At 59.2% G+C, this 114,879-nt stretch carries 115 protein-coding genes and 1 tRNA gene (2 of these 116 only partly in view); 52 read left to right on the top strand and 64 right to left on the bottom strand.

The genetic code is table 11. From position 1 onward, the window contains the following. The 4 genes from AAF739_11340 to AAF739_11355 all read left to right on the top strand — a co-directional run. Positions 1-1,128: the 3' portion of a glycosyl transferase gene (locus tag AAF739_11340; GenBank protein ID MEM6383259.1), read on the top strand. Its footprint begins 99 nt before the window's first position; the window shows 1,128 of its 1,227 coding nt (coding positions 100-1,227); the start codon falls outside the window, past its left edge; it ends in the stop codon at positions 1,126-1,128. Between the two features lie 396 nt (positions 1,129-1,524). Next, positions 1,525-2,406: a cyclic nucleotide-binding domain-containing protein gene (locus AAF739_11345; GenBank protein MEM6383260.1), complete on the top strand. Its 882-nt coding sequence runs from the start codon at positions 1,525-1,527 to the stop codon at positions 2,404-2,406. Between the two features lie 110 nt (positions 2,407-2,516). Continuing rightward, a complete protein-coding gene (locus AAF739_11350) occupies positions 2,517-3,248 on the top strand; it encodes a cyclic nucleotide-binding domain-containing protein (protein ID MEM6383261.1) in 732 nt (243 codons plus the stop codon). Between the two features lie 237 nt (positions 3,249-3,485). Beyond that, entirely contained in the window at positions 3,486-4,730 is a 1,245-nt protein-coding gene (locus AAF739_11355; GenBank protein MEM6383262.1) for a TCR/Tet family MFS transporter, read from the top strand. Between the two features lie 23 nt (positions 4,731-4,753). Here AAF739_11355 and AAF739_11360 read toward each other — a convergent pair whose 3' ends face one another. Beyond that, positions 4,754-5,872 carry a permease gene (locus AAF739_11360; protein MEM6383263.1) on the bottom strand — a complete coding sequence of 373 codons (1,119 nt, stop codon included), beginning with the start codon at positions 5,870-5,872 and terminating at the stop codon, positions 4,754-4,756. Between the two features lie 394 nt (positions 5,873-6,266). Here AAF739_11360 and acs point away from each other — a divergent pair, with 394 nt between their 5' ends. The 3 genes from acs (at position 6,267) to AAF739_11375 (ending at position 9,192) form a co-directional block, all read left to right on the top strand. Further along, positions 6,267-8,201 carry an acetate--CoA ligase gene (gene acs, locus AAF739_11365; protein ID MEM6383264.1) on the top strand — a complete coding sequence of 645 codons (1,935 nt, stop codon included), beginning with the start codon at positions 6,267-6,269 and terminating at the stop codon, positions 8,199-8,201. Positions 8,202-8,437: 236 nt separating this feature from the next. Then, a complete protein-coding gene (locus AAF739_11370; GenBank protein ID MEM6383265.1) occupies positions 8,438-8,842 on the top strand; it encodes a hypothetical protein in 405 nt (134 codons plus the stop codon). Positions 8,843-8,880: 38 nt separating this feature from the next. After that, positions 8,881-9,192, top strand: a complete 312-nt coding sequence (locus tag AAF739_11375) for an I78 family peptidase inhibitor (protein ID MEM6383266.1) — start codon at positions 8,881-8,883, stop codon at positions 9,190-9,192. A gap of 15 nt (positions 9,193-9,207) precedes the next feature. Here AAF739_11375 and AAF739_11380 read toward each other — a convergent pair whose 3' ends face one another. Next, complete coding sequence (locus tag AAF739_11380) at positions 9,208-10,974, bottom strand: SLC13 family permease (GenBank protein MEM6383267.1); 1,767 nt, start codon at positions 10,972-10,974, stop codon at positions 9,208-9,210. 251 nt (positions 10,975-11,225) lie between these two features. Between AAF739_11380 and AAF739_11385 the strand changes: the two genes are divergently transcribed. Continuing rightward, positions 11,226-11,744, top strand: a complete 519-nt coding sequence (locus AAF739_11385; protein ID MEM6383268.1) for a hypothetical protein — start codon at positions 11,226-11,228, stop codon at positions 11,742-11,744. A gap of 5 nt (positions 11,745-11,749) precedes the next feature. Here the strand turns inward: AAF739_11385 and AAF739_11390 are convergent, their stop codons facing one another. Next, positions 11,750-12,139: a response regulator gene (locus tag AAF739_11390; GenBank protein ID MEM6383269.1), complete on the bottom strand. Its 390-nt coding sequence runs from the start codon at positions 12,137-12,139 to the stop codon at positions 11,750-11,752. Between the two features lie 163 nt (positions 12,140-12,302). Here AAF739_11390 and AAF739_11395 point away from each other — a divergent pair, with 163 nt between their 5' ends. From AAF739_11395 to AAF739_11410, 4 genes are all read left to right on the top strand, one after another. Continuing rightward, positions 12,303-14,636: an ATP-binding protein gene (locus AAF739_11395; GenBank protein MEM6383270.1), complete on the top strand. Its 2,334-nt coding sequence runs from the start codon at positions 12,303-12,305 to the stop codon at positions 14,634-14,636. Positions 14,637-14,739: 103 nt separating this feature from the next. Further along, positions 14,740-15,126 (top strand): response regulator, encoded by a 387-nt coding sequence (locus tag AAF739_11400; GenBank protein ID MEM6383271.1) that lies wholly within the window; start codon positions 14,740-14,742, stop codon positions 15,124-15,126. After that, on the top strand, positions 15,123-15,692 hold the full coding sequence (locus AAF739_11405; GenBank protein MEM6383272.1) for a biliverdin-producing heme oxygenase: 570 nt from the start codon (positions 15,123-15,125) through the stop codon (positions 15,690-15,692). The genes AAF739_11400 and AAF739_11405 overlap by 4 nt, the downstream gene beginning before the upstream one ends. A gap of 84 nt (positions 15,693-15,776) precedes the next feature. Beyond that, a complete protein-coding gene (locus AAF739_11410; GenBank protein ID MEM6383273.1) occupies positions 15,777-16,385 on the top strand; it encodes a flavin reductase family protein in 609 nt (202 codons plus the stop codon). Here AAF739_11410 and AAF739_11415 read toward each other — a convergent pair. The 5 genes from AAF739_11415 to thpR form a co-directional block, all read right to left on the bottom strand. Further along, the gene (locus AAF739_11415) at positions 16,382-17,512 is read right to left on the bottom strand and encodes a toll/interleukin-1 receptor domain-containing protein (protein ID MEM6383274.1); all 1,131 of its coding nucleotides are present in this window, start codon (positions 17,510-17,512) and stop codon (positions 16,382-16,384) included. The genes AAF739_11410 and AAF739_11415 overlap by 4 nt on opposite strands. A 108-nt stretch (positions 17,513-17,620) precedes the next feature. Next, the gene (gene cutA, locus AAF739_11420; GenBank protein MEM6383275.1) at positions 17,621-17,977 is read right to left on the bottom strand and encodes a divalent-cation tolerance protein CutA; all 357 of its coding nucleotides are present in this window, start codon (positions 17,975-17,977) and stop codon (positions 17,621-17,623) included. Positions 17,978-18,594: 617 nt separating this feature from the next. Continuing rightward, entirely contained in the window at positions 18,595-18,975 is a 381-nt protein-coding gene (locus AAF739_11425) for a YkvA family protein (GenBank protein ID MEM6383276.1), read from the bottom strand. A 103-nt stretch (positions 18,976-19,078) separates the two neighbouring features. Continuing rightward, positions 19,079-19,363, bottom strand: coding sequence for a 4a-hydroxytetrahydrobiopterin dehydratase (locus AAF739_11430; protein ID MEM6383277.1), 285 nt, complete (start codon positions 19,361-19,363; stop codon positions 19,079-19,081). Positions 19,364-19,400: 37 nt separating this feature from the next. Beyond that, positions 19,401-19,949, bottom strand: a complete 549-nt coding sequence (gene thpR, locus AAF739_11435; protein MEM6383278.1) for an RNA 2',3'-cyclic phosphodiesterase — start codon at positions 19,947-19,949, stop codon at positions 19,401-19,403. 861 nt (positions 19,950-20,810) lie between these two features. Between thpR and AAF739_11440 the strand changes: the two genes are divergently transcribed. After that, the gene (locus AAF739_11440) at positions 20,811-21,311 is read left to right on the top strand and encodes a YdeI/OmpD-associated family protein (GenBank protein ID MEM6383279.1); all 501 of its coding nucleotides are present in this window, start codon (positions 20,811-20,813) and stop codon (positions 21,309-21,311) included. Here AAF739_11440 and AAF739_11445 read toward each other — a convergent pair. From AAF739_11445 to AAF739_11480, 8 genes are all read right to left on the bottom strand, one after another. Further along, positions 21,308-21,973, bottom strand: a complete 666-nt coding sequence (locus AAF739_11445) for a DUF2848 domain-containing protein (protein MEM6383280.1) — start codon at positions 21,971-21,973, stop codon at positions 21,308-21,310. The genes AAF739_11440 and AAF739_11445 overlap by 4 nt on opposite strands. 6 nt (positions 21,974-21,979) lie before the next feature. Further along, positions 21,980-23,260, bottom strand: coding sequence for a TRAP transporter large permease (locus AAF739_11450; protein MEM6383281.1), 1,281 nt, complete (start codon positions 23,258-23,260; stop codon positions 21,980-21,982). Next, positions 23,257-23,802, bottom strand: coding sequence for a TRAP transporter small permease subunit (locus AAF739_11455; GenBank protein MEM6383282.1), 546 nt, complete (start codon positions 23,800-23,802; stop codon positions 23,257-23,259). The genes AAF739_11450 and AAF739_11455 overlap by 4 nt, the downstream gene beginning before the upstream one ends. An 81-nt stretch (positions 23,803-23,883) precedes the next feature. Beyond that, complete coding sequence (locus tag AAF739_11460) at positions 23,884-24,933, bottom strand: TRAP transporter substrate-binding protein (GenBank protein ID MEM6383283.1); 1,050 nt, start codon at positions 24,931-24,933, stop codon at positions 23,884-23,886. A 35-nt stretch (positions 24,934-24,968) separates the two neighbouring features. Further along, the gene (locus AAF739_11465) at positions 24,969-25,730 is read right to left on the bottom strand and encodes a putative hydro-lyase (GenBank protein MEM6383284.1); all 762 of its coding nucleotides are present in this window, start codon (positions 25,728-25,730) and stop codon (positions 24,969-24,971) included. A gap of 184 nt (positions 25,731-25,914) precedes the next feature. Continuing rightward, positions 25,915-26,796 carry a LysR family transcriptional regulator gene (locus AAF739_11470; GenBank protein ID MEM6383285.1) on the bottom strand — a complete coding sequence of 294 codons (882 nt, stop codon included), beginning with the start codon at positions 26,794-26,796 and terminating at the stop codon, positions 25,915-25,917. Between the two features lie 163 nt (positions 26,797-26,959). After that, on the bottom strand, positions 26,960-27,847 hold the full coding sequence (locus AAF739_11475) for an SMP-30/gluconolactonase/LRE family protein (protein MEM6383286.1): 888 nt from the start codon (positions 27,845-27,847) through the stop codon (positions 26,960-26,962). A 429-nt stretch (positions 27,848-28,276) separates the two neighbouring features. After that, positions 28,277-28,351 (bottom strand) — tRNA-Gly (locus AAF739_11480). A gap of 380 nt (positions 28,352-28,731) precedes the next feature. Between AAF739_11480 and AAF739_11485 the strand changes: the two genes are divergently transcribed. The 5 genes from AAF739_11485 to AAF739_11505 all read left to right on the top strand — a co-directional run bounded on the left by AAF739_11485 (position 28,732) and on the right by AAF739_11505 (position 31,808). Continuing rightward, positions 28,732-29,253, top strand: a complete 522-nt coding sequence (locus AAF739_11485; GenBank protein MEM6383287.1) for a prolyl-tRNA synthetase associated domain-containing protein — start codon at positions 28,732-28,734, stop codon at positions 29,251-29,253. Between the two features lie 103 nt (positions 29,254-29,356). Beyond that, positions 29,357-30,280 (top strand): co-chaperone YbbN, encoded by a 924-nt coding sequence (locus tag AAF739_11490; GenBank protein MEM6383288.1) that lies wholly within the window; start codon positions 29,357-29,359, stop codon positions 30,278-30,280. Between the two features lie 72 nt (positions 30,281-30,352). Beyond that, on the top strand, positions 30,353-31,063 hold the full coding sequence (locus AAF739_11495) for an LON peptidase substrate-binding domain-containing protein (GenBank protein MEM6383289.1): 711 nt from the start codon (positions 30,353-30,355) through the stop codon (positions 31,061-31,063). A 22-nt stretch (positions 31,064-31,085) separates the two neighbouring features. Further along, positions 31,086-31,325 carry a Trm112 family protein gene (locus AAF739_11500; GenBank protein MEM6383290.1) on the top strand — a complete coding sequence of 80 codons (240 nt, stop codon included), beginning with the start codon at positions 31,086-31,088 and terminating at the stop codon, positions 31,323-31,325. 12 nt (positions 31,326-31,337) lie between these two features. Then, the gene (locus AAF739_11505; protein MEM6383291.1) at positions 31,338-31,808 is read left to right on the top strand and encodes a GNAT family N-acetyltransferase; all 471 of its coding nucleotides are present in this window, start codon (positions 31,338-31,340) and stop codon (positions 31,806-31,808) included. Positions 31,809-31,842: 34 nt separating this feature from the next. On the opposite strand, the gene AAF739_11510 is transcribed toward AAF739_11505, so the two are convergent. Next, a complete protein-coding gene (locus AAF739_11510; protein MEM6383292.1) occupies positions 31,843-33,087 on the bottom strand; it encodes a ubiquinone biosynthesis hydroxylase in 1,245 nt (414 codons plus the stop codon). A gap of 112 nt (positions 33,088-33,199) precedes the next feature. On the opposite strand from AAF739_11510, the gene AAF739_11515 reads away from it, so the two are divergent. The 7 genes from AAF739_11515 to AAF739_11545 all read left to right on the top strand — a co-directional run bounded on the left by AAF739_11515 (position 33,200) and on the right by AAF739_11545 (position 42,712). After that, positions 33,200-34,114 carry an acyl-CoA thioesterase domain-containing protein gene (locus AAF739_11515; GenBank protein ID MEM6383293.1) on the top strand — a complete coding sequence of 305 codons (915 nt, stop codon included), beginning with the start codon at positions 33,200-33,202 and terminating at the stop codon, positions 34,112-34,114. Between the two features lie 324 nt (positions 34,115-34,438). Beyond that, the gene (locus AAF739_11520; GenBank protein ID MEM6383294.1) at positions 34,439-34,777 is read left to right on the top strand and encodes a P-II family nitrogen regulator; all 339 of its coding nucleotides are present in this window, start codon (positions 34,439-34,441) and stop codon (positions 34,775-34,777) included. Positions 34,778-34,807: 30 nt separating this feature from the next. Then, positions 34,808-36,181, top strand: a complete 1,374-nt coding sequence (locus tag AAF739_11525; protein ID MEM6383295.1) for an ammonium transporter — start codon at positions 34,808-34,810, stop codon at positions 36,179-36,181. Between the two features lie 309 nt (positions 36,182-36,490). Next, positions 36,491-37,747 carry an aminotransferase class I/II-fold pyridoxal phosphate-dependent enzyme gene (locus AAF739_11530; protein ID MEM6383296.1) on the top strand — a complete coding sequence of 419 codons (1,257 nt, stop codon included), beginning with the start codon at positions 36,491-36,493 and terminating at the stop codon, positions 37,745-37,747. A gap of 11 nt (positions 37,748-37,758) precedes the next feature. After that, complete coding sequence (locus tag AAF739_11535; protein ID MEM6383297.1) at positions 37,759-40,863, top strand: DNA translocase FtsK 4TM domain-containing protein; 3,105 nt, start codon at positions 37,759-37,761, stop codon at positions 40,861-40,863. A gap of 184 nt (positions 40,864-41,047) precedes the next feature. Continuing rightward, positions 41,048-41,746: an outer membrane lipoprotein carrier protein LolA gene (locus AAF739_11540; protein ID MEM6383298.1), complete on the top strand. Its 699-nt coding sequence runs from the start codon at positions 41,048-41,050 to the stop codon at positions 41,744-41,746. Between the two features lie 144 nt (positions 41,747-41,890). Next, positions 41,891-42,712, top strand: coding sequence for an exodeoxyribonuclease III (locus AAF739_11545; GenBank protein MEM6383299.1), 822 nt, complete (start codon positions 41,891-41,893; stop codon positions 42,710-42,712). Positions 42,713-42,715: 3 nt separating this feature from the next. Here the strand turns inward: AAF739_11545 and AAF739_11550 are convergent, their stop codons facing one another. Both AAF739_11550 and AAF739_11555 read right to left on the bottom strand, forming a co-directional pair. Continuing rightward, complete coding sequence (locus AAF739_11550; protein ID MEM6383300.1) at positions 42,716-43,174, bottom strand: cyclic nucleotide-binding domain-containing protein; 459 nt, start codon at positions 43,172-43,174, stop codon at positions 42,716-42,718. Positions 43,175-43,279: 105 nt separating this feature from the next. Then, positions 43,280-43,963 (bottom strand): response regulator transcription factor, encoded by a 684-nt coding sequence (locus AAF739_11555; protein MEM6383301.1) that lies wholly within the window; start codon positions 43,961-43,963, stop codon positions 43,280-43,282. 191 nt (positions 43,964-44,154) lie between these two features. On the opposite strand from AAF739_11555, the gene AAF739_11560 reads away from it, so the two are divergent. After that, positions 44,155-44,799, top strand: a complete 645-nt coding sequence (locus tag AAF739_11560; protein MEM6383302.1) for a L,D-transpeptidase family protein — start codon at positions 44,155-44,157, stop codon at positions 44,797-44,799. Here AAF739_11560 and AAF739_11565 read toward each other — a convergent pair. Next, positions 44,796-45,500: a YggS family pyridoxal phosphate-dependent enzyme gene (locus AAF739_11565; protein ID MEM6383303.1), complete on the bottom strand. Its 705-nt coding sequence runs from the start codon at positions 45,498-45,500 to the stop codon at positions 44,796-44,798. The genes AAF739_11560 and AAF739_11565 overlap by 4 nt on opposite strands. Before the next feature lie 169 nt (positions 45,501-45,669). On the opposite strand from AAF739_11565, the gene leuS reads away from it, so the two are divergent. The 3 genes from leuS to holA are packed head-to-tail and all read left to right on the top strand — an operon-like array spanning position 45,670 to position 49,886. Beyond that, positions 45,670-48,303: a leucine--tRNA ligase gene (gene leuS, locus AAF739_11570; GenBank protein MEM6383304.1), complete on the top strand. Its 2,634-nt coding sequence runs from the start codon at positions 45,670-45,672 to the stop codon at positions 48,301-48,303. Between the two features lie 34 nt (positions 48,304-48,337). After that, positions 48,338-48,862: an LPS assembly lipoprotein LptE gene (gene lptE / locus AAF739_11575; protein MEM6383305.1), complete on the top strand. Its 525-nt coding sequence runs from the start codon at positions 48,338-48,340 to the stop codon at positions 48,860-48,862. 1 nt (position 48,863) lies between these two features. Continuing rightward, complete coding sequence (gene holA / locus AAF739_11580) at positions 48,864-49,886, top strand: DNA polymerase III subunit delta (protein MEM6383306.1); 1,023 nt, start codon at positions 48,864-48,866, stop codon at positions 49,884-49,886. Positions 49,887-49,892: 6 nt separating this feature from the next. Here the strand turns inward: holA and AAF739_11585 are convergent, their stop codons facing one another. The 8 genes from AAF739_11585 to hemE all read right to left on the bottom strand — a co-directional run bounded on the left by AAF739_11585 (position 49,893) and on the right by hemE (position 59,120). Then, positions 49,893-50,789: a ParB/RepB/Spo0J family partition protein gene (locus tag AAF739_11585; GenBank protein MEM6383307.1), complete on the bottom strand. Its 897-nt coding sequence runs from the start codon at positions 50,787-50,789 to the stop codon at positions 49,893-49,895. A gap of 67 nt (positions 50,790-50,856) precedes the next feature. Continuing rightward, positions 50,857-51,705, bottom strand: coding sequence for a ParA family protein (locus AAF739_11590; protein ID MEM6383308.1), 849 nt, complete (start codon positions 51,703-51,705; stop codon positions 50,857-50,859). A 14-nt stretch (positions 51,706-51,719) separates the two neighbouring features. Continuing rightward, entirely contained in the window at positions 51,720-52,421 is a 702-nt protein-coding gene (locus tag AAF739_11595; GenBank protein ID MEM6383309.1) for a 16S rRNA (guanine(527)-N(7))-methyltransferase RsmG, read from the bottom strand. 54 nt (positions 52,422-52,475) lie between these two features. Further along, positions 52,476-54,353: a tRNA uridine-5-carboxymethylaminomethyl(34) synthesis enzyme MnmG gene (gene mnmG / locus AAF739_11600; GenBank protein ID MEM6383310.1), complete on the bottom strand. Its 1,878-nt coding sequence runs from the start codon at positions 54,351-54,353 to the stop codon at positions 52,476-52,478. A gap of 135 nt (positions 54,354-54,488) precedes the next feature. Continuing rightward, positions 54,489-55,844, bottom strand: coding sequence for a tRNA uridine-5-carboxymethylaminomethyl(34) synthesis GTPase MnmE (gene mnmE, locus AAF739_11605; GenBank protein ID MEM6383311.1), 1,356 nt, complete (start codon positions 55,842-55,844; stop codon positions 54,489-54,491). A 52-nt stretch (positions 55,845-55,896) separates the two neighbouring features. Then, the gene (rho, locus tag AAF739_11610; protein MEM6383312.1) at positions 55,897-57,162 is read right to left on the bottom strand and encodes a transcription termination factor Rho; all 1,266 of its coding nucleotides are present in this window, start codon (positions 57,160-57,162) and stop codon (positions 55,897-55,899) included. 311 nt (positions 57,163-57,473) lie between these two features. Next, the gene (gene hemJ / locus AAF739_11615) at positions 57,474-58,043 is read right to left on the bottom strand and encodes a protoporphyrinogen oxidase HemJ (GenBank protein MEM6383313.1); all 570 of its coding nucleotides are present in this window, start codon (positions 58,041-58,043) and stop codon (positions 57,474-57,476) included. Between the two features lie 30 nt (positions 58,044-58,073). Beyond that, positions 58,074-59,120, bottom strand: a complete 1,047-nt coding sequence (hemE, locus tag AAF739_11620; GenBank protein ID MEM6383314.1) for a uroporphyrinogen decarboxylase — start codon at positions 59,118-59,120, stop codon at positions 58,074-58,076. A gap of 620 nt (positions 59,121-59,740) precedes the next feature. On the opposite strand from hemE, the gene AAF739_11625 reads away from it, so the two are divergent. From AAF739_11625 to dnaQ, 5 genes are all read left to right on the top strand, one after another. After that, positions 59,741-60,592 carry a pyruvate, water dikinase regulatory protein gene (locus AAF739_11625; protein ID MEM6383315.1) on the top strand — a complete coding sequence of 284 codons (852 nt, stop codon included), beginning with the start codon at positions 59,741-59,743 and terminating at the stop codon, positions 60,590-60,592. Beyond that, positions 60,589-61,284 (top strand): Maf family nucleotide pyrophosphatase, encoded by a 696-nt coding sequence (locus AAF739_11630; protein ID MEM6383316.1) that lies wholly within the window; start codon positions 60,589-60,591, stop codon positions 61,282-61,284. The genes AAF739_11625 and AAF739_11630 overlap by 4 nt, the downstream gene beginning before the upstream one ends. Beyond that, positions 61,281-62,132: a shikimate dehydrogenase gene (locus tag AAF739_11635; protein ID MEM6383317.1), complete on the top strand. Its 852-nt coding sequence runs from the start codon at positions 61,281-61,283 to the stop codon at positions 62,130-62,132. The genes AAF739_11630 and AAF739_11635 overlap by 4 nt, the downstream gene beginning before the upstream one ends. Continuing rightward, positions 62,116-62,751, top strand: a complete 636-nt coding sequence (gene coaE / locus AAF739_11640) for a dephospho-CoA kinase (protein MEM6383318.1) — start codon at positions 62,116-62,118, stop codon at positions 62,749-62,751. The genes AAF739_11635 and coaE overlap by 17 nt, the downstream gene beginning before the upstream one ends. 62 nt (positions 62,752-62,813) lie before the next feature. Further along, positions 62,814-63,497, top strand: coding sequence for a DNA polymerase III subunit epsilon (dnaQ, locus tag AAF739_11645; GenBank protein ID MEM6383319.1), 684 nt, complete (start codon positions 62,814-62,816; stop codon positions 63,495-63,497). Between the two features lie 102 nt (positions 63,498-63,599). Here the strand turns inward: dnaQ and secB are convergent, their stop codons facing one another. Then, positions 63,600-64,217 carry a protein-export chaperone SecB gene (gene secB, locus AAF739_11650; GenBank protein ID MEM6383320.1) on the bottom strand — a complete coding sequence of 206 codons (618 nt, stop codon included), beginning with the start codon at positions 64,215-64,217 and terminating at the stop codon, positions 63,600-63,602. A 229-nt stretch (positions 64,218-64,446) separates the two neighbouring features. Continuing rightward, positions 64,447-65,061: an FxsA family protein gene (locus tag AAF739_11655; protein MEM6383321.1), complete on the bottom strand. Its 615-nt coding sequence runs from the start codon at positions 65,059-65,061 to the stop codon at positions 64,447-64,449. A gap of 354 nt (positions 65,062-65,415) precedes the next feature. On the opposite strand from AAF739_11655, the gene AAF739_11660 reads away from it, so the two are divergent. The 4 genes from AAF739_11660 (at position 65,416) to AAF739_11675 (ending at position 68,593) form a co-directional block, all read left to right on the top strand. Next, positions 65,416-66,120 carry a Tim44/TimA family putative adaptor protein gene (locus AAF739_11660; GenBank protein MEM6383322.1) on the top strand — a complete coding sequence of 235 codons (705 nt, stop codon included), beginning with the start codon at positions 65,416-65,418 and terminating at the stop codon, positions 66,118-66,120. Positions 66,121-66,279: 159 nt separating this feature from the next. After that, a complete protein-coding gene (locus AAF739_11665; GenBank protein ID MEM6383323.1) occupies positions 66,280-67,404 on the top strand; it encodes an MltA domain-containing protein in 1,125 nt (374 codons plus the stop codon). Continuing rightward, positions 67,404-68,198 (top strand): Smr/MutS family protein, encoded by a 795-nt coding sequence (locus AAF739_11670; protein ID MEM6383324.1) that lies wholly within the window; start codon positions 67,404-67,406, stop codon positions 68,196-68,198. Before AAF739_11665 ends, AAF739_11670 begins: the two co-directional genes overlap by 1 nt. Continuing rightward, entirely contained in the window at positions 68,195-68,593 is a 399-nt protein-coding gene (locus AAF739_11675; GenBank protein ID MEM6383325.1) for a helix-turn-helix domain-containing protein, read from the top strand. Before AAF739_11670 ends, AAF739_11675 begins: the two co-directional genes overlap by 4 nt. Here the strand turns inward: AAF739_11675 and hslU are convergent. The 3 genes from hslU to hslV form a co-directional block, all read right to left on the bottom strand. After that, positions 68,583-69,890 carry an ATP-dependent protease ATPase subunit HslU gene (gene hslU / locus AAF739_11680; protein ID MEM6383326.1) on the bottom strand — a complete coding sequence of 436 codons (1,308 nt, stop codon included), beginning with the start codon at positions 69,888-69,890 and terminating at the stop codon, positions 68,583-68,585. The two genes, AAF739_11675 and hslU, sit on opposite strands and share 11 nt — an antisense overlap. 5 nt (positions 69,891-69,895) lie before the next feature. After that, a complete protein-coding gene (locus tag AAF739_11685; GenBank protein ID MEM6383327.1) occupies positions 69,896-70,426 on the bottom strand; it encodes a GNAT family N-acetyltransferase in 531 nt (176 codons plus the stop codon). 201 nt (positions 70,427-70,627) lie between these two features. After that, on the bottom strand, positions 70,628-71,167 hold the full coding sequence (hslV, locus tag AAF739_11690; protein ID MEM6383328.1) for an ATP-dependent protease subunit HslV: 540 nt from the start codon (positions 71,165-71,167) through the stop codon (positions 70,628-70,630). Between the two features lie 224 nt (positions 71,168-71,391). Between hslV and hisB the strand changes: the two genes are divergently transcribed. The 9 genes from hisB to coaA are packed head-to-tail and all read left to right on the top strand — an operon-like array spanning position 71,392 to position 76,819. Beyond that, positions 71,392-71,985 carry an imidazoleglycerol-phosphate dehydratase HisB gene (hisB, locus tag AAF739_11695; protein ID MEM6383329.1) on the top strand — a complete coding sequence of 198 codons (594 nt, stop codon included), beginning with the start codon at positions 71,392-71,394 and terminating at the stop codon, positions 71,983-71,985. Positions 71,986-71,987: 2 nt separating this feature from the next. Further along, positions 71,988-72,467: a DUF2628 domain-containing protein gene (locus AAF739_11700; protein ID MEM6383330.1), complete on the top strand. Its 480-nt coding sequence runs from the start codon at positions 71,988-71,990 to the stop codon at positions 72,465-72,467. A gap of 11 nt (positions 72,468-72,478) precedes the next feature. Beyond that, a complete protein-coding gene (gene hisH, locus AAF739_11705; GenBank protein ID MEM6383331.1) occupies positions 72,479-73,135 on the top strand; it encodes an imidazole glycerol phosphate synthase subunit HisH in 657 nt (218 codons plus the stop codon). Positions 73,136-73,139: 4 nt separating this feature from the next. Next, positions 73,140-73,871 (top strand): 1-(5-phosphoribosyl)-5-[(5-phosphoribosylamino)methylideneamino]imidazole-4-carboxamide isomerase, encoded by a 732-nt coding sequence (hisA, locus tag AAF739_11710; protein MEM6383332.1) that lies wholly within the window; start codon positions 73,140-73,142, stop codon positions 73,869-73,871. Continuing rightward, on the top strand, positions 73,868-74,200 hold the full coding sequence (locus AAF739_11715; GenBank protein MEM6383333.1) for a hypothetical protein: 333 nt from the start codon (positions 73,868-73,870) through the stop codon (positions 74,198-74,200). The genes hisA and AAF739_11715 overlap by 4 nt, the downstream gene beginning before the upstream one ends. Positions 74,201-74,222: 22 nt before the next feature. Beyond that, complete coding sequence (locus tag AAF739_11720) at positions 74,223-74,705, top strand: YtoQ family protein (GenBank protein ID MEM6383334.1); 483 nt, start codon at positions 74,223-74,225, stop codon at positions 74,703-74,705. Between the two features lie 2 nt (positions 74,706-74,707). Beyond that, complete coding sequence (gene hisF / locus AAF739_11725) at positions 74,708-75,484, top strand: imidazole glycerol phosphate synthase subunit HisF (GenBank protein MEM6383335.1); 777 nt, start codon at positions 74,708-74,710, stop codon at positions 75,482-75,484. 16 nt (positions 75,485-75,500) lie between these two features. Then, complete coding sequence (locus AAF739_11730; GenBank protein ID MEM6383336.1) at positions 75,501-75,821, top strand: phosphoribosyl-ATP diphosphatase; 321 nt, start codon at positions 75,501-75,503, stop codon at positions 75,819-75,821. A gap of 53 nt (positions 75,822-75,874) precedes the next feature. After that, the gene (coaA, locus tag AAF739_11735) at positions 75,875-76,819 is read left to right on the top strand and encodes a type I pantothenate kinase (GenBank protein ID MEM6383337.1); all 945 of its coding nucleotides are present in this window, start codon (positions 75,875-75,877) and stop codon (positions 76,817-76,819) included. Between the two features lie 231 nt (positions 76,820-77,050). Here coaA and AAF739_11740 read toward each other — a convergent pair whose 3' ends face one another. The 4 genes from AAF739_11740 to AAF739_11755 form a co-directional block, all read right to left on the bottom strand. Beyond that, on the bottom strand, positions 77,051-77,692 hold the full coding sequence (locus tag AAF739_11740; protein ID MEM6383338.1) for a Pr6Pr family membrane protein: 642 nt from the start codon (positions 77,690-77,692) through the stop codon (positions 77,051-77,053). A 110-nt stretch (positions 77,693-77,802) separates the two neighbouring features. After that, positions 77,803-79,932 (bottom strand): polyribonucleotide nucleotidyltransferase, encoded by a 2,130-nt coding sequence (gene pnp, locus AAF739_11745; protein MEM6383339.1) that lies wholly within the window; start codon positions 79,930-79,932, stop codon positions 77,803-77,805. A 749-nt stretch (positions 79,933-80,681) separates the two neighbouring features. Continuing rightward, entirely contained in the window at positions 80,682-80,951 is a 270-nt protein-coding gene (rpsO, locus tag AAF739_11750; protein MEM6383340.1) for a 30S ribosomal protein S15, read from the bottom strand. 188 nt (positions 80,952-81,139) lie between these two features. Continuing rightward, on the bottom strand, positions 81,140-82,201 hold the full coding sequence (locus AAF739_11755) for a hemolysin family protein (GenBank protein ID MEM6383341.1): 1,062 nt from the start codon (positions 82,199-82,201) through the stop codon (positions 81,140-81,142). A gap of 367 nt (positions 82,202-82,568) precedes the next feature. On the opposite strand from AAF739_11755, the gene AAF739_11760 reads away from it, so the two are divergent. Next, positions 82,569-83,048 carry a hypothetical protein gene (locus tag AAF739_11760; GenBank protein ID MEM6383342.1) on the top strand — a complete coding sequence of 160 codons (480 nt, stop codon included), beginning with the start codon at positions 82,569-82,571 and terminating at the stop codon, positions 83,046-83,048. Between the two features lie 69 nt (positions 83,049-83,117). Here AAF739_11760 and truB read toward each other — a convergent pair whose 3' ends face one another. From truB to AAF739_11795, 7 genes are all read right to left on the bottom strand, one after another. Next, positions 83,118-84,032 (bottom strand): tRNA pseudouridine(55) synthase TruB, encoded by a 915-nt coding sequence (gene truB / locus AAF739_11765; GenBank protein MEM6383343.1) that lies wholly within the window; start codon positions 84,030-84,032, stop codon positions 83,118-83,120. Further along, positions 84,032-84,430 carry a 30S ribosome-binding factor RbfA gene (gene rbfA, locus AAF739_11770; GenBank protein ID MEM6383344.1) on the bottom strand — a complete coding sequence of 133 codons (399 nt, stop codon included), beginning with the start codon at positions 84,428-84,430 and terminating at the stop codon, positions 84,032-84,034. Before rbfA ends, truB begins: the two co-directional genes overlap by 1 nt. Positions 84,431-84,473: 43 nt before the next feature. Then, positions 84,474-87,035: a translation initiation factor IF-2 gene (gene infB, locus AAF739_11775; protein MEM6383345.1), complete on the bottom strand. Its 2,562-nt coding sequence runs from the start codon at positions 87,033-87,035 to the stop codon at positions 84,474-84,476. 8 nt (positions 87,036-87,043) lie between these two features. Next, complete coding sequence (locus AAF739_11780; GenBank protein ID MEM6383346.1) at positions 87,044-87,748, bottom strand: RNA-binding protein; 705 nt, start codon at positions 87,746-87,748, stop codon at positions 87,044-87,046. A gap of 27 nt (positions 87,749-87,775) precedes the next feature. Continuing rightward, a complete protein-coding gene (nusA, locus tag AAF739_11785; GenBank protein MEM6383347.1) occupies positions 87,776-89,392 on the bottom strand; it encodes a transcription termination factor NusA in 1,617 nt (538 codons plus the stop codon). 95 nt (positions 89,393-89,487) lie between these two features. Further along, positions 89,488-90,108: a ribosome maturation factor RimP gene (rimP, locus tag AAF739_11790; protein ID MEM6383348.1), complete on the bottom strand. Its 621-nt coding sequence runs from the start codon at positions 90,106-90,108 to the stop codon at positions 89,488-89,490. Between the two features lie 165 nt (positions 90,109-90,273). Further along, on the bottom strand, positions 90,274-91,005 hold the full coding sequence (locus AAF739_11795) for a tRNA (guanosine(46)-N7)-methyltransferase TrmB (GenBank protein ID MEM6383349.1): 732 nt from the start codon (positions 91,003-91,005) through the stop codon (positions 90,274-90,276). A 177-nt stretch (positions 91,006-91,182) separates the two neighbouring features. Here AAF739_11795 and AAF739_11800 point away from each other — a divergent pair, with 177 nt between their 5' ends. After that, positions 91,183-91,755 (top strand): NAD(P)H-dependent oxidoreductase, encoded by a 573-nt coding sequence (locus AAF739_11800; GenBank protein MEM6383350.1) that lies wholly within the window; start codon positions 91,183-91,185, stop codon positions 91,753-91,755. A 27-nt stretch (positions 91,756-91,782) separates the two neighbouring features. Here AAF739_11800 and AAF739_11805 read toward each other — a convergent pair whose 3' ends face one another. After that, complete coding sequence (locus AAF739_11805; GenBank protein MEM6383351.1) at positions 91,783-92,496, bottom strand: type 1 glutamine amidotransferase domain-containing protein; 714 nt, start codon at positions 92,494-92,496, stop codon at positions 91,783-91,785. A 96-nt stretch (positions 92,497-92,592) separates the two neighbouring features. Here AAF739_11805 and AAF739_11810 point away from each other — a divergent pair, with 96 nt between their 5' ends. Further along, on the top strand, positions 92,593-93,522 hold the full coding sequence (locus AAF739_11810) for a LysR family transcriptional regulator (GenBank protein MEM6383352.1): 930 nt from the start codon (positions 92,593-92,595) through the stop codon (positions 93,520-93,522). Positions 93,523-93,540: 18 nt separating this feature from the next. Here AAF739_11810 and AAF739_11815 read toward each other — a convergent pair whose 3' ends face one another. Then, complete coding sequence (locus AAF739_11815; protein ID MEM6383353.1) at positions 93,541-93,954, bottom strand: MarR family transcriptional regulator; 414 nt, start codon at positions 93,952-93,954, stop codon at positions 93,541-93,543. A gap of 103 nt (positions 93,955-94,057) precedes the next feature. On the opposite strand from AAF739_11815, the gene AAF739_11820 reads away from it, so the two are divergent. Together AAF739_11820 and AAF739_11825 are read left to right on the top strand one after the other, a co-directional pair. Next, positions 94,058-95,140: an FAD-dependent oxidoreductase gene (locus AAF739_11820; protein MEM6383354.1), complete on the top strand. Its 1,083-nt coding sequence runs from the start codon at positions 94,058-94,060 to the stop codon at positions 95,138-95,140. Between the two features lie 77 nt (positions 95,141-95,217). Next, complete coding sequence (locus AAF739_11825) at positions 95,218-96,582, top strand: carotenoid oxygenase family protein (GenBank protein MEM6383355.1); 1,365 nt, start codon at positions 95,218-95,220, stop codon at positions 96,580-96,582. Positions 96,583-96,632: 50 nt separating this feature from the next. Here AAF739_11825 and metK read toward each other — a convergent pair whose 3' ends face one another. The 18 genes from metK to AAF739_11915 form a co-directional block, all read right to left on the bottom strand. After that, positions 96,633-97,823, bottom strand: coding sequence for a methionine adenosyltransferase (gene metK, locus AAF739_11830; protein ID MEM6383356.1), 1,191 nt, complete (start codon positions 97,821-97,823; stop codon positions 96,633-96,635). Positions 97,824-98,079: 256 nt separating this feature from the next. Beyond that, complete coding sequence (locus tag AAF739_11835; protein MEM6383357.1) at positions 98,080-98,508, bottom strand: helix-turn-helix transcriptional regulator; 429 nt, start codon at positions 98,506-98,508, stop codon at positions 98,080-98,082. Positions 98,509-98,651: 143 nt separating this feature from the next. Continuing rightward, positions 98,652-100,277 (bottom strand): apolipoprotein N-acyltransferase, encoded by a 1,626-nt coding sequence (gene lnt / locus AAF739_11840; GenBank protein ID MEM6383358.1) that lies wholly within the window; start codon positions 100,275-100,277, stop codon positions 98,652-98,654. A gap of 101 nt (positions 100,278-100,378) precedes the next feature. Next, entirely contained in the window at positions 100,379-101,566 is a 1,188-nt protein-coding gene (locus AAF739_11845; protein MEM6383359.1) for a hemolysin family protein, read from the bottom strand. Between the two features lie 36 nt (positions 101,567-101,602). Next, a complete protein-coding gene (ybeY, locus tag AAF739_11850) occupies positions 101,603-102,106 on the bottom strand; it encodes an rRNA maturation RNase YbeY (GenBank protein ID MEM6383360.1) in 504 nt (167 codons plus the stop codon). Further along, entirely contained in the window at positions 102,103-103,125 is a 1,023-nt protein-coding gene (locus AAF739_11855) for a PhoH family protein (GenBank protein MEM6383361.1), read from the bottom strand. Before AAF739_11855 ends, ybeY begins: the two co-directional genes overlap by 4 nt. 38 nt (positions 103,126-103,163) lie before the next feature. After that, positions 103,164-104,555 carry a tRNA (N6-isopentenyl adenosine(37)-C2)-methylthiotransferase MiaB gene (miaB, locus tag AAF739_11860; protein ID MEM6383362.1) on the bottom strand — a complete coding sequence of 464 codons (1,392 nt, stop codon included), beginning with the start codon at positions 104,553-104,555 and terminating at the stop codon, positions 103,164-103,166. A 106-nt stretch (positions 104,556-104,661) separates the two neighbouring features. Continuing rightward, positions 104,662-105,477 carry a lysophospholipid acyltransferase family protein gene (locus AAF739_11865; protein ID MEM6383363.1) on the bottom strand — a complete coding sequence of 272 codons (816 nt, stop codon included), beginning with the start codon at positions 105,475-105,477 and terminating at the stop codon, positions 104,662-104,664. Continuing rightward, positions 105,470-105,919 (bottom strand): Fur family transcriptional regulator, encoded by a 450-nt coding sequence (locus AAF739_11870; GenBank protein ID MEM6383364.1) that lies wholly within the window; start codon positions 105,917-105,919, stop codon positions 105,470-105,472. The genes AAF739_11865 and AAF739_11870 overlap by 8 nt, the downstream gene beginning before the upstream one ends. A 57-nt stretch (positions 105,920-105,976) precedes the next feature. Then, complete coding sequence (locus AAF739_11875; GenBank protein ID MEM6383365.1) at positions 105,977-106,522, bottom strand: GNAT family N-acetyltransferase; 546 nt, start codon at positions 106,520-106,522, stop codon at positions 105,977-105,979. An 11-nt stretch (positions 106,523-106,533) separates the two neighbouring features. Beyond that, entirely contained in the window at positions 106,534-107,235 is a 702-nt protein-coding gene (gene tsaB / locus AAF739_11880; GenBank protein MEM6383366.1) for a tRNA (adenosine(37)-N6)-threonylcarbamoyltransferase complex dimerization subunit type 1 TsaB, read from the bottom strand. A gap of 38 nt (positions 107,236-107,273) precedes the next feature. Beyond that, positions 107,274-107,837, bottom strand: coding sequence for a NifU family protein (locus AAF739_11885; GenBank protein MEM6383367.1), 564 nt, complete (start codon positions 107,835-107,837; stop codon positions 107,274-107,276). 500 nt (positions 107,838-108,337) lie between these two features. Further along, positions 108,338-109,087: a metallophosphoesterase family protein gene (locus AAF739_11890; GenBank protein ID MEM6383368.1), complete on the bottom strand. Its 750-nt coding sequence runs from the start codon at positions 109,085-109,087 to the stop codon at positions 108,338-108,340. Then, on the bottom strand, positions 109,087-109,326 hold the full coding sequence (locus AAF739_11895; GenBank protein ID MEM6383369.1) for a DUF2164 domain-containing protein: 240 nt from the start codon (positions 109,324-109,326) through the stop codon (positions 109,087-109,089). The genes AAF739_11890 and AAF739_11895 overlap by 1 nt, the downstream gene beginning before the upstream one ends. 7 nt (positions 109,327-109,333) lie before the next feature. Beyond that, positions 109,334-109,828: a universal stress protein gene (locus AAF739_11900; GenBank protein ID MEM6383370.1), complete on the bottom strand. Its 495-nt coding sequence runs from the start codon at positions 109,826-109,828 to the stop codon at positions 109,334-109,336. A gap of 52 nt (positions 109,829-109,880) precedes the next feature. Beyond that, on the bottom strand, positions 109,881-110,903 hold the full coding sequence (gene trpS / locus AAF739_11905; protein MEM6383371.1) for a tryptophan--tRNA ligase: 1,023 nt from the start codon (positions 110,901-110,903) through the stop codon (positions 109,881-109,883). Between the two features lie 90 nt (positions 110,904-110,993). After that, positions 110,994-112,562 (bottom strand): murein biosynthesis integral membrane protein MurJ, encoded by a 1,569-nt coding sequence (gene murJ, locus AAF739_11910; protein MEM6383372.1) that lies wholly within the window; start codon positions 112,560-112,562, stop codon positions 110,994-110,996. Positions 112,563-112,585: 23 nt separating this feature from the next. Then, positions 112,586-114,879, bottom strand: partial view of a [protein-PII] uridylyltransferase gene (locus AAF739_11915; protein MEM6383373.1) — the 3' portion only. It continues 622 nt past the right edge of the window; only the last 2,294 of its 2,916 coding nucleotides appear in the window; the start codon falls outside the window, past its right edge; it ends in the stop codon at positions 112,586-112,588.

Consider the following 114,879-nt stretch of genomic DNA (forward strand, 5'->3'; position numbering starts at 1 on the left):
TCACGCAAAGTGTCGCTGATTTTGCCGTGCTTGTATTCCGAACTGGAGGGCCCCGCCCTTCCCGGCATTCTCGCGCAGCTTTCAAAAATCACTTACCTGCACCGCATCATCATCGGTCTGGATGCTGCCGACGAACAGCAGTTTCGGACGGCACGGTCGTTTTTCAAGGTGCTGCCGCAGGATCATACTGTGATCTGGAATGACGGCCCCAGGATGACGGCGATCCTCGATCAGCTGGACGCGTTGCGCCTCGCCCCAACCGAGCGGGGCAAAGGAAAAAATGTTTGGACCTGCATGGGCTATCTCATTGCCTGTGCCGATTCCTCGGTCATGGCCATCCACGACTGCGATATCATTACCTATGATCGCTCGCTTCTCGACCGGCTGATCTATCCGGTGGTCAACCCATCATTTCCCTATCAGATGGCCAAAGGCTTCTATCCGCGCATCGGCGACGGCAAGCTCAATGGCCGCGTGACCCGACTTCTGGTCAGCCCACTTCTGATCGCACTCAAACGGGTTATCGGCGATCGGGACTACATCGATTACCTGCGCAGCTTCCGCTATCCGCTGTCGGGAGAGTTTGCGATCCGCACGCCAATCCTGCCCGATCTTCGCATTCCGTCGGACTGGGGCCTTGAGATCGGGATCCTCTCGGAAGCCTGGCGCAATCTGGCGCCCAAATCCGTGTGCCAGGTCGAAATCGCCGACAATTATGACCACAAGCACCAAAACCTGTCTGAGGACGATGCGCGCACCGGTCTGTCAAAGATGTCCATCGACATTTGCAAGGCGTTGTTTCGAAAGCTGGCCGCAGATGGCACCATCTTCACCCACAACACATTCCGGACGCTCAAGGCCACCTACTACCGGTCTGCGCTCGACCTGCTTGAGAGCTATTACACCGACGCGAAAATGAATGGCCTGGCGCTTGATCGCCATTCTGAGGAACGCTCCATCGAGCTGTTCGCGGAGAATATCCTGGTTGCGGGCCAGGCGTTCCTCGACAACCCCAATGAGACGCCGTTCATTCCGACCTGGAACAGGGTTCACGCCGCCGACCCCGAGATACTGACGCAAATGCACGCTGCGGTCGCTGCCGATCTGGACGACTATCCGGCCACCTAGATTTCGTGTGATCCGCGAAAGTGGTCAAGCTTTGCGCGAAAGACAAAAGGCAATGGATCGTGGGTCTCATCGATGCGCAGGCACCGAAGCCCGACCGTCCGAAGAGCTGACGCAAAACAGATAAGTCAAACTGAGACAGTACCCGAAACCGCTTCAACTTGACGGCTAAGCTTTCCCGGCGCACTGATAGGCGACTATGTGTAATGGCGGCATCTCTTCGCCCAGACCGTTCGGCTGCCAGCGCTCCTCGTGTGCGCTCTGTTTTGCAGACGTGCCCAGCGCCGTCGCGCGGGCCGTTGCCGTGCGCGGCGCGCAACGATATGGCGGCACCAAGGTCATTCCAGACCGCGTGCGAAAACACGCCGGCGCGATGGAATGTGTGTCGGTGGTCGATCGATGAACATCTTGGCAGACACAATCAGTCTTACGGGCTGGACAAGCTGGGCTGGGCTTGCGGGCATTGGCCTGTACATTATCGCCTATGCAATGCTTCAGTTGGGCTTCCTGCGCGCCGACACCTACACCTTCTGCGCGATGAATGCTCTTGCAGGCGTTGGAGTTCTGTTCGGCCTGACCGGCGCGTTCAACGTCTGGACGGCCTTGATCCAGCTTCTATGGATCGGCTTGTCATTGATCGGCGCGGTGCGCCTTTGGCTCGACCGGCGCACGGTGGCGTTTGACACCGAGGAAGCCGCTTACCTCAAACGCGCGCTGCCGAAACTTCCCAAACCGCTGGCGCGCGATCTGATGGATCTGGCGCATGTCATGTCCATCGATGCAGGCACCGAGCTGACCACGCAAGGCGAGGAGATCACCCATCTCGCCTACATGTTGGAGGGCGATGCCGAGGTCATTGTTCAAGGCCATCCGGTAGCGTCACTCGGACCCGGCGCCTACATTGGCGAGGTGACCTATGCCGACGCCCAACCGGCCAGCGCAACCGTGATCCTGTCGAGCCCTGCGGTGATCGTCTCCTTTGAGATCGATACGTTGCGCAGTTTTCTGGATGAGAATCCCGGCGTACAGCCGCACCTCGAACACAGCGCAGCGAACAATTTGCGCGCCAAGCTGCGGGCTGCAAATGCCCGCATCGTCGAAAACGAAATGAACCGCGCGTTGGCCGCGCCTGAGAGCGAGGCCGACGTGCCGCAAAGCTCCCCGGCTGAAGGGAGGCGTTCGGCCGATCAAGGTAGCGATCCGTTTTTCGGCTCCCGGACCCCACCAACCGCGCCGCAAAGCCCCTCCGGACGACCCCCAAAAATCAAAGAAGTGGTTTAAGCCTCCGCCTTTCAGCCGCGACAGCTGGTTTGCCGCGGTACACGGTTGGCTAAACGACAAAGTGCCGTATAGCGCGTAGCCTGAAGCTTCGATGATCAGGGACAGTTTGAGTGCTGCAGCTCTCTTCTTATGGCTGGCATGAAGCCATCGGCGCGCTGGGCGTGGTGCTTTACCTGTCCGCCTATCTCCTGCTGCAGATGGGGCGCCTGCAGGGCGATGGCTACTGGTATGCCGGGCTCAACCTTCTGGCTTCGTCCTGTGTGCTGATCAGCCTGATCAACGCCTTCAACCTGTCGTCGGCGCTCATCAACAGCCTGTGGGTCGCGATCTCGCTTGGCGGGCTCATCCGCATCTACCGGCTCAACCGCGCCGTCCGCTTTGGCGCCGAAGAGCAGCGCTTCCTCACTGCCACGATGCCCACGCTTTCCCGCACCGACGCGCGGGCATTGCTCGATCGAGCCATGATCACGCAGACGAAGCCTGGCAGCGAACTGACGCGGCAGGGCGCACCCATCGACCATCTGGTCTACCTGCTCGACGGAGTGGCGGATGTGCGCATCGACGGACGCAGCGTCGCGGCGCTGGGCCCCGATGCTTATGTCGGCGATGTCACCTACCGCACGGGCGAGCCGGCGACCGCAACCGTGACGGTATCGGAACCGGGAACGTGCGTGTTCTTCGAGATTGGCGCGCTGCGCCGGTTTCTCGCCAAAAACCCCCGGGCCCGGACCGCCCTCGACGCCAGCACCGCTGAGCATCTGGGCCGCAAGCTCCGCGCCGCCAACGCCCGCAGCGGGCAGGGGGTTGAGGGTGCGGAGGTACAGCCGGAAGCGGCGGGCTAGGGCGACTACTCCCCGACCCAACCAATGGTCGCCGACTGGGCCAGTGCTTAGGACAACCTTGTCAGCATCCCGTCGCTAACGCGGCCAATCTCCCTTGACTGATCACCCATTCGGGCGCACGGGCTCCGCGCTATGGCGACCCCCGACGACCCCGACAGTCCGACCGCTCCCCCTGCCCGACCGGCAGGGAACGGGCCATCTGCGCCCGACGCATCCACTGACGCACAGGACAACACATTGTCCAAAGCGGCGCGGCGCAAGGCCCTCACCTTCATCCTGCTGACGGTTGGTATCGATGTCGTCGGCATCGGCATCATCATCCCGGTCCTGCCCGAACTGATCCGCGATGTGGATGGCACCGGCATCTCGCTGGGCGACGCGGCCTTTGTCGGCGGGTGGCTGATGTTCGCCTACGCCTTCATGCAATTCCTTTCCGCCCCGGTCCTGGGCGGCCTTTCGGACCGCTATGGCCGCCGCCCCGTCCTCCTGTTGTCGCTTGCCGTCCTTGCCTTCGACTATGTGATCATGGCGCTGGCGCCGACGCTGCTATGGCTGTTCATCGGGCGCATCCTGTCGGGCCTCGCAGGCGCGAGCTTCGTCACCGCTTACGCCTATATCGCGGACGTCTCGCCGAAGGAGGATCGCGCCGCGAATTTCGGCCTGATCGGCATGGCGTTCGGCGTCGGCTTCGTCATCGGCCCGGCAATCGGCGGGCTCCTGGGCACCATCGATCCGCGCCTGCCCTTCTGGGCGGCGGCGGCCTTCTGCGTCGGCGGCGTCGTGTTCGGCTGGTTCGCGCTGCCCGAAAGCCTGCCGCCGGAAAAACGCCGGGCGTTTGAGATCCGCCGTGCCAATCCCGTCGGGACCCTAAAGCGCTTTTGGGGCATCAAACCGGTCCTGATGCTTATTGTGGCCGGCGCCATCCTCGAATTCGCCATGCAGGTCTACCCCGCCGTCTGGGCCTATTACACGCCCGTGCAGTTTGGTTGGTCCACCGCCGATGTGGGCGTGTCGCTTGCGGTCTTCGGCGTTCTGATCGCCGTTGGCGAAGGCTTCATCCTGCGGGTGGTCCTCAAACGGTATGGCGAACACCGGGTGATCATCTGGTCGACGATCCTCGCCATCGCCTGTTTCGCGGCCTACGCCGTCGCGCCCAACGGCATGTGGGGCTATATCATCCTGGTCTTTTCAGCGATGTCCGGGTTTGGCTCATCGGGCCTGCAGGGGCTTGCGTCGAACGCCACCAGCGAAAGCGAACAGGGCGAACTCAACGGCGCGGTCATGAGCGCGACCGCTATCGTCGCCTTCATTGCGCCGCCCATCGTGACCGGCCTGTTCGCATGGTTCACCGACGGAGAGGGGCTTTACCTGCCCGGCGCGCCGTTTGTTTTCGCGGCCGTCATCTGCTGCGCGATGTACATCCCGTATGCCCGCGCGCGCGCGCTCGGCATCCGCGACAGCGCCGGTGGCGGGCAAGGGTAGGGGCAGGGCAGGGATCGCGCGGGTCAGCTGAAGGCGTTGAGCGCCCATCCGATCGCGACGACCTGCGGAACGGTCAGAAGCGGCAGGAGCAGCGCCGCCCGCAAACGCCCCGTGACTTCCTTGAGGACAAGAATTTCGGTGTAGTCGGTCGCGGCCCCCGCCATCAGGAAGGTGAAGGCATTGCCCGGCGCTGCGGCCCGGCCCATCAGATCGGCGGCAATCGGCACCGAGCCTTCCGAACAGACCTCGATGACCGTCGCCGCAACCAGCGTTGTGAACAGACCCAGCAAGGTCGGCCCGAACCATGCCGCGAACACCTCCGTCGGCACCGTCACCTGGATCAGCGCGGCCAGGACGACGCCGAACAGCAGCCAACGCAGCACCGTGCGGCTTGCGGTGACCGACCGGCGGGCGGTGTCTGTGACGAATGCCCAGTCGAAGCGGGTTCGTTTGAGCCCGGCGCGCGCCTCCCGCCAGACATTGAAGTTCTCGGGCAGATCGACGCGGTTGGGGTTCGGCGCCACGCGCCCTGCCCGCTCCAGCGCTTCGACGGCGAGGCCGGCAACACCGGCGATGACGAGCGAGCACGCGATGAATACGACCATCCAACCCCAACCCATCATGATCCCGATGATAATCGTCAGCGATAGGGAGTTCCACGGCGAGGCGATCAGAAACGCGAAAACCTGTCCGAGCGAGGCACCGCGCTCGTAGAGCTTCGCGCCGACCATCAGCACGCCGTGGTTGCACAAATCGAGAAACACGCCCGCGAGCATTGCACGGCCGATACCGGCGGCGCCCTGATCGCGCCCGATCATGCCGATGACAAACGCGCGCGGGACCCTGTCGATGAGGCCCACAGCGATCATGCCGACCGCGATACCCCACCACATCAGGTTGATCATGTCCTGAATGGCATGGGCAAAGTGGCCCAAGCCCCAAAGATCGGAATGGTCGAGGACGAAACCCGCGAGATAGGCGACGAGGATAGTCGCGCCCGAGCCCAGCAGCAGCCAGTCCCGCGGGCGGCGGGCAATCGGCGCTTCTTCGCCGCTTGTGGCGTGCGCACCGCAGCAAGAGCCGGGTGCCCGCGCGTCTGCGGCGGCTTGTCCTTCATTTGATCGAACGGCTGTCTCCATCATCCCTCATGTGCGCCCGGGCCTATCCGCGGTCAAGTGAAGTGACCAGGGGCCAGCGCGCTTTGACACGCATCAAGGCACGGGCCCCAGCCATCGCGGATTGTCTTGCAGCTTGCCGTTGGCAGTGCTTTCGGCTCCACTTTGGCTTCAATGGGCAGCATTTTCTCCAAAATGTGCGACCAATGGGCGAGATCGACCACCTTGTTGAACAGGTCCGCTTGGCCGAAAGTGTATTCGGCTCAAAAACCGGTTTTAGGATCAAACGCCTCCGCAAGACGAGGCGAAGAAACCGGGCTAATCAAAACGCATGCGCGGGCGATCCGCGCACCGATAGTGGGGCAATCGGGAAGCGCAGCACGGCGCTTTCGGGAAACGTGAGAAAGAGGGAACACTACCCATGAGTGAAATCTATCCGGTGCCGGATGCGGTGGCCTCGGCCTCGCTTATCGACGACGCCAAATATCGAGCAATGTACGACAGATCGGTGTCCGACCCAGAGGGTTTCTGGGGCGAGCACGGCAAACGGCTCGATTGGATCAAGCCTTACACCAAGGTCAAGAACACCTCATTCGATCCACACAATGTCGATATCCGCTGGTTCGAAGACGGAACGCTGAACGTTTCGGCGAACTGCGTGGATCGGCACATTGCGACGCGCGGCGATCAAGTTGCCATCATCTGGGAAGGCGATGATCCCGGCGATAGCCTTGAGATCACCTACCGTGAACTCGGCCAGCACGTGAACACAATGGCTGGTGTGCTGAAGAATGCGGGCGTCAAGAAGGGCGACCGCGTCACGCTGTACCTGCCTATGATCCCCGAAGCGGCGTACGCCATGCTCGCCTGCGCCCGGCTGGGCGCGGTGCATTCCATTGTCTTTGGCGGCTTCTCGCCGGATTCGCTGGCCCAGCGCATCGAAGGTTGCCAATCGAAAGTGGTTGTCACAGCCGATGAGGGTTTGCGCGGTGGCCGGAGAGTTGCGCTCAAGGCCAACGTGGACAAAGCGGCCGAGACCGCACCAGTTGAGACCGTGGTTGTGGTCAAGCGCACCGGTGGTGACATCGCCATGCAGGACGGTCGGGACGTCTGGTATCACGAAGCGGCCGAAAGTGCGCCAGACTTCGTTGAACCGGAGGAAATGAACGCCGAAGACCCGCTGTTCATCCTGTACACGTCAGGTTCGACCGGTCAGCCCAAGGGCGTCCTGCACACCACGGGCGGCTACCTCACCTATGCGTCGATGACCCATCAATACGTCTTCGACTACCAGGACGGCGACATCTACTGGTGCACCGCCGATGTCGGTTGGGTCACCGGCCACAGCTACATCGTGTACGGACCGCTGGCGAACGGTGCGACGACCTTGATGTTCGAAGGCGTGCCGACCTACCCCTCGCCTTCGCGCTTCTGGGATGTGGTCGACAAGCACAAGGTCAACATCTTCTACACCGCCCCAACTGCCATCCGCTCATTGATGGGCGCAGGCGAAGAGCATGTGAAGAAGACAGACCGCTCGACACTCCGTGTGCTGGGCTCGGTCGGTGAACCCATCAACCCCGAAGCCTGGAACTGGTACTATTCGGTCGTGGGCGAAGCTCGCTGCCCGATCGTTGACACCTGGTGGCAGACTGAGACCGGCGGCATCCTGATCACGCCATTGCCGGGGGCGACCGCGCTCAAGCCCGGTTCGGCGACGCGGCCCTTCTTCGGGGTGCAACCGGCGCTGGTGGATGCCGAAGGGGTGATCCTCGAAGGCGCGACCGAGGGTAACCTCGTAATCACAGACTCATGGCCCGGCCAGATGCGCACGGTCTATGGCGACCATGAGCGCTTCGTGCAAACCTACTTCTCCACCTATAAGGGGATGTATTTCACGGGTGATGGCTGCCGCCGCGATGAGGATGGCTATTACTGGATCACCGGCCGGGTGGACGACGTCATCAACGTCTCAGGCCACCGTATGGGCACCGCAGAGGTGGAAAGCGCTCTCGTTGCCCACCCGAAAGTGTCGGAAGCCGCGGTCGTGGGCTATCCGCACGATCTGAAGGGTCAGGGCATCTATGTCTATGTGACCTTGATGGAAGGCGAGGACCCCACCGACGACCTGCGCAAGGAGCTCGTCAAATGGGTCCGCTCCGAGATCGGCCCCATCGCGTCTCCGGACCTGATCCAGTTCGCTCCGGGTCTGCCGAAGACCCGCTCAGGCAAGATCATGCGGCGTATTCTGCGGAAGATTGCCGAGGATTCGTTCGACAATCTTGGAGATACGTCGACACTCGCCGATCCGGCCGTTGTCGATGATCTGATCGAGAACCGGCAGAACAAGAGCTAGCGCCAAAAGCTGGCGCACGTAGAAGGGGCGCGCTTCAGCGCCCCTGACGCGAAAGCTAGCGACCAAAAAGTGGCGCACGGTGTGCGCGGGCAACCAGCCCGCGCGACGCGCAAGATTTGCGCCAGCAAATATGTAGCCGGGCCCAGGTAGCACTGGCACTCGGATTAAAGGCCAAGGAAGAAGGCGGGCTTCGGCCCGCTTTTTTGTGCCCGACCGCAACATGGAAGGAACGCCCGATGCGCTTGCTTATTGCCCTTTTTATCCTCGTCACTTCGGCTTGTGTGGCGTCTTCGGATGAGGTGTGGGAGACACCAGACGGGCAAGTTGTCTACCTGTCAGAGACCAAAGGCGTGGCCGTCTGGGAGATCGATCAGCTGGAGGGCCCAAGGCGGATATACATCCAGGAGCTTGCTGGCAATTACGATAACCGTTCGATCCATGAGGGCTTCTGGATTCAAACCATTGGCGAAGGCTGCGGGGCGACAATGACGGGGCCCGATGGTTTCAGCGGGACGGCTTGGGGTCGCGTCACGGTGATCTTTCACAGCAATGGCTTTCCCACAAACTGGACGCTCCTGAGCGGAACCTGTTTCGGCGAGCCAGACACGCCGTTGCAGGGACAATCGCCATTGTTACAATGAGCAGCGCTGGATACGTCGTGCCAAACGCCAGGAAGCATTTGTCTGAACCCGCTACACTGCGCCTCAAGTCCTTTGACCGCCCGTTTGTCTTCTCATTGCTCGCTGTGCTTCTGGTCGCTTGTCAGCCAGCACCCTCCGACCCGCCCAGCGCAGATGTTGCTGATCCGTGCGGTGCCGAAACACTACAAAGCCTTGTCGGCCAGCCGTTTGCGGACGTATCCCTGCCGGACTATGAGCCGCAACGCATTTTTCGGATCGGCGATGCCGTGACGATGGATTTCATCGAGACGCGTCGGAACGTTCAACTGTCGGAAGATGGGGTGACGATCCTCGCCATCAGCTGTGGCTGAAAGGCGGTTCGCGCCTCACAACGGCCAAACCACCAAAATTGTCGGTACCGCGACTGCGATGACCAGCACCTCCAGGATCAGACCCATCCGCCAATAATCGCCAAACTGATAGCCGCCGGGGCCCATGATGATCGTGTTGTTCTTGTGACCGATGGGCGTGAGGAACGCGCAGGACGCGGCCACCGCAACGCCCATCAGGAACGGATCCGGATTGGCGTTGATGGACTGGGCAACGGAGACCGCAATCGGCGCAGCAATCAGCGTTGTGGCCACATTGTTGAGAAAGTCGCTCAGCGTCATGGTCACCACCATCAACACGGCAAGGATGGCCCAAACCGGCAGACCCGATGTGCCGCTGACGATGCCATCGGCGATGAGCTGCGTCCCACCAGATGCTTCGAGCGCGCTTGAAAGGGGTATGAGGGAGGCAAGTAGGACAATCACCTTCCATTCGATGTGCGCGTAGAAATCTTCGCCGCCCAACAATCCCATTGCCACATAGGCCACCACGCACAATCCAAGGCCGATCGTCAGCGTCGTCACGCCCAACACGGCGAGCGCGATGGCAACAGCGAACGCCCCAATCGCAGCAACCGCTTTGCGGCGCTGAATGACATCGGTCTTGCGGTCGGCAATGGGATAAACCCCAAGCCATGCCGTCACCTGATCCATCCGGTCGTCGGGCCCCAACAGCAGCAGCACATCGCCGGCCTTGATGGTCAGCCGTCGCACTCGGTCACGGAAACGCGTGCCCTCCCGCGAGACCCCCAGAAGCGTCACCCCATGCCGGTAGAGAAGCCGCACGTCGCTTTCCGAGCGCCCGGCGATGCGCGCCCCGTCCGGCACAATCGCTTCAATCAGGGTCAGATTGGTCCCGCGTAGCCCGCCATGTTTTTCGGAACCCGCGAAATCCAGTTCGGCCTTACCCATGAACGTTTCGATGGCTTTCGGGTCGCCTTCAAGCACCAGAAAATCGCCCTTGCGCAGCGTCTGCGTGCGCGAAAAGCCCGGCAGGCGCACGCCGCGACGCACCAAGCCAAGAATCTGAATGTCGGCATCCACCGCCTGCGGGTAGAGATCGCGGACCAGCTTTCCGATCGCAGCTGACTCATCGCCAACGCGGGCTTCGGCAACGTAAAGCCCCGCATCATCCGCCAGTCCATCCGCGCCCTTGCGTTTCGGTATCAAGCGCCAGCCGATGGTGGCGATGAAGGCAATGCCCACACTCGCAACCACCAATCCTACCGGCGCAAAATCGAACATTGAAAAGGGTGCGCCGAGCGCGTCCTGCCGATACTGCGCAATGACGATATTAGGCGGCGTCCCGATGAGGGTGATCATGCCGCCCAAGATGGTCGCAAAAGATAGTGGCATCAGCGTCAGCGCCACAGCGCGCTTCGCCTTCTTGGCAACATCGATATCGAGGTTCATCAGGAGCGCCAGCGCGGCGACATTGTTGATCACCGCGGACAGAGCGGCGCCTGCGACGGCCATGACCGAGATATGGACAGGGAGCTTGCGATCGGGATCGACCACAAAGCGCGCAATCAGCTCGACAGCGCCCGAATTCACCAAGCCGCGGGACACGATCAGGACCAGCGCGATGATCACCACCGCGGGGTGACCGAAGCCCATGAAGGCGTCATCCGCCTGGACGTAACCGCCGAGGACAGCGATCAGAAGCGCGGAAAACGCCACCAAATCGTAGCGAATGCGGCCCCAGACCAGCAGCACAAACACCGCTCCGAAGAGCCCGAAAAGCACAAGTTGATCTTGAGTCATGAAGGCCTTTGGCCAAGGGAAGCGTCTACCTGTCGCACGGACACCAAGCGGCTTAGCACAGTTTGGGACCGAAGACGGCACGCGAGCCTTTGGCGCCTTTTGCAAACCGGGTTTTGCGCCTCCATGCGCATCCCCCTGCAGACGCGCCGCATTGACCGCCGCATTGACCGCCGCAAGCCGGACAATATGTCAGGAAGTCCGGGAAGCGGTTATCCACGTACCTTTATGGGGCGGCAGACACAGGCTCTTTTATGCAAACGTCAGCAACCACGTTCACAACCATGGCACTGCGGGCCATGTTCCGCGACTGGTACCATGGCCAGATCAAACCAGTGCCGTTTGCGCTGCTGTTTCCGATCGCCATGGCTGCAACCTATCTGACCTATTCCGCCCTGCTGGACGCATTAAGCAACCCAGCCTATTTTGACCGTCGTGCGGTCGCGAGCGCGAGCCAGAATTTGGGTCTGCTGCCGTGGGGTCAGACGACCGTCTGGATGTCAGCACTGGCTCTGATCGGCTCCGTCGCAGCGGGCGCAAACCTGATGGCGAAACGCATCCGCGACATGGGGCTACCTGGGGGTCTGGCCGTCTGCATGCTCGCCATCATCATCCACGTGCTGATCAGCGGCGGCACAACGCTGATTTGGCTGCTCAATGCGGTCATATTTGCTAGCTTCGTCGCACTTCTGGCCATCCCGACCGACCACCTCGAAGCCGGCTCAGGCCGCCCGCGACCGCGACCCGACCGGAAAGGCGATCAACAGCGCTGACCCGATTAGTGCAACAGGGCCTGCTTGATCGCCGTTTCTGCCAAAGGCTTCGTCAGGAAACCGATGGAAGGGTCCAGTCTGTGCAATGCTTGTTCTTCGCGCGGGAGCAGCGGAACTGTCAGCATCATCGAGGCGTGACGAACCGTTTGTTGCAGTTCAGCAGCGTAAAGCTTGGAGAAAAATTCTAAGCCATTTAAATAAGGCATCCGGAAGTCAGATAAAAGTAAATCAACCTGTTGCCTCTGATATCGACACTCAGCGAGGAAGTTTAAGACCTGCCGAGGATCGAGAAATTGTTCGATATCGTCAAACCATCCAGTCTTTTGAAGTGTTTGTGTTGCAAAATACTGATCAATATCGCAGTCGTCCAAAACAATTGCGTGCAGCTTGCCCATTTCAAACCCCCTTGGTCACAGGCGTAACATCACGATTTTTCATGGAGTTACGTCTTGACACATAGAGCGCCTGTGCGAGTTTCAAGCACCCGGGCTGTGTACGGGTTGCCCTGCGTTACTTACCTTAGCGTTACTTGCCAATGTGGGGAATCACCAACCGGCCATGACCCAGCGCAGCCTTCAAACCTTCTTCGATACGGTCCAAACCGTTGATCTGAACACCTGTGACACAGAAGCGGTTCACCGGTCCGGCGCGGTTCAAAACGGATTGGTCATCGCATGCATTGATCCCGGCACCCTGAGCCTGGTGGCATGGAGCGAGAACGCGGCATCGGCCGGCTTCGCGGTTCCGGAAAGCCTTACGTCGGTCGCTTCCAATCGCGCTTCCCTTGAGGGCCTTGCTGATACCAGCCCGACGCTCAAGGAGCTTTTTCCAGAGGTCGAGGAAGAGATCAGCGAGTTGTACGCGGACCCCACCATCTCCTATCAGAACATCGCCTTGAGCGATGATCTAGAGCGCAACGGCAAGCGGTACGACCCGATCGTGTGCATCACCGACGATTGCATCTTTTTGGAGCTTGTACCCCACGTCGAGATCACCCCGCGCGACCTACGCATCAAATTGCGCGCCTCCAACAAGGCTTCGCAAAGCATCTTGGCGGCTCCCGATTTCGATGTTGCGGCCCAACTGGCCAGTGAAGCGGTCTTCGAACTCACCGGCTATGACCGGGTGAAAATCTACCAGTTTCTTCCAGACGGCTCAGGCTGGGTGCGCACCGAAAGCGCACGACCAGGGATGCCCAGCTACCTTGGCCTTCATTTTCCCGAAACCGATATTCCCAAGCAAGCGCGGCACCTGATGCAGATCCTGCCATACCGCTGCGTGTTCGAAGCGAACGACGATATCTCACCAATCGTTTCCGCCGACGGCCCCGTCATGGATCGAATGGATCTGACATGGTGTCTGGGTCGCTCGGTCTCGACGATGCACACGCAATACCTGCGCAATATGGGCGTTTCGTGTTCGTTCAGCGTGGGGTTGCGTGCAGGCGACACCCTGTGGGGAATGATTGCCTGCCACGGCAAAGAGCGTATCGACGTCCCCTATGATGTGTGGGGGATGGTCCGCGACATTGGCGACGCGCTTATGGCGAAATTCGACGCGGTCCAACGCGACGAACGGGCCCGTAAGATCCGCGACATGCGCGATCTCGAGGCCGAAGTCGCCGCGCATCTGCGCCAGCGTGAGAGCATTGAAGAGGTACTCCTTCACTACTCGCCGAAACTTCAGGAGTTCCTCGATGCTGAGGGCTTTGCCTTCCAGTTCGACGGAGAAATCTACAGCGTCGGCAGGGCACCACCGCCCGACTTCACGCGACGCCTGATCCATTGGGTTTCCCGGCAAAGCAACGACACCGACCATTTCCGCTCGAACGCGCTGCATCAGCTGTGGCCCGACGCGCGCGAACACATGGATACAGCCTGTGGCGTCCTCATCCAGCCCGTAATCATTCACCGCGTCTGTCAACTTGTGTGGTTTCGCGGCCCAATAACGCAGACGGTTCGGTGGGCAGGGGCGCCAAACGGGAAACGGGAAACGACCGATGCAACCGGCCTGGCGGCCCTCAGCCCGCGAAACTCGTTCGATCAGTGGGTCACTGAACACCGCGAAGAAGCGCTTGAGTGGACAGATGCCGAAATCAGTGCCGCGCGCGAGATCTTCAAGGACGTCCTCGATATCATCGCCTCGCAGGCGCAGAATCTCAAACGCATGAATGCGGAGTTGCAACTCTCCCAGGAAGAGACACGCGAAGAGCTTGCGCAGTTCGCCTACGCCGCCGCCCACGATATCCAAAACCCGATCAACACCATAACCAGCGCCCTTGAGATGATCCGCTCCGTGCAAGGGGAAGTGGATGATCCGATGGTTCAGAAATCGATGGATTTTGCCATCCGCTCTTCGGACCGGCTGCGCAATCTCGCCGATCAGATGGCCAAATTCGTGGCGCTTGGCCGCAAGGAAATCGAGCCAGAAATGGTCTCGCTGTCCGACGTCCTAGACGATACGCGCAGGATGCTCGCCCAATTGATCGACGATAGCGGTGCACACATGGAGTTTGAGGAGCTTCCTGAAGTCGCGGGGAACCGTGATCTGCTGACCATCTTGTTCATGAACCTTCTGTCGAACGCGATCAAATATCGGCATGCCGACAGGCCGCCGCACATTGTGATCGACGCAGCCCGCCGCAATCGCTTCATTCATGTTTCGGTCACCGACAATGGCCAGGGCATTCCGCAAGATCGCGAACAGGAGGTTTTCAAGCCATTCACACGGCTGCACCGCAACGACACCGTCTCGGGCAGCGGGCTGGGCCTTGCCACGTGCCAGCGCATCGCCGAGCTGCACAAGACACGTGTGGTGATTGATCCCAACTACAGGAACGGCACCCGCCTTGAAATGAATTTCACGACCGAGCTTTGGGGCCGAACAATCTAAGCTGTACCGATAACGTCAGATGGAGTACGCATCAGTAATTGCTTAAATTAGCACTTTTGGCATAAGCATAAGCTGATTTATTCCAAACTTGATTGGGTCCCCAATGGCGGATAGTCTGTTGAATGTACGCTTTGCATTGGTCGACGATAACGAAGCGGACATTTTCTTTGCGGAAATCCTGCTTAAGAGAGAAGGGGCGTCCGCAATCCAATCCTTTCCTGGGGGACAGGAGTTCATCGACGCCGTCCATGGCGGCCTGGAATGCGACATCATCTTTATGGACATCAGAATGCCGATCATGGATGGCTTTGAGACCATCGATACACTCTCCGCTGAAGGCGCCTTCGAGCGCATGGGCGCGCGTGTCTTCATGATATCTGCGGCGACAAATTCCGAGGACATAGAGCGGTCCCAGGCTGCGGACGCTATCGAGGGGCTGTACCAAAAGCCGCTGACCCCCATGGCGTTAGCGGAGATGAACCTGCAATGAGTGCAAAGCACCGGTCGGTGCGCGCCTGGCTTGCCGATGAAACACGGCAAGCGCATGAAGCCCTCCACCACCATCCACGCCTCGCGCCGCTCGCCGACGGCTCGCTTGCTCGCGCTGAGCTGGCCCACGTTCTGGCGCATCATTTCGCAATCTACGAGGCCGTCGAGCGCGCACGCGCCTCGAATGGCTGGTGTGATGATCTGTCATTGGAAGCTCCAATCCAGGCACTGGTCAGCGACCTTCTGAGCTTGTCTCCGGCAGAAGCCTGCTCGTGCCGATACCAACACGGCCTGACAAGCGAAGCGCAGTGTCTGGGTGCGCTGTACGTCCTGATGGGTTCTCAATTTGGCGGGCAAATCATCGGGCGAGCGCTTTCGGCAAGCTTTCCCGATTTTCAGTCGAGCTTCTTCGCGGCTTCCCCGGAGCGGCTCACCGCGTGGCGGCTTTTGCTCAAACGGTTGGAAACCTTTGATGAAGACAGCGATGAACGAGCTGACGTTCTGGCGGGCGCACAGCGCACCTTCGCCGGATTCGGCACGTTCATGCTGACGCCTCTGGCAGCGTAGATCTCAAGCAACCCAAGCCAGCTGTCTCGGCGGATGGCCGGTTCGTTCCGTTCCCAGAACTATTTGGCGTATGAGGGGGGTCGCATGTTCTACGAGCCCAAAAGCGGCCATGGCCTGCCAAACAATCCGTTCAACGCCTTGGTTTCGCCGCGACCCATTGGCTGGATTTCGACCCGCGGCGCGGACGGTTCAGAGAACCTCGCCCCCTACTCTTTTTTCAATGCCGTGTCTTACGTTCCGCCACAGGTGATGTTCGCATCGACATCGACCAAGCCAGACCGTGAAAAAGGCAAAGACACCGTGTCCAACATCATGGAAACGGGCGTATTTTGCGTCAACGTGGTGGGCTACGCGATGCGCGACGCAATGAATGCCTCATCGGCAGAACTGCCGAAGGAAATCGATGAATTCGAGCATGCGGGAATCGGGCGAGCACCGTGTTCCACCATCGCCTGTTCGCGCGTTGCCGGCGCGCCAGCAAACCTCGAATGCAGGCTTATCCAGATCGTTGATCTGCCCGGCAAGGCCAACATAGTCACATTCGGCGAGGTGACCGGCGTGCACATTCGCGATGATTGCCTGGTCGATGGCCGCGTCGATCCCACCGTTTTCCAGCCGCTCGCACGGCTCGGCTACAGCGACTATGCCAGGGTGACAGAGGTGTTTGATCTGAAACGACCGGAAACGCTTTAGCGTTTGCCCAGGGCATAATAGAGGCCAAGCAGGACAAACGCGCCGGCAATACTCCCAAGGACGAGGAAAACCGCTCCGGGATCTCCGACAGATGCGCTGAGGAAAACAGCGGTTAGCACCTGCAAGGCGGCCGCAATGAAGCAAACGGCGGCGAGGTTGAGCCGATCGGCAATGAACATCAGGAACCCAATAAACAACCAAGCAACAGTGACGTAAAGGAAAGACCCCGCCTGTCTGTCGGCCTCCGGTCCGTTCGACGTCATAACGATCGCAAAACCGCCATAGGCGAGAAAAGCGATACCAAACGGAAGAACCCGTTCGCGGACCCAACCCGGTTCAAGCTCGTCGGTCTCAGCAGCCGCCGCACGTTGCGGCTCCCGCGCAAAATGGGAAATATCCTGCGTCTCACCTTCAGGTACGGTTCGAGCGGACGTCTCTTCGATTGGGGCTTCCGGCTGTGCCGCAGCAACCGGGTGATCTTCCCCTTCATCCGCCTTTTCTGCCGCATCGCGGTTACCGCGCACGACCGGTTCCTGCGGCTCATCGGCAGCCTTTGCGCTTTGATGCTCCGCGTCTGATGCACCCTCATCGGCGAGCCCATCGCCACCATTCTCGTGATTGTCTTGTGACGGGCCCTGGAAGCTTTCCGAACGCGCTTCGATAAGTTTAGGGCGGCGCCTGATCTGCGCAACCAACCGGCTGAGGTCAGCGTGGAAGGTCTCATGATCAACGCGCAACGCCTGCCGACCGGAAAGGTCACGGATCGCGTCGGGCAGGGTATCAGCACGCGGGGTCATCGATCCTTGTACGAGGATCGGGATCACCAAAAGCTTGGCCTCAAGCGCTTCAGCCAACTCCATGCGGACAAAGTCTTCGGGATCGTCGAGACGGCGACGGCCATTGTCATCAGAAGCGTCAAGCCAATCGCGCCCGATCACCGCGAGCAGGACATCGCTCGCCGCTATGCGCTCAGCGATAACATCGGCAAATCTCTCGCCGAGCGGAATGTTGTCGACATCGACAAAGATGTTGTCTCCGCCGAACTCAGCAACCAGGCGGTCGTGATTCCGGCCCGCCTCAGAGGCGGCATCATCCCGACGATAGCTGATGAAGATCGTCTGTCCCATGTTTCCGCTGGCCTTCGTCGCGCCAGCCGCAATTGCGCGTTGCAACGCCCATTATGTCAAGCCGGCGAAGCTTCTGCAGGCGGCGATGACCGCCCGTCTTGGTCCTGGCTACTTCGGCGAAGACGTCTGGGAAACGCTCCCCTCAATCCAGGACGTGTAACCCTCGCTCGCTGACAACACGGGCAAGACGATGAACTCCGGCTCATCATAGGGATGCTCACGGCTGATGGTCGCGGTCAGATCGTTGAGCCGATCGCTCGCGGTCTTGATGGTCAGCAGCTGTTCGACGGCAACTTCGGTCTGCCCCTGCCAAACGTAGGTCGACTCAATGGAGCTGATCTGAACGCACGCTGCGACCCGGGCCTCGACCAGCGAGCGAGCCAGCGCCTTGGCCACCTTCGGGTCATCTAGTGTCGTTTGCACAACAATCAGTCCCGGTTGTGCCCGTAACTGCATCATCGCCATATGGTTTTCTCCTTGTCAGGGATGCGAATCCGCTCCACCTTCATCGTGTCTTGCAACAACCGAAAGGAGGTGACCGATGTCGAGCGATTTTTATGGCCAGGTGAAAGCTGGTGGTGAAGCGAGCGTGTCGGAGCAGCCTCTAAGCGCGCGCTGAATCATTACAGTGACGGCAAGCCGATTAAGGCGGGTCGGAACGACAGGTTCGAACCTGGATAAAAAACGCGGGGGGTCGGCACTGCCGGCCCCTTTCTGTTTTTGCAGGAGCTGCGCCAAAACTGTGATCTGGGTGGGCTTTTGCCAGGTTGGGTTTGAGTGCACGGATGCGATCATCACCAACGCCTTTTGAGAAGGTCGGCCAGACTCGGCGTTTAAGGCCGAACGGGCAATCAGATCGCTTTTTCTCGCGCTGATCTTGCGCTTCGGCTGCGCCTCAACGTGCGGTCAACACTCTCTGGCTGGCGCTGATCTTGCGCTTCGGCCCCGCCTCAACGTGCGATCAGCACTCTCTGGCTGGCGCTGATCTTGCGCTTCGGCCCCGCCTCAACGTGCGATCAACACTCTCTGGCTGGCGCTGATCTTGCGCTTCGGCTGCGCCTCAACGTGCGATCAGCGCCGGCTCACTCTTCTTTAAGCAGCGCCTTTCGGGCCGCCTCACGATGTTCATCGGTGATGTGGCTGCTCATCAGCGCAAACACGCCCATGATCACCGCAACATCATCGGTGAACCCGAGCCCGAGGATGAAATCAGGAATACCGTCGAGCGGTAGAACGAAATAGGCGAGGGCCCCTAGAAGCGTCGCGCGGACCCTCGTGGGCGTCTCACGGTCGAGCGCACAGTAATATGCGGCAACCAGCTCATCCATAAACGGGACCGACCCGGCAGCCTTGCGCACGGTGGCAAAGAAATCCCGCCGCACCCGCGCTTCATTGTCATCGAACTGGGTACGCTCATCGTCCGACAGGACATCGCCATCAAATGCGTCATCCGTTCCGCTCATCTTGCAAACACTCCTCTCACTCGCCTCACCTGCCGCTACCTATTTGGGACCGGCAAACGGCGCGCACAAGGCTCACGCCCCACGCTTATCGGTGCGCGCGGGCCTAAGCGGCAGCGTCGAAGGCTTGCGCAAGCGCAATGTCTTTCTCAGTAACCCCACCCTCATCATGTGTGGTCAGGACGACTTCGACCGTCTTGTAAACGTTCGACCATTCGGGGTGGTGATCGGCCTTCTCCGACAGGATGGCGCAGCGCGTCATGAAACCAAACGCTTCGACGAAATCTTTGAACGTGTACCGCTTCTCGATCGCTTCGCGACCATCGACCGCGCTCCAGCCATCAAGATCAGCGAGGGCGGCGGCGCGGTCGTTATCAGACAAGCGGGGCATGGCGAAACTCCTGAATAATGAGAACTGATAGGTGTGATCAAGCAACGAGCGATGGGATGAGCGGGTAGTCGTCTTCAATCACATAGGGTCCGCCACCCACAGAGTCGCGCGACGAAAAAAGGACGAAGCGTTCGACATCGAACGCCAACTGCATGATACCGCCACGCTGCTGCAGCCAATGCGCGACAGCGCCGGGCTGCAATCCTCGGCAGCGGGCGAGCGTTACATGGGGGGTGTAGGATCGGCGCTCGGCCGGAAGCCCAAGCCGTTGCATCATGCGTTCCTGCTCTGCCTGCAACGCCAACAGGTCCGGCGTGATGCGGACCCTCGCCTGCAAGGAATGCGGCTTGTTCCCGCCAAACGCTCCAAGACCCTCAATCGTCAAGGTCATTGGCGCGCGCTCAACCTGATCGAGCGCACAAACGACCTCCCGCGCCATCGATCCATCGACGTCACCTATGAACCGCAAGGTTACATGGAAATTGTCGGGATCAATCCAACGGGCGCCGGGCAGGCCGCTTTGCAACAGTGCCAGGTGGTCGCGAACCTGCCGCGGAACCTCCAATCCGGTGAACAGGCGGGGCATAAGACCTCACAGTCATCGAGCGGGCACAAGCTCTTCGAACGGAATATGGGTAGCGGGAAGCACCGGGCAATGGAATCATCTTCGCAGGCAAAAGCCAAGGTCGCGGTGCCATACCAATGATGACAACTCGGTGACAGTGAGCGCCCGGCCGCCCCCCAAAGTCCCAATCACTTTTCCCGTCGGGATGACTTGACTTGGCAGCCAATCCGATTCTCGCCTCGATTGGAACAAACAGGGAATAAGTAGAGCGCAGAAAGGTGCTCGCGCGCTCGGCAATCGTTAACGCCGTCAGATGCTTAACGAGCATCATGACATTGCTCGCTTGCATCTGCAGCAGCGTGATCTGACGCATACTTGGACGCACCGAAGCCTCATCGACAGACACGCAGACAGGATAAACGTCTCTGGTTTTTGGGCAACCAAGGAGCGGGCGCCGAAGCCGCCGGCATCACTGACGCTGATGATTGTTCCATTCCGAGACAGTCGCATCGGTCAGCTTCGGAACCACGACCATTCCGTTCGCGGAATAAGTTCGGTTTTCTCGACTGGCTTGAAATGTATGGTTAACGGACGGGAAACGCAGCAGGCAAACCGCCCGTTTTCTGCTTATGGCTTGAGACCAACGACGGGGTGGCCCGGAAAATCAACTCAATTGAGGAAACCGGAAACCACATCCCGTTTAACAGAAATGTTTTCTCGATCCGCAGCAAAGCGAGTCCAAACCAGAATCAAAAGATGAATGACGGTAAGAACAAAACCGATACGGCTTCAAAAATCATGATTCGTTCTCAAGGACTTGAGCCCGTTGAATTGTGCAGCGATTCGATTCGTAATCTGCCGATAGCGCCCTAGGGTGATGCCATGAGTTTCTACCCCCATAGCTTCGAAGCTGAAATCACGACCCATGATGTCGGCTCCGCACGCTATCTCTACACGGTCATTTGGCTTCCAGAAGAGATGAAAGCCGCCTTGCCCTTCGCTGACCATCCGCGGTTGCGGATCGAAGGGGAAATTGCGGGTGCGCCCTACTCGGGTTCATGCACGCCTGTTCGTGGACGACACTATCTGCTCCTGTCCCAGAAATTTTTAGACGCCATCTCCGCGCAGCGCGGAGATTGGGTGGATGTCCGCTTTGCGATTGCCGACCAGGATGCAGTGGACGTGCCGGTACCGTTGCTCCACGCCATGCAGGAAGAACCGGAAATTCATGCTTTGTGGGATGCCCTGACCCTAGGCAAACAGCGCGGCCTCGCTTACATGGTGGCAAGCGCGAAAACCGCGCCCACCATCGCCAAGCGCATCGAGCGCGTTTTTGATATCCTGACGGGCAAGCGTGACATGCGCGGAAAGCCGCTTAGCTAGGCCACAACCGGCACCGTCACAATACGGTAGTCGGTCGCTATCGATCGTCCGCCTGAATCATCGTGCAAGGCCATGCCAAAGCCGCTAGCCGGTCGAACCCCACCGATGGCTGGAAGGGTGCCACAAAGCATGGCCTCACCGTCCTCCTGCAGCGGGTTACCCGCTAAGAGCTCTGTTAGCGGACGCATCGATGCCAAGGTGCCCTTCTGATAGGGTTTTCGCTTTCCGGCCTCTTCAATCCACGAAGATAACTGCAAAATATCAGTTCGTTGCGATAGCGAATCGAAGTCCCACAGTGCCTTCGCAACGGGTTTCGCACACACCTGCTTGGAGTGCGCCACCGAAGTTGCCTCCAAACCGCGGTCGGTGTGATCAGAGGCGACCCCTAACCAGAGTTTTCCTTGCGCGCGCAGCAGGAACGGCTCCGCTTCTCCGGACGTTTCTTCGCCGAGCACCACAAGCTCATCCGTCTGGCACAGGAGGCTCGGTGAAACCCTGTAAAACAGCGGCACCGTCGATGGTGGCGGCACGCCGATGGCTGCGAGTTCGTCGATATGGTGCTGAACCGCTTTGGGGTCGCGACCCGTCCACCCGGCGATCGTCAGCGACGTGATCGTGACAGCAAGTGGGCCATCGTTGGTTTCAAAGCTCAGAGTGGTCATGATGTTTCACAGCCCCGATGGCAGGAACAGCGCAATTTGCGGAAAAATGATCAAGAGCCCCACCATGAACAGCATCACAAGCGCGTACGGAATCGCGCCCACCATCACATCGGTGAATGAACCGGATTTGCGAGCGCCCTGGACGACAAACAGATTGAGCCCAACGGGCGGCGTGATCAGAGCCATCTCAACGAGAATGATCATCAGGATCCCGAACCAGATCTTGTCGTAACCCAGCCCGACAACGATGGGCACAATGATCGGGATCGTCGCGACCATCAGCGACAATGTTTCGATGAAGAAGCCGAGAACGATGTACATCAGGATGATCGCGAACAGCGTCATGAGCGGCGACCAGCCCAGGCCCGTCATCAAATCCTGCAGCGCCCGGCCAAGCCCGGCTGATGACAAGGCGAAATTGAGCACGTAAGCGCCGATGACAACGAGCATGATCATGGCCGTTATCTTCACGGCGCCGCGCAGGCTATCGATCAACATCGACAGGGAAAGACCACGATTGAACGCAGCGATGATCAGCGCAATTGCCACGCCGACAGCGGCGGCTTCGGTCGGCGTCGCCCAGCCCTGGTAAATCGAGCCGACGATGGCCGCGAACAGAAACAGGATAGGTCCGAGATCACGCAGACCGACGATGCGTTCCCGCCACGTCGCCTTGCGCCCCGGACCACCAAGTCTGGGATTGATCGTGCACAGAATGGCGGTGATGACCATGAACATCGCCGCGAGCATGAGCCCGGGAAGGAGGCCAGCGAGGAAGAGCTGAGGGATCGAGCTTTCGGTGAGGAAACCGTAGACGATCAGGTTGATCGACGGCGGTATCATGATTCCCAACGTGCCACCGGCTGCAATTGCGCCGGAAAACAGACGCGGATTGTAGTTGAGCTGCTCGGCCTGCGGCATCGCGACCGTTGCAACCGTGGCGGCGGTTGCGACCGACGATCCAGAGGTCGCAGAAAACAGGGTTGCAGTGCCAATATTGGCGTGGATCAGCCCACCGGGCATCCAACTCACCCAACGGTCCAACGCGGCGTATGTCCTTTCGGCGACGCCGGAACGGACAAGAATTTCGCCAAGCAGAACAAAGAACGGAATCGCGATCAGCGTCGCCGAGTTCGACGACGACCAGACGATCGCGCCGAGCCCGCGCATCAGAGGAAAAGGGGAGAAAAAGGCGTCGATCCCAAAAGCGAGCAAGAACAGCGTGATGCCGACCGGGATCGAAAGCGCAAGGCAACCGAGCAATCCGAAGCCAATGTAGGCTATCATACCTCGGTCCCCGCGCCGCCGACCGCCTCGGCCTTCTCGATCTGCTTCCTGGCGGCATACCAGGCGATCGCCAGTGCGAAGATGGACGCGGTAAGCGCAAACCAGGCCCAGCCGGACCACCAGAGAATTTGTGGGATCCACAAAGGGGTCTCCAGCGGCGTGTTGGCCGCCGAATCGAGCCGCCATGATCGCGCGAAGACGGGCCACGCCTTGATGCCAATAAAGATTGCGGTTGCAGCCAGCGCCCACAGGGCGAGGACATCCATCGCAACCTGTCCCATGGGTCGGAGCTTTGCGCGCACAAGGTCGATACGCACATGGGCAAGCCGGGACAGGGCATAGGCCATCGCCCAACTGGTTGTGATCGCCATGACGTAACCGGCATACTCCTCGGTGCCGCCCAGACCGGTACCAAAGCGGCGACCGACAATATCTGTCAGGATATAGCCGACGGTCAGCAGAAGGATGAGCCCTGCCGCGATGGCAATGCCGTCATTGATCCGCCGAAGGGCCCCGACGGCCCGATCGATCAGCTGATCCATCGTGGTTCATCCGCGGCAGAGGGTACGCGAAGACCGGTCAGCGTTTCGATTGAGCCGTCGAGGGAAGTCATGTCCGCCGGTCTAATTCAGCGGGATTTCGACACCGGTCGTCGCGCCGACCGAAGCATTCCACCGCTCGGCCCAGTCGCCGCCCGCCCGCTCCGCCCAGTCGGGCAGTACCTGGGAGATGAGAATCTCGCGCGCCTGCTCAAAGTCCGCGTCCGACACATCGACCAGGGTCATGTCGCGGGCGTCGCCAAGCGTGCATTCCGATGTCCCCGTCAGGCAGGCGATGTCCATGGCGAGGCCATCCTGCGCCACGGCCCATGCAGGGTCCTCAAACTCGGTCTTGATGCTTGCCAGAAGCGCTTCCTGCTGGTCAGCGGGCAGGCTGTTCCAGGTGTCCATGTTCATCGCGGTGACCACCGGATCCCACCCTCCAAGCGGGATTGCCATCAGATGGGTGGAGACCTCCCACCAGCCGGCATTGTAGCCCGAACCGGCACCCGTCACGGCGCAATCGACAACACCGCGTTGCAGCGCGCCGGGAACCTCACCAAAACTTACGGTCACGCCTTCGGCACCAAGCGCTTCGAGAAACAATGCGGTCATACGGCCGGACGCGCGAACCTTTTTGCCTTCCAGATCGGCAAGGCTCGCGACCTCGGCGTTGCAGAACACGACCTGCGGCGGGTAGGGCGCAATCGCGAGAACCTTCGAATTGAAGGTTTCGGCGTAGATATCCTCGACCATCGGACGGGCCGCATCGACGGCAGCGCGAGCGGTGGCGGCGTCCGTGGCGATCAACGGCACATCGAGCCCCTCAAGCGCCGGAGAGTCGGCGACCGCGTAATCGCCAACCGTCATCGCGACGTCGTAGACGCCTTCGCCCAGAAGCCGGAATACGTCGCCTACGCCGAGACCCATCTGGTCATGGGTGGTCAGTGCCGATGACAGGCTTCCATCACCAACGGTACCAAGGGTCTCAGTCCAGAAAGGTCCCTCAAACTGTTTGTGGAGCGGCAGCCCGCTCCAAGAACCGACGACGGCCAGTTCTTCGGCCGCAACCGGCGCGACGGCGAGGCTGCCCAGCAAGGCGGTTGAAAGGGAAAGAACGGTCAGGCGTTTCATGAGACTTACTCCTGTCATGATCGATTTGTTCGGCATTAAAGCGGATGGAATTCGTCAAGGTCCGTGATCAGCATCGAACCCGGTGCATGGGTGATGCAAAGCGAGGGTCGGGCTGCGCGCAACGCCACTTGCGGGGTCACGCCACACGCCCAGAAGACCGGCACCTCGCCCGTATGGACTTCAACCGGATCGCCCCAGTCGGGCTGCATCAGATCGGCGATACCAATCTCGCCGGGGGCACCGATGTGTACCGGTGCACCGTGAGCCTGAGGGTATCGTGCGCTGATGCTGATCGCGCGCTGGACATCGGCTTCGGCAATCGGGCGCATGGAGACCACCATCGGCCCCGAGAATGCTCCGGATGGCTTGGTCGCGCGGTCGGAAATGAACATCGGCACCGTCTTGTCTTGAGCGATGTGGCGCATGGCGATGCCCGCCTCCGTAAGTGCGCGCTCAAAGGTGAACGAGCAGCCCAGCGCAAAGGTCACGATGTCGTCGCGCCAAAGCCGCGTTAGGTCCAAAACACTCTCCACAAGACGGCCTTCGCGGTAAACGTTGTAGCGCGGCACGTCCGTGCGCAGGTCGATGTCGGGACCAAGTGCTGGGATATGCGGGTCGCCCGGCTCCGATCTGCCCACCAATGGGCAAGCCTGGGAATTGCGCGCACAAAAGTCGCTGAAGTCGCCAGAATAGGCCTCGGGCAGCATCACCAGATTGCATTGGAGATGACCTGACGCCAGGCCCGCCGTGTGGCGCTGATAGTCCCCGGAACGAATGCTGGAACGGACCTGGTCCACGGGCTGATCCGCAAGGACGGCGTGGCTGAAACGCCCTTCTGGTTTTACTGGAAGACCGCTGGACAAGAGCCGCACTTGTGACACGTGTGATGTTCCCCCAATCTCGATATTGGCGTCAGTGTGTGAACGAAACACCGATAAGGTCAAATCGCTTTTTCTTGTAGTAAGCGATCAGTTTTTTCGATCATTGGTCGTCTTCTTCTGCGATGATCGCTGCCATCTTCGCCGCTTCCCGCACAACCGGGTTTTCCGGCTCGCCGACATAGGATGCGGTGAAACGCAGCGGGCTGATCATCCAGCCGGGGTCGAACGTGGCCAGATGGCCCGCAACGACACGCGAAGCGCCAAGCCGCGTCGGAAGAACACCAACCCCAAGGCCGGCGGCGACCATCTCGAAGCACGCCGACAAGGAACTCGACGGGAACAGCCGCACCGATGGCCCGTGCCGCTCCGTCAAGGCAGATTTAAGCTCGCGAAAGGGCCGCGTATTGCGGGCGTAGGTGATGACCGGGACGGTCGCGAGATCAGGAGGCCCGTCTTCCAAAAGCACAGGGGCCACGAACCAGCCCAGTTCAAAGGTAGGCAGATCGATGTTTTCCGTCGAGTATTCGGAGACGGGACCCATCAGAAACGCCAGGTCGATGGTGCGATCGAGAAGCTGATCGCGCAGATTGACCGAGATATCGACCGAAACCTCGATGGTCAGCGCCTCATAGCGCGCCTGTACCGCAGAGATCAGCGCCGGGAGCCACGCCTGGGCGATGGTCTCCGCCGCACCAATCCGAACAAGGCCGGTGAGTTGATCATCCGGGGTGACCGCCGCGGTAATACGACCCGCGAGATCAATCATTTGTTGCGCAAGCGGAACAAGGTCGGCGCCGGCTTTGGTCAGGACCAAGCCCTGCCCGCGACGCTCGAACAAGGCCGTCCCCAACGATGCTTCAAGGCTCGCAAGCCGCGCAGACAGCGCGGGCTGGGTGACATGGAGCGATGTAGCGGCCGCTCGCACCGAGCCTTGGCGGACGATTTGCAGAAAGGTGCGCAACTGATCGAGGGTCATCGGCATCAGTGTTGCGCGACCGTTCGGCCCGGTAAACCGTTAAGCTGACCGCGGCGAACACCACTTTCGGACAAGCGTAACCGCGATGCCTGCGAAATGCGTGCTGCCAGAGGTGATATCTTATGAAGCGTGTTATTCTAGGAATGGATTTCGCGGAACGAATGTTGAATTACCGACCTGGAATCATTGGCTTAGCCGACGTCAATGTCTCGATAGCGTAGACCGATGTGCATGCCGTGATGAATAATGTGCGTCCCTGTGAGCCACCAAAACAGAAGTTGGTGGATTTTTCGGGCGTCGCGATTCGACCCAGGAGCGCTCCTTCGGCAGACAGGACGTGGACACCACCGGGTCCATTGCAGAAGATACGGTCTTCAAGGTCGGTCTTCATGCCGTCTGGCACGCCTTCGCCCTCACCGCCGATCGTCGCCCAGACCGCGCCGCCGGTAAGACTGCCATCGGCAGCGACGTCGAAAACCCGGATCGTCGGACCCCAACTGTCGTTGACGAACAGGCGGGTTTCATCGCCCGACAGGCACAGACCGTTCGGCTGCTGGAAATCATCGCAAACCAACGCCAACGTACCGTCCGGATCGAGCCGGAAAACGCCTTGAAACGGCAGTTCCTGGTCGCGCAGGAGACCCAAATCCTCGCGAATGCGGCCAAAGCTGGGGTCGGTGAACCATATCCTTCCCTGACTGTCGCAGATGACATCATTGGGTGAATTGAGTTCCTTGCCCTCATAGTCCGCTGCAAGCACGGTCACCCGTTTGCCGCCATGATCGTGGATCACGAGGTGCGACGACGCATGTTCGCAGCTGATGATGCGGCCCTCTCGGTCAAAGCAGTTGCCATTAGCCTGATTGGATGGATGACGGAACGTCCTTAGGCCTTGTTTTTCCGACCATTTATACTGGATACTCTCGGCGATATCGGAGAAGACAAGCCAGTGCTCTTCGGGGTGCCAAATCGGACCTTCGGTAAAGGTGAAGCCCGTTTGGAGCTGTTTGAGTTCGGCTCCAGCTGCCAGGACGCCATCGATGGGATCTTGCTTCATGATGTTTATTCCGGTTTGCCTCAACTCTTAGGGCGAAGACGGTCAACCCCGATCTCGCCGCACCATCGATGACATTGGATTTTTTATCAGCTTATGGACTGCGGGGCACGCGGTGGCGTGCCGAAGCCAGATGGCAAACAACAGGTTGGTGATCTCGCGCCCTATATGGGCCTTTGCACACTTGTTTCGCACGCATAACAAATTGGGTACTTTCTTTTTTGTATCGGCTTCAGAACTGTGCTTGGCGCACGGTGCGGCGCCTAGCTCGGCGCAAGGTGCCACGTCTACGAATTGCATGACGATCCATCCGTAAGAAATCGGAAGTTCAGCACAGATGCGGTCCGAACAAGGCCCAGCCCATGGTCCACTTCATACGGCAAGTGGCACCATCGGCTTAGTAGCCGTGCGGTCCGTAAAGTCTTCGGAAAATGGAGCGGGCGATGGGATTTGAACCCACGACCCCAACCTTGGCAAGGTTGTGCTCTACCCCTGAGCTACACCCGCTCATCGAACGGCAAGGGGTATGGCCCTGTGGCCAAGCTGCCATTCGCGAGCCGCGTATATGCCAAAAGTCTCCCTGCATTGCAATGGCTAGAGAAGCGGTTTCGATCGGCCCATACCGACTTCGCATAACCAGTGAGATAAGTGGCGGGCAGCGCCCGAAGTCGCTTTGGCGCAGCAACGTCAAACTCGATAAATAGCGATCTATTAAAGTCTGGCTTCACACAGCCTGCAGCGTACCCCGTGCCTCTTGCCGCCAGCCTCTTACCGCCAGCCTCTTACCGCCAGCCTCTTGCCGCACGCGTTGCCGTGTGCTCTGCCCCTCCACCAAACAGGACCGCGCATGGTCACTCCATTGAAGTTTTTACGATCGCCTGATCTGCATGACCGACCATCACACACGCGAAACCCTCCTCGAACGGCTGGACAGCTGGGGTTTTGAAACAAAAACCACCGAGCACGAACCGTTGTTCACCGTCGAACAATCGCAGGCGGTACACCGCGACATTGAGGGCGCCCACACCAAGAACCTGTTTCTGAAGGACAAGAAGGGAGCCCTGATCCTGGTTACCGCCGCCCACCAGACCAGTGTTGATCTCAAAAGCCTGCACAAAAAGCTTGGTTGCGGCCGACTGTCGTTCGGCAATGCCGACTTGATGCAGGAAAAACTGGGCGTGACGCCCGGCTCTGTCACCGCCTTTGCGGTCATCAACGACACCGAAGGCGCGGTCCGCTTCGTGCTGGATGCTAACCTGCAAGAGGCCGCAATCATCAATGCTCATCCTCTGGTCAACACCGCGACAACCTCCATCGGGCGCGATGACCTGCTTGCCTTCGTTGAACGGACTGGTCATCGGGTTGAGGTGATCAACCTCGAAGCTCTACGCGCCGACGAATTGATGTAAAAGCCCCTTCACCGGCCCGCTTGTAAGACGCTAACGGACAACCCAATTTGAGGGCTCGCGACGCTAGACGAGCCAAACTTGATAGCCTGATGAGGACATGCCCATGTTGATCGGAACCAGCCAGCCAGCCAGCGCATCCCCAGCGCCGGAAGACGGAAGTGGCGATGTTGTCGATGTGACGACCGCCGATTTCATGACTGCGGTCATCGAGGAGTCCAAGACACGTCCAGTGATTGTCGACTTCTGGGCACCGTGGTGCGGCCCTTGCCGGCAGCTGACCCCGACGCTTGAGGCAGTGACGGCGAAGGCTGGCGGAAAAGTCCGTCTCGCCAAGATGAACATCGATGAGCATCCCCAGGTCGCTGGCCAGCTGGGCGTCCAGTCGATCCCAGCGGTTTTCGCATTCGTTGATGGCCGCCCGGCAGACGGCTTCATGGGGGCCCAATCCGAATCTCAGGTCCAGGCTTTCGTCGACAAACTGATCGGACCGCAAGGCCCCTCGCATGCCGAACAGGTGCTGGAAGCGGCCCAAGCCGCCTTGGACGCAGGCGACATGCAGGCAGCGGCCGGCGCCTTCGCCACGGTCTTGCAGTCCGAGCCCGATAACACAGCGGCTGTTGCCGGGATGGTCAAAGTCTATATCGCGGCAGGGCAAATCGATGTTGCGCGCCAAGCGCTGGACAGCCTCACCGACGAGATGAAGGCTGATCCAGCCATCGCCAGTGCGCTTACCGCAGTGGAGCTTGCCGAGAAAGCCGCCTCTCTTGGAAACCCGGCAGAGCTCCAAGCGCGGCTTGAAGCAAATCCAGACGATCATCAGGCCCGATTTGATCTGGCGTTGATCCATAACGCCATGAACGAGAGGGAGCAGGCGGTTCTCACCCTTGTCGAGATCGTCAAGCGCGATAGGTCATGGCAGGACGACGCGGCGCGCAAAGAGCTGCTGAGTCTGTTTGAAGCCTGGGGACCTACCGATCCGGCCAGCATTTTTGGCCGGAGGCAACTATCCAGGGTTCTATTTGCCTAAACCGGCGACCCGTGCACTGCGCTCTGGCGGGGCCACTTACGAGCACCTGCTCAGGCATAAGATGGGGTGAGTATGAGCCACGACAGCCTGTCGGACCGGACACCCTCCCATGGTGGAAAAACGGTGACGATCCCCTCAATCGTGCCGGTTTTTCCGCTGTCCTCGGCGCTGCTTCTACCGCGCGGACAGATGCCCCTGAACATCTTCGAGCCGCGCTATCTGGCGATGGTGGATTACGCGCTTGGCCACGAACGGCTCATCGGCATGGTGCAACCGAAGTTTCAGCGTGATGGTTCCCCCGTGATGGGCATAGACCCCGATACACCGCCCTTGTGCGAAGTCGGCTGCTTGGGACGCATTTCTGCTTTTCAGGAGACAGACGACGGCCGCTTTCTTTTGACGCTTACCGGCGTTTGCCGGTTTGAGATTGTCGAAGAGGAAACCGCCATCACGCCATTCCGGTTGTGCCGCATCGGCACGGATCGTTTTCAATGCGATTTCAAACATGGTGAGGGCGAGAAAATGGTGGATCGCGATACGCTGCTATCCACCTTCAAGGCTTACCTTGAAGCCAACGATCTGGAAGCTGACTGGTCAGGCGTCGAGCGGGCCAGCAACGAATCCCTCGTCAATGCGCTGTGCATGATGAGCCCCTACGGCCCGCCCGAAAAACAAGCTTTGCTTGAAGCGGAAAACCTCCAGGCGCGTGCCGATACCCTGATTGCCATAACCGAGCTATCGCTTGCCCGCGAAAGCCAGGATGACCGCACGACCTTGCAATAACGCCACTCTCTGACCGTACGCCATGGCCCAAACCGCCCCCGACAACCCCCAACGCTCGACCGTCGACCGCAAGCTTCTGGACATGCTTGTCTGTCCTGTGACGAAATCGGTTCTGCACTACGACCATGACAAGCAGGAGTTAATCTCCTACGCCGCCAAGGTGGCTTATCCGATCCGCGACTCGATCCCTATCATGCTGATCGAAGAAGCGCGGGAGCTGGACGACGCTGAGATTGCGAAGATGAAGGCCGGCAAGAAATAGGCACGCAACGCTATGCCGCCTACGATCAGCGCTTTCGACCCAAGACAAACAGATCAAGTCATCGCTGTGGCGTTACGCACATTGGCTCCTGTCTTCGAGACAATGCGGCCCAATGTGCTTCCGTACGTCTACGACGCCTTTTACCCGGAAGGTTGGCAGGAGCGACAGACACAGGACGTTCGCGACTTCCTTGGAGGCGCGAACAACCAGATTTTCGTCGCCATCGATAACGACCGAGTGGTCGGCTTTGTGGGTGCAGTCTTCCACCCTGATGACAGCATGGGCGAGATTACTATCGTCGCCGTTGATCCAGACCACCAACGCACCGGACTTGCGACCATGCTCATGGATGAAGCAAGCGCCGCAATGCGTGCCATGGGCGCGTCGATACTGATGGTGGAAACGGGAGGTGACCCCGGACACGCCGGAGCACGTGCCACCTATGAGCGCTTTGGTTTTGAGGGTTGGCCGGTCGCCCGGTAGTTCAAACCCCTCACCTGAAGAGGGCACGCGACCCCTACAATGCTTCGCCGCTCATCAGCCGCGGTCTGCCCGACGACATCCCGGCTGCTTCGTTGATGAAGTACCGCTTAAGCGGATCGATGCGGTCGACGACGCTTAAGCCAAACGAACGCAGCGCGCGCACCGGTACCATATCGTTCGAGAACAGACGGTTGAGCACATCGGTCACGACGCCCATCTGTGTGGTGTCGAAGCGCCGCCAGCGCTGGTAACGCTCAAGGACATCGACGCTGCCGATATCGAGACCGAGGCGGGCGGCGTCAACGACAGCTTCCGCCAGCGCTGCAACATCTTTAAGCCCCAGGTTCAGTCCCTGGCCCGCAATGGGGTGAATGCCATGGGCAGCGTCGCCCGCCAGCGCCAGACGCGGTGCGATAAACGAACGGACCAGTTTGAGGCCAAGGGGATAGGCAACGCGCCGGCTGTCGAGGGACAGGTCTCCGAAGACGGGGCCGAACCGACGTTCCAGTTCGATCATGAAAGTGAACTCGTCGCCTTGGACCAACGCGTCCGCAACGGCAGTCTTTTCCGTCCAAACGATTGACGAGCGGTTGCCGGGCAAGGGCAACGTCGCAAACGGCCCGGCCGGCAGAAAATGCTCATAAGCCACGCCATGATGATCGTGTTCATGTTTGACGGTGCAGACAATCCCCGACTGGCCATACATCCAGCCGACCGTATCGATCCCCGCCAAATCGCGCAGCCGGGAGCGAATTCCGTCGCAGGCGACCAGAAGCCGGGTCTTGATCGACGCGCCGTCTCCCAATTTCACATCGACATGGCCGGTGCGCGTGGTGAAGTCCTCAACCGTTTGCGGCGCTTCGAGGATCACCCCCTCCTCGGCCGCGCGCTTGCGCAATGAGGCGGTCATGGCGCCGTTAGGCACCATGTGCGCAAACGGTTCGCCTTCGCTCGTTTCCCCGTCAAAGGTCAGAAAAACGGGCCGTATGGGATCGCGCGTTTCTGAATCGGTGATCACCATTTCCGTGATCGGCTGAGCGTCGGCAGCCATGGCCTCCCATGCGCCCAGCGTCGTGAACATGCTGCGAGCGGCGCTGGCGATTGCCGATGCGCGGCCGTCCTTGTCGGCCTGCTGAGGCGGACGCAAGTCCACCACCATCACAGTGAGATCATGAGCACTGGCCTTGATCGCGAGGGCCAGTGTCAGACCGACATAGCCGCCACCTGCGATCAACACATCGACCGTATCAGGCCGCTTCGATTTTGGTTTTCGCGCCATCGCGCTTCGTCCTGCAATTGCTTTTAAAACATGTCCATGGTCACCATGGCCGACGATCACGCAAAACACCAGTTGGCATGCTGTCTCAGCACACCCTGACACCCGAACATCCATGAGCAAGCCGACCAAACCGGACAGCGCGGGACGCGCACTCTCCCGGGTTCTTGACATGCTCGACGTCAAGTTGGTGGGTAACGGCTGCTTTGAAGGATCATCTCCCCAAACGCCTTGGCGGCGCCTTTATGGCGGACAAGTGATCGGCCAGGCTTTGATGGCGGCGTGCAAACATGTCGGACAGATTGCTCCTGATCGTCTGCCGCATGCGCTACACCTGATCTTTTTGCGACCGGGCGACCCCAGGGAGACCGTACTCTACCAGATTGAAGTCCTTCGCGATGGCCGAGCCTTCACCGCTGCCGATGTGTTTGCCACGCAGGGCGATAAAGCAATTGCGAGAGCGACCGTGTCGTTCCACGCCGATGCCGATGCGGTGGTCGAGCACGATGATCTGGGCCCCATGCCGATGCCGCCTCAACCAGATGGATCTGAGCCGGACTTCCTCGATTTCGCGCCGCTTCCAATCCAGCGTTACTGGCGCGGCGCAAATGGGGACGCGCCGTCCCCTGTGACCATCATTCCCATCGACGCCACCCGGTATCAGCTTGGACGGCTACAACCGCCGCACCAAGCGTTTTGGATGCGGTCGTCGGCGCCCCTACCGGACAATCGGCCGGAACTGGCTGCGGCCCTGCTTGCCTATTTGTCAGACATGACATTGCTCGACACGGCCTTGGCGCCAACCGGGCAAACGATCTTCTCCGACGCCTATGCCGCCGCAAGCCTTGACCACAGTTTCTGGATGCATCGGGCAACTATCACCGACGATTGGTTTTTTTACCGTCAAGACAGCCCGATCGCTACCAAAGGGCGGGGATTTGCGCGCGGGAGCTTCTACAACCGGACCGGCAAACTCATCGCCTCAAGTGCCCAGGAAGGTGTCATTCGCGCCGCTCCCAGAGCTGATTAAAAATTGGGCAAACTAGCCCAATCGAAATTGCCTAATTAATAGGCATAAGTAAATTCCCGTTAGGTTTTTGCTCCGTTCCAGCGGTTTTGTAGCCGGCAAAACGCAACATTTATATTCTATATCAATAACTTATACGATATTGCGGAATCTGGCACGAAACTCGCAAGGATTGTGGCGCTTGTGCGGCAAGCCTGCCAGAAGGCCGGTTCGCAGCGCTATTGGCCTCGCCTAATCCAGTGGCGGAGCCGGGCAAACGCGACGGAAGCGGAGCCGAATCCGGATCGCTTTCACACAAACAACGATTAACAATAGGACGACACGCGTATGAAAATCGTCATGGCCATCATCAAGCCGTTCAAGCTCGACGAGGTCCGCGACGCTCTCACCGCCATCGGTGTGCAAGGGCTCACGGTTACCGAGGTAAAGGGCTATGGCCGGCAGAAAGGCCACACGGAAATCTATCGGGGGACTGAATATGCCGTCTCCTTCCTTCCGAAACTCAAGATCGAAGTGGCAGTTCCTGCTGACCTGATCGACAAGGTGGTCGAGGCGATCGCTTCCGCGGCCAAGACTGGCCAGATCGGCGACGGCAAGATCTTTGTCTACAATCTCGATCAAGCCATTCGCATCCGCACCGGCGAATCTGACGCCGCTGCACTCTAACCCCGCTTTTCCCTCATGAAAGGGTTCTTCATGTCCAAGCGTATTCTCAAGCTCGGGCTGGCCGCTTCCGCCGGCCTCCTAGCTCTCAGTGCGCCAGCACTGGCTCAGGACGCAGCCGAAGCCGTCGCCTCGTCCGAGGTCCCGGAATATTCGGTCTTCGTCTTCAACACGACGCTCTTTTTGATTGGTGGCTTCCTGGTGATGTGGATGGCTGCCGGCTTCTCGATGCTTGAAGCAGGCCTGGTGCGTTCAAAGAACGTATCCATGCAGTGCACCAAGAATATCGGCCTGTTTTCGATCGCGGCCGTCGCCTACTACCTGGTCGGTTACAACCTCATGTACCCGCTCGGCAGTTGGTCGATCGGGACCGATGACACCGGCGGCTATCTTGGCGCGTTCGGCGTCGCGGTCCTCGAGGCCGTTGGCGTGTCGGCAGATGCAGCCGACGATATTGGCTACGCATCCACCGGTTCAGACTTCTTCTTCCAGTTGATGTTCTGTGCGACCACCGCATCGATCGTTTCGGGCACCTTGGCAGAGCGCATCAAGCTGTGGCCGTTTCTGATCTTCGTTCTCATCCTGACCGCGCTGATCTACCCGATCCAGGCGTCCTGGAAATGGGGCGGCGGCTTCCTCGACAGCCAGCTTGGCTTTCTCGACTTCGCAGGCTCCACGGTCGTGCACTCGGTCGGCGGCTGGGCCGCTCTCACCGGTGCCATCATCCTTGGAGCGCGCACCGGAAAATACGGCGCTGGTGGCGAAATCCACCCAATGCCGGGGTCATCCATGCCGCTTGCCACGCTTGGTACGTTCATCCTGTGGCTGGGTTGGTTCGGCTTCAACGGCGGCTCGCAGCTTGCGCTGGGTTCGGTCGGTGACGCTGCCGATGTGTCGCGCATCTTCTCCAACACCAACACCGCTGCTGCGGGTGGCGCTATCGCAGCCCTGATCCTGACGCAGATCCTCTACAAGAAGGTCGATCTGACGATGGTTCTGAACGGCGCTTTGGCCGGCCTTGTGTCGATCACCGCCGAACCGCTAACGCCTGGTCTTGGTTCGGCAACGCTTATCGGTGCTGTAGGCGGCGTTATCGTCGTGTTGACTGTCCCGATGCTCGACAAGATGAAGATCGACGACGTTGTCGGCGCCATCCCCGTCCACCTGTTCGCAGGTATCTGGGGTACGATGGCGGTCCTTCTGACCAACTCGGACGCAACGTTCACTGGTCAGCTGTTCTCGATCCTGATCGTTGCTGCCTTTGTTATCGTGGCGTCAGGCATCGTCTGGTTCATCCTCAAGGCGACCATGGGTATCCGGGTATCCGAAGAGGAAGAAATGGTCGGTCTCGACAAAGCCGAAATCGGTGTCGAAGCTTACCCAGAGTTCGGAGCAGGCAAAGCCTGATCTCCAGCACAAAAACGAGGGCTGGCCGCCGGCCAGCCCTCAACCTTTCGCTATCTGATCGCCGCCAACACAAAACAACAACTCTCCCCAGCTTCATTTTGTGTTCGCCGCTACCGGGTTGCCTGAAACCTGAAGTGCTTTCTCCCGAGCGGTCCGTGGACCGCATCTCTGGGCCCGAAGTTTCCCGCTTCGGGCCCTTTTTTCGCTCAAGCGGAGACGACCGGGTTCTTCTGTTTAGGGCGGCTTAACCAACCTCTGGCACACACTGGTCACCATGTATTGCGTAACCGGCCAGTGTGACGGGCGGCCATGACGACGATCTCTCATCCCGATCTGGTCCGTTTTGTCTATGAAACAGGCTCGCCCTTCCGGCGGCTCGAAGCGTTGCTATCGGATATCGAGCCGGCGCAAGGGCTCCCCCCGATTACGATGACGGTTGGCGCTCCGCGCCACGCGCCCCCCCTCGGTCTGACCGACGCTGTCGTCTCCAGCATGTCAGGATTTGGCCAGTATCCTGCAATCACCGGCACCGATGCCCACCGCGGGGCGATCGGGCATTGGATCAATCGCCGATATGGCCTTGATCCCAAGTCGATGGAGCATGGCTACGCGATCCTTCCCCTCAATGGCTCCCGTGAAGGCCTCGTCCTCGCCGCGCGCTGCGCCCGCGATCGATCGGACAAGCGGAAGGATGGCGGGCGGCGTGTTGGCGAACGACCAGTCATCGTCATGCAAAACCCATTCTACCAGGCTTATGTGGCCGGAGCGCTCGCGGCCGATTGCGAGGTCGTGCTGCTTGATGAGCACGACCTGACGGGTGCATCGCTTGATATATCGGTATGGTCACGCACGGTCGCTGCTTACATCGCCTCTCCCACCAATCCCCAGGGGGCAGTCCTAAGCGTAGAGGACTGGCAGGCATGGATCGAGCGCGCTCGAGAGCATGACTTTATGCTGTTTGCCGACGAGTGCTACTCCGAGATTTATCGCTTCAGCCCACCACCGGGAGCCCTCGAAGCGGCAGCGCAAACGACCGGTGGCTTTGGCCATGTGGTGGCGTTCAACTCGTTGTCAAAACGCTCAAATCTACCCGGACTACGATCTGGTTTTGTCGCCGGCGATCCGGCGTTCCTTGCAGATTTCATGAAGCTTCGAAACATGGGCGGTCCGCAGGTTCCTCTGCCGGTTCAGGCCGCTTCCAACCTCGCATGGGCAGATGAAGCCCACGTCAAGGAGAGCCGTGCCCTCTACACGGAGAAATGGGCACTGGTTGATGCAAAGCTCGGCCAATGGCTCAGCGAAGCGACACCGCCCGCAGGCTTCTTTCTTTGGCTCAAATTACCCGAAGGCGTCTCTGACATTGACGCTGCCAAGACCCTTTGGCGCACCTACGCGCTGCGCACGATTCCGGGCTCTTTCATGGCCTATCCCACCGATGAAGGACCGACAGCCGCCGATAGGTTGCGCCTGGCACTCGTCGATGATGAGCCCACAACCCTTGAGGCGTTGGATCGCCTCAGCCGCTTTTTTGACACCGTCGCACCTGTCAAGGCGATGGCAGACTGAGGACCAAGGCTATGCGTACCGACGCCTTCGACACACCGCTTCTCGATAGCAGCTCATGGAGAACCCTGGCGCGTCGCCATACCGGGACGCTCGGCGGCTTGGGGCTGTTGGCCTTTGCGGCCCTCGCCATTGCTGCGCTGGCCACCTGGTCGGTCAATGACCCCAGTCTCAGCCACGCCACATCTGCACCGGTCACCAATATGCTTGGCGCCGGTGGCGCTATCTTCGCTGATCTTGTCATGCAAATCCTTGGACTTGGCGGCGTGCTCGCCCTGGTACCCATCGCTCTTTGGGCCTGGCATTTAATCAGCGAAGGAGCACTCGACAGAAAGTCCCATCGCGGCCTGCACGCCTTAGTTCTCACTGTCGCCGGTTGCGCGGCCTTGGCCGCTTTGCCGCTGATGAGCGGCTGGCCCTTACCGATCGGTTTGGGCGGCTTAGTCGGCGATGTGTTGATTGCGCTGCCGAAAGCTCTCTTACCCATCCCTTATCTACCGCAGCTTTTGGTTGCTGCGGTCGCAGTGCCTATAGCGCTTATCGCTTTGAGCCGTGCAACCTATCGGCCGGTCGTACAAGCGCCAGCCCGTCCATCCGATCTGCAGATCAAGCCCAAACGCATCCACCGTGCGAACGGTGAGAGCTTTGATACCGACCATGATGACAGCGCCTGGGATGACGACCGATACGAAGGCGTTGGCCCAGACGAGCTCGCCATTGATGAGTATGACGAAGGGAGCCGGTCCCGCATCGGCATCGCCATGGGATATATGGCGCATATTGGCTACGCCGGTGTCTCCCTGGTTAAGCGATGGATGCCTGGCCGCCGATACCCGCGGATTAAACCCGACCTGACCGAACTGAATGCAAATCTGCGCGCTGCAGGTGAGCCCGAGGCGGTTATGCCCCGCGCCGATCTACCGGTCCAAATGATGGCGCCAACGGACCGTGCACATCCGTCGACCCCGGCCCGCCAGCCGCACGTCGCACCCTCGCAAAGCCAGGTCGCGCGGCACGATATTGGAACGATGGCAGACGACCCTCTCCTTTATGCCTTCGATGAAGACGGGCCAATCGAGGGGGGCTGGGCAGACCCGACTGCAACCGATCGACCCAACCCAAACCCACGTCGGCCAGCGCGAATGCCGTCTCCGCGTCCGCAGCCAGCGGCTGTCGCCTATGCCCCCGCTCAGGCGCCTGCGCGCATGCCGCGACCGATCGTTGAACCGCACGCAGAAGCCGTTCAGGAGCCCGAACCCTCACCCGAGCCGGCGGCATACGTCCATTCAGCGGATCATGCCACCGCCGAGGACTGGGACAGATTTGAACCCGCGCCGCCGCACGAGGCCGTCGTGCCGCCAGAGTTCGCGGAGAACCCTGCGCTACCGCTGGTCCACGAAAATCCAGCAGCCTATGTCGAGGCTCCGGTCGCGACCGCAGCGCGCACGCAAGCTGCAAGTGTTAACCGCCCGAGCCGCGGCCCCGCCGCGCAAAGACAAACGGTTCCAGTGGCCGATATCGTTCGACCCAAGAAAGGCAAGCGTGCCGCGCGCGAGGCGCAGCCATCGCTGCTGGGGGAGGGCGAGTTTGAACTGCCCCCCTTGCACCTTTTGTCCGACGCACCACGCGGTCAGGGCAATGCCCTTGCACCGCAAGCCCTCGAGCGCAACGCAGGTCTTCTGGAAGGCGTTCTTGAAGACTTCCGGGTAACCGGGGAGATCGTGAACGTGTGCCCTGGCCCGGTCGTGACGCTTTACGAGTTCGAACCCGCACCGGGTATCAAAAGCGCCCGCGTCATAGGCCTGGCGGATGACATTGCACGGTCCATGAGCGCCATTTCGGCGCGCGTTGCCGTCATACCCGGACGCAATGCAATCGGCATCGAGCTTCCCAATTCCAGCCGCGAAACGGTCTACCTTTCCGAGATACTCGGCTCACAGAACTTCGAGAAAGCCAAAGGCAACTTGCCCCTGACGCTCGGCAAGACCATCGGCGGCGAACCGGTTATCGCCGACCTGGCGCGTATGCCCCATCTGCTGGTGGCCGGTACAACGGGTTCAGGTAAGTCGGTTGCGATCAACACGATGATCCTGTCGATCCTCTACCGCTGGACGCCGCAGGAGTGCCGCCTGATCCTGATCGATCCCAAGATGCTGGAGCTGTCCGTCTATGACGGCATTCCGCATCTGCTGACCCCTGTCGTGACCGACCCGAACAAGGCGGTGGTCGCGCTCAAATGGGCGGTGCGCGAAATGGAAGACCGCTACCGCAAGATGTCCAAGCTTGGCGTGCGCAACATTGACGGCTTCAACAGCCGCATCAGGGAAGCCGAACGCAAAGGCGAGGTCATCAGCCGGACTGTGCAGACGGGCTTCGATCAAGGGACCGGCGAGCCGGTCTATGAGCGGGAAGAACTGTCTTACGAATCGATGCCGATGCTGGTTATCGTCGTCGACGAGATGGCGGACCTGATGATGGTCGCTGGCAAGGACATCGAGGGCGCCATTCAGCGCCTTGCGCAGATGGCGCGCGCGGCCGGAATCCACATCATCATGGCCACGCAGCGGCCGTCGGTCGATGTCATCACCGGCACGATCAAGGCCAACTTCCCGACACGTTGCTCGTTCCAGGTGACCTCGAAAATCGACTCGCGCACCATCCTCGGTGAACAGGGCGCCGAACAGCTCCTCGGCCAGGGCGACATGCTGTTCATGGCCGGTGGCGGACGCATCCAACGCGTCCACGGTCCATTCGTATCGGACGAAGAGGTCGAGGCCGTTGTCGACCATCTCAAGGCCCAAGGCGTACCGGAGTATCTGCACGACATCACCGAAGAAGCCGACGATGATGATGGCGATGAAGGAGGCGATCCGACGTCGAAAAGCATCGCGCGGCTTTCCAAATCCGATGACCCGTATGAGCAGGCGATCGCCATCGTTATGCGCGATAAGAAAGCATCCACCAGCTATGTCCAGCGGCGACTGGGGATCGGCTACAACCGAGCAGCGTCGATCATCGAGCGCATGGAAAAGGAGGGGCTTATCGGTCCCGCCAACCACGCCGGCAAGCGCGAAGTTCTCATGGATTTGGGGGACGATGATGCCGGGTTCGGAGATTGAGTCGCGCCTTACGGCGCGCTGATCACCGCGAAACCTGCAACGCCGCACAGAACAGCGAGAGCAATCGTGCATGATGAGATGAACGTGACAGTCAGGGTCGCTTAAGATTTGGTTTGCCATAAAGGGGTCGAAGTGATTCGCTTCATGGCATCGAACCGCGACACCCAGACAAGGGATTGACCCCGTGTTACCATTCTCGCTTGTGCCCCGCGCCATCTCCAAAACGGTCCGAAACCTCGCCACCGCAACGTTGCTTGGTGCCGCTGGCTTTGCTGGCTTTATGGTCCTCCATACGCCTGGCACACTCACCCCAGCGCACGCGATCAATTCCGTACCGGCGCAGCTGACCCAGGATGATTGGGCGGACGTCACAAAGCTTTCCGACCACATCAATGCGCTGGAGACGATGCAGGGGCGGTTCATCCAGGTAGGCCCGGACGGCAGCCGTACCGAGGGATACTTCGTGCTGCACCGGCCAGGGCGTCTGCTGTTCCGCTATCTGCCGCCCTCAAAGCTGGAGATCGTATCCGATGGCCGCGGGCTTGTGGTTCGCGATGCATCGGTTGGAACCCATGATCTGTATCCGATCTCCCAGACCCCCTTGAGGTTTCTTCTTGAAGACCGCGTTGATCTCGTCGGCGATGGCAACGTCCTCAACGTTGAGCAGGGCGAAGATCAGACGGTTGTGATGATGCAGGACGAGACGCCCATTGGTCGCGGTCAGATCGCAATCACCATGACCAATGAGCCGGTTGCAATCCAGCAATGGACCGTGACCGATCCCCAAGGTCTGGAGACCACTGTTGCCTTATTTGAGGTTGAATATGGCAGGCCGACAGACCCGAACTGGTTCTTTATCGACCACATCAATCGCGGACAGTAGCATTTAAGGCTCAGCGCCAGGGCGGGACGACATCAGCGGCCCGGGTGACGAGTGGCGCATTACATCCCGCGCATCGCCTTTCGCGACGACCCGGAATGTGCCGATGCGCTTGCGGCTCGAAGCGACGCTGGTTAAGGCTCCAACATGAGCCAAACATCCTTTCGACTTGCCACCTGGAATATCAATTCCGTCCGCCTACGGATCGACCAGGTCGTCCGATTTCTCAAGCAGCACAAACCTGACATCCTGTGCCTGCAGGAGACCAAATGCCTTGATGATCAATTTCCCCTCAAGGCACTGCGCACGGCCGGTTACGGATTCCATGCTCTGCATGGCCAAAAAGCCTACCATGGCGCGGCGATAATTGCGCGACTTGAACTGCAGAACATTGAAAAAATTGACTTCTGTAACGTTGGAGATGCGCGGCATGTGGCGGCGACGGTCCCGTTGGAAAAACCCATTGGCCAGCACACAAAGGTTCGGGTTCATTCGGTCTATGTGCCCGCTGGTGGTGACGAGCCGGATCCGAAAGCAAACCCGAAGTTTGATCACAAACTGCGCTTTGTCGCCGAGATGCAGGATCGATTAGTCCCTGATGCAGCCCTGCCCACGATCGTTGCGGGTGATCTGAATATCGCGCCCTACGAACACGATGTATGGAGCCACCGCCAATTGCTCAAAGTGGTCAGCCATACACCTGTCGAGACGGAGCTGTTTGAGAAAACGCGCGATGCGTTGGGCTACAGCGACACGATGCGCAAGCATCTGCCGCTGGATGAAAAGCTCTACAGCTGGTGGAGCTACCGGGCGCGCGATTGGGAGACGTCCAACAGGGGGCGTCGGCTTGACCATGTGTGGACCTGTCCGCGCTTGTCATCTCACTCCGTCGGCTTTGAGGTCTTCAAACAGGCCCGCGGTTGGGAGAAAGCATCCGACCACGCGCCCGTCATCGTCGACTACGGCTGAAGATCAGTCGGCCATCTTGCGCACTGATCGCGCTGCACGTTCGGTCAGATCATTGAGCTCGGCAGACAGTTGTGCATGAAGCTGGCCTGCCAAGTCTGGAAACTCGGTCAGAACGCGCCGGAAAAGCGTCCGCCGGATAAGCAGAGCTTCGACCGAGGTGTCCGCAATCGCCGAATGGCTACGGACGCTACGGGCCAATAACGCCCGCTGCCCGAACAAGGTCCCCGTCGAGTAGACGTCCCCGCTTTCATCGTCGGATCCATCACGCGTTGCCGGGATCCTGACTTGGCCGTGCAACACAACCATCCCGCCATCGGCTGACTCACCCTGACGAAAGATGGCCTGTCCCGTGCGGTACCGCCGGTTCTCCCCGCCAAAGGCAAGCAGTCTCAAATGCTCGTCGCCAAAGCCTGACAGGAACGGTACCTGCCGCAAGACGCGGATGTCACTCTCAAGGCTCATGAACGATTAGGGCGTTATTGCTGGCTGGGGCGGAAGGCGGGCTTAGACAAGAGTTCGGTGACGCCGAGCCTTCCTTGGCACAAGGCGCTACCATATCACCGCCCGTTAGGACACCAGCTTGTAGCCGCCCGCTTCGGTCACCAGTAAATCAGCACGAGCGGGATCTGACTCGATTTTCTGCCGAAGACGGTAAATGTGGGTTTCTAGGGTGTGGGTCGTGACGGCGGCGTTGTAGCCCCAGACCTCAGAGAGCAACGTATCGCGCGGAACGGGCTTACCCCCTGCACGGTGCAGAAACTTCAAAATTGACGTCTCTTTCTCCGTTAGGCGGACCTTTTTGCCGTCGCCTGTTTGCATGAGCTTGGCTGCAGGCTTGAACGTAAAGCGGCCAACCTGGAATACCGCGTCCTCGCTCTGCTCGAATTGGCGGAGCTGTGCACGGATACGTGCCAGCAACACCGCAAAGCGAAAGGGCTTGGTGACGTAATCATTGGCGCCTGCTTCCAAACCAAGAATGGTATCAGAGTCCGTGTCGTGGCCGGTCAACATGATGACCGGAGCCTTGAAATCGTTCTTGCGCAGCAGACGCACAGCCTCGCGACCATCAAGATCTGGAAGCCCGACATCCATGATGACCAAATCGATTTCATTGGCACGCGCGTATGCGATCCCCGCTTGAGCGGTATCGCAATGGTGCGTGGAAAACTCATCATACAGGTCGAACTGCTCCTGCAGCGCGCCCGCAAGCTCAACATCATCATCGACAAGCAAGAGCATTCTTCGGCTCATAAACTCCCCCAATTTGTTGGGCTGCTTCGCTCGTGGCAGCTGCCGTCTTCAATTGCACATGTAGGGCATGGATTAGGCCAGTTGCAAGCGGTGCCCGCCAGACAGCTCTTAGATCAAATAACCCCGATTCCGCGGGATTGGCTGCCATCATCTCTCGACAAGAAGCTTCGGCTTTGTACACGGTCCATTTTATGACTGTGCATCCCAACCAAGACAAAAAGAGGTGGCAGCGCCCGACACGTGGCGTTGTGGGCACGCTTACGCGCCGATCACGGCGACACGTCGAGGCCCAAAATAGACGACGCGCAGGAACCGCATGGGTAAGGCGATCGCCACGAAACGGCGCGCATGACCAGCACCTCGGCGTTTTGTGCCTGGCGGGGCGCGTTTTCCCCTGCGCGCTAGGGCGGGGCGGCGTCAGCAGCCGCAAGCGAGAGGGCGATGGTGCAACGCCGCGGGCGGCGATGCGCGTTCTGACGCGCTACGCGCGGCCTGACCGGACGTGGCAACGTCCCGCTAGTTGGACGCCCATCCGTTCGACCATGGGATGGTGCGACGCACCGTTCACCGCCAACTACAATCGCCCCATCAACTTGCCCTGGCACGGGTCACACGAGGTGCTGTTACGACACGATGCTCTGTACGACCGAATTATCGTTCTCGACTGGAACATCACATGCCGGGTCCACGGGCGCGGCTCCGCAATCTTCTTCCACCAAGCACGGGTCACCGGCGCCAAACTGCAGCCCACAGAGGGCTGCATCGCCCTACCCCCACAAACCATGCGCAAGCTTGTGCCGATCCTGGAGCGGCTCGAAAGGTTGGTAGTAGTCTAACCAGCAGGCTTGTAAGGCGGCCGGTCACCGAAAATCGCGCTTCCCAGCCGCACGTGTGTGGCACCATGGGCAATGGCGACCGTGAAATCTCCGCTCATGCCCATCGATCGGATTGGAAGCCCGCTTTCCTCGGCGAGCCTCGCGAGCAGATCGAAGTGGTTCGCGGGATCCTCAGCAGCGGGCGGGATGCACATCAAACCATCGACCGCGAGACCATGATCCAGCTTGCAGCGCTCGACAAATCTGGTCGCCTCATCTGGTGAGACACCGGCCTTTTGTGGCTCGTCTCCGGTGTTGACCTGCACAAGGCACGGCAGTTGCCGGCCTTGTTTGTGCATCTCGTTGGAAAGAGCACCAGCGATCTTTTCACGATCCACCGTTTCTATGCGGTCGAACAGTGCCACTGCGTCGCGCGCTTTATTCGATTGAAGCGGACCGATCAGATGCAGCGTGACCTGTTCGCCATTATAGGCAGACAAACGCTCGCGCAGCTGCGGCCACTTGCCAGCCGCCTCCTGAACACGGTTCTCACCAAAAACCCGCTGGCCTCCGTCGATCACCGGCCAGATCGCCTCTGGCCCAAACACCTTCGATACTGCAACCAGCTCCACCGCCTGGGGCTGACGCCCGGCATCGCGCGCGGCCTGCGCAATCGTCGATCTAAGGTTCTTCCAACGTTCAACAGATGCACTGACGTTCAATCGATTAGCTCCCTGAAGTCCGCTGCGGCGTGACGTTTGTTGGCCCTTGCAACACCGCAGACCGGTTGACCGGTTCCTTGCTTTCTGGTGAAGGTCCGGCCCATCCCCAAAACAGCTCGGCACTCGTTCATCAGTCCGGGCGATGTGCGTCTCTAGCAAGGTCTGCCCTGTGACACAGCCCGCATCTTCTCACGCTCCGCAAGCATCGGATGCACCGGAGCGTTATAACCCTCAAGTTGCGGAACCGAAATGGCGCGCGGTTTGGGATGAGGCCCGGGTCTTCGAGACCAAGGATGATGACCCTCGGCCGAAATATTACGTGCTTGAGATGTTCCCCTATCCATCGGGCCGAATTCATATGGGCCACGTCCGCAATTACGCCATGGGTGATGTAGTCGCGCGCTACAAACGCGCTCGGGGTTTCAACGTTCTGCATCCCATGGGGTGGGATGCCTTTGGGATGCCCGCAGAAAACGCCGCAATGCAGAACAAGGTCCATCCAAAGGACTGGACCTACTCCAACATCGAACACATGCGCGGTCAGCTGAAGGTTATGGGACTGTCGCTCGACTGGAGCCGGGAGTTCGCGACCTGTGATGTTGACTATTACACGCAGCAGCAGGCCTTGTTCCTCGACTTCCTCGAAGCAGGGCTGGCGACACGTAAGACGAGCCGGGTGAACTGGGATCCGGTGGACAACACGGTCCTTGCAAACGAGCAGGTCATCGATGGCCGTGGCTGGCGTTCAGGCGCGCCCGTCGAGCAGCGAGAGCTGACCCAGTGGTTCTTCAAGATCACCGACTTCTCAGACGATCTTCTGGACGCGATTGAGGGGCTCGAGCAATGGCCGGACAAGGTACGGACGATGCAGGCCAATTGGATCGGAAAGAGCCGCGGCCTGCGCATGGCCTTTGGTTTGACGCACCCTGCGGGCGAACACGCAGATATAGAGGTTTTCACGACACGCCCGGATACGCTCATGGGCGCAAGTTTCATCGGGCTATCGCCAGATCATCCGGTCACAAAAACACTGATGGCCGACAACCACGCTCTCGCCGAGTTCGTTGCTGAGTGCCACCGGTTGGGCACCTCAGAGGCCGATCTCGAGAAAGCCGACAAAATGGGCTTCGACACGGGCTTGCGCGTGAAGCATCCGCTCGACTCTGATTGGGAGCTGCCGGTCTGGGTCGCGAACTTCATCCTGATGGACTACGGGACGGGGGCTATCTTCGCGTGCCCGGCGCACGACCAGCGTGACCTTGATTTCGCACGGAAGTACGATCTGCCAGTCATCGACACCTTCGTCTCGCTGGACGACCCCCAACCGGTCCAGTCGGACGCCTTCGTCCCCGCCAAGTCAGAAAAAGTGAAGTGGGTCAATCACTTCACAGATATCGATGAGGCCACGGGAGATGAGGCGGTCGCTACAACGATCAGCTTTGCCGAGCAACAGGGTTGGGGCAAAGGCGTTACACAATACCGGCTACGCGATTGGGGTATCTCACGTCAGCGCTATTGGGGCTGTCCGATCCCGGTCATCCATTGCGATACCTGCGGTGTCGTACCAGTTCCAAAGTCCGACCTTCCGGTCCAGTTGCCCGATGATGTCACGTTCAACAAGCCGGGCAATCCGCTCGATCATCACCCGGGATGGAAGCAGGTTCCATGCCCCAAGTGTGGGGAGGCGGCGAGACGCGAGACCGACACGATGGACACCTTTGTCGATTCATCTTGGTATTTCGCCCGCTTCACGACACCGCGCTCCAACACGCCCACAGTGCCGGACATCACGAACGATTGGTTGCCGGTTGACCAGTACATCGGAGGCGTTGAGCACGCGATCTTGCATCTTCTGTACTCGCGCTTCTTCGCACGGGCGATGATGAAGACCGGTCACCTGTCGATGAAAGAGCCATTCAAGGGTCTGTTCACCCAGGGCATGGTGACCCATGAGACCTACAAAGGAGTGGACGGGCGCTGGCTATTCCCCGAAGAGGTCGTCGTCGAGGGCGACAGCGCGCGCCACGTTGAAACCGGCGAAGAGGTCAGCATTGGCGGCATCGAGTCGATGTCAAAGTCAAAGAAGAATGTCGTCGATCCAACGACGATCATCGAGACCTACGGCGCCGACACAGCGCGTTGGTTCATGCTGTCGGATACGCCACCGGAGCGCGATATCGAGTGGACCGACGCTGGTGCTGAAGGCGCGTTCAGGCACGTTCAGCGGGTTTGGAGACTTGTCCAGGAGGTCGTCTCCAAGACCGATGAGGCGGCCTTTTCGGAGAAGCCTTCAACGTTCAGCGACGCGGCACTCTCCCTCCGGAAGACGTCCCACCGTATGCTCCACGCCGTGGCAGACGACATTGAAAAGCTCGCTTTCAATCGAGCTGTTGCGCGGATCTATGATTGCACCAACGCTCTCGCAAAGGCCGTCTCATCCCTTAAAGGCGCGCCTGACGAAGCGTTCGCCATGCGTGAGAGTGCGCGCTTTCTGGTTGAAGCGATGCAACCGATGACACCGCATCTTTCCGAGGCATGTTGGTCGGTTCTAGGCGGTGAAGGCTTGCTGGCAACAAAGAGTTGGAGTGACGTTGAGATGTCCCTTTTGCAGGACGACACTCTCACATTGCCGGTACAAATCAATGGCAAGAAGCGCTCGGACCTTGCCATTGGCCGCGATGCGGACAAAGCTACGATTGAGCGCGCGGCTTTGGCGGACGAGACTGTTCAAAGGTTTTTGGACGGCGCCACGCCCAAGCGCATTATCGTGGTGCCCAACAGGATCGTGAACATCGTTGTCTGATCAGTCCTCTTTTCGGCAGCTGCATCGGGGCAGCATGAAGCCGTCACGGCGTACGGTTCTGCATGCTGTTGCGTCGGCAGCTGCTACCGTCGTCTTGGCTGGTTGTCAGGTAAGGCCGCTGTATGATCGGCAAGCAACGCTTGGGGCACCGGAGATCCCAACGGCACTCGCTCAGATTGCTATCGACCCACCCGCGGACCGCACCACGCAACTCGTACGCAACGAGCTTGTTTTTGGCCTCGGGATTGGTGGCGAAACGCTTGATCCGGTCTACCGGCTGGCCTTGCGCGCGGAAAGCGTTGTTCGGTCTTTGGCCGTCCAGGGGACGGGCACCGCAATCGCACGGAGCGTTGCTGTCACAGCTGAATATCAGTTGATCCCGCTGGGGGAACGCGATGTCTTGGCGACAAATGCGGTCACCGCGACGGCGTCCTTCGATGTGGCGGAACAACGTTTTTCCAACCAACGAGCCGAGCGAGACGCGGTGGAGCGCGCTGCGCGCGAGGTCGCGCAAATTATCCAAGCGCAGCTTTCCGTCGCGTTGGCCGGATTGAGCTGAGATGGTCGCACTCAAGGGTGCAGCCATCGATCGGTTTATAAAGCGGCCTGACCCGCAAACTCCCATCGTTTTGGTCTTCGGACCAGACCAAGGGGGTGTGCAAGCGCGCACAAGGGCTTTGGCCGCGGCCCTTGCCGGTGATGACACAATGGCACGCATCGACCTGGATGCTGCGTCACTTTCCGATAACCCCGCACTTTTAGCCGAGGAAGCCGATAGCGTTTCCATGTTCGGATCGTCCAAGGTCATCATCGTGCGGCTCGATGATCCCAAACCGCTCGCGGCCACGGTTGCGTCCCTGTTGGAAACGCCTCCCACCGCCGCCTCCATCATCATCGCCGCCGGTGATCTAAAGAAATCGCATCCAGTTCGGAAGCGAATCGAAAGCAGCCCGGCGGGAGTTGGCGTACCCTGCTATGCCCCCGAGCAAAGGGATCTGGCGCGTGTGCTGGAGGACGCGTCCAGACGCTTTGCCGTTGTGATCGCACCTGACGTCCAAAAAGCAATTCTGGGACTGTTGGGCTCCGATTATGCCCTCGCTGTTGGCGAGATAGAGAAACTGTGCCTTGCCTGTCACCACACAGGACGCGTTGACCTTGAGGCCGTTGAGGCATTGCTGACCGACAGCGTACAAACGGGCCTTTTTGATGTTTCCGATAAAGCCTTTGCGGGCGATGCCGCATCCGCGCTTCGGGCACTTGAACATGTCATCGTCGAAGGACAGGAGCCGTCCGTAGTTGGGCAGATTTTGTATCGGCAGGGGCTACTTCTTGAGACATTACGCGCGCAAGTCGACAGCGGGAGTAACACTGAAGCGGCAATACGCGCGATGAGGCCGCCGATTTACTTCAAACGCCAACCGCTGATCGCTCGTGCAGTCTCGCTTTGGTCGGCACGACGCTTACGGGTCTGCATCGCAAACCTCGACGAAGAAATTCTTCACGTAAGGCTCGACCGCGACCTTGCGGCTACGCGCCTTGAGAGGCTGGTCTTGCGCGTTGCGTCCATGGCAACCGCCGCCTGAGGCCAATCAGTCTATGGCACCCATTGCCCGAAGAAGGCCGTCCAGCTCATCGAGGCTTCGATAGGAGATCTGCAAAGAGCCCGATCCATTTGGGCGCGCCTTAAGTTTAACCTGCAGACCCAGGCGTTCGCCCAGGCGTTCCTCGATGGCCCGTGTATCGGCCGTTTCCATCGCCGTTTTCGAACCACCAGCGCCGGAAACCGGCCGCTGAGAAGCATCTGCTACCGCCGCTCCCGCCTGCACCATCTTCTCCAGCTCGCGAACGGACAGACCGTCACTGATAACCTGGCGGGCCAGATCAGGCGCATCATCGCGGTCGATCAGTTGCCGCGCGTGCCCAGCCGACAGCCTGCCGTTCGATACAAAACCCAACACGTCTTTCGGGAGTTTCAGCAGGCGCAAGGTATTGGCGATATGACTGCGGCTTTTCCCAATGACGTCGGCAAGCGCCTTTTGCGTGTAGTCAAACTTGTCGATCAGCTGTTGGTAGCCTTCAGCTTCTTCGACCGCGTTGAGGTCTGCACGCTGGACATTCTCAATGATTGCGATTTCGAGCGACTCGCGCTCATCAACGTCGCGCACAACAACAGGAACCGTATCGAGGCCCGCCTGCTGCGCAGCGCGCCAGCGGCGCTCACCAGCGATCAACTCATACGAGCCCTCGCCCAATGTGCGCACCAGCAATGGCTGGATAATCCCCTTTTCGCGAACCGATGCCGTCAGCTCTTTAAGGTCTTCGACCTCAAAGGTTTGCCGGGGATTGCCCGGGTTTGGCGCAATCTGATCGATGGGCAACAGGCGCGGTGGCCGCACACGATCCACCGCCAGGCTCTCAGGCACCGTTTCACCCATAAGAGCGGCAAGTCCACGGCCCAGACGGCGTTTGCCGATATCATCAGACATTTAGCTCGCTCCGTTATCGTTTCAGGTTCGAATCGATCATGCTTTTTCAGTCCGCCGGACATCCAAATCAGGCGGCCTGCGCCCGCAACTGCCGCTCACGCTCGATGATCTCTTGGGCAAGACGAATGTAAGCCTGGCTGCCAGCGCACTTGAAGTCATACAGGATCGCTGGACGGCCATAGCTTGGAGCTTCTGACAAGCGAACATTCCTCGGGATGACTGTGCTGTAGACCGAGTCGCCCATAACCTCTCTGACGTCCGCAGCGACTTGGCTGGCGAGGTTGTTGCGGGCATCATACATCGTCAGCGCGATCCCATGGATTGATAACAAGGGGTTCAACGATGCTCGAACCTGCTCGATGGTCTTAAGCAGTTGAGACAGACCCTCCAGCGCAAAAAACTCACACTGCAAAGGGACAAGCACTGCGTGTGACGCAGCCATCGCGTTGACCGTGAGCAAGTTGAGTGAAGGTGGGCAGTCTATGAGGATGTAAGACAGGCGATCGCCCGAAGGGTCTCGACGTATGGCATCGCGATATCGGTCGAGCGCCGCGCTCAGCTTGACTGCGCGCTTTGGATCTGTGGCCAGGGCCATTTCCAGGCTGGCCAGGTCAACCGTCGACGGTATGACGGACAGATTTGGGACCAGCGTTTGATGTGCGGCTTCATCGAGGGTGGCCTCACCAGTCAAAAACTCATAGCTGGTGACTGTCCGGGCATCAGCGCCAATTCCAAGGCCTGTTGAGGCGTTACCTTGCGAGTCGAGGTCAATAATCGCGACTTTCTCGCCAATGGCGGCCAATGCGGTGCCAAGGTTGATGGTTGTGGTGGTCTTGCCGACACCACCCTTTTGGTTGGCGACAGCAATAACCCTCGGGATAGAGCCAAGCGATGGTCTGTCTGCGCTAACGGTCATAAGAGATGCATCATTCAGGTGTGGGTGCCGCAGCTTGAAATCTGGAGAATCGCGCTTTCGGGATCAATCTGACTGGGATGCTCTACCACGCGATACCCATCGCGCTCAGGCCATTCTTGCAGTTCCCGGTTTCTCTCAACACCTTTGTGAAAAAAACCGGTGGCCCCAAGCTGCAACCAGGGTTGGGCAAGAGAAACCAGTTTTGGCAATGGCGCAAGCGCTCGACCGGTCACAAACTCGACCGCCTCCACATTGGCGGCTTCGATACGTTGCTGCTGCGTTGTCACCGGGACGGATGTTTCACGTGAAACAGTTCTCAGGAAAGCCACCTTACGTTGGTTCGCCTCGATGAGCGTCATATCATAGCGCTTGGCGGGCGCACGATCTGCTGTTGCGAGACACAATACCATTCCCGGCAGTCCAGCACCACTTCCCAGGTCAACACCAGACGGTTGAGGATCCGGGGCTCGACCCGTCACAGCTTCGCTCGTAGGTCCGCACGCAGCATCGATCAGCGGGATAAGCTGCAGCGAATCACCGATATGGCGCAGCCAGACGCTCTCCAGCGTCGATGCACTAACGAGGTTTTTTGCTGCTTGCCACCGCTCCAGCAGGCTGACGTACTGCGCTAGACGATGCTTAGCTTCCAGGCTGAGCACTATGCCTAAGCGCCGCAACACCGCTTCGATCGCTGCGGCGTCGGTTTCGTTATCCATGAAAGCCGCGCAAACCTCTGCAGACAAAATCGGCCCGGCGATTGTTGACGGCGATCAAGCCGCGCGCCGCGCTTTGTGGACGTGTGAAAGAATCAAGGCAACAGCACTCGGCGTCATACCTTCAATGCGCCGTAACTCGCCAACCGTTTTGGGCGCGGCAGCCGCAATCTTCTCGCTCAGTTCGTTCGACAATCCGGGCATCCCACTAACTCTGAGACTGGAAGGCAGCCTGACATTCTCTTCCTGACGAAGCGTTTGAACCTCCGCCTCTTGTCGATCGACATAAGTGGCGTAGTGCGCATCGAGGGCCACCTGTTTCAATGCCCAGGCCGGGTACGTGTTGAGATCAGGCCACACTCTGACAACGCCCTCCAAGCCCACATCCGAAATGCCCAACAGATCGAAGGCGGACCTCCGCTGCCCGTCCTGCTTTGCTTTCAGCCCGGCGAGCTGGAGTTCGTGCGGCGTAGCGGAACGCTGCATCAACGCCTCACGGGCTCGACCCAGCGCGTCCATTTTGAGTTGATGACTGGCCATCCGCGTGTGGCCAATAAGCCCAAAAGCCGCGGCCCAATCGGTCAGCCGTTGGTCGGCATTATCTGCGCGGAGACGTAAGCGATACTCAGCGCGCGACGTGAACATCCGGTAGGGTTCGGTTACACCGCGGGTGACAAGATCATCAATCATCACGCCAATGTAACTCGTATCGCGACCGAATCGAACGCCGTCCGAACCGCCTGAAGCCCAGCGGGCTGCATTCAGCCCAGCAACAACACCTTGAGCACCCGCTTCTTCGTACCCAGTCGTGCCATTGATCTGACCGGCACAGAATAGGCCCTCAAGCTTCCGACAACCCAGAGTGCTATCCAGCTCGCGCGGATCAATGTAGTCGTATTCGATGGCATACCCCGCCTGGCGAATCACCGCGCGCTCGAGCCCAGGAATAGACCGCACCATCGCTGTCTGCACGTCCTTGGGCAGGCTATTTGAAAGGCCATTGGGATAAATAAGATCCGATCCGAGACCTTCCGGTTCAAGGAAAATCTGATGGCTCTCCTTGTCGGCAAAGCGCGTAACCTTATCTTCGACGGATGGGCAGTATCGTGGACCGCGGCTCCCGATACGGCCGGAATACATCGCCGACTTATCGAGGTTCTCGCGAAGCACCTCATGTGTTTTCTCGCAGGTACGAACGATGCCGCACGCAATTTGAGGCGTATCAATGAACGCTGTAAGGGTTGAAAACGGAATTGGGTCCGTGTCACCAGGCTGCATATCAACGCCTGACCAATCAATCGTTCGTCCGTCCAGCCTCGGAGGCGTACCAGTCTTCAGCCGACCCAAGCGCAAGCCCAGCGCACGCAAGCGGCTCGCCAGCTTCTCGGCCGCCCGCTCCCCCTGGCGCCCGGCGGACCAACTTTCCAGTCCGAGATGAATCCGGGCGCCCAGAAAGGTACCTGTCGTCAGAACCACGGCCCTCGTAGACACGCGCTCGCCGGATGCCAGCTCCACTCCAGCAACGCGACCCGCTCGGTCAACCAGAAGATCAACGACTTCCCCCGAGATAATAGACAGCCCCTCGGTGGATGCAAATTCAAGCTGCATAGCCTCACGATACAAAGTTCGATCTGCCTGGGCGCGCGGCCCTTGAACCGCAGGGCCCTTGCGGCGATTGAGAACCCTGAACTGGATGCCTGCGCGGTCAGCTATCCGACCCATCAGCCCATCGAGCGCATCAATCTCGCGAACGAGGTGCCCCTTGCCGAGGCCACCGATTGCTGGATTGCAGCTCATCACTCCAATGCTTTGTGGATCAAGCGTACACAAGGCGGTCTCGGCACCCATCCGAGCAGCCGCAGCCGCAGCTTCACAGCCCGCATGGCCACCGCCAATAACAACGACATCAAACGTTCGCTCTGTCACGCTAATCATCTCGATCTCGTTTCACACGACCAGGATCAGCACTGCCAAGTCGCAGCTGTTTTGGCAAGACGCTCCCGTGGCGTCGGCCTGCGACCGAGTGTGCGATCAGACAGATGATTATGTTTCACGTGAAACACCGTCTGCTTATTTCCCGATGCAGAACCGCGAAAAGAGACGATCGAGCATCCTCTCGACGCCAACTTCTCCGACCAACTCACCGAGAGCCCGATGCGCAAGGCGCAAGTCTTCAGCAACCGCCTCAAGGGGCGCCGTTCCAGCCTCAAGACCAGACGCAGCCGCACCAACATACACTTCACTGCATTTCAGTAAATCCCGGCGCCGGCGGTCGAGTGCTACAGCCGGGAGGTTATGCCGTTGCTCCACCTTGCGACGCAGAACCCCGCCGACGCGCGCCTTAAGGGTTTCGAGACCGACACCGGTGTGAGCGGATACGCCAACCTGTTCAACCGCACCGCTCGGAACCGATACCAAGTCCGCTTTGGACCGGACCCGAATCAAAGACTCTCGTTCGACCATCAGATTGCTTGGGGGACTAACCTCAAGCGTATCTGCCGGGCTCATCCAAATCACACAATCCGCTGCGGCTACAACTTCCGAAGCTCTCTGCATCCCGGCCCGTTCCAATACATCGTTAGTCGCAAGATGCGGACGCAACCCAGCAGTATCGGTAAGAATGACAGGCAGACCATCCCAATCAAGCGGAGCCTCAAGCATGTCACGCGTGGTTCCCGCAATGTCGGAGACGAGCGCCGCCTTGCGGCCAACCAGTGTGTTCATGAGGGTGCTTTTTCCCGCGTTTGGTTCGCCCGCAAGAACCACCCGGAAACCATCGCGTAACCTTTCGCTCACCGGATCATCGGCCGCACCTGCGAGCTCGCACTCAACCGCCCTCAACTCTGCGAGCAACGGCGCAGGGTTAAAGTCACCGACCCCGTCTTCATCGCTAAAATCAAGCTCGGCTTCTATCGCCGCCCTGACATCCAGAAGCCTGTCAGACCATTGCTTGACTTGTCTGTGCGCAGCGCCATCCAGCTGCTCGAGAGCCTGCGTCCGCTGCATCCGCGTCGTCGCATGAATGAGGTCCGCAACGCCCTCGACCGCCGTCAGGTCCATTTTTCCATTGATGAAAGCCTGTCGGGTAAAATCCCCCGCTTGGGCAGCATCAATACCCGGAAGGCTCCAAAGCGCGTCGAGCACATCACTGACGACCGCCGTTCCACCATGGCAATGAAACTCGGCCACATCGTGCCCGGTGAAACTGTTCGGTCCCGGGAAGAACAGGACGATCGCCTGATCCAACCTATGGCCATCGCGCGGGTCGCTGAGCTGGCACAACGCCGCAAACCGCGGTTTCGGGATGGCACCAGCTAGCGTCTGCAGTGCGTTCCGGGCCCTCGGGCCCGAAACCCGAATGACTGCGACGCCACTTGGAACAAGGCCCGACGACAACGCGGCGATCGTCCGGGTCTTATCGTCCATCGCTCACCTCTCAATCGTTGCGCAAACGACCAAGCAGCTTCGCGCCCATGGATCAGGTGTTCATCGTATCGAAGAATTCGGCGTTGGTCTTGGTCGCCTTCAGCTTGTCGAGCAAAAACTCGATAGCATCGACCGTTCCCATCGACGAAAGGATGCGGCGCAGCACGAACATCTTCTGCAAATCACCCTTCGGCACCAACAGTTCTTCCTTCCGGGTTCCCGACTTGAGAATGTCGATCGCCGGGAACACGCGCTTATCGGACACCTTTCGATCAAGCACGATTTCGCAGTTACCCGTTCCTTTGAACTCCTCAAAGATGACCTCATCCATCCGGCTGCCGGTATCGACGAGCGCAGTCGAAATGATTGTCAATGAGCCACCTTCTTCGATGTTACGGGCCGCACCGAAGAACCTCTTGGGGCGCTGCAGAGCATTCGCATCAACGCCACCGGTCAAAACCTTGCCCGATGATGGTACGACGGTATTGTAGGCGCGACCAAGCCGAGTGATGTTGTCGAGCAGGATCACCACATCTCGCCCGTGCTCCACCAGACGCTTCGCTTTTTCGATCACCATATCAGCCACCTGAACATGGCGCTGGGCTGGTTCGTCGAAGGTGGAGGATACCACCTCACCGCGTACCGACCGTTGCATGTCGGTCACCTCTTCGGGCCGCTCATCAATCAACAAAACCAGCAGGACACAGTCCGGATGATTTGTCGTGATTGAATGCGCGATGTTTTGCATCAGGGTGGTTTTACCCGTGCGCGGCGGCGCGACGATCAGGGCCCGCTGCCCCTTACCAATCGGGGCCACCATATCGATCAAACGCGCCGAACGATCCTTGACGGTCGGATCGTCTATCTCCATGCGGAACCGCTCTTCCGGATAAAGCGGTGTGAGATTATCGAAGTGGACCTTGTGGCGCGCTTTTTCAGGCTCTTCGAAATTGATCGTATTCAGTTTGACCAGCGCAAAGTACCGTTCGCCCTCTTTGGGACTACGGATGATACCCTCCACGGTGTCGCCCGTGCGCAGAGCGAACTTCCGGATCTGCGTCGGCGACACATAGATATCGTCGGGCCCCGGAAGATAATTCGCTTCGGGCGACCGGAGAAAGCCAAAGCCATCCTGGAGGACTTCTAGAACGCCTTCTCCAACGATTTCAACATCCTGCTCGGCGTAGCGCTTCAAAATAGCGAACATCAATTCCTGGGTTCGCAGTGCGCTCGCTCCCTCAACTTCCAGCGCTTCGGCAAGCACGAGCAAATCGGTCGGGGATTTAGCCTTAAGGGCCTGAAGCCTAATTTCTTCCATCACAAAGCTGTTCTTTAGCTTGGCTTAGCTCCATCCCATGTGTGAGCCGATCGCCGAAGCCGCGGTAAAAAGGAAAATGCAGAACGTCGTGCCGTGTGAAAGCGAGACACGCATTGGTAGGGGATACCGGTCAGGCGCGACAGGAGTGGCCATCAAGCGGCGCGGTCCCCTGTATTCGCAAAACCTGTCTGCTTTTCAGCATGTAGTCGTCTCTAAGCGCTTTGGCAACCGTTCATCTGCGTGTGCCGGACACGACGAGCGCGCAAAGCGGACCAAAGCGGTATCTTGAATGCGGGGCGAGCGCGGCCCAATCACTGGAAGGGCTGTACGATCACAAGAATGACGATTGCGATCATCGCGAGCGTAGGCACCTCGTTCATGATCCGCCAGTAACGGCTCGATCGGGTTAGTTCATCGTTCGCAAACCGGCGCACCGACGCCGCCAAATGGCCGTGGACAGCGAACAGAAGCACGATCAACAGCAGCTTGGCGTGCAACCAAGCACCCTGGAAGGCGTGAATATCATAAGCAAGCCAGAAACCAGTGATCGCCGATACGATCATGGCTGGCGTCATGATCGCTTTGAGTAGACGCCGCTCCATCACCTTGAACGTCGCCGCCTGCGCGGACCCGGCCCCTGCCTCCGTGTGATAGACGAACAACCGCGGCAAATAGAGTAAACCGGCCATCCATGCGATGACTGCGATGACGTGCAATGCCTTCATCCAAAGGTATGCTCGCTCATCGAGAAGCAAGCTCAGGCCAATCACGGCACCAGCCAGAACGCCAATAGCCACCAAATGACCGGCATAACCGCGCGACGCGCGAACATCAGCTTTCAAGCTGCGCGCTGAACCATCATTGGTGTTGGCTTCAGACATGGCGTCCGTCGTGGAGATATCGTCTCCAGATCACTTAGTGCCGCGGACACGCGTAATCAAACGATGGACCTGTTCAATTGAACCCTGCGGTGTGATGCCATGCCCCAGGTTGGCAATGTGCGGATGGTCACCCGCACCCTCCACCATCGCATCCACCGCCGCATCAAGCGCGCGTTCACCCGATACCATAAGCAGGGGATCGATATTGCCCTGAGTGGCGATTTCTGCCGGAAGCTGCTTGCGTGCCGTTGCGACATCAATTGTCCAATCAAGCCCCACCGCATTCACGCCAGTGGCCTTCGCAAACGCTCCAAGCTCCGCCATGCGTCCCTTTGCAAAACCAATCACCGGCGCATCGGCATTCAAAGCGCGTAAACCGTCGCGCATGCGTGTGATGGGACCGCTGGAAAAGGCTGCTGCTCCAGCCGGGCTTAGCGATCCTGCCCAGCTATCAAATATCTGCACCGCATCAGCGCCCGCCGCAATCTGCCGGGAGAGATAACGGACAGAGGCGTCGCTCAAGCAAGCCAGAAGTTTCGCAAAAACCTCTTCATGCTGCAAAGCAAACAGTCGAGCCGCTGCCTGATCCGGACTTCCTCGGCCGCCGACCATATAGGTAGCAACCGTCCACGGCGCGCCACAAAAGCCAAGCAGCGTGACCTCATCTGGCAAAGCTTGGCGGATCCGCCCAACCGCTTCGATGACCGGATCAAGATGCCTGTCAAACGCTTCCGGATCGGCTTCAAACCGCTCTATCAGCGCAGTGATTGCTTCGGGGCCAAGGGGAGGCAGGACCGGCCCAACCCCTTCTTCAAACTGCACATCTTGGCCTAGCGCATGCGGTACAACCAGGATGTCAGAAAAAAGGATCGACCCGTCAAAGCCAAACCGGCGAATAGGTTGAAGCGTCACCTCACAAGCGAGCTCCGGGTTGTAGCACAAATCAAGAAACGACCCAGCCCGGGCTCGCGTCTGCCGGTACTCAGGAAGATACCGGCCGGCCTGTCGCATCATCCATATGGGAATACGATCGCCCTTCTGCCCTTTCAAAACCTGCAAAAGCAATCGGTCGCTCATGGAGTGATCTTTCTCGATTGACCCGAAATGTCATCAGCCACGGGTCGTTTTGGCGGTCTCGTTCGCTTCTAAAGACAATCCTGGGTCCGTGCATCATCCACTATCGGATCAAGCGTTGACCGTCGGGTGGCATCCAAACCTGTTCGGTCCATTGCTTCGCCCCACTGCGACGATCCCCTGCGAACAATCGGGTGCAAAACAAAAGATAACTCTCTTCGAAGAGACTCTTTTTCTTTTTGTCGGTGGACAAGACTCATAAATCCAATCCACACCGCATCATCAGAAGAAATCCACATCCACCGTGGATGACTCGCATAGGCGAGGTCAGCAAAGGACAGCTCTGGGACAACCGCTCGATTTTAAATGGTTAACAAAGCGTTAACGGGGGACGTATGATTGGCCGCCGGTGGATGATTGCTCCGCGTAGGCTCCCGCTCGAGCGATTGCACCGTGGTTGTCCATTTTAGTCCCCAGATCGTTCAACCGATCACCAATTCACAGCCTCTTGGACAGAAATCGCGAAACGGCGCATAACGGCGTCGATAGTCGATCTGGAGGGTTCACGGTGAACGCGCACCAGGCGGTCTTCAACATCGATCCACGGCCCGAGTGCAATCCAGTTGACATCTGCCCCGCAGCGCTTCTTCCACCTACATCTTGTATCGGACTCCACTGGCGAGACGCTCGCCACAGTGGCGCGTGCTGTTGCCGCGCGCTATCCATCCGCTCGCGCGATCGAACATTCCTATGTGATGGTGCGGGAGGCGCGCCAAATTGAACGGATCGCAGCCACGATAGAACAAGCGCCCGGGATCGTGCTGTTCACAATTGTCGATCCCGAACTTGCTGACCGCCTGGTGGAGCGATGCCGAGAGGCGGGTGTGCCCGCCATTTCGATTTTGGATCCGATCATAGCCCTGTTCGAATCGTATCTGGGCGCGGCCGCGTCTCCGACGATTGGTGCTCAGCATGTTCTTGACCAGGACTATTTTCAACGGATCGAAGCGCTGAACTTCACCCTCGCCCACGACGATGGCATTTTGCCCTCTCCAATGGACGCGGCCGATATCGTCATTGTCGGGGTGTCCCGCACATCGAAGACGCCAACAAGTATCTATCTGGCACATCGCGGCTACCGGACCGCCAATTATCCACTTGTTCCCGGAGCGCGTCTGCCAAAAACCCTGACGGAGCCTACCAAGGCGTTTGTCGTCGGCCTGGTTGCCAGCACGGAACGTATTGTTCAGATTCGCCGAAACCGAATTCGCGCCGATTACGCCGGTGATGCTGAGACCGACTACACCGACAAGACGATCGTCGCTGAAGAAATTGCCGGATCTCGAAGGCTATGCACCCGTCATGGCTGGCCGATGATCGATGTGACGCGCCGGTCGATTGAAGAAACCGCAGCAGCCATCCTCGCCCTCTACCGCGATCATCGCGAGCGTGCAGACACACAGGACGCACCATGACCCCGGAGGTAGGTGAACCCGTTTCCAGCCGGAAGGCAGCAATGCAAACCCATGAGCATTCATTGCAAACCAACGCGCAACGCCCGCTGGTGCTTGCCTCGGCTTCAGTGGTTCGGCAACAGCTCCTGACAGCCGTTGGACTTACCCTTGACGTGGTACCCGCAGATGTTGATGAGCGGGCGATCGAACGTTCCGCCAGCGAATCAAAACCACATGAATTGGCGGTTAAGCTCGCCACGGCGAAAGCAAAGGCGGTGTCGGTATCACGCGCCAATAGCCTGGTCATCGGTTGCGATCAGGTTCTCGTTTTCGGCGAGACGATCCTGCACAAGGCTAAAGACCAAGGTGAGGCCAAGGCAAAACTCCACAAGCTCCAGGGGCAAACGCACACACTCATTTCAGCTGGCGCTCTGTCCCTGGCGGGCTCCGTCCTGTGGTCGGGCTTTCAGCGGGTTGACCTGTTGATGCGGGCAATGTCCAGCGAAGAGATCGATGCTTATCTCGACGGGGCGGGCGACGCAGTCACGGGGTCGGTCGGAGCCTATCATCTGGAAGGACGGGGCGCTGCTCTGTTCGAACGCATTGAGGGTGACTACTTCGCGGTTTTGGGTATACCGATGCTCCCGCTTTTGGCCGCGCTACGCGATCAAGGCATTGACCCCGCAATCGGTCAAAAGGCAAGGCAGCCATGACCTCCCGCGTTGCCGTCATTGGTTGGCCCGTCAACCATTCGCGGTCGCCACTTATCCATACCTATTGGCTGGATCGTTACGGTATCGATGCAAGCTATGGGGCTCTCGCCATCGAGCCGGATAAAGCGCCCGATTGGTTTGGGACCTTCGCTAAACAAGGTCTTGTTGGCGCGAACGTAACGATCCCGCACAAACAGGTCGCCTTCGATGCGTGTCACACACTCGATGAGCGCGCGTCGCGCTTGGGCGCGGTGAACACCTTATGGCTAGAGGCGGGCGCTTTACGCGGGACCAGCACAGATGGTGCTGGTTTCATGGCCCACCTTGTGGCGACCGCACCCCAGTGGAGGCAGCATGCCCATGCGGCGGCAGCGCTGGTTCTCGGTGCAGGCGGCGCCGCGCGCGCAATTGTGGAGGCTTTGGCGGAAGCGGGGGTCGAGACGATCATCATCGCTAACAGAACCGCTGAGCGGGCACACCAGATCGCGACGCATTTCGCGGAATACCATCCTCAGCATACCTTCAAGCCCGTCGATCTGGCGACAGCAGGCGATTTTTTGCCGACGGTGGGCCTCCTGGTGAACACAACGTCCATGGGGATGGCGGGCCATCCGGCCCTCGACCTCGACCTTGCCACGCTCCCTGAAAAGGCAACCGTCTACGATATTGTCTACACACCGCTCGAAACGCCCCTGCTAGCGGATGCCCGAGCCCTCGGTCTCGTACCCGTCGATGGACTTGGCATGCTGTTGCACCAGGCTGCACCGGCGTTCGAACGCTGGTTCGGCATCCTGCCCGAAGTGACCGATGAACTACGTCAGATGGTCATTGATGACCTCAACCGCTGATCCGGTTCAAATAGCGTCACGCCGGCGTCCATTGCGCATTGGGCTGACCGGCTCCATTGCGACGGGTAAGTCAACCACAGCGCAGATGTTTGCCGATGAAGGCATCCCGGTGCACGATTCGGATGCCTCGGTGCACGCGCTCTACCGGGAAGAGGGCGTCGAGCCGGTCCGACGGCTTATACCTCAAGCCATCATTGATGGGGTCGTTGATCGCGCCACACTTAAGGACGAACTCGCCAAGGACCCAGGGCTGCTGGCCAAGCTCGAAGCGATTGTCCATCCTCTTGTGCAGGCACGAGCCGACGCGGCAGCGGAGCAAGCCCACAATGATGGGCACCGTATGATCGTTTTTGATATTCCGCTTCTGTTTGAGACCGGTGCCGAGGACCGCTTCGACCAGATCGTGGTAACCTTCTGCGACGATGACGAGCAGATGCGCCGGCTTATGGCACGTCCCACCATGACCATTGAAACAGCGCGAATGCTGCTGGAAAGGCAGATGCCGCAAGCCGATAAACGCGCCCGGGCCGATTTCACCATCGATACGGGCGGTGGCATCGACGCTGCTCGCATGGCCGTTCGCTCGATACTGAATGAGCTTTCGGCGCGAGCGCAGTGATTTTCGGGGAAAACGAGCCTGGAACGATTTGAAATTCCCAAGGCCTCAGCCAAAAGTGTTCCATGCGAGAAATTGTCTTTGACGTTGAAACGACCGGACTTCGAGCCGCCGAAGGTGACCGTGTTTGTGAAATCGCAGCGATCGAAATGGTCGACTACGTTCCCACCGGTCAGACCTTCCACCACTACGTCAACCCCATGATGCCCATGCCCGCCAAGGCGGAAGAGATTCACGGGCTTTCCGACGAGTTTCTGGCTGACAAAGCAGAATTTCACACGCTTGCAGATGACTGGCTCACCTTCATCGGTGATGCGCGCTTGGTTGCCCACAATGCGATGTTCGATTTCGGCTTTGTGAACGCCGAGTTGGAACGCAGCAGCCGGCCCACCATGTCGTTTGAGAGGATGATCGACACCGTTGCGATTGCCCGGCGAAAGTTCCCTGGTTCTGACAACTCACTTGATGCGTTGTGTAATCGCTTTGGGATCGATCTGTCCGCTCGCACAAAGCACAATGCGCTGCTTGATACCCAACTGCTCGCGGAGGTTTATGTTGAGCTTATCGGCGCACGCCAGACCACAATGCGGTTTGGCGAAGCAAATCGGCGGCGCAATCGCGAAGGATCGTCAACCACGCTGATGCGCCCACGCCAGATTGACCTGGCAATCGCAGAAAATGAGCAGCAGGCTCACCGCGACTTTATCGGCACCCTCGGCGAGGGCGCAGTCTGGAAAGACTATCAATAGTACCGATAGTGAAGATCTGCTTCCGGATAATCAAGAAAACAAAGAAGCCGGCCATCGCATGATGTGCCGGCTTCGGTGATGTTTGAGCTTGCCGTCGATGCGTTAGCTGGCTTTAGCAGCCGCTGCTGCCTGTGCTTGAACCGCGCGTTGGCGGTACAGCTGAAGGAAATCCACCGGGTCGAGCATAAGCGGTGGGAAGCCCGCCTGGCGGGTGGCATTGGCGAGGATCTCGCGCGCAAACGGGAACAAAAGCCTTGGCCCCTCGATCATCAAGGCTACCTGGGTCTGTTCCTTGGTCATGTTCTCGATTCGGAAGAGCCCGGCATAGGCTAGCTCGACGGCAAACATCATGTCCTTGCCTTCGCCTGCCTTGCAATCGAGTTTCAGTACGACCTCCTGCAGACCATCGGCCTGCGGGTTCACTTGAACGCCGACATTGATGTCGATCTTCGGCTGCTGCGTCTTGCGCATGGAATGAGGGGCATTGGGATTTTCGACCGAAAGATCGCGAACATATTGCGCCACAGCCTGAAAGCGCGGGGGCGTCTGGGTTTGTTGCGGAGCCGCTGCCGCCGCCGCTGCTGCCGCTGCGGCTTCTCCGCCACCGTTTGAGCCCGGCTCGGTCTTAGCGTCGTCGTCAGTTGCTTTTGCGTCCGTGCTATCGGATTCTGTTTTGGTTGCATCCGACTTGCTGCCGGAGCCCGTCTTGCGTGAAGCCATGCCGCGAGAATTCCCTCAGGTGTGATAAAAACAATGGGTGATGAAGCTGCCTGCGCCGCCTGCAACAAGCGTGGCGGCGATATGTGTAGGTCGGGGGGCTACCATTTTGGACCGCACCGGGCAAGCACGGTCCGACGCCCGCATTTTGACTGCGTCGAGCCTGTGCCGAGCGAAGCATTCTCAGTTGGACGAGGATCGCCGGGTCGTGGTGGCGTAAAAGGCTTGGCGTTTAACCCCAGGGGTTATCCGACCGGGTTTGGTTTGGACGAGGATCAGATGTCTCGCGCTCCGAACCGGCCGGATCGACGGGTTCGGCGTCAATGACCACACTGCTGGTATTTGGTTGGCTGGCGTTTGTTGAGCTGCCCGATGGCTCTCCACGACCTGGGCTGCGCCACTGCGCCTGCCCGCCCCCATAAGCTCCCATCGGTGGCATTCGGTCCGCCATTTGTCGTCCGTAGCGCGGCCATACCAGCATTTGAACAGGTTTGATGAGCAAAAGCAGGCCGAGAAGATCCGTCAGAAAACCCGGAACAATTAGCAGCAACCCACCAAGAAAGCCCAGAACCAGCCCGCCCAGCTCCTGGCCGACTGTTTCGCCCGCGTCGGCCCGCTCCTGCATGCGGCGCACGCTGGCCAAACCGATGGTTCGTATGATCAGCCCGCCCGCAAAGATACCGGCGATAACCAGACCAAAAACGCCCAACAGGCCAATGGCTTCGGCCATCGCGACGAACCCGGCGATCTCAAGGAATATGAATAACAGAAAGATAATGGCAAAAGGCATAGGCAGAATGTGGGCATGGTTGCGCGCAAACACAAGCACAACATCACTGTTAGGCATGATGTGCTGTTGTGCATTTGACCACCGTAGTGGTCAGCTTCCGCGGCACAGGGTAATCATCGGTCGTTGCCGTTCTTGACGCCCTCTTGCCCAACTCGACGTTGCCTACCGCGAACGAGCGTGGGTGCGCTTGGTAAGCATGCGGCGCAGCGACGCTTGCACGTTAAACTGGATGCTGCTTGAAACCGGCCTACATTCGACCCTAAATGCATCCCAACGTTGATTTGCGCGATTCAGCACATAACGGGCCGCTTTGGCCTGGTTACAGAACACTGGAGCGCGCTCCGCAGCAAAAACGCCACAAAGCAGTGGTGGAGCTGCCTGTGAGAGGAACCGGCTTGACGACAAGCCGATATGGAATCGCCAGTGGACATTTACACGCTCTTTTTCCTCGCGCTCGCGGTCGTGATCTTTTTCCGTCTGCGATCGGTCCTTGGCCGCCGCACCGGCCATGAGCGTCCGCCATTTGATCCCTATACAGCCCGAGATGCGGCGAAAGACGATGGCGAAGCGGGTGGCGACAAAGTCATCACCCTTCCCACCGCTCGCGCTCGCGCTCAGGACATTGATCCCGAGGAGCGTATTGGCGGCGTGGTCAAACCAGGTTCGGCGGTGGAAGACGCCCTTAAAAGTCTGCTTGCCGCGGACGCATCATTTAATGCGCGCGAGTTCGTTGACGGCGCGCGCCTTGCCTACGAAATGATCGTTACCGCCTTTGCCGCTGGCAACAAAAGTTCTCTTCGGCCGTTGCTGGACGAGGACGTCTATGCGGGCTTCGCCACGGCGATCGATGAACGCCAGGAAGCTGGCGAGACCGTGGACTTTACCTTTATTGGTCTCGACAAGTCGGACCTGATTGAAGCCGAGTTGTCAGGGACTGTGGCGCAAATCACCATGCGCTTCAAAAGCCAGCTGATTTCGGTCACCAAGGACTCCGATGGGCGCGTTATTGACGGCGACCCGTCCGAGGTGACGGAGATGATCGATATCTGGACCTTCGCCCGCGACACCAAACAGTCTGACCCCAATTGGAAGCTCGTCGCAACAGAGGCGACCTGACAGCGGATGGATGACGGCGGACGGTGTTGGCGTGATGCGCCACCGCTTGCCGTCTGCAGTGGGGTACGCCGAAGGCGCGCCCGCGCCGCCCGTGGCTGGCAGATGGTTGCAGCAACCATCTGTTTGCTCTTAGGGCCCTGGATGGCGGTGGTGGAAACCGTGGCAGACACACGCACACCGGACTTTCCATCATCCATGCGGCCCGTGGACTTCGCCGACATTCCCGGCTGGGATGACGACGATCATACAGCCGCCTTTGCTGCGTTTTTACGCACCTGTGAGGGCTTGCAAAGCCGCCCGACGAGAACACGCGTCAATGGTGTGAGCGCCCAGGCGCTTTCGGCGGTATGCCGTTTGGTCCGGCAAGATCGGCCCATCTCTGCGCGCGCATTCTTTGAGCAACATTTCACGCCAATGGCCGTGGAACGCGAAGGGCTCCTGACAGGGTACTTTGAGCCGCAATTGCGCGCATCGGCTGAGCGGACGGGTGAATTCCGGCACCCGCTTTACGCGCGACCACCGGATCTCGTTGAGCTGCCGCGCCCGCCAGACGAGTTGGGTCTGCCCGATACGCTCACCTGGGGGCGTCGCATTGGCCCACAAGGATCAGCGCGCTATGAGCCTTTCCCTGATCGCGGGGCTATCATGGCTGGAGCACTCGATGGACAAGGACTGGAGATCGCTTGGCTCGATGATCCCATTGATGTGTTCTTTACCCATATCCAAGGATCAGCGCGGCTCGCAATGACCGATGGGTCCGTGCGGAGGGTTAATTTCGCGGGTAAGTCTGGCCATCCTTACACGCCCATCGGCAGGACACTTGTCGAACGCGGCGCGATGGCGCTTGAGGACGTCACAATGCAGTCTATCCGCGACTGGCTCAACGCCGCGGATGACGACGATAGGGACGCTGTCCTTGCGACCAATCGGTCCTATATTTTCTTTGCCATGACTGACGATACCTCGCCCGAACTCGGACCGGTTGCCGCTGCCGGTGTACCGCTTACCCCTGGGCGTAGCCTTGCCGTCGATCGGCACCTCCACACGTTCGGCTCGCCGATTTTTGTCCATAGTCAAGAGGGACTACCAGGCGATCAACGGCCGTTGCAGCGCTTGATGATCGCACAAGATACGGGTTCAGCCATTGTTGGCCCCGCACGCGGCGACATTTTTATTGGCTCCGGTCATGCGGCAGGGGCGTTAGCCGGACGCGTCAACATGGCGGTGACCTTTATTGTTCTGGTTCCGAAATCGCCCGACCTCATGCAGCCGATCTCCCAGTGATGGCCAAGAAACGGTCCAAGCGGACGTCCCGCTCGCTACGGGCCGATCCACCCGCTACCGACGCGGATCGGGGATTGTGGGATCGGGTCAAGCGTACTGTCGACCCGCTTGACGCCGGTCAGCGCGCTCGCTACTCCCAGGCGCTGGCAGATTATCTTGAGCAAGAACCCCCGAGCCAAGGACCCCCAAGCCAACGACCGTCAAGCCAAGGACCCTCAATCCAAGTCGCCGGTGGCACGCTCAATGGCGGCGCAGGGACGCCGAAGCCAATCCAACCAGCGGATGCCGCCCCAACGGTGCAAAAGCTGGCTAACAAGTCCGGCTCGGCGTCTCGACAGCGCGCTCCATCGCCAGGTGGAACCGGTACTACCTCCATGCAGGTTCCAGAGCGGCAACCACTGGTCGCGCTCGACCGAAAGACCCGGCAACGCATAACGCGTGGCCGAACGCCCATCGATGCTCGCCTCGACTTGCACGGCTACAGGCAGCATGAAGCGCGCGATATCCTCCAAAGCTTCATTTTTCGAAGCCATGCCCGTGGTCATCGGACTGTCCTGGTCATCACAGGCAAGGGTTCTCGCAAGCGCGCGCTGCGCCCGCATGATCCACCATGGGCCGTGGGCTCTGGTATTCTCAGGCAGGCGGTTCCCAGTTGGCTCGCTGCACCCGACCTTCGCTTCGCGGTGCTGTCAGTCGAGCAAGCGCACGCCGCCCATGGGGGCGAGGGGGCGTTATACGTTCGGCTCAGGGCGAAAACGTCTGGTGATCGCCAAAACGCGAGCCCGCGCACATGACGCCGCTTGGGGTCAGGTTGAGGTCTCTGCGCAAGCAACGCGGCGTAACGCAGTTGGAGATGGCGCAGGCCCTTGGCGTCTCAAACGCCTATCTCTCGGCGCTTGAACACGGCCATAGAGGCCTGCCCAACTGGGGCTTCATCCAGCGGCTGGTCGGCTACTTCAACCTGATCTGGGATGAGGCTGAACAGCTGGAAGCCCTGGCCATGGTATCTGACCCAAAAGTGGTGATCGACACCGCCGGCGGTTCACCGGAGGCAACCCGTTTAGCCAACCGATTGTCCCGGCTCATCGGGGCTCTTTCGGCCGACCAGTGTGCAGCCCTGGAAGACCATTTGGTGAGGCTGGCGGGTGAGGGTGGGCCGGGTCGTCCAGCTGGCGACGTCAGAGAATGAAGCGCGACAAGTCGGTATTTTTCGCCAACTCTCCAATATTTTCAGTCACATAGCCCGCATCTATCACGATCTCTTCGCCCGCACGGTCCGGTGCGGTGAAGGAGATTTCGTCCAAAATGCGTTCCATCACAGTCTGAAGGCGGCGCGCACCGATGTTCTCGACCGAAGCGTTCAGATCCACCGCGACATCCGCGATTGCGTCGATGGCATCTTCAGTAAAGGAGATCTCAACCTGCTCGGTGCCCATCAAGGCAATATACTGCTTGATGAGACTGGCTTCTGTGTCACGCAGAATCTGGCGGAAATCATCGCGGGTAAGCGCTTGCAGCTCCACACGTATCGGCAGGCGGCCCTGTAACTCGGGCAGCAGGTCCGAAGGCTTCGCCACGTGAAAGGCCCCTGACGCGATGAACAGGATATGATCGGATTTTACCGGGCCGTACTTTGTCGCCACTGTGGTTCCCTCAACCAACGGCAGCAGGTCGCGCTGCACACCCTCACGGCTCACATCGCCACCCCTACCGGCGCTTGATGCGATCTTGTCGATCTCATCCAGGAACACGATACCGTTGTTTTCGGTCAGCCGGATCGCCTCGGCTTGGATTTCTTCATCATCAAGCAGCTTGTCGGACTCCTCAGCAAGCAGCAGGTCATGGCTGTCGGCAACCGACACGCGGCGCTTCTTCGTGCGCTGGTTGCCAAACGCCTTGCCCAGCATGTCGCCAAGATTGACCATGCCCATGTTTGCGCCTGGCATGCCCGGGATCTCCATCATCGGCATGCCCCCGCCCGTATCGCGGACGGCGATTTCGATTTCCTTGTCGTTGAGTTGACCCTCCCGCAATTTCTTGCGGAAGCTGTCACGCGTTGCCGGTGATGCGTTTTCACCGACCAGCGCATCAAGCACACGATCTTCGGCAGCGATATGCGCCTGCGCTTCAACCTGTTTGCGCTTGGCATCGCGCACCAGCCCGATTGCAGCCTCAACGAGATCGCGCACGATCTGCTCGACATCGCGACCGACATACCCGACTTCTGTGAACTTCGTTGCCTCAACCTTGATGAATGGCGCGTTGGCAAGCTTCGCCAGACGGCGGGAGATTTCCGTCTTACCGACGCCGGTTGGACCGATCATCAGAATGTTTTTTGGCAGGACCTCTTCTTTGAGATCGTCTTCGAGCTGCTGTCGGCGCCATCGATTGCGAAGCGCAATCGCCACGGCGCGCTTGGCGTCTTTCTGGCCGATGATGAAGCGGTCGAGCTCGGAGACGATCTCGCGCGGGGAAAAGGTACTCATGCGGACTAATCCTTCGGAGGAAGCCGTTCCATCAGGAGCGTGATGGAGCCGTCGGCGTTGGTATGACTGTTGAAGCGGGTAAAACCTGCTTTTTCATAAGCGCGCACAGCGCGCGTGTTTCGGGCGTCGGGGTCAATGATCAAACGGGGCGTACCTTCCGCGAACAGCATGTCGCCAAAGGCAAACACAGTTTGTGAGCCTAAGCCTTTTCCCAGCAAGGTGGGGACGCCGATCGTGATATCAACACCCAGTGTCCCCGCGGCCTGATCGCGCACCCATGGGTCTTGATCCACCAGATGGTCCGGAACTCGTGATGGGTCCCAGCACTGGATATAGGCGAACGGTCCGTGATCGCTGTGGTGGGCGATAAATCCGCGGGACTCGCCTGTGCGCTCCCCCTCGAAGATCAGGCGGAGTTCCTGGGCAGGGTTGCCCCACCATTCCTGTGAGCTGTCGATTGAGAGCCAATTGGTCAACATCGTCCGGTCACGGAATGTAACGCTCTCGAATCGAAACTGGTTGGCTGGGCTCTGCACGATGCTTCAGGCCGCTTTTGGCTTCCGTTAGGGGTTTGAAGATTTGAATGTGGATGAGCCGCTTGCCCCATCGGAAAATGTGCCGGCAAAATATTACGGACCCGGAATACGGGAATTGACCGTACGGTCAAAATTTAATGTTCATGATTTACCCCATCACGCCAGGATGCGTTCGTGACGAATGACCGGTCACGCGTGATATTACGCATCTGCAGCGTCTTCGAGTACCTCCACCACAAGGTTGTGGTTGGTGTAGACGCAAATGTCGGCGGCGATGGTAAGCGCTCGCTTGGCGATCTCATCTGCACCATGTTCGCTGTCGGACAATGCCCGGGCGGCGGCCAGTGCGTAATTTCCCCCTGAACCAATCGCCATGATGCCATCCTCGGGCTCCAGCACATCACCGGTGCCGGTCAGGATCAGGCTTTCGGACTTGTCGGCAACGATCATCATAGCCTCAAGGCGGCGCAGATAACGGTCTGTGCGCCAGTCCTTGGCAAGCTCAACCGCCGCTCGTTTCAGTTGGCCGGGGTATTGCTCGAGCTTTGCCTCAAGGCGCTCGAAAAGGGTGAATGCATCCGCCGTCGCGCCAGCAAAACCACCGATGACATCTCCTTTGCCGAGCCTGCGCACCTTGCGGGCGTTTGACTTGATGACGGTTTGTCCAAGCGAGACCTGACCATCGCCAGCGATCACCACCTTGCCGCCCTTGCGGACGGTAACGATTGTGGTGGCATGCATGGCGGGTAAAGCGGTATCGGGAGCGTGCATCGAAAAGTCCATTTTCGTTCATGGTCGCGGTGAAGCGCATGTAGGGGTCCCATGCGCAAATGCAAACAGCTCGCTATGCCGACGCAAGACGCTGTTTACGTGAAAACGGGTTTCGGCCGCCTGCCGCCACTATCGGCCCTTGGAAGCGCCCCAAGGCCCTGTTAGAGGATGGCGGCCGCAAAATTGAGTTACCCATGACACGATCTGCCACCCGCGAGCGCACGACGCGCGAGACCACCGTCGACGTGACCATCGATCTTGATGGTACCGGCACGTCTTCGATCACGCTCAACGGGGCAGGCTTTTTTGCTCATATGCTGGACCAGCTGGCGAAGCATTCTCTGATCGATCTGACGGTCAATGCGACAGGTGACGTGCACATCGATGATCACCATCTTGTCGAGGATGTCGGTATCACATTGGGTGAAGCTATCCGCCAAGCGGTCGGCGATAAGCGCGGTATCCGCCGCTATGCGTCGATGGATCTGGTGATGGATGAGGCGCTGAGCCGTGCAGCGGTTGACGTATCGGGCCGGCCTTTCCTGGTTTGGCGCGCCGACTTTACGGCAGAAAAAATCGGCACGTTCGACACCGAGCTTGTGCGCGAATTCTTCCAAGCGCTGGCAATGAATGCGGGGATCACCTTGCATGTCGAGAGCGTCTACGGCGCCAATAGCCATCATATAGCCGAAAGCATCTTCAAGGCTGTTGCCCGTGCTCTGCGCGAAGCGTTGAGTATCGACCCGCGGGTTGCCGATGACCTGCCCACGACAAAAGGAGCGCTTTAGCGATGCGCACCTACTCGGTTTTTGAGCCCAAGACCCGACCAGATGATCCGATCAACTATGCTGATAGCCTCGTCTTTGTTCGGCATGGCTGGTCGCTCGCTGCGCTGTTTATACCGCTGATCTGGATGGCGATCCGGCGTCTGTGGTGGGCCATTCTTGGATATGTCCTGCTGATTGTCGGCATCCAGCTTTTGTCCTTTACAGTCCCCGAGCTGGCAACGGCAGCGCTGTCGGTTGCTCTGGCGCTGATCATCATGATTGAAGCGGGGCAATTGCGGCTCGAAAGCATGGCGCTCAAGGGCTATCGCGAGATTGCGGTGCTGCAGGCGAAGAACCAGCTAGAGGCCGAGCAAATTTTCTTTGCTGATTGGCTGTGCGAGAAGCGCATGTTGGGTTTGCGCGGCAAAAGCGGTCCGAGCGGTGGTCCGGTTCTGCGGCCCAGCAGTTCTGCGCCGCCACCGCTGCCTGGCCTTCCAAGCTGAACCCGCCGAACATGACCGAAACAGTCGCCATCATAGACTATGGCTCTGGCAATTTGCGCTCAGCCTCCAAGGCCTTTGAGCGCGTAGCGCGTGAGCAAGGGTTGGACACGCGGATCGCCGTCACGTCTCAACCCGATGTGGTGGCGGGCGCTGATCGGGTTATCTTGCCCGGGGTTGGTGCGTTTGCTGATTGCAGGGCTGGCTTGATGGCGGTCGATGGCATGCAAGACGCACTCTTCGATGCAGTGACCCACCGAGGCGTTCCGTTTCTCGGGATCTGCGTCGGCATGCAGCTTATGGCGACGCGTGGTCTTGAACACGGTGAAACAGCGGGTTTTGACTGGATCGCCGGCGACGTGGAGGCCATCCGCCCAGCCGACCCTTCCCTCAAGATTCCGCATATGGGTTGGAACGTGCTCGCACCAACGCGCGCTCATCCGATCCTTGAAGGCATCAAGACGGGAAAGGATGGCTTGCACGCCTATTTCGTCCACTCTTTTCATCTGAGTGCGAAGAACGAAGATGACGTGATCGCGGGCACGGACTATGGCGGTCCGGTCACCGCCATAGTCGGCCGGGACAATCTTGTTGGGACACAGTTCCACCCCGAGAAGAGCCAGGCGCTTGGCCTTGCCCTTATCGGGAATTTTCTGATGTGGGCGCCCTAAGCAGATGATCCTCTTCCCCGCGATCGACCTCAAAGACGGTGTGTGTGTCCGCCTCAAGAAAGGCGCGATGGACGACGCCACCGTCTACAACACCGACCCTGGCGCTCAGGCGGCGCAGTTTGAAGCCATGGGCTTTACCCACCTGCATGTGGTCGATCTGAACGGGGCGTTTGCGGGAGAAAGCAAGAATGCTGACGCCGTGGACGCGATCCTCGCCAGCACCGACAATCCCGTGCAGCTAGGCGGCGGCATCCGCGACCATGCCGGCATCGACGGTTGGCTCGACAAGGGCGTTGCCCGGGTCATTCTGGGCACCGTGGCCGTTCGTGATCCGCAGCTCGTCAAGGATGCCGCGACGCGCCATCCCGACCGGATCATTGTCGGCATCGATGCGCGCGACGGCAAGGTCGCTGTCGAAGGCTGGGCAGAGACTTCCGATATGGACGCGGTCGACCTCGCCAAAGCGTTCGAGGATGCCGGGGTCGCAGCAATCGTCTACACAGACATTGATCGCGACGGTGTTCTCACCGGCATAAACTGGGACGCAACCATCGCTCTTGGCCATGCCGTCTCGATCCCGGTTATCGCATCCGGCGGCCTTGCCTCGATGGCCGACATCGCACGGATGACCGAGCGCGACGCCGCGCATCTGGAGGGTGCGATTTCCGGCCGAGCGCTTTATGATGGGCGTATCGACCCGCAGCAGGCGTTGCAGATGTTGGAGGCCGCGAAATGAGCATGCGCATGCGTTCGCGCGAGAAAGCAAGCGAGCAGGAAGCCAAAAGATGGGCCTGGCGCGCGTCGATTGCGCTTGTGCTCATCATAGGCCTGTTCCCGCTGGTCGGGGCCTTTCTCGGTGAGATCGTCGCTCGCATCTTGGGATGCGCCGTCAACTTTCCTATTGCCACGTGCGCCAACCCGGATGGGTTTTTCGCAAGTTTCGCCAATGCATTGATGAGCATGATCGCTTGGGCGATCATATCGGTGCCGATGGCAGCCCTGACATTGGTCGGCCTTTATATCGTCTACACGATCCAGAAGAAGCGGGAAGAGAACGGCTCATAGGGTCGATTGGAGCTTCAATACGATGAAAACCTGGTCTGTTTACCTGTCTGGCGAAATCCATACCGATTGGCGCGAAGCCATTGAGCGCGCCACCAATGCCTCGGATCTGCCGGTGCGGTTCTCCGCTCCTGTGACCGATCATGGGGCGAGCGATGATTGCGGGGTCGCTATTCTGGGTTCGGAGCCCGACAAGTTCTGGCATGATCACAAGGGCGCGCAGATCAATGCGATCCGAACGCGGACGCTGATCAACGACGCTGACATCGTCGTGGTCCGCTTCGGGGAGAAATATCGCCAATGGAACGCCGCTTTCGACGCGGGCATCGCATCGGCACTGGGCAAGCCGTTGATCGTCATTCAGCGCCCCGAGCACGACCATGCGCTCAAGGAGGTCAACGCTGCTGCGCTTGCCGTCGCCCGAGAGCCCGAGCAAGTGGCGGAAATCCTTGCCTATGTGATCAACGGGACGTTGCCAGCGCGGTCCGCAGCCCAAGCGGCAGAGTAGCCATGACCCTCAAACCCCGCATAATCCCCTGCCTCGACGTCAAGGATGGGCGCGTCGTCAAAGGCGTGAATTTCGTCGATCTGGTCGATGCCGGGGACCCGGTCGAAGCTGCGAAGGCCTACGATGCAGCGGGGGCGGATGAACTGTGCTTCCTCGATATCACTGCATCCCACGAGGATCGCGACATCATTTTCGATGTTGTCCGCGAGACGGCGGAAAACTGCTTCATGCCGCTGACGGTTGGGGGCGGGGTCCGGACGCTTGACGATATCCGTAAGCTTCTCCTTGCCGGCGCAGATAAGGTCTCGATCAACACGGCAGCCGTCTTCGATCGGGACTTCGTGCGCCGCGCATCGGAGAAATTCGGCGCGCAATGCATCGTTGTTGCGATCGACGCCAAGCACTCCGTTCGCGCGGATGGCACGCAATGGTTCGAGATCTTTACCCATGGTGGCCGTAAGCCCACCGGTATCGACGCTGTGGAGTACGCCAAGGATGTCGTCGCTTTAGGCGCCGGCGAAATTCTGCTGACGTCAATGGATCGCGACGGGACCAAAGCGGGTTTCGACCTCGCCTTGACGCGCGCGATTGCCGACGCTGTGCCCGTGCCGGTCATCGCTTCGGGCGGCGTTGGTCAGCTTGATCACTTCATTGATGGTGTCCGCGAAGGCCACGCCACAGGGCTTTTGGCCGCGTCGGTCTTTCATTTCGGAACCTTGACGATCCCACAGGTCAAGGATCACATGATGGAAGCGGGTATCGCGATGCGTCCCGCCTAGCCCACGGTGGGACACCATGACCGACTTCACCCTTGCCGACCTCGACGCAATACTTGCCAAGCGTATCAAAGCTCCGGCGAGCGAGAGTTACACGGCGTCATTGGCTGATGCCGGCATGGCAAAGGCTGCACGCAAACTCGGCGAAGAATCGGTGGAAACGATGATCGCCGCCCTGCAGGATGATCGCAACAACCTCACCAACGAGGCCGCCGACCTGTTGTACCATCTGCTGGTGGTTCTTCGCATCGGCGGGGTACCGCTGGCCGATGTCATGGATGAATTGCGTCAGCGTACGGGACAGTCCGGGCTAGCGGAAAAGGCATCGCGCCCCTCATAAACGCTTCAGAGATTGTCTCGGGCAGAATTCGGGGGCGGCCCGCCTTGGATCAGATGAACCGATCGGAATTGTCGCCCTACCGCGTGTTCAGCCGCGAGGAATGGGCGGCGCTGCGCGCCGGCGAGCCCATGCTCCTGCGCGAAGATGAGATCAGCGCGCTGCAATCGCTCAACGACCGCCTGTCGATGGAAGAGGTTGAGACGATCTACCTGCCGCTTTCGCGCTTGTTGGCGATGTACGTTGCTGCAACGCAGCAGCTGTTCAAGGCGACCAAGCGGTTTCTCGGTGCGAGAGACGCCAAGGTTCCTTTTGTCATCGGCGTCGCCGGCTCGGTCGCCGTTGGCAAGTCGACCACCTCGCGTGTGCTGAAGGCGCTTTTGAGCCGATGGCCCAACACGCCGAAGGTTGATCTGATCACAACAGACGGGTTCTTGCTTCCCAACGCTGTGCTTGACCGCGAAGGGCTGATGAACCGCAAAGGGTTTCCTGAGAGTTATGATGTGAAGGCGCTTCTAGGCTTCCTTTCAGACGTCAAGGCGGGCCTCGAGCATGTTGAAGCGCCGGTTTACTCGCATCTCGTGTACGATGTGGTGGCTGGCGAGACTATTTCGGTCGACCGGCCCGATATCCTGATCGTTGAGGGGCTCAATGTTCTGCAGGCGCGCCAGCCGACCGATGCGGACCGACCGGTCCCGTTTGTGTCCGATTATTTTGACTTCTCAATTTACATCGATGGTGACGAACAGACGCTGCACCGTTGGTATGTAGAACGCTTCATGCGCCTGCGCGAAACAGCGTTTCGCGATCCCGAAAGCTTCTTTCACCGCTACTCAAAGCTGACCGACAAGGAAGCGCGTGCGGTCGCGACGCATATCTGGAACGGCATCAACCTGCCCAATCTGCGCAACAACATCCGCCCGACCCGCGCTCGTGCGGATCTGATTCTCACCAAAAGTGGTGAGCACACAATCGAAACCGTGGAACTGCGGAAGGTCTAGCGCTGATCGCACGTTGAGTGGAGCGAAGCGCAAGATCAGCGCAATCAGGAATACGATCGCACGTTGAGCGGAGCGAAGCGCAAGATCAGCGCCACGAAGGATGCGATCGCACGTTGAGCGGAGCGAAGCGCAAGATCAGCGCCACGAAGGATGCGACCGCACGTTGAGCGAAGTGAAGCGCAAGATCAGCGCCAAGCAGGATGCGCTAGCCAGCTCTGTGATGGTCAATCCCTAGGATCTGTTTGCAATCAATCGCCCTGCCGCCGCAAAACTGAGGGCCAGCACCCACTGCGTGGCAAGCAAAAAACCCATCATCTGAAGCGTCGCGCCGTATCCGACTTCAGGGACGTTGACGAACCCATACGGGTAGCTACCGGTCACCGCGCCCCGCGCCAGCGTCCATACCGCATACCCCAAGGGGAGCGCCATAAGCACGGAAACCCCGCGATAATGGGGTGCCTGAGGTGGTCTGCGCAGGGTCCACCACAGCAGATAGAGCGGTGGTGCCACATAATGCAGATAGATGGTGTTCAGGCTCATGCCTTCCGAGCGCAACATCACATGCCACACAACGCCGACGATGATGATCAGCGCGGCGAGAAAGGCGTGCAGGCTTGGATGGCGCATGAAACGCAGCAGCCGCCCGCTGCTGACAAACCAGATATAGACCGCCACCAACATCGCGTTGGTCAGAACCGTCAGGAACGACAGGTAGTGTAACACCGCTTCGATCAGGTTGTCGCCGAAACGCAAGCGAGCCGAAACCGTCAACGCGCCCTGATCAAGAAGCACGTACGTCCCCAGCGATGCGCCGACGCAGGCGATCAGAAACGTTGCTGTCAGGCGTGCCGGCGGGATGTCGAGTTTTGCCATAGGGTGCGATGATGCAAAAACGCCGGGGTGTTTCTACCCCGGCGTCTGCTTAAATGCTGATCAGAAAGCCGAGCTTTTCCTCAGAGCTTCCTTCAGACCAAGCAAGCGGTTCACTCAGCTGCTTCGGTCTCCGTGATCTCTTCACCGGTCTCCTGATCGACCATCTTCATGCCAAGGCGAACCTTGCCGCGATCGTCGAAGCCCAAAAGCTTGACCCAAACCTTGTCGCCTTCCTTGACGATATCGGTGGTCTTGCCAACGCGCTGCGGTGCGAGCTGCGAGATGTGGACGAGGCCGTCTTTCGGGCCGAAGAAATTGACGAACGCGCCAAAGTCGACGGTTTTGACGACCGTGCCCTGGTAGATCGCGCCCTCTTCGGGATCATCGGTGATCGAGCGGATCCACTTGATGGCTGCTTCGATCGACTTGCCGTCGGCGGAGGCCACTTTGACCGTGCCATCATCTTCGATGTTGATCTTGGCACCGGTCTTCTCGACGATCTCGCGGATGACCTTACCGCCCGAGCCGATCACATCGCGGATCTTGTCGGTTGGAATGGACAGCTGCTCAATGCGTGGAGCGAACTCGCCCAGCTCGGCGCGCGCTTCGCCAAGTGCCTTGGCCATCTCGCCCAGGATGTGCAGGCGACCGCCTTTGGCCTGGTCGAGGGCGATCTGCATGATCTCCTCGGTGATGCCATCGATCTTGATGTCCATCTGCAGCGAGGTGATGCCGTTTTCCGAACCGGCGACCTTGAAGTCCATGTCGCCCAGATGATCCTCATCGCCGAGAATGTCAGACAGAACGGCAAACTCGTCGCCTTCCTTGATCAGACCCATCGCGATGCCGGCCACCGGCGCCTTAAGCGGCACACCGGCATCCATCAGCGCCAGCGAGGTGCCGCAAACGGTTGCCATGGACGATGAGCCGTTGGATTCGGTGATTTCCGAGACAACGCGCAGCGTATAAGGGAACTCGGTCTTGGCCGGCAGCATGGGATTGATGGCACGCCATGCAAGCTTGCCGTGGCCGATTTCTCGCCGACCGGGCGAGCCGATGCGGCCCGCTTCACCCACCGAGAAGGGGGGGAAGTTGTAGTGCAGCATGAAGTTGCCGAAATGCAGACCATCGAGCCCGTCGATCATCTGTTCGTCATCACCGGTGCCCAGCGTCGCCACAACGATGGCCTGGGTTTCACCGCGTGTGAATAGCGATGAGCCGTGCGTGCGCGGCAGAATGCCGACTTCGCTTTCGATCTGGCGAACGGTCGACAGATCACGGCCATCGATGCGGCTCTTAGTCTTGAGGATGTTGCCGCGAACGGTGGCCGCTTCGACCTTTTTGAAGACTGTCTTGACCTGCGTTTCGGTCCAGACAGGCGCATCGGCGCCCTCGGGGAAGAACGTCGCCATGACCTTCTTGCGGGCTTCGCCGATGGCGTCCTGACGCTCCATTTTGGTGGTGATGGCATACGCCGCCGCCAGATCGTCCGACACCATGCCCGACACGGCGTCGTACAGTTCAGACAGGTCTTCGGGCTGGAAGTTGCGGGGTTCCTTGGCGCATTTTTCGGCCAGCTGGATGATCGCATCGATCACAGGCTGGAAGCCGCGGTGGCCGAACATGACGGCGTCGAGCATGGTCTTCTCGTCCAGCTCTTTGGCTTCTGATTCCACCATCAAAACGGCGTCGCTGGTCCCGGCAACGATCAGGTCGAGGTCTGTATCGGCCATTTGGTCGACGAGCGGGTTCAGCACAAACTCGCCATCGATCATGCCCACGCGCACCCCGCCAATGGGGCCCATGAACGGCACGCCGGACAGGGTCAGCGCAGCGGATGCGGCGACCATTGCAACCATATCGGGGTCGTTTTCGCTGTCATAGGACATGCAGGTGCAGATGACCTGCGTTTCATGCTTGTAGCCTTCCACAAACAGCGGGCGGATGGGCCGGTCGATCAAGCGGGAAACCAGCGTTTCCTTTTCGGTCGGGCGCCCTTCACGCTTGAAGAAACCGCCGGGGATACGGCCCGCAGCGTAATACTTTTCCTGGTAATTCACCGTCAGCGGAAAGAAATCGAGGCCCGGTTTGGGCGCATGGGCCGAAACAACGGTCGCGATGACGGTTGTCTCGCCGTAGGTGGCGATAACCGCGCCATCGGCTTGCCGGGCAACCTTGCCCGATTCGAGCACCAGATCGCGCCCGCCCCAATCGAGGGTGATTTTGTGATGATTGAACATCCATCATTCCTTGTGTTGGGCATCCTCACGGATTGAGGAATGCCCCGGTCAAATCCGGCCCGATCCCCCATGGATCGAATGTCCGGAAACAGCTGCAGTTGTGCCGTAAGGACAGAGCCACAGAAGTGTGCGGTTGTGCCGTGGGCACAGAGCCACAGAAGTGTGCGGTTGTGCCGTGGGCACAGAGCTGCAGAAGTGCGCGGTTGTGCCGTAGGCACAGAGCCACAGAAGTGCGTGGTCGTGCCGTAAGGACAGAGCCACAGAAGTGCGCGGTTGTGCCGTTGGCACAGAGCCACAAAGAGTGTCGCCTCCAAGGATGGAAGCATACCGGTCTCAAGAAAAGCGAAGGCCGCGCGCCCGCTGGGCGCTAGAGACGACGACCCGCCCGAGGGAAGTGCTCACCTGGGGCGAGCGTTCCTGTGGAGGGTGACGTGCATGTCTACCGTTTCGGCTGGTGTTCAAGCCAACAGCAAGACGACGGAGCCTTGAGAATCGTGGGGTCTCAAGGGTCGGCAATCCTGCCAGTGACCACGCGAACGCCGGGTACCATCAAACAACAGGACCCGCCAGCATATGAGTGGCCTTCGCCGTTCCTACAGCCGGCGAAAGAACCCGTGATCGCACCGATACTATGGCAGACCACAGGTATATGTTTTGCGGCCGCAGAAGGCCGCAAAACCGTGGTTGGGATACACGATCTCCCGTGCAAGGGAAACCGCGTAAACCCCGATACGTCAAAGCACGTTCGCCTAGCGACGAATGCCTAGGCGACCAATGAGCGATTTATACCGTTCTTCATCGCCACGTTTCACATAATCGAGAAGCGAGCGTCGTTGTGACACCATCTTCAAAAGGCCGCGGCGGGAATGGTTGTCCTTGCCGTGCGATTTGAAGTGCTCGGTGAGATTGTTGATGCGCTCGGTCAGAATAGCGACCTGTACCTCGGGCGAGCCCGTGTCGCCGTCTTTGACGCCAAAGTCCTTGATAAGCTCGGCTTTGCGCTCAGCAGTGATCGACATCGAATTTCTCCTTTCAATAATGGAGGTAAAAGTCACCCTGGGCCGGGATGTCGTCCAGCGAGGGTCTGCGAAGGGGGCTGTCTTGCCTCCAAAACAAACGCCAGTGTGGGGGCACCCCGCACTGACGTTGCGCAGCTTATAGGCGTTTTCGCGCGCGAAGGAAAGAGCAAGCTGGAAGAGCGTTCAGGCTAGGCCTCGGCTGGTTTTTCGGCGGCCTTCGACGCTTGCTTCCGGCGCTGCCGGGCACGGGCGACCGCGACCTTGCGCAGGTCTGCCGCCTGATCGTGTTCGTCGACGATCTCGGTGCCCAGCAAGGTTTCCAGAACGTCCTCCATCGTCACCAGGCCAGCGGTTCCGCCGTATCCATCTTCCACAAGCGCGATGTGGGCCTCGCGATCCATGAGCATATCGAACAGCGCATCCAGATCGGTATCCTCAGGGATGCGCGGAAGTTCGCGAGCATAGTCCGCGACGGTCTTCTTGCCCTCTCCCCGAACCGCCGCCAGGAGCAATTCACGGGTCAGGACGAAGCCCTGGACTTCGTCGATCGTCTCACCGCTGACCAGCAGCCGAGAGTGCGGAAAGCCATCGCGATTGTTGACAGCTTCGGAAACCGGCGTCTCCGCGGGCAGGTGGTCGATGACCGTGCGAGGGGTCATAACCTCCCGTGCCTCAATCTCAGGCATGCGGAAGAGGTTTGTCACCACGCGGGTTTCATCCTCTTCGACGATACCAAGCTTTTGGCCAGCGCTGGTCAGTGCGGTGATTTCTTCGCGGGAGACTTCGGCGTCCGTCTTGCCCCGGGTCATCAGTTTGGTGATCCATTGGCTCAGCCAGACAAGCGGCAGCTGCGCTATGATCAACCAAGGCAGAACCCGTGCGGCAAAGCCAGCAAGGCCCCGCCAGTAGGTTGCACCCAAGGTTTTCGGGATGATCTCGGACAGAATGAGAATCCCAAGTGTCAAAAGCGCGGAAAAGATGCCGACCCCGGTATCATCGAACACCCGTGCCGCCTGCGCGCCAGCGCCAGTGGCACCGACGGTATGGGCGATGGTGTTTAAAGACAGGATGGCAGCCAGCGGCCGTTCTATATCGCCGCGTAACGCCCGTAACTTTGCCGCGAGTGTTGGTTTGTCCTCTTCAAGAGCCTCAACGAACGACGGCGTGATCGATAGAAGAACCGCTTCCAGAATCGAGCATAGGAACGATACGCCGATCGCGAGAATGACAAACAGGATGAGCAAGGTCATGAGTGGGCCTTTCAGGCCGATGGTCGGCCGACCAGCATTGCATATAAACGAAACTGCCCGTCCGCCAACACGGATCACGCCGCTTCTCGTTTTGGTACAGTCCGCGCAACGCTGCATTAACTACCGCATCGTCAGTAGCTGGACGACGGCACTTAAATGTTTACCCTGCTAATAAACCATGGCCTTATGCGAGAATTGGTGAGTTCAATTGAGCCAGAATGGCTCGCAGGGATGCGTTTTTGGCGGTCTGAGGTAAGTGCCCTTTGCTTGCCCGGCCTAAAACAGCCGCAATGCTGCGGTGTGGTAATGCAAAGTTGCGCGGCAGCCGCCCCCTGTAGGGGTACGTAGAGTATGAGAGTACAGTAAGATGTCCCGACCTGTGACCGCCCGTGCCGAAGTGCCATCCTGGCCCAGCGGCCGAGGTTTGAGTACCGCCGAAGCCCGCGCCATCGACGATATGGCCCGACGCTATCCGTCCGTAGGCCGCCGCATGCCCGTGAGCAACAAGCAAGCCGAGCTCTTCTTATCCATCTGGAATGAGCCTGATGCGGATGTTCGCCTTGGGCTGATTGTCAGCGCACTCGACCGCGACTGCATTTATGACGATGTCCACCGGGATGGCCCCTGTATCGGGCACTCTCAGTTTGCCATGTTCATCACGGATTTCCGCGAAGAGGCGAACAACATGGTTTTCTCTTTGGACGGAGATGTCGAGTCCGTCCGGGACTTTGCCCGCATCCACTTCAGGGTTTCTCGCGACGGCAATCCTTTTGGCAACGGCACCTACTTCGTCCTGCAGGCGGAAGACGGGCGGCTACGCGAGATCTTTGGGTTTATGGGTCGCTAGCTAGACGCGCCTCGCAACCAAACACGGCAGCCTCGTCCCGTTCAAAGCGTCTGTCGAGCCGGGCAAACCTTACGCGTCGGGAACCATGACCCGTTTGGGCTGGAACTTGCCGTAGTCCATCACGCCAATGGCGACCAAATCGTCACCATCCATCGCGTAGGCCTCCTCGCCATTGGGCGGAGCATCCGGCCCGCGGATCAACAGGCTCATGCCGCGCCGCAGCTTTGCCGCGTCACCAGGCACCACAGAGATAACGGGAAGGTCGGACAATGCGTTGTCCATCGGCGCAAGAAACACATCCCGCTCTTGCGGCTCCTCCATGGTCTCGAGATCTTCCAGCGTTACCAGGTCATCCTCATTGAACGGCCCGACCTGCGTACGTCTCAGGCTAGTGATATGACCAAAGCAACCCAGCGCGCGACCCATGTCCCGGGCTAGTGCGCGGACATAGGTGCCTTTGCCGCAATGCGCTTCGAACATGGCGCGGTCTTCATCGGGTGAACCAAGATAGACAATGTCATGAATCTCAACCTGCGAAGCATCGAGTTCGACGGTCTCACCGTCCCGGGCAAGATCGTAGGCCCGCTCGCCATCAACCCTTTTGGCTGAAAAGGTCGGCGGAACCTGATCGATGGTCCCGACAAACTGCGGTAGTCGCGACAAGATGGCGTCATGGCTCGGCCTTATGGCCGACCGTTCCGTCGCTTCGCCCTCGGTATCGTCGGTGGTCGTCTCAATGCCCCAGCGGACCGTGAAAAGGTAGCGTTTCTCGCCGTCCATGACGTAGGGAACCGTCTTGGTGGCCTCCCCCAGCGCAATGGGCAAAATGCCGGACGCAAGGGGATCGAGCGTACCTGCGTGCCCGGCTTTCTTGGCATCGAACAGCCTGCGGACCCGGGAAACTGCATGGGTTGACGTCAGCCCAACCGGCTTGTCGAGGACAAGCCAGCCTGAAACATTGCGGCCTTTTTTGCGCCGACCCATCAGCCTTTGTCCCCCTCCGACCCCCGGTGGGGATCGGTGTCGCGCGAAACCTCCGGCGAGCGAAGGATTTCGTCGATGCGGCCAAACTGGTCAAAAGAGGTATCGGGCAAGAAGCGAAGGCTCGGCGTGAAGCGCAGCTTGAGCTGCCGGCCGATGTCTCGGCGCAGCTCCCCCTGAGCCTTTGCAAGTTGACGGCAGATGGCCTCCGCGTCGCCAGGCCCGATGGGGGTGACGAAGGCTGTCGCGATTTTCAGGTCGGGTGACATCCGCACTTCGGACACTGAAACAAGCGTGTTGCCCAAGTTCGCGCGATGGACGTCACCACGCGTCAGCACATCCGACAGTGCATGCCGAACAAGCTCGCCGACGCGCAACTGGCGTTGAGAGGGGGGTTTCATCTGGTAGCCCTCGAACCGCTTCGCCGGAGGGGCAGCGCGCCGCTTAAAGCTTGCGCGCCACCTCTTCTACCCGGAAGCATTCGATCACGTCACCCTTGCGGATATCCTCGTAATTCTCAAACGCCATGCCGCATTCTTGGCCTGCACTGACCTCCGGCACTTCGTCCTTGAACCGCTTGAGCGTTTTCAACCTGCCTTCGTGAATGACAACATTGTCGCGGATCAACCGGACACCGGCACCGCGCTCAACCTTACCATCGGTGACGGTGCACCCAGCGACTTTCCCGACTTTGGAAATATTGAACACTTCCAGAATTTCGGCGTTACCAAGTTCGGTTTCGCGGCGTTCGGGCGACAGCAATCCTTCCATCGCGGCTTTGATGTCATCGACGAGATCGTAGATGATCGAATATTGCCGGATTTCGATGCCTTCGGCCTGTGCGGCGTCACGCGCCTGTTTGTTGGCCCGGACATTGAAGGCGATGATGGGCGCTTCCGAAGCGGCCGCAAGGGCGACGTCAGATTCGGTGACCCCGCCCGGCGCGGCGTGGATCACCCTTGCTGCCACCTCTTCATTGCCAAGTTTTTCAACCGCCTGCGCGATGGCTTCAACCGAGCCCTGAACATCGCCTTTGACGAGGATCGGAAACTCCTTGAGGTTTGTTTCCTGCAAACGCGTCATCATCTGCTCAAGCGAGCCGCGAGCCGTACCCAGCATTGCTGCCGTCTTTTCACGAATTTGACGCTGACGATACTCGGTGATCTCGCGCGCACGCGCTTCCGATTCAACAACGGCAAACGGGTCGCCCGCTGACGGTGTCTCCTGGAAGCCGAGCACTTCGACGGGCGCGGATGGACCGGCCTCGTCAACCTGCTCTCCGCGATCGTTCACCAGCGCGCGAATACGCGCCCAGGCGGCGCCCGCAACCAGAATATCGCCCTTCCTGAGCGTGCCTTTCTGGACAAGGACTGTAGCGACCGGACCCCGGCCCTTGTCGAGCTGCGCCTCGATCACGACGCCTTCAGCCGCCCGGTCGGGGTTGGCTTTGAGCTCCATGATCTCTGCCTGCAGCAGGATCGCGTCGAGAAGGTCGTCGAGGCCCTTGCCGGTGGTCGCCGACACTTCGACGTCCTGAACCTCGCCGCCCATGCCTTCGACCTGTACTTCGTAGCGAAGCAAGTCCGTACGCACGCGGTTCGGGTCAGCCTCAGGCTTGTCCATCTTGTTGATGGCGACGATCATCGGAACCTCACCGGCGCGTGTGTGATTGATCGCTTCAACGGTGGTCGGCATTACGCTATCGTCCGCAGCGACGACCAGAATCACGAGGTCGGTAGCCTTCGCGCCGCGCGCGCGCATAGATGTGAAGGCTTCGTGGCCAGGCGTATCGATGAACGAGATCTTCTGGTCGTTCTTCTCGACCTGGTAGGCCCCGATATGCTGGGTGATCCCACCAGCTTCGCCAGCGACAACGTTTGCGTTCCGGACAGCGTCGAGAAGCGACGTCTTTCCGTGGTCAACATGGCCCATGATCGTGACAACTGGCGGGCGCGGCAGCGCGCCTTCACCATCATCTTCCGTCTCGGTTGAGAACAGACCCTCTTCAACGTCGGCCTCAGATACGCGCTTGACCGTGTGCCCAAGCTCCTCGGCGATCAACTGCGCGGTGTCTGCATCAATGACGTCATTGATCTGCAACATCTGGCCTTGCTGCATCAAAATCTTGATGACATCGACCGCCCGCTCCGCCATCCGGTTTGCCAGTTCCTGAATGGTGATGGCGTCCGGGATCGTAACCTCACGAAGAACCTTCTCGCGCGGCCCGGTCGGCTGCTGTCCCCGCCGTGCTTTTTCCTGGCGCCGACGCATCGCAGCCAGAGACCGGCCGCGTTGGTTGCCATCGTCATTGAGCGCACGATTGATCGTCAGCTTGGAACGGCGGCGTTCATCAGTCCGTGGGGCAGGTTTTGCCGGCGCTGGTGCGGCCCGCTTGCCGCGTGCATCGCCCCGACGCGGAGCCTCGCCCTCGTCATCACGCTCCTTGCGCTTGGGCGGACTTGCCGCCGCTGCTGGGGCGTCATCGGCTGGTTTGTCCTTCACCTTCGGCCGGCGTGCCTCTTCCTCGGCCGCCCGTTTGGCTTCCTCTGCGAGGCGCGCGGCCTCTTCCTCGGCTTCTTTCTTCAGCCGCTCTTCTTCGGCAGCCCGCCGCTTGGCTTCCTCAGCCGCCCGTTTGGCTTCCTCGACCTCGCGCTGCTGCGCTTCTTTCAAGGCCGCCAGGCGCGCTTCCTGTTCAGCATTGGTCGCGGTCCGGCTTTCCGGTGCCTTACCCCCCGAAGCGGGTTTGTCCGCGCCACCAGTCTGGATCACACGACGCTTTGTCGTTTGGACAGCCACCTTGGGTGCCGGCTTGGTCTCGCGCGTCTCGGTTTCGCTCGCCGCAGCAGGTTCACTGCCCGGCACAACGATGCGACGCTTGCGCTTTTCGACCACGACCGAATTCGATCGACCGTGCGAGAAGCTCTGCCGGACAGTGCCAGTCGATGGCTTGAGCGAAAGGGTCCGCTTGCCTTTGGGCTTGTCTTCGGTGGTGTCTTGATCACTCATACTGACGTCTATTCTCCTGCACGGACACGCTTATTCGCACCCGCTATTGATCGCTTATTTGCTTGCGCCAATCCCATATTCTTGGGCCCGTCATCGACAAAGCGGAATGCTCCGAGCCGGGAAATTGGTGCAATAAACTTTTCCGCTCCCGGACCGGCAAGGAGCGCAGCATGTATCACATGTTCGAGCCCGAGGGACAAACCGATTTCGTCGTGCGTAAACACACGGAAAATTGGCACGCCGGCATGGCCGGCGAGCCGATCGAGTTTGCTTTGTCCATCTGCCCCCGCATCGGTCGCGTGCAAAAGGGCATGGGCCTTATTCGATTTGATGGCGCTTTCTACCTTAGTAAAGCCCGTTTGCACCAGCCCCGCTTTGCGCGCAAACCCCAAAGCCCCCATCGCCTGTTGGCGCAGAACCTTCTCGGTCCGCTGCTCGAGATCATCAAGACCGCCGATCGGCTGTTCGGGTTTCAGGGCTCGGGTGAACGCGTTGCGCTGGATGGCCTTTACCAAAACGGCCCTGTTGGCAGAAACCCACGCACCACGCCCGGGAAGCGTTGCCTTGACGTCTGGTACCACGATGCCGTGAGGGTCGAGCACGAAGCGGATCAGATCATGATCATCCGCTTGGTGTCGCGTGACGATGCACCGACGGTGGCGCGCGGCTTCAGTGCCGCCCTTGCCCCGCTTCTGCCCCGTTTCCAACGACATGGCGTGTCATCCTCGCAAGCCCGGCCATCAGGCCGGCGCTCCTTCGTCTGCCGTCTCACTTTCATCGGCCGCAGGCGCATTCATCGCCAACAGGTCTTCAGCACTGATCCAACCGGCGGCAACCCGCGCTTGCATGATCATGCCTTCCGCCTCTGTTTTTGAGATTTCAAAGCTTGAAAGCGCGCCATCGTAACGAACAACCTCGCCATCCTTACGCTCGGTCCAGCCGACAAGGTCATCGGTGGCACAACCTGCAAAGTCTTCGATGGTTTTGATTTCATCTTTGCCCAGAGCAACAAGCATCGAGGTTGTCAGGCCATCGATTTGCCGCAGGGTATCCTCAACGCCCAGTTCGCGGCGCTCGGCATCGGCTTTGGCTTCCTGTTCTTCGAGGAACTCGCGTGCCCGTGCCTGAAGCTCGTCGGCGGTTTCATCGTCGAAGCCCTCAATGGATGAAATCTCCTCGCGCTCGACATAGGCGATCTCTTCCATGGTTGCGAAGCCCTCGGATGCGAGAAGCTGACCGACCACCTCATCCACGTTGAGCGAGGAGACAAACAATTCTGACCGCTCGGCAAATTCCTTCTGTCGGCGGCCTGATTCCTCGTCCTCGGTCATAATATCAATGTCCCAGCCGGTCAGCTGGGAGGCGAGGCGCACATTCTGCCCACGCCGTCCAATGGCGAGCGACAGCTGATCCTCGGGTACCACCACTTCGATGCGCTGGGTATCTTCATCAAGCACAACCTTGGCGACTTCCGCGGGCTGCAAGGCGTTCACGATGAACGTGGCTTCGTCCATGGACCAAGGGATGATGTCGATGCGTTCGCCCTGCAGTTCCTGAACAACGGCCTGGACGCGGCTACCGCGCATACCAACGCATGCGCCAACCGGGTCAATGGACGAATCATTGGAGATAACGCCGATCTTCGCGCGCGAACCTGGGTCGCGCGCCACCCGTTTGATCTCGATGACGCCGTCGTAGATTTCCGGCACTTCCATGGTGAACAGTTTGACCATGAATTGCGGGTGGGTCCGCGACAGGAAGATCTGCGGGCCACGCTGTTCACGCCGTACATCGAGGACGTAGGCGCGAATGCGATCACCATACTTGAAGGGCTCACGCGGGATGAGTTCATCGCGCCGCACGATGGCTTCGCCGCGGCCCAGATCGACGATCACATTGCCGTATTCGACCCGCTTGACCGTACCGTTGACGATTTCACCAATGCGATCCTTGTACTCTTCGTACTGCCGATCGCGCTCCGCTTCACGGACTTTCTGGACGATTACCTGCTTTGCCGACTGAGCCGCGATACGCCCGAAATCGAGCGGCGGCAGCTGTTCGGCGATCACCGAGCCGACCTCAGCATCGGGCATGGAATGCTTGGCGTCGGCGAGGGTGGTTTGCGCGTCCGGGTTTTCGACCTCTTCCACTACATGAATCAGTCGGTGGAGCTTCAACTCGCCCGTTTTTGCGTTGATTTGAGCTCGAATATCGGTCTCCGAGCCGTAGCGGGCGCGAGCAGCTTTCGCCATGGCTTCTTCCATGGCTGAGATGACGATCTGACGATCGATTGATTTCTCGCGCGCGACCGCATCGGCAATCTGCAGCAGCTCTAACCTGTTTGCACTGACGGCCATCGGCCTATTCTCCTTGTCCAGCACGAGCGCAACGTTCCTGATGGCTCGCTCGTGGGTCGTGGGTCGGTATTGCTAAGTTCATGCGCGGGTTTGCCTCAGCTTTCCGCTTTGTTGTTGTCGTTCATCGCTTGCGCAGCTTTCTGGGCGGCCTGTTGTGCCTTGCGCGCCGCTTCGAAAAGCGCGTCGGTCATCACCAGCTTAGCCTCTTCCATCGCTGCATAGGGCAAAGTGACGGTCAAAGGCGCTTCAACAGCGTCGATCTCAAGTTCGACAGCCTCGTCACGCGCCGAAACAATCGTTCCGCGGTAGCGCCGTCGCCCCTCACCGGTACCGGTATCGATCGGCCGCGACAGTTCGATCTTTGCGACATGACCAATAGCGCGTTCGAAGTCTTCAACCCGCACCAGCGGTCGATCGACACCAGGCGAGGAAACCTCGAGATGGTAGGCTGTCTTGATCGGATCATCGACGTCGAGCGCAGGCGACACGTCCTTGGAAATGGCCTCACAATCCTCAATGGTGAATGTACCATCAGGACGCTCAGCCATGATTTGAACGGTACAACCGTTCTCGCCCGTCACCCGCACCCGAACCAAGCGGTAGCCCAGCTGCTCGATTGCCGGTTCGGCGATCGCGGCAATCCGCGCGGCCACGCCGTTCTCGAACAGAACCCGGGGCGCGCTTTTATCTGAAAGGGGCGGGGTCAACTCGGTCATCAAGCCTCATAAGTCCCTGCTGCCGGACGATGGCAGACAGGGGCAAACAGCGATGCGCCAAACGAAAAGGGCGGGCCCAGCGGACCCACCCCAATCAAAAGTCTGACGATGAAGGTGTTAAAAACTAAATAGTCGAAACCGGCGGCTGTTACAAGCGTTTCGTGTCTATCTGGCAACATTTTCTAGGAAAAACGAGAAGTAGGAAGGCTGCCTTCCCTCCCGTAACGCCTTGGCTTCATACCGTGTACCCGCCCAATCAGGCCACGCCTCGGCCGGGTTGCGTGTCCCGATACGGTAGCGGGAATCTGCGTGCACGGCCTTCAGTGCGGTTTGCTTGTAAACCTCGATATCTGTCGCCAGCCGCAACTCGCCGCCAACCTCCAGAACGCGCGCGAACAGCGAAAGGGTATCACCGGCGATGAAACGGCGCTTCTCGTGCCGTAACTTCGGCCATGGATCGGGGTAGAGGAGGTATACGATCGCCAAACATCGCGGCGGTAGCCAGCGTAAGACATCACGCGCGTCCCCTTCGTGGGTCCGCAGCCGCGCCGCGCCGGGATGCTGACAAGCGCCTTCCAGCAGGCGCGCCATCCCGTTGACAAACGGTTCGCAGCCGATGAAGCCGCTGCTTGGTTTATCCGAAAGCTGATGCAGAAGGTGCTCGCCGCCGCCAAAACCAATCTCCATCGCCAACGCTTCGATGGGCTGCCCGAACAAAGCCCTTGGGTCCGCGCATGGTATCGAAAGGTCCAAGGCGAAGCGGGCCTGGCCGGTTTCGTAAGCAGCACGGCGATTGGCGCGCAGCGTTTTGCCTTTCCTGCGGCCATACAGAAGACCCCGCGAGCGTTCACGGGCGCCGCGGTCTTGGTCTGTGCTTGAAGGCTGATCTTGAGGCATCGGACGCGATCAATCAAAGCACGACACTGACGTCAACCGCGGGCGTGGCCGCGTCAGTCATCAGCATCCGGGCCTGCCGGTCATCGAACGGCTGTTCCTGTTAGCGTTGCCGATCAGCCATGATGTGTGGAAGATCAGCAGGTTCAGCCCTTGCCCGTTCACAGCTGTGTGGCTTCCATGACCCGCATTTGCATCTTGCAGGCGCATCCCGATCCGGGCCAGCAGCATTTCTGCCATGTGCTGGCTGAAGCTTACGCCCGAGAGGCCGAGAACCATGGCGGCATCATCGATTTGCGCGACCTGGGCTCCGTGCACCTCGATCCCATGGTCGAGCCTGCCTTGGTCAATCACCCCGTGGAAGCTGAGATACGATCGCTCCAAAATGCGATCCGCGGTGCGGCGCATCTGGTGATTATCTTCCCCGTCTGGTTCGCCACGATGCCAGCCAAGACAAAGGCCGTGCTCGAGCATATCGGACGACACGACTTCGCCTTTTCAACACGGCGAAACGCGTTCCCCGAACCACACCTGTCCGGCCGATCCGCACGTATCATCGTTACCATGTCGACGCCCGATTGGGTGTATCATCTCACCCAACGCGGCAGCGCGACGAGTTGGTTGGCGCGGCCCGTTCTCGGTTATGCCGGTTTCAAGCCGGTACGCACCACGGTGCTCGGTTCCATCGACCGGCCGCAGGCGCGTAAGCGCGCTTTGGAGAAGGTTGAGGCGCTGGGTCGGCGACTGGCGTAAGGCCGGGGGCCTTCTGTGCGATGGCGCTCAGGAACCGAGCGCCTCGATGACCTTTGACGCAGTCACGCCTGAGGAGACCTGCTGCTGCCCAGTTATCAGATTGCCATCACGCACGGCGAATTGCGCCAACAGACCGCCGGTGATGAAGTTGGTGTCTTCGATCTGCTTGGCTTCATCCTCGATCCAGAATGGTTGTATCTTCTGGCCGGCCGCGCTCTCGGCGTAGCGTTCCTCACTGTTTGCAAAGCCTGTCCAGGTCTTTCCCTTGACCAGCAGAGTTCCGTCGCTGAGCTTTGTTTTGAGGAGAATACAGGTTCCGTGGCAAACCGCGCTTGCCACTTTGCCGGCCTCATACATCGATGCAAACGCTGCGTGGACGCGCGCATCATCAATCATGGAGACCATCGGGGACTGCCCGCCGACGATGAACAAGGCGTCGAAACTCTTAAGGTCCAGATCGCCCAATGCAGGTGTCTTGGTGATGAGCTCGCGGGTGGAAGCGGTTTCCTTGAAGCCCTTGGAGATGATATCGGCGGCGGAGTAGCCAGTCTCATGATCAGGATCCGACCACGCATCCGCTTCCAGGCCTCCGCCATCAGGGGATGCGATCGTGATCGCATAGCCAGCATCATTGAACTTTAGCCACGCATGGCTCAGCTCCGCCCACCAGAAGCCGATTGGCCATCCTGTGATCGGCGACGTTGCAGGATTGGCTGCGAGCATAAGTATCGACTTCGTCATGGGTTTGCGCTCCGTGGCGACCGCATCGGTTCGCCTTGTTGTTCCGAAAGCCAGACGATACAGATGAGCCTAATCAAACTGTACTGAAATCAATTCATGACTGATTTTGATCAAACAAAAATCAGGCGGCTTGATCTGACGGTGCTGCTGATCTTTCTTGGCCTTGTTCGCACACGCAAGGCATCTGCAGTTGCCTCGGACCTGGGCCTGACGAGTTCGTCCATCAGTCACGCTTTGCGCCGTCTGCGCGACATCTTTGACGATGACCTTTTCATTCGGCGCCCGCACGGGTTGGAACCGACCGCCTTCGCGCTCGCCATTGAACCCGACGTGCGCCGGTCCGTCGACGCTTTGCAGGCGGCTTTGTCGGGTCCTGCGGCTTTTGAACCGCTTGGTGCCACCGGCACATTGCGTCTTGCGGCCAACGATCGCGAGACCGCAACGCACGTGCTGCCCGCTTTTCAGCAGATTGCAGCGCAGGCGCCGGGGATTGACGTGTCTGTCCGTTCTGCGTCACGCGCAGATGCCCTTCGCGAACTCGAAGATGGATCTTTGGATTTCGCAATCGGGTTTTTTCGAAAGCTTGGGCCGCGATTTGATAGCGCGCGTTTGCAGACGGAGAGCTATCTCGTCGCTGCAAGTGCGGAGCATGACCTTTGGGAGTGCCCTCTCACACCGCAGCGTTACACGGCCTGCCGGCATTTGCTTGTTTCGAGCGACGGCAGCATGAAAGGGATCGTCGATACGGTCCTTGAGGGTATGGGATTGAACCGGCGGGTGTGCCTTGCCTCGCCGTCCTTCCTTGCGGCCCTATCGGTGCTATCGGACAGCGATCTGATCGCCACCTTGCCGAAAGGGCTCGTGCAGCAATACGCGACAACGTTCGGTCTGCGCTCGTGTGATCCGCCGATCCCCATTCGAGCTTTTGACATCAGTCTTGTCAGTCACCGCCGTAATCGGAAAAATCCTCTGCACCAGTGGGTACTTAGGATGTTCACTGGGGTACGTCATGAAGCCAGCAAATGAGCTGGGTCAGATGGTGGCCTAAATCTTTCCTAGGAGGCTGACAAACGTTTGTCTTTCTTCTTGGCTTAGCGGTGCGACAACCTCATCGACAACGCTGGCTAGGGTGGATTTGGCTGCTTTGAGGAATTCGGTTCCCTCCGCAGTAAGGCTCAGTATCGTGGCGCGGCCATCCGATGGACTGGGTTCGCGCGTGAGCAGGCCCTTGGACTCAAGGTCGCGTATAAGCCGCGTTAATTGGGAATTATCGCGGCCCATAGCGGTAGCCAGCGTCTGAATAGGGCAGGGCTGTATCGCTTGCAGTTGCATCAACAGCAAACCGCCCATCGGCCCGATGCGCCCGCAGTCAACCGCAGGCATGCGCCGGTGCATCTGGGCATCGATCTTTCGCACCACCCGATCAAGTTCACGTGCAATCCGTTCGCTATCTACCATTGTTATTTGTCAGTTTTTGGACATTATCTAATAATGTCGGGATTTGAGCGGGCGCCGATACTGGCTGTTTTCGCTCGCGGTTACAATTCATAGGAGCCAAAACATGACACAGGCATCCCTCGTTATCGTTGGTGGTGGATATGTCGGCCTGGAATTGGCGCAGGCTATGCAGGACACATTTGACGTTACGCTTGTCGAGCCGCGCTATGCGTTCGTCCACGCGCCAGCCATGCTGCGAGCGCTCATAGACAGCTCAGTTCGAGACCGGGCTCTGATACCGTACGCGCAAGCGTTGAAGACTGGCAAAATGGTCAAAGCCCGGGCGACTGAAATACGATCTGATGCGGTCGTTGTCGATACCGGTGAGGTGCTTGCCGCTGACTACATAGTTCTGAGCCCCGGCGCGTCGAACGGCGGTATCTTCAAGCCCGCTGACGAAGGTATCGATGCCTTTCGTGAGGCGCAGGCCAAAGTTGAAGGCCAGATCAAACAGGCAGACCGTATCGTAATTGTCGGCGCTGGTGCGGTCGGGACCGAATTGGCCGGTGAGATTGCGCACGCCTTTCCGACCAAACAGGTGACCCTTATCTCGTCCGGCAGCTCGCTGTTCCCAAGCTTTCCTGACAAGCTCGGATCGGGCCTCGCCTCTAAGCTCAGCGCGATGCATGTTGATCTCGTGCTCGGCCAGCGCGTTGCCGACCTGAAGAGCTCCACAGACCCCTACGCCGGATCTGTCACTCTTGAAAACGGAACAACCATCGAAGCTGACCTTGTTATCCCGTGCATAGGATCGAAACCGCAAACTGCGCTCTTTGATGGGCTTCCGGGCGTCTCCAAGTCCGCTGATGGACGGGTAAAGGTGGACGGCTATCTGCGGCCCTCCTCCTATCCGAACGTGTTCGCGGCTGGCGATGCAATCGATAGTGGTGACGCGATGACGATCGTCGCGGCCAGTCGCCAACAGCCATGGCTGGCCAAGCTCTTGACGGCGCTGGCGTCAGGCAAGTCGGTCGAAAGCCAAAAACCCTATGCGCCTTGGGGTAAGGCCCCAATCCTGGTGCCGTTAGGCCCCGAAAAGGGCAATTCATTCCTGGTGATTGCCACATTCGGGGATTGGGTCACCAGGACTATCAAGGGCAAGGATCTTTTTATCGCCAAATACCGCAAGCTTCTTGGTGTGGGGTAGGTCAGCCCTTGACCTAGTTCGGTGAACTGCTAGCTCTCAGCCTATTGGATATTATCCAACAAATTGGGAGTGATTGCATGCTGGATTTGGTTCGAAAGGTCATCAGTTCAGGCGATAACCGGCGATATCAGACCATACCATTTTCGCCGGTTCAGACTGAAATAACAGTTGAGGACCTGCCATTTCACGGAACCATACCCGCTGAACTATCGGGTCTTTACGCGCGCAACGGGCCGAACACGGTCGGTAAGACCGGGCCACACCAGCACTATTTCAGTGGCGACGGAATGTTGCACGGCGTCTTCATCGAGAATGGGAAGGCCAAGTGGTACCGCAATCGCTTTGTGCGAAGCGGTGCCGTTTCTCAACAACTTGGGTCCGTTGACCCTGGCGGCCCCATCACGAACGGTCTCGACGTCTCGCCCAATACCAACATCGTGCAGTTCGCCGATAGGCTGTTTGCGACAATCGAGGCCGGCGCAAGCATGGTTGAGGTGACGCGTGAGCTGGAGACAGTCTCGCGGTCAAACCTTGATGGTACGCTCCAGCATGGCTTCACCGGTCATCACAAGATCGACCCGATCGACAATGATATTCACGCCGTCACCTACTCCTCGAAGCTGGGGCCCAATGCGCTCTACCAGAGGCTTGCGCCCGATGGTCGCAAGCTCAATGAAATCACCGTTCAACTGAGCGGCATGACCCAGATTCACGATATGTCGATAACAAGACAGTACGCGATCATTCTCGATCTAAGCGTTGTTTTCAGTGCGTGGGCGCTTCTCAAAACATCGCTGCCGATCAAGTGGGACGGCAAAAAAGATGCTCGGATTGGCGTCATTCCCAAGGGCGGAACGGCTGATGATATACGCTGGTTTGATGTTGCTCCGTGCTACGCCTACCACACCATGAATGCTTACGAGACGGATGGTGGCGATGTCATAGTTGATGTCAGCCGCTATCAGCGGGCGAGCGAAAAGGACATGTATGGTCCGCTTGGTGACACCGAGCCAACAATCGAGCGGTGGGTCCTGCCCATGTCGGGAAGCGGCAGCCGGGCCATTGAGGAGCGCATGTTCGCCTTGCCGCTCGATTTTCCCAAGATCAGCCCTTTATGTGAGGGGCGCCCGTATCGCTACGGCTACGCCGTCGAGGCCAGCCTTGCTCCATCGTTTGACCGGGCCGTGAAAGTCGATTTTGAAACCGGCGCAACCCATTATCAGGACTTCGATGGCGGCATGTCGTCAGAAATGACGTTCATTCCGCGCAGTCATGTCGAAGATGACGGGTGGCTCATTGGCTTCGTTTTTCAGCCCAAGCTTGAACGTTCCCGCCTCGTGATATTGGACGCTCAGCGGTTTGAAGAGGAGCCGGTGGCAAGCATCTGGATACCCGAACAATACGTCCCTATCGGCACGCATGGAGGCTGGTTTCCCTCATAGCGCGCCGTCTAACTCAGGAAGCGGTTGTGGCCAGGCGTTGAAACTTAGGCTCAGACCGCAGCCTTCAACGCATCAACCAGATCGGTTTTCTCCCACGAGAAGCCACCATCGGCATCCGGGCTGCGGCCAAAATGCCCATAGGCCGCAGAGCGGGCGTAGATCGGCTTGTTGAGGTCAAGGTGGCTCCGAATGCCGCGTGGGCTGAGATCCATGACGTCCGCAAGCGCGGCTTCGAGCTTTGCTTCGTCGACCGTCGCGGTCCCGCCAGTATCAATGTAGATCGATAGGGGCTGCGCCACACCGATGGCATAAGACAGCTGGATCTGAGCCCAGTCAGCCAAACCCGCTGCAACGACATTCTTCGCAAGATAGCGGGCGGCATAGGCCGCCGAACGGTCAACCTTTGTGGGGTCTTTGCCCGAGAACGCCCCACCACCATGAGCAGCAGCGCCGCCATATGTATCGACAATGATCTTCCGTCCAGTCAGTCCAGCATCACCGTCTGGTCCGCCGATGACAAAGGCGCCAGTAGGATTGACGTGCCAAACTGTCTCGTCGTTAATCCAACCGTCGGGCAGCACCTCGTGGATGAACGGCGCGACCACGGCCTTGACGTCGTCGGAAGTCATGTCTGCATCAAGGTGCTGTGTCGACAGCACGATCGATGTCGCGCGTACAGGCTTGCCATTCTCATAGGCGACGGAAACCTGGCTCTTGGAATCTGGACCCAGGACCGGCGCCTCGCCCGTTTTGCGAGCCGCGGCAAGGCGATGCAAAATACGATGGGCGTAGTAGATCGGTGCTGGCATGAGGTCCGGTGTTTCGCGGCACGCGTAGCCGAACATGATACCTTGATCGCCTGCACCCTCATCCTTGTTTCCAGCCGCATCCACGCCCTGTGCGATATGGGCTGACTGCTCATGCAGCAGAACGTCGATATCGCACGTGTTCCAATGAAAGCCGTCCTGCTCGTATCCGATGTCCTTGATGGCATCGCGCGCCACAGACGCGATGAGATCGTGCGTGATGGATGCCGACCCGCGCGTTTCGCCCGCGATCACCACTTTGTTGGTGGTCGTCAGCGTTTCTGCGGCAACGCGCACCTGCCAAGGATCGGCGCCTTCCGCCTGGGCGGTGCGAAAGAACAGATCGACGATCTCGTCTGAAATCCGGTCGCAGACTTTGTCTGGGTGGCCTTCCGATACTGATTCACTGGTGAAGACGAACGAAGATCGTGACATGGGTCCGAAGTCCTGAAGTAGCTGAGGGAAAGGCTGCCAAAACGAACCTTTGCAGGCCGTTCGATAAATCGAACGCTCGTTCGGCAAACCGTATGGCGTTCCTGCCACCTGTCTGTGGGGAAATCAAGGCTGTTGAACCGCTAATCATTGCTGATGGTAAGCAACAGGCCTCACCTCTGGTGATGCTCAGCCGCGCAATGGATAGTGTATGGGCGGGTCTTGAACGCGTATTTAGGCGGTCGGCGCTGTTGCCAGCCTATTTGCCCGCCGGCTTGTCGGCACCCGGGTCTTCCTGGTCAGCGATGGCCTTAACCAAATCAACAACCCGGCGCCGGACCTTAGCATCTTTGATCTTCAAAAAAGCTCTGGTGAGGTCGACACCATCAGACGTTGTGAGCAGATCTGAGACATAGCTCACGCCGGTCTCGGCGAAACCAGTCTGCTTTTGTGCCCCGGGCATCTCATCATAGAAATAGGAAATTGGCACCTGAAGGTGGTGGGCGACCTCCTGCAGCCGGCCAGCCCCTATCCGATTGGTGCCCTTCTCGTATTTCTGGACCTGCTGAAAGGAAACGCCGAGCGCTTCGCCCAGCCTTTCCTGGCTGATGGACAGCATCATACGCCGCATACGCAGTCGCGCTCCAACATGGGCATCGATAGGGTTGGGGGCACGATTATTGGCCACGAGTTTTCTCCGGGACGCGCCTTCGGTCAGACGCGTCGAATTCAAATAGATACCAGCCGGGCCAACCCCACAGCGTTACGGTCGTTCGGCGTTTCATAAGCGGCGGCGGATATAGAGCTTTTCTGACAGGCCTTTGAAGGGGGTCAAGATGGATAGCTTCGCCGGTGGTAAACGCTCACACTTAAAATAAACATCAAAAGCAACATAATGGGTAGGTGACCCCACCGCAGGTAAGCAGTTTGCGTTAGGGAATTGGGCAAGTTTGCTGTGAGCACACCACGGTTGTCAATTGCGAGCGCTTCCACAACGCGCCCGCGAGCATCAACAATGGCGCTTATCCCCGTGTTGGCGGCACGAACAAGCGGCCGTCCGGTCTCCACTGATCGAATGCGCGCCTGATGAAAGTGCTGGACCGGTCCAATACTGCGCCCAAACCATGCATCGTTGGTGACGTTGATCAGAAAGTCGGGCTGATGCGTCAGGACACCTTCACGGACGTAGTTGGAAAAAATCGCTTCGTAGCAAACCAGACCTAGTCCAGAGGGCCCGCCAGGTGTCTCCAGAGTTCCGGAGCTGGCGCCAGGAATGAAGCCTGCCGGGGCGCCAACAAGGGGCCGCAACCCGAGCCTATCGACAAGTCGGCCAAAGGGAAGTTGTTCGCCAAACGGGACCAGACGCACCTTGTCATATGCATCGGTGATCTCGCCGCTGTCGTTCAAGGCAAAGATTGCATTTGTGAAGACGCGCCGTTCGTCTCGCCTTTCCGCACGAAGGGCGCCTGCGATCAGCGTTGTTCCCAACGGCAAAACAGACCCGATCGCTGTGAGCGCGTCGGGTCGATCGGTCAGAAGAAACGGAAAGGCCGATTCGGGCCAGAACACGTGGGTCACATCGAGGAGACCCAGGTCTGTGCCATCCGTTCGGCGTGTGGTTAGGTCAAGAAGTGACGCAAAGTGCTGATCTCGCAGCTCTGGGTCCCATTTGTCGGCTTGCGCGATGTTCGGCTGGACGATGCGAACTGTCGCACTTTGGATGGTTTCGTCCACTTCGCCAGCTAAGCGTAGCGCACCGCCACCCACCCACACAATGGCCACGGCAAACGCGACCATCGCATAGCGGCGCCCATCGGGCCCTCCTCCCAAACCTGGCCACAGCGCTGCGGGGACAAGGGCGACTGCTACCACCGCGAATGAGGCACCAAGTGGCCCAACAAAAGCGAAGCCTTGCAGGAGCGCTGGATGTGCAGCAAGCGCCATGTGCAGGCTGTTCCAAGGGAAACCGGTGAACGCAACGCCGCGGAGCCATTCCAGCGCGACAAGTGTCGCGGCGAGTGCAAGAAGGCGCCACGACCCGCCTACCCACAACGACCCCGCAATGGCCGTCGCGATTCCAAAGAACAGCGCGAGACCAGCGGGAATTAAGGTCACCGCAAAGGGGATAAGCCACGCATGGGCGGCGCTGTCGACCAGTAGCGCTTCGGCAATCCAGTAAAGACCAGCAGCAAACCACCCAAAGCCGAACCAGAAGCCTGTCGAAAAGAAGCCCGCTCGGCCAACCAGTCGCCGAAATCGCCTTCCCTCTTGCGGGTCGGCATCGGCCCCATCCAGAAGTAGGACAAGCACGGGTAGCGTCAGAAACAGGATAGGGATGAAGAAAAAAGGCGGCAGCGAGAGCGTTGAAAGCGCCCCAGCCGCCAGCGCGACAAGTGCTCGCCTCCAGCCAAACAGCAGAATCAGCCAATCTGCGAAACGGTGCAAAAGGGCAAACACGTCAGTCCCTTCGAACTCGTACGTGACGCGAATCTGCGCACGCTCATCGGGTCAACCGCCACACGGTGCTCTCAGCGTCAAGCGTTGGCTAGGGTCTGGACCTACGCGTCGGTTCCAGTGCGTGTGTTCTGTGGTGCTTCACCCATGTAGGCCTCAAGCGCACCATCGACCTGATCACTGGCACCACGGCCTCCCCGGCGACCGCCACGAGGGTCGCGACGGCGAAGGCCAGCTGGATAGACTTTCAGTTTCTTGATCCGGCGCGGATCTGCATCCGTGACCTCGATATCAAGTCCGTCCACCGCATCGATCAATTCGCCACGCACGGGTATCCGGCCAAGGGCGTTGAACACCAAGCCTCCGAGTGTGTCGATTTCATCGGCATCGTCTTCATCAACTGTGATGACATCGCCAAAAACCAGCTGAACCTCTTCAAGCGGTAAGCGTGCGTCAGCTGCATAACCTCCATCTCCCAGTGGATCGAGGCTCGGGGCGATATCATCATCATGTTCATCTTCGATATCGCCGACGACTGTCTCGATGAGGTCTTCGAGGCTGATGAGGCCGTCTGTTCCGCCATACTCGTCGATAACCAGTGCCATCTGGACCCGGTTTGCTTGCATCTGCGCCATAAGATCGGTCACCGACATGGACGCCGGGACAAAAAGCAACTGGCGGACGATGGAGACGTCTCCCAGCCGCGTTTCAAGATCAATCTGGTTGAGATCAAACTGCGGACCAAGCTGAGCAGCCACAGCATCGTCTATGACGCTTGCAGCACGAGCCTTGGCCGCGCGCACCTTGGCGCGGGTATTCTCCCGGTTAACGCGTGCTCGATCGATCAGAAACGAAACGACGTCCTTGATGTGAACCATACCGATGGGATGATCCAGCGATCCATCGAAGACCGGCATCCGCGAGTGGCCGGACCGCCTCAGCTGTGAAAGGACATCGCCCAGCGACGCGGACTGTTCGATAGCCACAATGTCGGCGCGCGGGACCATGACGTCCTCTGTGCGCGTTTCCCGTAGGCGCAGAATGTTGCGCAGCAGCGCCCGTTCCTCGAGAGAAAAGTCATCGTCGGGGCTTTGCTCGTTGGCCAGCGCATCTTCGAGATCCGTGCGCAGGTCCGTCGGTGGCGCCGGCCGTAGCCAACCTACCAGTCGGTCAAGGATGCCCCGTTTGGGGGCGTCATCGTCCGCTTTTTGTTTTCTTGGACTGAGTGGCTCAGCGTCAGCCGGCTCGTCGCCCGAGTGCTTGCTTGAAGCAGTTTCGTCGTTCATCGCCATGCGGGCGGTTTTCCGCCTCGCGATCCTTGTTCCGTCTTAGGCGCCGGCTTCCGAGCCGACACTGTAGGGGTCTGCTATGCCCAAACGACAGAGTACACGCTTTTCCAGCGCTTCCATCGTTTCGGCCTCGCCATCTGATTCATGATCATAACCCAACAGGTGCAAAAAACCATGAACGATCAGATGGCTCATATGATGATGCCTTGAACGGTCCGCTGCAAGAGCCTCCGATGCGATCGTCTCCTCGGCAAAGACAAGATCGCCAAAAAGATGCGGCCTGTCCGCTCGAAGGGTTGGAATGATGTTCGCGGGGTAGGTTGGAAAAGACAGGACATTTGTCGGCTTGTCGATGCCGCGATGCTCCCGATTGATGGCCCGCATGGTCTGGTCGTCAGTCAAGAGGATTGCGATCTCACCTGGCGGCAGAGGTGCCAGAAGTTCGGCTTGCGCCGCCTCCACCGCAGCGTTCAACCAGCCCAACAACTCAGCTTCGTCGGGCCATAGACCGGCGTCGATCTTCAAGTCGATGCTCAGCGTCAATCGGCGCTGTCCAGCAAGGTCGATTGACGCTCCGCTTGGGCGCGAACTCGCCGTCGAGCCGCTTCGTCGTAGGCTTCAACGATGCGTGTCACCAGTGCGTGCCGAACCACATCCTGCGCGCGGAACTTCAGATGGACGATGCCTTCAATGCCTCTGAGCATGCGGTAGGCTTCGGCAAGGCCAGACGTCTGACCTGGTGGAAGATCGACCTGGCTGGGGTCCCCGGTTACGATCATCTTGGAATTTTCCCCAAGGCGCGTGAGAAACATCTTCATCTGCATAGAGGTGGTGTTCTGTGCTTCATCAAGGATGACCACCGAATTCGCCAATGTCCGCCCACGCATGAAGGCAAGTGGCGCGATTTCGATGACCTGGTTTTGCAGCGCGCGCTCGACTTTCTCACCAGGCATCATGTCGTACAGCGCGTCGTACAGGGGGCGCAGATAAGGGTCGATCTTCTCTTTCATATCGCCCGGCAGGAAGCCCAACCTCTCCCCCGCTTCCACCGCAGGTCTCGAAAGGATCATGCGTTCGATATCGCCGCGCTCAAGCAATGCGGCTGCATAGGCCACTGCCAGATAGGTTTTACCAGTCCCAGCCGGGCCCGTTCCGAAGACTAACTCCGCACGATCGAGTGCGCGGATGTAGGCATCCTGCGCTGGGTTTCGGGCGGTGATGGTCTTTTTGCGCGTCGAGATTGTTGCCAGCTTTAACCGTCCGCCTTTGGGTTCGATGGCTGGCAGATCGAGCTGAGCAGAAGACGTTTCAGCCATGCGTATTGCGCCATCCACATCGCCAGGATGAATGCTGTGGCCCTCCAGCAAGCGCTGGTAAAGGCTGTCGAGCACCTGATGCGCGATCGCGCAGGCTTCGGGAGGTCCCTTAAGCGCTACCTTGTTGCCGCGCGCTGCCGCGTCGATACCCAACTTGTGCTCGATGATGGCGAGGTTCTGGTCGAATTGGCCGTACAGGTCGCTGACCAGCCGATTGTCGTCAAACTCGACAACGACATGAGCCAAGTCCGACGCGTGTCCGTCTGCCGGGGCGCTGTCAACGCTCACGAAGCCGCCTCCAGTGGCATGCAGACCAACTCACCAAACAGGCTGTTGCCGGTCTGATGGCTGACGGTGACCGGTTGCAGGGTGCGTAACTGGCTGTCTGGCGCATCGACATGGACCGGCTGTAGCCAGGGCGATCGCCCAACAAGTTGCCCATCGTGCTTGCCGCGCTTTTCGAGCAGAACATCGAAGGTCATGCCGACACGGCTGGCCTGAAATGTACGTTGCTGATCTGTGAGCAAGGCCTGAAGCTCTTGAAGGCGTGCGTCGGCGACGTCGGGTTCGACTGCATCACCGAGTTCCGCCCCGGGTGTTCCCGGGCGCGGCGAGTATTTGAACGAGTAGGCTTGCGCATAGCCGACATCATCAATCAGACGCATCGTGTCGCGAAAGTCTTCGTCGGTTTCGCCAGGAAATCCGACAATAAAATCACCTGATAGGGCCAGATCGGGCTGCACCGCCCGAATGCGGTCGATCAATCGACGGTAATCATCACCAGTATGCCGGCGGTTCATAGCCTTGAGAATGCGGTCGGAACCGGCTTGAACGGGTAAATGCAGATACGGCATCACCTGCGGCAAGTCGCGGTGCGCGGCGATCAGATCGTCGGTCATGTCGCGCGGATGAGAGGTGGTATAGCGCAGACGCCACACGCCATCGATGTCTGCTAGCGCATGGAGAAGCCTGGCAAGCGACCAGACAGAACCGTCGGGTCCGTGTCCATGATAGGCGTTCACATTCTGGCCAAGTAGCGTGATCTCGCGCACCCCGGCGGCGACCATGCTGCTGGCCTCGTCGAGGATTTTTGCCACATCGCGGCTTACCTCCGCACCTCGGGTGTAAGGTACAACACAAAAGGTGCAGAATTTGTCGCAACCCTCTTGGACAGTCAGAAAAGCGCTCGGACCACGGCTGGAGAGCACTTTCTTTGGGGTTCGCGGAATGTGGTCGAACTTATCGTCGTCGGGAAACTCAGTCAGCACGACACGCTCGCCATCGCTTGCCCGTGTAACCAGGTCTGGCAGAGCTTGGTAGCTTTGTGGGCCGACAACCAGGTCGACCACACCTGCGCGCTTGAGGATCTCTTCGCCCTCAGCCTGGGCAACGCAACCGGCCACGCCAATTAGCGTCGGCTTGCCTTCGTCGGCCCGCGCCGCCTTTAATTTCCGCAGCCGCCCAAGCTCCGAATACACCTTCTCGGCCGCTTTCTCACGAATGTGGCAAGTGTTGAGAACGATCAGATCGGCGTCATCGGCTGATGCCGTTGCGGCATAACCCGCTGTTCGCAACGCATCGGTCATCCGGCTCGAATCGTAGACGTTCATTTGGCAGCCATAGGTCTTGATGAAGACCTTTTTGTTGGCCGTTTGGTTCGTCGGAGTATTTGGCATTGGATTCCGCGTTGAAGAAAGGGCGTTCATCAGCGCTGTCTAACGCGAATTCCGCACTGCGCCTAGGGTTTTGACCGATGCTCGCGCAACGACCAACGCAACCCGCTCATGGGTGTCGCAGCCTTGAGGCTAAAGTTGCCTGAACGCTTGACTGAAGTGAGTGGGCCAGCGCCTTGCGGCTCAACCCTGGCTCTGGAGAAAACGAGGGAAGCCCGATAAGGGCAACCTCCAGTGGCCCACTCGTCAGCCGGTCCAGAAGGCTGGGGAGAAGGTCCATATCGCCGTACCAGCCAAGCCGCGCACGTTCGGCGCGGGACAAGCGCAGGCCATCGCGGCGCAAGTACGCGAGGACAAAGGGCTGGATCAGTTGAGGCTTGCGTTCGCCGCGGGTCGCGGGCAGCAGCGCACTCTTGAATGGTAAAACCTGATTGCCATCCGAAGACGTCCCCTCGGCAAAAAGCACCAGCTTATCGCCTGCCGAAAGGGCTGCGTCGCGCGCAGTTATGGCCAAGGCGGTGGATTGGCGACGGTTGCGATCAATGAAAACGGTCCGCTGCAGGCGAGCCAGAGTACCGAAGACGGGCCAGTGCGCGACATCATCCTTTGAGATGAATCGAACAGGTCCACACGCGCCAAGGATGACGATATCGAGCCACGATACGTGGTTGCCAACCAGCAGCGCCGGGTTGTTGCCGCCAACGTGTTCGCCCTCTTTTCGAACGCGTACGCGCAATGTCCAAAGCGCCACCCGATGAAACAGCATGGGCAGGCGCGCGGCTACCTGCGGAGCAAATCTGTTGGAAAGCCATTGAAGCGGTGCCAGAACGAGAAATGCAATCGTGATTGGCAGGAGTTTGACCACGGCAAGCGCGACAGCACGTAAACTCCGTCGCCCGGTTTCGGGCGGCGAATGTTCAGCCATCGCGATCGGTGCGCTTAATGGGTCGCCCAAACAGCTCGAGCCGGTGGTCGACCAGCTTGAAGCCTAGCCGCTTGGCGATCCGCTCTTGCAGTGCTTCGATCTCGGGATCAGAGAATTCAATCACTTTGCCGGTCGTCACATCGATCAGATGATCATGGTGTTCGTCGGGGGTTTGCTCGTATCGAGCGCGCCCATCGCCGAAGTCGAGCCGCGCCACGATGCCTGACTCTTCAAACAGCTTCACGGTCCGGTAGACCGTGGACATTGAGATGTTGGGATCGATCGCCGAGGCGCGCGCGTACAGCTCTTCCACATCGGGATGGTCGTTCGATGCATCAATGACCCGAGCCACGACCCGCCTTTGTTCGGTCATACGCATACCCCGCTCCGCGCAAAGCTGTTCTAGCGAAATATCCGCCGGGCTTTTGGCTTGCTGGGTCATGAACGCATCGGACCGGTTGCAGTTGGACAGTGGGAAGAAGAGCTCGCCTGCCCTGCGCTACTCATATTGACGCCGCATGACAAGCGCACGTGCTTTGCTGCCATCTTCCGCGGTCGAGTAAGCCGGCCGTTCTCCGACAGTCCTAAACCCGCGCCGCCGGTAGAGCCGGACCGCCGCGACATTGGTTTCGGCAACTTCCAAAAAAACTGCCTGCACTCCGTGAACACGCAATTCAAACAAGGCCGCATCAAGCAACTGAGCGCCAAGCCCTCTGCTGCGTGCCCGCGGGTCCACAGCAATCGTGAGGATTTCGCCTTCGTCTGCTGCGCGCCTCGCCAAGATGAACCCTTCCGCCGGACCGGCCCCTAAAAGTCCTAGCGGTCTGACTAGCCGGGCTAGGACCGCCTCGTCGGCAAGCATGCGTTGCAGATCGTCCTCCCCCCAGCCCGAAGGAAAACTCGCCTCATGCAGCGCGGCCAGGTCCCGGCAATCTTCCGGCTGAACCTCTTCGGTCAATCGGGGCCTTGTTACGCTCTGGCGAAGCGGTTCCATGGCCCAGTTGTACCATTCGTCGAACAGTGCAGAGAAGGATGAGGCGGACATGGCCTACCCTTTTAGGACATTGAAGCGCGCAAGCCAGAGGATTTCGCAACGGCAGCATCGGCTTCCTTCAGATAAAGCGGACTCGGTTTGACTTTCGGGTCTGCACTGAGCGCCAGCGTGGCGATTGCTTCGAGCGAAGGGACTGGGACACTGCGGCCGAGCGTTATGGGCTTGCTCAGGTTTTCCAGGTGAGCGGCAATGGCCGGCTGCGCGGTCCCTGACAGGCGCATGCCGGGGCGAACCAGGGCAGCGAAAACGATATCCGCCATCGCTTCGGGCGGACTAATCGGTTCGCCGTCAGGTTCGAAGAGTTGGCCGTAGACCATAGAATTGCGGGCATCCAAGGCAACCGCCTGGCCCTGCGGCGCGGGGCTGTCCATCCGATCAGTAGCCGCAAGCGCAGCCAATGAGCCGATCCCCACCGCATCAATGTTCAGGGTGGCCGAGAACCCTCTCGCCGCTGCGAGACCGACCCTTAAGCCGGTGAATGACCCGGGACCAATGGTGACGCCGATCCGATCAAGATCCTCATAACCCCGCCCAACCGCTGCAAGGACCCGTTCAACCATCGGCACAAGTTCTTCGCCGTGGCCCCGCGCCATGGCTTTGCGCTCGTGACTGATGATGTCGGCACCGTCGGCCAACGCAACCTGGCAAGCATGGCCGGCGGTATCCATGGAAAGGATGAGTGGGTTCAGGTTGTCGGGATTCATGGCTGACAACACCTGACGGGCAGCATGCGAGATAGTGGTTAGGTGGCCCGCACTTCTTCAACACCCGGCACGAAATGGCGCAAAAGGTTTTCGATGCCGTTTTTCAACGTCGCCGTTGACGACGGGCAGCCAGCGCACGCACCACGCATGTTCAGGTAGACGATACCGTCCTGGAAGCCTTTGAAGGTGATATCGCCGCCATCCTGCGCAACGGCCGGTCGGACGCGTGTCTCCAGCAGATCCTTGATGGTATCGACCATGACCTTGTCGGCGTCATCAAAAAACTCGCCATCCTGCTCAACATCTGTCGCGGCGGCATCATCGACAAGTATCGGCATTCCGGTCACGAAATGCTCCATGATCCCACCCAGGATCGCCGGCTTGATGTGCGACCAGTCGTCAACTTCGGCCGTGACCGTGATGAAATCGTGACCGAAAAACACGCCTGAAACGCCATGGATTGCGAAAAGACGCTGCGCCAGCGGGCTCTTCTCGGCTTCCTCTGGCGTGCGGAAATCAAGCGTACCGTCGTCTAGAACCCGCTCGCCGGGCAGGAACTTCAAAGTGGCTGGATTGGGTGTCGACTCAACCTGAATGAACATCGCGACTACTCTCCTTGGACCCTTTCGGACAACCTGGATTTGGGGGCGCCCGGCACTGTTTTCAAACCGCTTACGGTACCTGAGCGCTTTGGATCGGTTATGCCGTAACCTCACTGGTTTTGAAAGGTTCTCATCGTGGTTGCAGATCGATGTCGGTTGGACCAGCGTCGATCTCAGCGATCCGCATCCATGCGCCAAGGCGGAAATTGCCGCTTGTTGCCGGCGTGAGATAGGCAGAACCGGTTCCCTGTTAGGTCGCGAAATCGAGCCTTCTGCCATCGCCAGAGTTGGCCGGTGGATGCGCTATCAAAGACGAAGCCCGCGGCACAAAGTTCCGCAAACTCACGGTCAACATAGCCTAACTCGAAAGACACGACTGTGCTGTACCCACGCGATTGTTTGGTAAAGTGCAGCGAGAACCTGTTGGGGCCAGACGGCCGGTCAAAGCGCGCGAATCGGGAGAGCGTTGAGCGCGGACGTCGGTCCTCTTCTGAGCGCGCTTACGGTGCGTAGTACCCGGTGCGCAGACCCGTTGCCCATTCCAAGCGACCATGCGACTGGGCCGACCGGATGGCGGGCCTGCTATCGTAAACAACGAGCCGAAAGCTCGCCTGCCACCCCGAGGACCTGCGTTCCACAATTGCATAACAGGCCTGCGGAAAACCGCTCTCCATATGATGCGGATAGGGCATCGTATCGTCGTAGGCCGGGCAGCCGACCGAGCCGGGATTGACGAGTAGAGCCCCGTTCGCCAATCGGCGCACCCCGTGCAGATGTGTGTGAGCGCACACAACCAAATCGGCGGCGAGGGCGTCCTCATTGAGCTCCGCCTCGACCTCCTGATGTGTTGCCTTGCGGACCAGGCCGTTCGGCTCAACGCGTTCCATCCAATACCGGTCATCTAGCCGCGGCGTGGCATGACAGGCATAGACACCGTCAATCGGACGAGAGGTCTGGGGCAAGGTCGTCAACCAGGCGATGGCCTCGTTCGGCAGCATTTCAAATGCCACGCGGTCCGATGGGGCCATATCGTCCACTCGTTGCTCGATCAGGTATCGGTCATGATTGCCACGGACAGTCGGCAGGCCCAGTGGCTGCAGCAGACGAAACGTTCCTGCAGCATCAAGTGGCCCGGAAAACACGTCACCGAGATTGATCGTCAGATCGGTTCTCTGGCGCGCAACATCGTCCAAAACGGCTTCGAGCGCCCACGAGTTACCGTGGATGTCGGCAATCAGAGCAAGCCGCATTATCCATCCTCGGGTAGCGGGAAGTCCGTGTCGAGATCATCCAATTTGCTCGTCAGGAAGGCACGTGCGTCGGCGATGCCTTGGTTGTAGAGGGTGGGGCCAAGTTGCCCCAGCATGAAGTCGAGCAATTCCTCTGCACGAAATGGAGAAAGCTGCTCGTCGAACTCCGAGTGGAAGTAGCCCTGTAGCGCCTCGATCAGCTGTTCGCGTCGTGCATCGGAAAGAGCAAGCTTTGTCATGCCAAGTTCAAGCAATCGCTTCGATCACGTCGTCGTTGAGGTCGCCTGGGACGATTGTGACGGGTATCGGGAAGGTGCCTGCGCGCTGGCCTATCATGGTGACCAAGGGGCCTGGGCCATCTTTGCCGGTACCCGCTGCGAGGACCAAGATTGCTATATCTTCATCGTCGTGGATGAGATCAATGATGGCCTCATGGCCATCGCCTTCGCGCACCAGCCTTTCTGGTGTTAGGCTCAGGCCCTGCGCCCGCAAAAGCCCCACATATCGATCAACCGTCGCGTCGGCCTCACTTTGCGCTTCGGCGCGCATGATTTCTTCGACCCCGAGCCAGTGCTGGAACTCCGAAGGTGGAACAACGTACAGCATCGCCAGCCCGCCACCGGTTCTTTGGGCCCTGCGTGCCGCATAAATAACCGCACGCTCGCATTCCGGCGTGTCATCGAGAACGACGAGAAACTTGCGTTGGTGGCCCTCTTCAAAGGCGCGGCGGGCTTTGAGCATCGATTACCCCCAAGGCCAGTGACGTGTTCCGCTAAGCCTGCCAAGGCTTTGGCTATCTCACAAGCCCCACGATCTTGTACACCTCGTCAAGCACAGGCACGGCGACCTCCCGCGCGCGTGTAGCGCCCCTCCGCAAGATCGCGTCAATTTCCGTTGGGTCGTCGAGGAGCCTCTCCATCTCATCGCGGATCGGCCCCAAGACTTCCACCGCCAGATCGGCAAGGGCAGGCTTGAACGTACCAAAACCTTGGCCCCCAAACGTGCTGATCACGTCAGCTTTGGTTGTTCCCTGCAGAGCTGCGTAGATGCCGACCAAGTTATCAGCTTCAGGTCTGCCGTCGAGGCCGTCAACCGTTTCGGGCAACGGTTCGGGATCCGTTTTTGCCTTCTTGAATTTCTTCGCGATCGTGTCGCGATCATCAGTCAGATTGATCCGCGACAGATCGGAAGGATCGGATTTGGACATCTTCTTTGTGCCGTCGCGCAAGCTCATAACGCGTGTCGCATCACCAAGGATCAAGGGGTCGGTCATTGGAAAGACTTCCGTACCCCAATCATTGTTAAACTTCTGCGCAATATCGCGCGTCAGCTCCAAATGCTGTTTCTGGTCTTCGCCAACCGGAACGGCGGTCGCCTTGTACAAGAGGATATCGGCGGCCATCAGGGTCGGATACGCGTAAAGCCCGACGCTGGCCTTCTCCCGGTCTTTGCCGGCTTTCTCCTTGAACTGCGTCATACGGTTGAGCCAGCCCAGCCGCGCCACGCAATTGAATATCCAACCCAGTTGGGCGTGTTCAGGTACAAGGGACTGGTTGAAAAGGGCAGATTTCTCAGGATCGAGACCTGCAGCCATAAAGGCAGCCGCCACATGGCGCGTCGCGGCGGCAAGTTCGGCGGGGTCCTGCCAAACCGTGATCGCGTGCAAATCGACCATGCAGTAGAAACAGGTGTGCGTATCCTGAAGCGGCACAAAGTTCCGTATCGCTCCAAGATAATTGCCAAGCGTCAACTGGCCGGACGGCTGCACACCGGAAAACACGCGCGGCTCAAAACTCGCGCTGGTCTCGCTGTCCATGAGATAGGTCCTGCGGATGGGAGAAAACGGCCTGCCTTATCGCGGGCTTTGGACGGTCGATCAAGAGGCCAACGCTCAGGCGGACTGCTGTCAGGCCCGATCGCGTTTTCGTAGCAGCTGTCGCATCTCTCCAAGACGAAAGGCGCCACTGAGATGGGCGAGGCCGAAAAAAACCACAACGCCAGCAGCGACGAGGAGGGCCAGTCCAAGCATGCGCACGATCAAACCCGCCGATAGCACCAGCGCCGGATCGAGAACATCCGCCAGAACAATCAACGAGACGCCCATAGCTGCGGAACATACGAGCAGCAGAAGGAGCTTGCGCCTCAATGGTCTTCCGATACTCCAATATCCCCGGTTTCGGATCAGCCGGTACAGAACCAGCGCATTCACCCAGCCAGCGATGGATGTGGCAAGTGCGATTCCGATATGTCCCATGAAAGGAAACAAGGCGAGTGAGCAGGCGATGTTGATCGCCACGGACAGGCCGGCCACCCGCATCGGCGTTTGTGTATCTTCGCGCGCGAAAAAGGCAGGCGAGAAAACTTTGATCAGGACAAAGGCAGGAAGGCCAACAGCGAAGGCTTGCAGAGCGGTAGCTGTGCCCAAGCGCGCATCCTCATCGAACGCCCCTCGCTCGAAAAGGACAGAAACAAGTGGCTCAGGGATGGCCGCCAGCGCAATCGCAGCGGGTAGCGTCAGCACCATGGCGAATTCCATTGAACGCGTCTGCGCAACGTCGACGCCCCTCTCGTCCGCCGCCTTCAGCCGTCTGCCGAGTTCGGGCAGCAGCACGACGCCAATGGCGATGCCAACAACGCCCAAGGGCAGCTGATAAAGCCGGTCGGCGTAATAGAGAAGGGACACCGCACCCGCCTGCAAGGACGCGATCATCGTACCAACAACGATATTGATCTGCGTAATACCACCGGCGATTACGCCCGGAATGCCCAGTTCGACAAGCCGCTTCATCGCCGCGTTCCACCTCGGTCGCACCAGCTTGAGAACAAACCCTGCGCGGTACAAGTCGCCTGCGACCAGAACCAGCTGCGCTACACCTCCAATAAGGACGCCGATCGCGAGCCACACGCCGGCCTGTTCGCTGCCTGCGAGACCTGCCGCAATCAATGCGCCGAGAACGGCGATCAGCACGACATTGAGAAAGACGGGCGCAAACGCCGCGGCGGCAAAGCGGCCCAAGCCGTTGAGGACGCCCGACACGAGCGCAAGAAGCGACACCAGGGCGAGGTACGGCATGGTGATCCGTGTCAGGAGGACCGTCAGATCATATTTGTCGCGGTCACCGATAAATCCGGGCGCTATGATGAACATAAGCAGTGGCATGGCAATCATGGAAAGCCCGCAGACCAGGGCCAAAACGGTAAGAAGGCCCGCCATCGCTTCCTGGGCGAACTGCTTTGCCTCCTTTTCGCCCTGACCTTCGAGCGCCCGTGCGAACAGCGGGATGAAAGCGGAGTTAAAAGCCCCTTCGGCAAACAGGCGCCGGAATAGGTTTGGAAAGCGGAAGGCGACAACAAAGGCGTCAGCAACCGGGCCGGTTCCCAATCCCGCTGCGATGAGAATATCGCGCACGAAACCCAGAACGCGGCTCGACAATGTCGCGCCACCAACGGTGAGAAAATTGCGCAACAAGCTCACGCCAATGGTCTCCCTCAGGCGCTCTAGCTGACGGTCGAAGGTTTGGAGCGGCTGCGGGCGGACTTGCCAGGAGCTTTTGCGTCACCGGCGGATTTTTTGCGCTTACCAGGCGCATCAGTCGGCGCCGGGGTCGAGGGTATGATTCCGCGCCGGGCAAGCGCCGCTGGCCGGGGCGCCGCAGGTGGCCCGCCCAAGACCCTCTCAAGCGCGCTCTTTATGTTGCTGAGCCGAGCCCTTTGAGTAACTTTTTCACCCACAAGATCGGTAATGTAGAACACATCGACTGCGCGCTCACCGAAGGTTGCCACGTGCGCGGAAAAGGTATCAAGCGACAAATCCGCCAGTGCGCTTGCAAGATCATACAAAAGCCCGGGACGATCACGTCCAGCCGCCTCCACCACGGTGAAGCGTTCGGATCCTTGGTTGTCGATCATGACCTCAGCGGGGACCTTGAACGCACGGACACGGCCTTTGGCTTTGCGTGATGCTTCGATCATCGGCTTCAGCGCGAATTCGCCTGCGAGGGCTTTCTCAAGTGTTTCAACGATCCGCTCAGCGCGCCGGCGTTCGTCAGCGGCATCATCAAAGACTTTTCGGATCAGGATGGTATCGAGAGCCTTGCCGTTGCTCGTTGTATGGATTTGCGCGCCCACGATATCTGCTTTCACCGCCACACAGGCGGCCGCAATACTAGCGAGAAGGCGCGGGTGGTCGGGCGCGTAGATGACGATTTCGGTAACGTCTTCAAAACCATGCACAGAAACCAGCGAGGCAAATGGTTGTCCACTTTTATCGGCCTCACGGATAAGATGTGCATGCGTGATCTTGTGGTCGAGGTCGGTGCGCAACCAATAAGGCGCATAGTGCATGTCGCCATACGCAACGCGATCCGCCTCGGGCCAGTCTGATAGCGCTTCCAGCAAGACGGCTTTTGCGGCGTCAACACGTTGCTGGCGAGCGGCCTGGCTATGGCCGCCGGTCAGAATGATCTCGCTCTCATAATAAAGGGTGCGCAGCAACTGCCCCTTCCAGCCGTTCCAGACACCCGGCCCAACCGCGCGAATGTCGCAAACCGTCAAAATCAACAACAGCTTCAGCCGTTCGAGGCTCTGGACGCGTGCTGTGAACGCTTCGATCGTTTGGGGGTCTGAAAGATCGCGCGATTGTGCGGTCATGCTCATAACCAGGTGATCTTCGATAAGCCAGGCAACAAGCGCTGTTTCGCTCTTAGACAGGCCCAGGCGCGGGCAAAGCTTGCGCGCAACCTTTGCTCCCATCACTGAGTGATCTTCTGGACGTCCCTTGGCAATGTCATGCAGAAACAGCGCAACAAACAGCGCGCGGCGGTTCTGGATCGTCGGCAAGAGGCTAGCGGCGAGTGGATGCTCGTCCTTCAGCTTGCCGCTTTCGATCTGCGCCAGAACCCCCACAGTGCGCAGCAGGTGCTCATCGACGGTGTAATGGTGATACATGTTGAACTGCATCATCGCGACGACCTTGCCGAAATCGGGGACAAAGCGACCCAAGAAGCCGGTTTCATTCATTAGGCGCAAAGTTTGTTCCGCTCGGTTTTTTGAGCACAGGATCTCCAGAAACAGTGCGTTCGCCTCTGCATCAGCGCGTAAGTCGGACGTGACCAATTTGAGCGATCGGGTGATCAGCCGCACCGCATCGGGATGCAGTGCGAGGCCGTGATTATCGGCGAGATGGAAGAACCGCAGCATATTAACCGGGTCATCGGAAAACACGTCGGTGTGGGACACGTTTAAGCGTCCAGTCTCGACGATGAAATCGTCGTTCGACGGTAGGCTCTTGGCTTTGCGGCGCAGCAACGGCCCCAACATACGGTCGAGAAGCGGTTGGCCTTTCGCTTCCATCTCTTCAAGTTGCGCGCAAAGAATGCGCGTGAGATTGCCGACATCCTTGGCAACCAGAAAATAGTGCTTCATGAACCGTTCAACGGCTTGCATTCCCGCGCGCTCGGCGTAGCCAATGCGTTGGGCGATCTCGCCCTGAAGATCGAAGGATAAACGATCATCCGGCCGCCGTGCCAAGAAGTGCAGGTGGCATCTGGCCGCCCAAAGAAAGTCCATGCCCTTGAGGAACGTGCGGTATTCATCGCGCGTGAAGACGCCCTTTGTAACGAGCTCTTCGTCTTCCACGACCTGGTAAACATATTTGCCGATCCAGAAGAGCGTATTGAGATCCCGAAGGCCCCCTTTGGACTCTTTGATGTTCGGCTCCACAAGATAGCGAGACGACCCCTGTTTGGCGTGACGGGTGTCGCGTTCGGCGAGTTTTGCCGATACAAACTCAG

This window comes from Pseudomonadota bacterium (assembly GCA_039024915.1).
Taxonomy (GTDB): domain Bacteria; phylum Pseudomonadota; class Alphaproteobacteria; order Rhizobiales; family MH13; genus MH13.

Coding starts and splice junctions, on each gene's coding strand:
- AAF739_11865 (MEM6383363.1), bottom strand. CDS start 105,477: ATGGCTGAACATTCGCCGCCCGAAACCGGGCGACGGAGTTTACGTGCT.
- AAF739_11670 (MEM6383324.1), top strand. CDS start 67,404: ATGGCCAAGAAACGGTCCAAGCGGACGTCCCGCTCGCTACGGGCCGAT.
- AAF739_11675 (MEM6383325.1), top strand. CDS start 68,195: ATGACGCCGCTTGGGGTCAGGTTGAGGTCTCTGCGCAAGCAACGCGGC.
- AAF739_11455 (MEM6383282.1), bottom strand. CDS start 23,802: ATGGATCAGCTGATCGATCGGGCCGTCGGGGCCCTTCGGCGGATCAAT.
- AAF739_11390 (MEM6383269.1), bottom strand. CDS start 12,139: ATGGGCAAGCTGCACGCAATTGTTTTGGACGACTGCGATATTGATCAG.
- rpsO (MEM6383340.1), bottom strand. CDS start 80,951: ATGTCGATCACTGCTGAGCGCAAAGCCGAGCTTATCAAGGACTTTGGC.
- AAF739_11585 (MEM6383307.1), bottom strand. CDS start 50,789: ATGTCTGATGATATCGGCAAACGCCGTCTGGGCCGTGGACTTGCCGCT.
- AAF739_11380 (MEM6383267.1), bottom strand. CDS start 10,974: ATGACTCAAGATCAACTTGTGCTTTTCGGGCTCTTCGGAGCGGTGTTT.
- AAF739_11900 (MEM6383370.1), bottom strand. CDS start 109,828: ATGCTCAAAGCCCGCCGCGCCTTTGAAGAGGGCCACCAACGCAAGTTT.
- AAF739_11345 (MEM6383260.1), top strand. CDS start 1,525: ATGAACATCTTGGCAGACACAATCAGTCTTACGGGCTGGACAAGCTGG.
- AAF739_11545 (MEM6383299.1), top strand. CDS start 41,891: ATGAGCCAAACATCCTTTCGACTTGCCACCTGGAATATCAATTCCGTC.
- AAF739_11555 (MEM6383301.1), bottom strand. CDS start 43,963: ATGAGCCGAAGAATGCTCTTGCTTGTCGATGATGATGTTGAGCTTGCG.
- AAF739_11400 (MEM6383271.1), top strand. CDS start 14,740: ATGGCGGATAGTCTGTTGAATGTACGCTTTGCATTGGTCGACGATAAC.
- AAF739_11550 (MEM6383300.1), bottom strand. CDS start 43,174: ATGAGCCTTGAGAGTGACATCCGCGTCTTGCGGCAGGTACCGTTCCTG.
- hemE (MEM6383314.1), bottom strand. CDS start 59,120: ATGAGCGACCGATTGCTTTTGCAGGTTTTGAAAGGGCAGAAGGGCGAT.
- AAF739_11895 (MEM6383369.1), bottom strand. CDS start 109,326: ATGACAAAGCTTGCTCTTTCCGATGCACGACGCGAACAGCTGATCGAG.
- AAF739_11445 (MEM6383280.1), bottom strand. CDS start 21,973: ATGACCACTCTGAGCTTTGAAACCAACGATGGCCCACTTGCTGTCACG.
- AAF739_11460 (MEM6383283.1), bottom strand. CDS start 24,933: ATGAAACGCCTGACCGTTCTTTCCCTTTCAACCGCCTTGCTGGGCAGC.
- AAF739_11630 (MEM6383316.1), top strand. CDS start 60,589: ATGACCCCGGAGGTAGGTGAACCCGTTTCCAGCCGGAAGGCAGCAATG.
- AAF739_11370 (MEM6383265.1), top strand. CDS start 8,438: ATGCGCTTGCTTATTGCCCTTTTTATCCTCGTCACTTCGGCTTGTGTG.
- AAF739_11360 (MEM6383263.1), bottom strand. CDS start 5,872: ATGATGGAGACAGCCGTTCGATCAAATGAAGGACAAGCCGCCGCAGAC.
- hemJ (MEM6383313.1), bottom strand. CDS start 58,043: ATGTCTGAAGCCAACACCAATGATGGTTCAGCGCGCAGCTTGAAAGCT.
- AAF739_11450 (MEM6383281.1), bottom strand. CDS start 23,260: ATGATAGCCTACATTGGCTTCGGATTGCTCGGTTGCCTTGCGCTTTCG.
- AAF739_11415 (MEM6383274.1), bottom strand. CDS start 17,512: ATGGGACAGACGATCTTCATCAGCTATCGTCGGGATGATGCCGCCTCT.
- AAF739_11520 (MEM6383294.1), top strand. CDS start 34,439: ATGAAAATCGTCATGGCCATCATCAAGCCGTTCAAGCTCGACGAGGTC.
- AAF739_11405 (MEM6383272.1), top strand. CDS start 15,123: ATGAGTGCAAAGCACCGGTCGGTGCGCGCCTGGCTTGCCGATGAAACA.
- mnmG (MEM6383310.1), bottom strand. CDS start 54,353: ATGATTAGCGTGACAGAGCGAACGTTTGATGTCGTTGTTATTGGCGGT.
- AAF739_11815 (MEM6383353.1), bottom strand. CDS start 93,954: ATGGTAGATAGCGAACGGATTGCACGTGAACTTGATCGGGTGGTGCGA.
- AAF739_11715 (MEM6383333.1), top strand. CDS start 73,868: ATGAGCATGCGCATGCGTTCGCGCGAGAAAGCAAGCGAGCAGGAAGCC.
- AAF739_11700 (MEM6383330.1), top strand. CDS start 71,988: ATGCGCACCTACTCGGTTTTTGAGCCCAAGACCCGACCAGATGATCCG.
- AAF739_11525 (MEM6383295.1), top strand. CDS start 34,808: ATGTCCAAGCGTATTCTCAAGCTCGGGCTGGCCGCTTCCGCCGGCCTC.
- nusA (MEM6383347.1), bottom strand. CDS start 89,392: ATGGCCGTCAGTGCAAACAGGTTAGAGCTGCTGCAGATTGCCGATGCG.
- AAF739_11730 (MEM6383336.1), top strand. CDS start 75,501: ATGACCGACTTCACCCTTGCCGACCTCGACGCAATACTTGCCAAGCGT.
- truB (MEM6383343.1), bottom strand. CDS start 84,032: ATGGGTCGGCGCAAAAAAGGCCGCAATGTTTCAGGCTGGCTTGTCCTC.
- cutA (MEM6383275.1), bottom strand. CDS start 17,977: ATGGCGATGATGCAGTTACGGGCACAACCGGGACTGATTGTTGTGCAA.
- rbfA (MEM6383344.1), bottom strand. CDS start 84,430: ATGAAACCCCCCTCTCAACGCCAGTTGCGCGTCGGCGAGCTTGTTCGG.
- AAF739_11535 (MEM6383297.1), top strand. CDS start 37,759: ATGCGTACCGACGCCTTCGACACACCGCTTCTCGATAGCAGCTCATGG.
- AAF739_11660 (MEM6383322.1), top strand. CDS start 65,416: ATGGAATCGCCAGTGGACATTTACACGCTCTTTTTCCTCGCGCTCGCG.
- AAF739_11800 (MEM6383350.1), top strand. CDS start 91,183: ATGACCCGCATTTGCATCTTGCAGGCGCATCCCGATCCGGGCCAGCAG.
- pnp (MEM6383339.1), bottom strand. CDS start 79,932: ATGTTCAATCATCACAAAATCACCCTCGATTGGGGCGGGCGCGATCTG.
- AAF739_11740 (MEM6383338.1), bottom strand. CDS start 77,692: ATGGCAAAACTCGACATCCCGCCGGCACGCCTGACAGCAACGTTTCTG.
- infB (MEM6383345.1), bottom strand. CDS start 87,035: ATGAGTGATCAAGACACCACCGAAGACAAGCCCAAAGGCAAGCGGACC.
- AAF739_11440 (MEM6383279.1), top strand. CDS start 20,811: ATGAGTTTCTACCCCCATAGCTTCGAAGCTGAAATCACGACCCATGAT.
- AAF739_11635 (MEM6383317.1), top strand. CDS start 61,281: ATGACCTCCCGCGTTGCCGTCATTGGTTGGCCCGTCAACCATTCGCGG.
- holA (MEM6383306.1), top strand. CDS start 48,864: ATGGTCGCACTCAAGGGTGCAGCCATCGATCGGTTTATAAAGCGGCCT.
- AAF739_11875 (MEM6383365.1), bottom strand. CDS start 106,522: ATGTCCGCCTCATCCTTCTCTGCACTGTTCGACGAATGGTACAACTGG.
- hisB (MEM6383329.1), top strand. CDS start 71,392: ATGACACGATCTGCCACCCGCGAGCGCACGACGCGCGAGACCACCGTC.
- AAF739_11425 (MEM6383276.1), bottom strand. CDS start 18,975: ATGAGCGGAACGGATGACGCATTTGATGGCGATGTCCTGTCGGACGAT.
- AAF739_11870 (MEM6383364.1), bottom strand. CDS start 105,919: ATGACCCAGCAAGCCAAAAGCCCGGCGGATATTTCGCTAGAACAGCTT.
- AAF739_11490 (MEM6383288.1), top strand. CDS start 29,357: ATGTTGATCGGAACCAGCCAGCCAGCCAGCGCATCCCCAGCGCCGGAA.
- AAF739_11515 (MEM6383293.1), top strand. CDS start 33,200: ATGAGCAAGCCGACCAAACCGGACAGCGCGGGACGCGCACTCTCCCGG.
- AAF739_11885 (MEM6383367.1), bottom strand. CDS start 107,837: ATGTTCATTCAGGTTGAGTCGACACCCAATCCAGCCACTTTGAAGTTC.
- coaE (MEM6383318.1), top strand. CDS start 62,116: ATGACCTCAACCGCTGATCCGGTTCAAATAGCGTCACGCCGGCGTCCA.
- AAF739_11795 (MEM6383349.1), bottom strand. CDS start 91,005: ATGCCTCAAGATCAGCCTTCAAGCACAGACCAAGACCGCGGCGCCCGT.
- AAF739_11590 (MEM6383308.1), bottom strand. CDS start 51,705: ATGACCGTTAGCGCAGACAGACCATCGCTTGGCTCTATCCCGAGGGTT.
- AAF739_11500 (MEM6383290.1), top strand. CDS start 31,086: ATGGCCCAAACCGCCCCCGACAACCCCCAACGCTCGACCGTCGACCGC.
- metK (MEM6383356.1), bottom strand. CDS start 97,823: ATGTCACGATCTTCGTTCGTCTTCACCAGTGAATCAGTATCGGAAGGC.
- AAF739_11655 (MEM6383321.1), bottom strand. CDS start 65,061: ATGCCTAACAGTGATGTTGTGCTTGTGTTTGCGCGCAACCATGCCCAC.
- mnmE (MEM6383311.1), bottom strand. CDS start 55,844: ATGGACGATAAGACCCGGACGATCGCCGCGTTGTCGTCGGGCCTTGTT.
- dnaQ (MEM6383319.1), top strand. CDS start 62,814: ATGCGAGAAATTGTCTTTGACGTTGAAACGACCGGACTTCGAGCCGCC.
- AAF739_11530 (MEM6383296.1), top strand. CDS start 36,491: ATGACGACGATCTCTCATCCCGATCTGGTCCGTTTTGTCTATGAAACA.
- miaB (MEM6383362.1), bottom strand. CDS start 104,555: ATGCCAAATACTCCGACGAACCAAACGGCCAACAAAAAGGTCTTCATC.
- AAF739_11410 (MEM6383273.1), top strand. CDS start 15,777: ATGTTCTACGAGCCCAAAAGCGGCCATGGCCTGCCAAACAATCCGTTC.
- AAF739_11560 (MEM6383302.1), top strand. CDS start 44,155: ATGACTGTGCATCCCAACCAAGACAAAAAGAGGTGGCAGCGCCCGACA.
- AAF739_11595 (MEM6383309.1), bottom strand. CDS start 52,421: ATGGATAACGAAACCGACGCCGCAGCGATCGAAGCGGTGTTGCGGCGC.
- tsaB (MEM6383366.1), bottom strand. CDS start 107,235: ATGAATCCCGACAACCTGAACCCACTCATCCTTTCCATGGATACCGCC.
- acs (MEM6383264.1), top strand. CDS start 6,267: ATGAGTGAAATCTATCCGGTGCCGGATGCGGTGGCCTCGGCCTCGCTT.
- hisA (MEM6383332.1), top strand. CDS start 73,140: ATGATCCTCTTCCCCGCGATCGACCTCAAAGACGGTGTGTGTGTCCGC.
- AAF739_11760 (MEM6383342.1), top strand. CDS start 82,569: ATGTCCCGACCTGTGACCGCCCGTGCCGAAGTGCCATCCTGGCCCAGC.
- secB (MEM6383320.1), bottom strand. CDS start 64,217: ATGGCTTCACGCAAGACGGGCTCCGGCAGCAAGTCGGATGCAACCAAA.
- AAF739_11510 (MEM6383292.1), bottom strand. CDS start 33,087: ATGGCGCGAAAACCAAAATCGAAGCGGCCTGATACGGTCGATGTGTTG.
- AAF739_11825 (MEM6383355.1), top strand. CDS start 95,218: ATGCTGGATTTGGTTCGAAAGGTCATCAGTTCAGGCGATAACCGGCGA.
- AAF739_11845 (MEM6383359.1), bottom strand. CDS start 101,566: ATGGCGATGAACGACGAAACTGCTTCAAGCAAGCACTCGGGCGACGAG.
- AAF739_11395 (MEM6383270.1), top strand. CDS start 12,303: ATGACCCAGCGCAGCCTTCAAACCTTCTTCGATACGGTCCAAACCGTT.
- hslU (MEM6383326.1), bottom strand. CDS start 69,890: ATGAGTACCTTTTCCCCGCGCGAGATCGTCTCCGAGCTCGACCGCTTC.
- AAF739_11805 (MEM6383351.1), bottom strand. CDS start 92,496: ATGACGAAGTCGATACTTATGCTCGCAGCCAATCCTGCAACGTCGCCG.
- AAF739_11495 (MEM6383289.1), top strand. CDS start 30,353: ATGAGCCACGACAGCCTGTCGGACCGGACACCCTCCCATGGTGGAAAA.
- hisH (MEM6383331.1), top strand. CDS start 72,479: ATGACCGAAACAGTCGCCATCATAGACTATGGCTCTGGCAATTTGCGC.
- AAF739_11780 (MEM6383346.1), bottom strand. CDS start 87,748: ATGTCGTTGGAAACGGGGCAGAAGCGGGGCAAGGGCGGCACTGAAGCC.
- AAF739_11430 (MEM6383277.1), bottom strand. CDS start 19,363: ATGCCCCGCTTGTCTGATAACGACCGCGCCGCCGCCCTCGCTGATCTT.
- AAF739_11890 (MEM6383368.1), bottom strand. CDS start 109,087: ATGCGGCTTGCTCTGATTGCCGACATCCACGGTAACTCGTGGGCGCTC.
- AAF739_11470 (MEM6383285.1), bottom strand. CDS start 26,796: ATGCCGATGACCCTCGATCAGTTGCGCACCTTTCTGCAAATCGTCCGC.
- AAF739_11475 (MEM6383286.1), bottom strand. CDS start 27,847: ATGAAGCAAGATCCCATCGATGGCGTCCTGGCAGCTGGAGCCGAACTC.
- coaA (MEM6383337.1), top strand. CDS start 75,875: ATGAACCGATCGGAATTGTCGCCCTACCGCGTGTTCAGCCGCGAGGAA.
- rimP (MEM6383348.1), bottom strand. CDS start 90,108: ATGACCGAGTTGACCCCGCCCCTTTCAGATAAAAGCGCGCCCCGGGTT.
- hisF (MEM6383335.1), top strand. CDS start 74,708: ATGACCCTCAAACCCCGCATAATCCCCTGCCTCGACGTCAAGGATGGG.
- AAF739_11385 (MEM6383268.1), top strand. CDS start 11,226: ATGCAAACGTCAGCAACCACGTTCACAACCATGGCACTGCGGGCCATG.
- AAF739_11755 (MEM6383341.1), bottom strand. CDS start 82,201: ATGACCTTGCTCATCCTGTTTGTCATTCTCGCGATCGGCGTATCGTTC.
- AAF739_11810 (MEM6383352.1), top strand. CDS start 92,593: ATGACTGATTTTGATCAAACAAAAATCAGGCGGCTTGATCTGACGGTG.
- AAF739_11485 (MEM6383287.1), top strand. CDS start 28,732: ATGACCGACCATCACACACGCGAAACCCTCCTCGAACGGCTGGACAGC.
- trpS (MEM6383371.1), bottom strand. CDS start 110,903: ATGGACAGCGAGACCAGCGCGAGTTTTGAGCCGCGCGTGTTTTCCGGT.
- lptE (MEM6383305.1), top strand. CDS start 48,338: ATGAAGCCGTCACGGCGTACGGTTCTGCATGCTGTTGCGTCGGCAGCT.
- thpR (MEM6383278.1), bottom strand. CDS start 19,949: ATGCCCCGCCTGTTCACCGGATTGGAGGTTCCGCGGCAGGTTCGCGAC.
- rho (MEM6383312.1), bottom strand. CDS start 57,162: ATGGAAGAAATTAGGCTTCAGGCCCTTAAGGCTAAATCCCCGACCGAT.
- AAF739_11505 (MEM6383291.1), top strand. CDS start 31,338: ATGCCGCCTACGATCAGCGCTTTCGACCCAAGACAAACAGATCAAGTC.
- hslV (MEM6383328.1), bottom strand. CDS start 71,167: ATGCATGCCACCACAATCGTTACCGTCCGCAAGGGCGGCAAGGTGGTG.
- AAF739_11820 (MEM6383354.1), top strand. CDS start 94,058: ATGACACAGGCATCCCTCGTTATCGTTGGTGGTGGATATGTCGGCCTG.
- AAF739_11720 (MEM6383334.1), top strand. CDS start 74,223: ATGAAAACCTGGTCTGTTTACCTGTCTGGCGAAATCCATACCGATTGG.